The sequence below is a fragment of the Mucilaginibacter sp. genome (genome assembly GCF_964263795.1).
In the GTDB taxonomy this organism is placed as follows: Bacteria; Bacteroidota; Bacteroidia; order Sphingobacteriales; family Sphingobacteriaceae; genus Mucilaginibacter.
This window is the reverse complement of sequence record NZ_CAXVWK010000016.1, coordinates 56,139-171,481: the sequence shown is the minus strand read 5'-3', so window position 1 is coordinate 171,481 and position 115,343 is coordinate 56,139. Positions and strand designations below refer to the sequence as shown.

General features: G+C 43.5%; 110 protein-coding genes, 3 tRNA genes and 1 pseudogene (2 of these 114 cut by a window edge). 61 read left to right on the top strand and 53 right to left on the bottom strand.

The genetic code is table 11. The annotated features are described in order from the left end of the window. A protein-coding gene (locus ACE5CV_RS02250; protein WP_374948522.1) for a DUF5916 domain-containing protein crosses the window boundary here: on the top strand, positions 1-1,035 show its final stretch. It extends 1,419 nt beyond the left edge of the window; only the last 1,035 of its 2,454 coding nucleotides appear in the window; the start codon falls outside the window, past its left edge; the stop codon is at positions 1,033-1,035. Positions 1,036-1,176: 141 nt separating this feature from the next. Here the strand turns inward: ACE5CV_RS02250 and ACE5CV_RS02245 are convergent, their stop codons facing one another. From ACE5CV_RS02245 to ruvX, 8 genes are all read right to left on the bottom strand, one after another. After that, entirely contained in the window at positions 1,177-2,193 is a 1,017-nt protein-coding gene (locus ACE5CV_RS02245) for a DUF3078 domain-containing protein (protein WP_374948521.1), read from the bottom strand. Positions 2,194-2,255: 62 nt separating this feature from the next. Further along, the gene (locus tag ACE5CV_RS02240) at positions 2,256-2,579 is read right to left on the bottom strand and encodes a hypothetical protein (RefSeq protein WP_374948520.1); all 324 of its coding nucleotides are present in this window, start codon (positions 2,577-2,579) and stop codon (positions 2,256-2,258) included. Continuing rightward, positions 2,576-3,328, bottom strand: coding sequence for a hypothetical protein (locus tag ACE5CV_RS02235; protein WP_374948519.1), 753 nt, complete (start codon positions 3,326-3,328; stop codon positions 2,576-2,578). The genes ACE5CV_RS02240 and ACE5CV_RS02235 overlap by 4 nt, the downstream gene beginning before the upstream one ends. A 64-nt stretch (positions 3,329-3,392) precedes the next feature. Then, positions 3,393-4,223: a glucosaminidase domain-containing protein gene (locus ACE5CV_RS02230; protein WP_374948518.1), complete on the bottom strand. Its 831-nt coding sequence runs from the start codon at positions 4,221-4,223 to the stop codon at positions 3,393-3,395. Between the two features lie 37 nt (positions 4,224-4,260). Then, complete coding sequence (locus ACE5CV_RS02225) at positions 4,261-4,803, bottom strand: glycoside hydrolase family 73 protein (protein WP_374948517.1); 543 nt, start codon at positions 4,801-4,803, stop codon at positions 4,261-4,263. A 2-nt stretch (positions 4,804-4,805) separates the two neighbouring features. Further along, a complete protein-coding gene (locus ACE5CV_RS02220) occupies positions 4,806-5,447 on the bottom strand; it encodes an O-methyltransferase (RefSeq protein ID WP_374948516.1) in 642 nt (213 codons plus the stop codon). 46 nt (positions 5,448-5,493) lie between these two features. Next, positions 5,494-6,225, bottom strand: coding sequence for an SIMPL domain-containing protein (locus ACE5CV_RS02215; protein WP_374948515.1), 732 nt, complete (start codon positions 6,223-6,225; stop codon positions 5,494-5,496). A 47-nt stretch (positions 6,226-6,272) separates the two neighbouring features. Continuing rightward, a complete protein-coding gene (ruvX, locus tag ACE5CV_RS02210; RefSeq protein ID WP_374948514.1) occupies positions 6,273-6,683 on the bottom strand; it encodes a Holliday junction resolvase RuvX in 411 nt (136 codons plus the stop codon). Positions 6,684-6,834: 151 nt separating this feature from the next. Here ruvX and ACE5CV_RS02205 point away from each other — a divergent pair, with 151 nt between their 5' ends. Genes ACE5CV_RS02205 through ACE5CV_RS02195 form a run of 3 tightly spaced genes read left to right on the top strand, consistent with a single transcriptional unit; the run spans position 6,835 to position 10,031 of the window. After that, complete coding sequence (locus tag ACE5CV_RS02205; protein WP_374948513.1) at positions 6,835-7,980, top strand: ATP-binding protein; 1,146 nt, start codon at positions 6,835-6,837, stop codon at positions 7,978-7,980. A 2-nt stretch (positions 7,981-7,982) separates the two neighbouring features. Next, positions 7,983-9,554 (top strand): regulatory iron-sulfur-containing complex subunit RicT, encoded by a 1,572-nt coding sequence (gene ricT / locus ACE5CV_RS02200; protein ID WP_374948512.1) that lies wholly within the window; start codon positions 7,983-7,985, stop codon positions 9,552-9,554. After that, the gene (locus tag ACE5CV_RS02195) at positions 9,555-10,031 is read left to right on the top strand and encodes a gliding motility lipoprotein GldH (protein WP_374948511.1); all 477 of its coding nucleotides are present in this window, start codon (positions 9,555-9,557) and stop codon (positions 10,029-10,031) included. A gap of 67 nt (positions 10,032-10,098) precedes the next feature. On the opposite strand, the gene ACE5CV_RS02190 is transcribed toward ACE5CV_RS02195, so the two are convergent. Then, the gene (locus ACE5CV_RS02190) at positions 10,099-10,479 is read right to left on the bottom strand and encodes a hypothetical protein (RefSeq protein ID WP_374948510.1); all 381 of its coding nucleotides are present in this window, start codon (positions 10,477-10,479) and stop codon (positions 10,099-10,101) included. 76 nt (positions 10,480-10,555) lie between these two features. Between ACE5CV_RS02190 and ACE5CV_RS02185 the strand changes: the two genes are divergently transcribed. From ACE5CV_RS02185 to ACE5CV_RS02175, 3 genes are read left to right on the top strand one after another with little or no spacing between them, the layout of a single operon-like run. Then, on the top strand, positions 10,556-10,807 hold the full coding sequence (locus ACE5CV_RS02185) for a hypothetical protein (RefSeq protein ID WP_374948509.1): 252 nt from the start codon (positions 10,556-10,558) through the stop codon (positions 10,805-10,807). A gap of 7 nt (positions 10,808-10,814) precedes the next feature. Then, positions 10,815-11,051, top strand: a complete 237-nt coding sequence (locus tag ACE5CV_RS02180; protein ID WP_374948508.1) for a hypothetical protein — start codon at positions 10,815-10,817, stop codon at positions 11,049-11,051. Between the two features lie 60 nt (positions 11,052-11,111). Beyond that, positions 11,112-12,485, top strand: coding sequence for a DNA recombination protein RmuC (locus tag ACE5CV_RS02175; protein ID WP_374948507.1), 1,374 nt, complete (start codon positions 11,112-11,114; stop codon positions 12,483-12,485). A 148-nt stretch (positions 12,486-12,633) separates the two neighbouring features. Here the strand turns inward: ACE5CV_RS02175 and thiL are convergent, their stop codons facing one another. Next, the gene (gene thiL, locus ACE5CV_RS02170) at positions 12,634-13,683 is read right to left on the bottom strand and encodes a thiamine-phosphate kinase (protein WP_374948506.1); all 1,050 of its coding nucleotides are present in this window, start codon (positions 13,681-13,683) and stop codon (positions 12,634-12,636) included. Positions 13,684-13,888: 205 nt separating this feature from the next. On the opposite strand from thiL, the gene ACE5CV_RS02165 reads away from it, so the two are divergent. After that, positions 13,889-15,328 carry a DNA/RNA non-specific endonuclease gene (locus ACE5CV_RS02165; RefSeq protein ID WP_374948505.1) on the top strand — a complete coding sequence of 480 codons (1,440 nt, stop codon included), beginning with the start codon at positions 13,889-13,891 and terminating at the stop codon, positions 15,326-15,328. Between the two features lie 119 nt (positions 15,329-15,447). Further along, the gene (locus ACE5CV_RS02160; RefSeq protein WP_374948504.1) at positions 15,448-15,972 is read left to right on the top strand and encodes a hypothetical protein; all 525 of its coding nucleotides are present in this window, start codon (positions 15,448-15,450) and stop codon (positions 15,970-15,972) included. Positions 15,973-15,977: 5 nt separating this feature from the next. Here ACE5CV_RS02160 and nadA read toward each other — a convergent pair whose 3' ends face one another. Then, positions 15,978-16,970, bottom strand: a complete 993-nt coding sequence (gene nadA / locus ACE5CV_RS02155) for a quinolinate synthase NadA (RefSeq protein ID WP_374948503.1) — start codon at positions 16,968-16,970, stop codon at positions 15,978-15,980. A gap of 407 nt (positions 16,971-17,377) precedes the next feature. On the opposite strand from nadA, the gene nadB reads away from it, so the two are divergent. Next, the gene (gene nadB / locus ACE5CV_RS02150; RefSeq protein WP_374948502.1) at positions 17,378-18,970 is read left to right on the top strand and encodes an L-aspartate oxidase; all 1,593 of its coding nucleotides are present in this window, start codon (positions 17,378-17,380) and stop codon (positions 18,968-18,970) included. Between the two features lie 236 nt (positions 18,971-19,206). Here nadB and ACE5CV_RS02145 read toward each other — a convergent pair. Then, positions 19,207-19,279 (bottom strand) — tRNA-Gly (locus ACE5CV_RS02145). 63 nt (positions 19,280-19,342) lie between these two features. Between ACE5CV_RS02145 and ACE5CV_RS02140 the strand changes: the two genes are divergently transcribed. Then, entirely contained in the window at positions 19,343-19,852 is a 510-nt protein-coding gene (locus ACE5CV_RS02140) for a gamma carbonic anhydrase family protein (protein ID WP_374948501.1), read from the top strand. Here ACE5CV_RS02140 and ACE5CV_RS02135 read toward each other — a convergent pair. From ACE5CV_RS02135 to ACE5CV_RS02115, 5 genes are all read right to left on the bottom strand, one after another. Then, positions 19,842-21,401 (bottom strand): Ig-like domain-containing protein, encoded by a 1,560-nt coding sequence (locus ACE5CV_RS02135; RefSeq protein WP_374948500.1) that lies wholly within the window; start codon positions 21,399-21,401, stop codon positions 19,842-19,844. The genes ACE5CV_RS02140 and ACE5CV_RS02135 overlap by 11 nt on opposite strands. Before the next feature lie 196 nt (positions 21,402-21,597). Beyond that, on the bottom strand, positions 21,598-23,460 hold the full coding sequence (mnmG, locus tag ACE5CV_RS02130; protein WP_374948647.1) for a tRNA uridine-5-carboxymethylaminomethyl(34) synthesis enzyme MnmG: 1,863 nt from the start codon (positions 23,458-23,460) through the stop codon (positions 21,598-21,600). Positions 23,461-23,496: 36 nt separating this feature from the next. Further along, positions 23,497-23,742 carry a hypothetical protein gene (locus tag ACE5CV_RS02125; protein ID WP_374948499.1) on the bottom strand — a complete coding sequence of 82 codons (246 nt, stop codon included), beginning with the start codon at positions 23,740-23,742 and terminating at the stop codon, positions 23,497-23,499. 1 nt (position 23,743) lies between these two features. Further along, the gene (locus ACE5CV_RS02120; protein ID WP_374948498.1) at positions 23,744-25,612 is read right to left on the bottom strand and encodes an ABC-F family ATP-binding cassette domain-containing protein; all 1,869 of its coding nucleotides are present in this window, start codon (positions 25,610-25,612) and stop codon (positions 23,744-23,746) included. After that, a complete protein-coding gene (locus ACE5CV_RS02115) occupies positions 25,612-26,265 on the bottom strand; it encodes an NAD(P)H-binding protein (RefSeq protein ID WP_374948497.1) in 654 nt (217 codons plus the stop codon). The genes ACE5CV_RS02120 and ACE5CV_RS02115 overlap by 1 nt, the downstream gene beginning before the upstream one ends. 83 nt (positions 26,266-26,348) lie before the next feature. Between ACE5CV_RS02115 and ACE5CV_RS02110 the strand changes: the two genes are divergently transcribed. From ACE5CV_RS02110 to ACE5CV_RS02090, 5 genes are all read left to right on the top strand, one after another. Beyond that, the gene (locus ACE5CV_RS02110) at positions 26,349-26,780 is read left to right on the top strand and encodes a pirin family protein (RefSeq protein ID WP_374948496.1); all 432 of its coding nucleotides are present in this window, start codon (positions 26,349-26,351) and stop codon (positions 26,778-26,780) included. Positions 26,781-26,789: 9 nt separating this feature from the next. Then, positions 26,790-27,065 (top strand): hypothetical protein, encoded by a 276-nt coding sequence (locus ACE5CV_RS02105; protein WP_374948495.1) that lies wholly within the window; start codon positions 26,790-26,792, stop codon positions 27,063-27,065. A 75-nt stretch (positions 27,066-27,140) separates the two neighbouring features. Then, positions 27,141-27,917, top strand: a complete 777-nt coding sequence (locus tag ACE5CV_RS02100; protein WP_374948494.1) for an MlaE family ABC transporter permease — start codon at positions 27,141-27,143, stop codon at positions 27,915-27,917. Between the two features lies 1 nt (position 27,918). Further along, complete coding sequence (locus ACE5CV_RS02095; RefSeq protein WP_374948493.1) at positions 27,919-28,704, top strand: ABC transporter ATP-binding protein; 786 nt, start codon at positions 27,919-27,921, stop codon at positions 28,702-28,704. Next, on the top strand, positions 28,701-29,483 hold the full coding sequence (locus ACE5CV_RS02090) for an MlaD family protein (protein WP_374948492.1): 783 nt from the start codon (positions 28,701-28,703) through the stop codon (positions 29,481-29,483). Before ACE5CV_RS02095 ends, ACE5CV_RS02090 begins: the two co-directional genes overlap by 4 nt. Positions 29,484-29,582: 99 nt before the next feature. Here the strand turns inward: ACE5CV_RS02090 and ACE5CV_RS02085 are convergent, their stop codons facing one another. From ACE5CV_RS02085 to ACE5CV_RS02070, 4 genes are read right to left on the bottom strand one after another with little or no spacing between them, the layout of a single operon-like run. Then, entirely contained in the window at positions 29,583-30,098 is a 516-nt protein-coding gene (locus tag ACE5CV_RS02085) for a glutathione peroxidase (RefSeq protein WP_374948491.1), read from the bottom strand. A 46-nt stretch (positions 30,099-30,144) separates the two neighbouring features. Beyond that, on the bottom strand, positions 30,145-30,576 hold the full coding sequence (ybeY, locus tag ACE5CV_RS02080) for an rRNA maturation RNase YbeY (protein WP_374948490.1): 432 nt from the start codon (positions 30,574-30,576) through the stop codon (positions 30,145-30,147). Next, on the bottom strand, positions 30,576-30,998 hold the full coding sequence (locus ACE5CV_RS02075; RefSeq protein WP_374948489.1) for an ATP-binding protein: 423 nt from the start codon (positions 30,996-30,998) through the stop codon (positions 30,576-30,578). The genes ybeY and ACE5CV_RS02075 overlap by 1 nt, the downstream gene beginning before the upstream one ends. Position 30,999: 1 nt before the next feature. Beyond that, positions 31,000-34,314 (bottom strand): DUF4175 family protein, encoded by a 3,315-nt coding sequence (locus tag ACE5CV_RS02070; RefSeq protein ID WP_374948488.1) that lies wholly within the window; start codon positions 34,312-34,314, stop codon positions 31,000-31,002. Between the two features lie 141 nt (positions 34,315-34,455). Between ACE5CV_RS02070 and ACE5CV_RS02065 the strand changes: the two genes are divergently transcribed. The 3 genes from ACE5CV_RS02065 to ACE5CV_RS02055 all read left to right on the top strand — a co-directional run bounded on the left by ACE5CV_RS02065 (position 34,456) and on the right by ACE5CV_RS02055 (position 36,646). After that, positions 34,456-35,106 (top strand): response regulator transcription factor, encoded by a 651-nt coding sequence (locus tag ACE5CV_RS02065; RefSeq protein ID WP_374948487.1) that lies wholly within the window; start codon positions 34,456-34,458, stop codon positions 35,104-35,106. Positions 35,107-35,253: 147 nt separating this feature from the next. Then, a complete protein-coding gene (locus tag ACE5CV_RS02060) occupies positions 35,254-36,522 on the top strand; it encodes an MFS transporter (protein WP_374948486.1) in 1,269 nt (422 codons plus the stop codon). Positions 36,523-36,572: 50 nt separating this feature from the next. After that, a tRNA-Pro gene (locus tag ACE5CV_RS02055) sits at positions 36,573-36,646 on the top strand. A 160-nt stretch (positions 36,647-36,806) separates the two neighbouring features. Here ACE5CV_RS02055 and ACE5CV_RS02050 read toward each other — a convergent pair. Next, a complete protein-coding gene (locus ACE5CV_RS02050; RefSeq protein WP_374948485.1) occupies positions 36,807-37,676 on the bottom strand; it encodes a flagellar motor protein MotB in 870 nt (289 codons plus the stop codon). Positions 37,677-37,872: 196 nt separating this feature from the next. Here ACE5CV_RS02050 and ACE5CV_RS02045 point away from each other — a divergent pair, with 196 nt between their 5' ends. The 4 genes from ACE5CV_RS02045 to ligD all read left to right on the top strand — a co-directional run bounded on the left by ACE5CV_RS02045 (position 37,873) and on the right by ligD (position 42,758). Then, positions 37,873-39,066, top strand: coding sequence for a threonine synthase (locus ACE5CV_RS02045; protein WP_374948484.1), 1,194 nt, complete (start codon positions 37,873-37,875; stop codon positions 39,064-39,066). Between the two features lie 153 nt (positions 39,067-39,219). After that, positions 39,220-39,618, top strand: a complete 399-nt coding sequence (locus tag ACE5CV_RS02040; RefSeq protein WP_374948483.1) for a VOC family protein — start codon at positions 39,220-39,222, stop codon at positions 39,616-39,618. 185 nt (positions 39,619-39,803) lie between these two features. Then, a complete protein-coding gene (locus ACE5CV_RS02035) occupies positions 39,804-39,977 on the top strand; it encodes a DUF3606 domain-containing protein (protein ID WP_374948482.1) in 174 nt (57 codons plus the stop codon). 9 nt (positions 39,978-39,986) lie between these two features. Next, positions 39,987-42,758: a DNA ligase D gene (gene ligD / locus ACE5CV_RS02030; protein ID WP_374948481.1), complete on the top strand. Its 2,772-nt coding sequence runs from the start codon at positions 39,987-39,989 to the stop codon at positions 42,756-42,758. Between the two features lie 73 nt (positions 42,759-42,831). On the opposite strand, the gene ACE5CV_RS02025 is transcribed toward ligD, so the two are convergent. The 4 genes from ACE5CV_RS02025 to ACE5CV_RS02010 form a co-directional block, all read right to left on the bottom strand. Beyond that, positions 42,832-43,197: a PleD family two-component system response regulator gene (locus ACE5CV_RS02025; RefSeq protein ID WP_374948480.1), complete on the bottom strand. Its 366-nt coding sequence runs from the start codon at positions 43,195-43,197 to the stop codon at positions 42,832-42,834. 210 nt (positions 43,198-43,407) lie between these two features. Further along, positions 43,408-44,034: an NAD(P)H-dependent oxidoreductase gene (locus ACE5CV_RS02020; protein ID WP_374948479.1), complete on the bottom strand. Its 627-nt coding sequence runs from the start codon at positions 44,032-44,034 to the stop codon at positions 43,408-43,410. Between the two features lie 84 nt (positions 44,035-44,118). Then, the gene (locus tag ACE5CV_RS02015; protein WP_374948478.1) at positions 44,119-44,511 is read right to left on the bottom strand and encodes a hypothetical protein; all 393 of its coding nucleotides are present in this window, start codon (positions 44,509-44,511) and stop codon (positions 44,119-44,121) included. Positions 44,512-44,523: 12 nt separating this feature from the next. Further along, the gene (locus tag ACE5CV_RS02010; protein ID WP_374948477.1) at positions 44,524-46,779 is read right to left on the bottom strand and encodes a transglycosylase domain-containing protein; all 2,256 of its coding nucleotides are present in this window, start codon (positions 46,777-46,779) and stop codon (positions 44,524-44,526) included. Between the two features lie 120 nt (positions 46,780-46,899). Here ACE5CV_RS02010 and ACE5CV_RS02005 point away from each other — a divergent pair, with 120 nt between their 5' ends. From ACE5CV_RS02005 to ACE5CV_RS01995, 3 genes are all read left to right on the top strand, one after another. Next, entirely contained in the window at positions 46,900-47,991 is a 1,092-nt protein-coding gene (locus tag ACE5CV_RS02005) for an Mrp/NBP35 family ATP-binding protein (RefSeq protein WP_374948476.1), read from the top strand. 45 nt (positions 47,992-48,036) lie between these two features. Further along, positions 48,037-48,315, top strand: a complete 279-nt coding sequence (locus ACE5CV_RS02000) for a NifU family protein (protein WP_374948475.1) — start codon at positions 48,037-48,039, stop codon at positions 48,313-48,315. 108 nt (positions 48,316-48,423) lie between these two features. Then, positions 48,424-49,062, top strand: a complete 639-nt coding sequence (locus ACE5CV_RS01995) for a hypothetical protein (protein ID WP_374948474.1) — start codon at positions 48,424-48,426, stop codon at positions 49,060-49,062. A 113-nt stretch (positions 49,063-49,175) separates the two neighbouring features. Here ACE5CV_RS01995 and def read toward each other — a convergent pair whose 3' ends face one another. Both def and ACE5CV_RS01985 read right to left on the bottom strand, forming a co-directional pair. After that, positions 49,176-49,748 carry a peptide deformylase gene (gene def, locus ACE5CV_RS01990; protein WP_374948473.1) on the bottom strand — a complete coding sequence of 191 codons (573 nt, stop codon included), beginning with the start codon at positions 49,746-49,748 and terminating at the stop codon, positions 49,176-49,178. Between the two features lie 18 nt (positions 49,749-49,766). After that, on the bottom strand, positions 49,767-50,999 hold the full coding sequence (locus tag ACE5CV_RS01985) for a M16 family metallopeptidase (RefSeq protein ID WP_374948472.1): 1,233 nt from the start codon (positions 50,997-50,999) through the stop codon (positions 49,767-49,769). A 132-nt stretch (positions 51,000-51,131) separates the two neighbouring features. Between ACE5CV_RS01985 and hpt the strand changes: the two genes are divergently transcribed. Both hpt and ACE5CV_RS01975 read left to right on the top strand, forming a co-directional pair. Beyond that, entirely contained in the window at positions 51,132-51,671 is a 540-nt protein-coding gene (hpt, locus tag ACE5CV_RS01980) for a hypoxanthine phosphoribosyltransferase (RefSeq protein WP_374948471.1), read from the top strand. Further along, positions 51,672-52,166, top strand: a complete 495-nt coding sequence (locus tag ACE5CV_RS01975) for a hypothetical protein (protein WP_374948470.1) — start codon at positions 51,672-51,674, stop codon at positions 52,164-52,166. Between the two features lie 4 nt (positions 52,167-52,170). Here the strand turns inward: ACE5CV_RS01975 and mfd are convergent, their stop codons facing one another. Further along, the gene (gene mfd, locus ACE5CV_RS01970) at positions 52,171-55,521 is read right to left on the bottom strand and encodes a transcription-repair coupling factor (RefSeq protein WP_374948469.1); all 3,351 of its coding nucleotides are present in this window, start codon (positions 55,519-55,521) and stop codon (positions 52,171-52,173) included. A gap of 136 nt (positions 55,522-55,657) precedes the next feature. Between mfd and ACE5CV_RS01965 the strand changes: the two genes are divergently transcribed. The 7 genes from ACE5CV_RS01965 to ACE5CV_RS01935 all read left to right on the top strand — a co-directional run bounded on the left by ACE5CV_RS01965 (position 55,658) and on the right by ACE5CV_RS01935 (position 59,719). Further along, positions 55,658-56,071: a DUF4199 domain-containing protein gene (locus ACE5CV_RS01965; protein WP_374948468.1), complete on the top strand. Its 414-nt coding sequence runs from the start codon at positions 55,658-55,660 to the stop codon at positions 56,069-56,071. Further along, on the top strand, positions 56,064-56,363 hold the full coding sequence (locus ACE5CV_RS01960) for a DUF2752 domain-containing protein (protein ID WP_374948467.1): 300 nt from the start codon (positions 56,064-56,066) through the stop codon (positions 56,361-56,363). The genes ACE5CV_RS01965 and ACE5CV_RS01960 overlap by 8 nt, the downstream gene beginning before the upstream one ends. 183 nt (positions 56,364-56,546) lie before the next feature. Then, the gene (locus ACE5CV_RS01955; RefSeq protein ID WP_374948466.1) at positions 56,547-56,909 is read left to right on the top strand and encodes a TM2 domain-containing protein; all 363 of its coding nucleotides are present in this window, start codon (positions 56,547-56,549) and stop codon (positions 56,907-56,909) included. Positions 56,910-56,961: 52 nt separating this feature from the next. Then, positions 56,962-57,087, top strand: a complete 126-nt coding sequence (locus ACE5CV_RS01950) for a hypothetical protein (RefSeq protein ID WP_374948465.1) — start codon at positions 56,962-56,964, stop codon at positions 57,085-57,087. 299 nt (positions 57,088-57,386) lie between these two features. After that, positions 57,387-58,484, top strand: a complete 1,098-nt coding sequence (locus ACE5CV_RS01945) for a Nif3-like dinuclear metal center hexameric protein (protein WP_374948464.1) — start codon at positions 57,387-57,389, stop codon at positions 58,482-58,484. Further along, positions 58,484-59,227, top strand: a complete 744-nt coding sequence (locus tag ACE5CV_RS01940; RefSeq protein WP_374948463.1) for a zinc ribbon domain-containing protein — start codon at positions 58,484-58,486, stop codon at positions 59,225-59,227. Before ACE5CV_RS01945 ends, ACE5CV_RS01940 begins: the two co-directional genes overlap by 1 nt. Positions 59,228-59,488: 261 nt before the next feature. Further along, positions 59,489-59,719, top strand: a complete 231-nt coding sequence (locus tag ACE5CV_RS01935) for a hypothetical protein (RefSeq protein ID WP_374948462.1) — start codon at positions 59,489-59,491, stop codon at positions 59,717-59,719. Positions 59,720-59,901: 182 nt separating this feature from the next. Here the strand turns inward: ACE5CV_RS01935 and ACE5CV_RS01930 are convergent, their stop codons facing one another. Further along, the gene (locus ACE5CV_RS01930) at positions 59,902-60,972 is read right to left on the bottom strand and encodes a PA0069 family radical SAM protein (protein WP_374948461.1); all 1,071 of its coding nucleotides are present in this window, start codon (positions 60,970-60,972) and stop codon (positions 59,902-59,904) included. Positions 60,973-61,091: 119 nt separating this feature from the next. On the opposite strand from ACE5CV_RS01930, the gene ACE5CV_RS01925 reads away from it, so the two are divergent. Further along, a complete protein-coding gene (locus tag ACE5CV_RS01925; protein WP_374948460.1) occupies positions 61,092-62,180 on the top strand; it encodes a metallophosphoesterase in 1,089 nt (362 codons plus the stop codon). Between the two features lie 121 nt (positions 62,181-62,301). Here ACE5CV_RS01925 and ACE5CV_RS01920 read toward each other — a convergent pair whose 3' ends face one another. From ACE5CV_RS01920 to rsfS, 3 genes are all read right to left on the bottom strand, one after another. Continuing rightward, positions 62,302-62,940 (bottom strand): lactate utilization protein C, encoded by a 639-nt coding sequence (locus ACE5CV_RS01920; protein ID WP_374948459.1) that lies wholly within the window; start codon positions 62,938-62,940, stop codon positions 62,302-62,304. 80 nt (positions 62,941-63,020) lie between these two features. Further along, the gene (gene ftsH / locus ACE5CV_RS01915; RefSeq protein ID WP_374948646.1) at positions 63,021-65,132 is read right to left on the bottom strand and encodes an ATP-dependent zinc metalloprotease FtsH; all 2,112 of its coding nucleotides are present in this window, start codon (positions 65,130-65,132) and stop codon (positions 63,021-63,023) included. Between the two features lie 59 nt (positions 65,133-65,191). Then, positions 65,192-65,566 (bottom strand): ribosome silencing factor, encoded by a 375-nt coding sequence (gene rsfS / locus ACE5CV_RS01910; RefSeq protein WP_374948458.1) that lies wholly within the window; start codon positions 65,564-65,566, stop codon positions 65,192-65,194. Positions 65,567-65,658: 92 nt separating this feature from the next. On the opposite strand from rsfS, the gene ACE5CV_RS01905 reads away from it, so the two are divergent. From ACE5CV_RS01905 to rimM, 6 genes are all read left to right on the top strand, one after another. Then, on the top strand, positions 65,659-66,384 hold the full coding sequence (locus tag ACE5CV_RS01905) for a biotin--[acetyl-CoA-carboxylase] ligase (RefSeq protein ID WP_374948457.1): 726 nt from the start codon (positions 65,659-65,661) through the stop codon (positions 66,382-66,384). Between the two features lies 1 nt (position 66,385). Continuing rightward, positions 66,386-66,835 carry a protein-disulfide reductase DsbD N-terminal domain-containing protein gene (locus ACE5CV_RS01900; protein WP_374948456.1) on the top strand — a complete coding sequence of 150 codons (450 nt, stop codon included), beginning with the start codon at positions 66,386-66,388 and terminating at the stop codon, positions 66,833-66,835. A gap of 18 nt (positions 66,836-66,853) precedes the next feature. Next, a complete protein-coding gene (locus ACE5CV_RS01895; protein ID WP_374948455.1) occupies positions 66,854-68,575 on the top strand; it encodes a protein-disulfide reductase DsbD family protein in 1,722 nt (573 codons plus the stop codon). 102 nt (positions 68,576-68,677) lie between these two features. Next, positions 68,678-69,655, top strand: coding sequence for a 6-phosphofructokinase (gene pfkA / locus ACE5CV_RS01890; protein ID WP_374948454.1), 978 nt, complete (start codon positions 68,678-68,680; stop codon positions 69,653-69,655). Positions 69,656-69,841: 186 nt separating this feature from the next. Next, positions 69,842-70,378, top strand: coding sequence for a 30S ribosomal protein S16 (locus ACE5CV_RS01885; RefSeq protein WP_374948453.1), 537 nt, complete (start codon positions 69,842-69,844; stop codon positions 70,376-70,378). A gap of 102 nt (positions 70,379-70,480) precedes the next feature. Continuing rightward, a complete protein-coding gene (gene rimM / locus ACE5CV_RS01880) occupies positions 70,481-71,008 on the top strand; it encodes a ribosome maturation factor RimM (protein WP_374948452.1) in 528 nt (175 codons plus the stop codon). Between the two features lie 48 nt (positions 71,009-71,056). On the opposite strand, the gene apaG is transcribed toward rimM, so the two are convergent. Beyond that, a complete protein-coding gene (gene apaG / locus ACE5CV_RS01875; RefSeq protein ID WP_374948451.1) occupies positions 71,057-71,443 on the bottom strand; it encodes a Co2+/Mg2+ efflux protein ApaG in 387 nt (128 codons plus the stop codon). 42 nt (positions 71,444-71,485) lie between these two features. Further along, positions 71,486-72,478, bottom strand: a complete 993-nt coding sequence (gene dusB, locus ACE5CV_RS01870; RefSeq protein ID WP_374948450.1) for a tRNA dihydrouridine synthase DusB — start codon at positions 72,476-72,478, stop codon at positions 71,486-71,488. A 37-nt stretch (positions 72,479-72,515) separates the two neighbouring features. On the opposite strand from dusB, the gene ACE5CV_RS01865 reads away from it, so the two are divergent. The 4 genes and pseudogenes from ACE5CV_RS01865 to ACE5CV_RS01850 form a co-directional block, all read left to right on the top strand. After that, entirely contained in the window at positions 72,516-73,448 is a 933-nt protein-coding gene (locus tag ACE5CV_RS01865) for a lysostaphin resistance A-like protein (RefSeq protein WP_374948449.1), read from the top strand. Next, entirely contained in the window at positions 73,429-73,641 is a 213-nt protein-coding gene (locus tag ACE5CV_RS01860; protein WP_374948448.1) for a putative signal transducing protein, read from the top strand. Before ACE5CV_RS01865 ends, ACE5CV_RS01860 begins: the two co-directional genes overlap by 20 nt. After that, on the top strand, positions 73,638-74,450 hold the full coding sequence (locus ACE5CV_RS01855) for a phosphatidate cytidylyltransferase (protein WP_374948447.1): 813 nt from the start codon (positions 73,638-73,640) through the stop codon (positions 74,448-74,450). Before ACE5CV_RS01860 ends, ACE5CV_RS01855 begins: the two co-directional genes overlap by 4 nt. Before the next feature lie 24 nt (positions 74,451-74,474). Next, a pseudogene (locus tag ACE5CV_RS01850) lies at positions 74,475-75,128 on the top strand (phosphatidylserine decarboxylase family protein); the annotation flags it as partial. Positions 75,129-75,405: 277 nt separating this feature from the next. Here ACE5CV_RS01850 and gldN read toward each other — a convergent pair. The 7 genes from gldN to recQ all read right to left on the bottom strand — a co-directional run bounded on the left by gldN (position 75,406) and on the right by recQ (position 83,432). Next, positions 75,406-76,629: a gliding motility protein GldN gene (gene gldN / locus ACE5CV_RS01845; protein WP_374948446.1), complete on the bottom strand. Its 1,224-nt coding sequence runs from the start codon at positions 76,627-76,629 to the stop codon at positions 75,406-75,408. A 69-nt stretch (positions 76,630-76,698) separates the two neighbouring features. Next, on the bottom strand, positions 76,699-77,046 hold the full coding sequence (rplS, locus tag ACE5CV_RS01840; RefSeq protein ID WP_138806118.1) for a 50S ribosomal protein L19: 348 nt from the start codon (positions 77,044-77,046) through the stop codon (positions 76,699-76,701). Positions 77,047-77,258: 212 nt separating this feature from the next. Beyond that, positions 77,259-77,933, bottom strand: coding sequence for a tRNA (guanosine(37)-N1)-methyltransferase TrmD (trmD, locus tag ACE5CV_RS01835; protein ID WP_374948445.1), 675 nt, complete (start codon positions 77,931-77,933; stop codon positions 77,259-77,261). Between the two features lie 54 nt (positions 77,934-77,987). After that, the gene (locus tag ACE5CV_RS01830; RefSeq protein ID WP_374948444.1) at positions 77,988-78,377 is read right to left on the bottom strand and encodes a VOC family protein; all 390 of its coding nucleotides are present in this window, start codon (positions 78,375-78,377) and stop codon (positions 77,988-77,990) included. Between the two features lie 663 nt (positions 78,378-79,040). Continuing rightward, positions 79,041-79,757: a zinc metallopeptidase gene (locus tag ACE5CV_RS01825; RefSeq protein WP_374948443.1), complete on the bottom strand. Its 717-nt coding sequence runs from the start codon at positions 79,755-79,757 to the stop codon at positions 79,041-79,043. A gap of 145 nt (positions 79,758-79,902) precedes the next feature. Beyond that, the gene (gene murF, locus ACE5CV_RS01820) at positions 79,903-81,231 is read right to left on the bottom strand and encodes a UDP-N-acetylmuramoyl-tripeptide--D-alanyl-D-alanine ligase (protein WP_374948442.1); all 1,329 of its coding nucleotides are present in this window, start codon (positions 81,229-81,231) and stop codon (positions 79,903-79,905) included. Positions 81,232-81,269: 38 nt separating this feature from the next. After that, entirely contained in the window at positions 81,270-83,432 is a 2,163-nt protein-coding gene (gene recQ, locus ACE5CV_RS01815; protein WP_374948441.1) for a DNA helicase RecQ, read from the bottom strand. Between the two features lie 294 nt (positions 83,433-83,726). On the opposite strand from recQ, the gene ACE5CV_RS01810 reads away from it, so the two are divergent. Continuing rightward, on the top strand, positions 83,727-86,228 hold the full coding sequence (locus ACE5CV_RS01810; protein ID WP_374948440.1) for a M14 metallopeptidase family protein: 2,502 nt from the start codon (positions 83,727-83,729) through the stop codon (positions 86,226-86,228). A 74-nt stretch (positions 86,229-86,302) separates the two neighbouring features. On the opposite strand, the gene ACE5CV_RS01805 is transcribed toward ACE5CV_RS01810, so the two are convergent. From ACE5CV_RS01805 to ACE5CV_RS01795, 3 genes are all read right to left on the bottom strand, one after another. Beyond that, positions 86,303-88,762: a TonB-dependent receptor domain-containing protein gene (locus ACE5CV_RS01805; RefSeq protein ID WP_374948439.1), complete on the bottom strand. Its 2,460-nt coding sequence runs from the start codon at positions 88,760-88,762 to the stop codon at positions 86,303-86,305. Positions 88,763-89,174: 412 nt separating this feature from the next. After that, the gene (locus ACE5CV_RS01800; RefSeq protein WP_374948438.1) at positions 89,175-90,830 is read right to left on the bottom strand and encodes a PspC domain-containing protein; all 1,656 of its coding nucleotides are present in this window, start codon (positions 90,828-90,830) and stop codon (positions 89,175-89,177) included. Positions 90,831-90,855: 25 nt separating this feature from the next. Beyond that, positions 90,856-91,191: a PadR family transcriptional regulator gene (locus ACE5CV_RS01795; RefSeq protein WP_374948437.1), complete on the bottom strand. Its 336-nt coding sequence runs from the start codon at positions 91,189-91,191 to the stop codon at positions 90,856-90,858. Between the two features lie 185 nt (positions 91,192-91,376). Between ACE5CV_RS01795 and ACE5CV_RS01790 the strand changes: the two genes are divergently transcribed. The 3 genes from ACE5CV_RS01790 (at position 91,377) to ACE5CV_RS01780 (ending at position 97,201) form a co-directional block, all read left to right on the top strand. Further along, positions 91,377-94,523, top strand: a complete 3,147-nt coding sequence (locus tag ACE5CV_RS01790) for a SusC/RagA family TonB-linked outer membrane protein (protein WP_374948436.1) — start codon at positions 91,377-91,379, stop codon at positions 94,521-94,523. An 18-nt stretch (positions 94,524-94,541) separates the two neighbouring features. Beyond that, a complete protein-coding gene (locus ACE5CV_RS01785; RefSeq protein ID WP_374948435.1) occupies positions 94,542-96,059 on the top strand; it encodes a SusD/RagB family nutrient-binding outer membrane lipoprotein in 1,518 nt (505 codons plus the stop codon). Positions 96,060-96,268: 209 nt separating this feature from the next. Further along, positions 96,269-97,201, top strand: a complete 933-nt coding sequence (locus ACE5CV_RS01780) for a hypothetical protein (RefSeq protein ID WP_374948434.1) — start codon at positions 96,269-96,271, stop codon at positions 97,199-97,201. Positions 97,202-97,240: 39 nt separating this feature from the next. Here ACE5CV_RS01780 and ACE5CV_RS01775 read toward each other — a convergent pair whose 3' ends face one another. Together ACE5CV_RS01775 and ACE5CV_RS01770 are read right to left on the bottom strand one after the other, a co-directional pair. Next, positions 97,241-97,648, bottom strand: a complete 408-nt coding sequence (locus ACE5CV_RS01775) for a DoxX family protein (RefSeq protein ID WP_374948433.1) — start codon at positions 97,646-97,648, stop codon at positions 97,241-97,243. A 21-nt stretch (positions 97,649-97,669) separates the two neighbouring features. After that, the gene (locus ACE5CV_RS01770; protein WP_374948432.1) at positions 97,670-98,587 is read right to left on the bottom strand and encodes an LD-carboxypeptidase; all 918 of its coding nucleotides are present in this window, start codon (positions 98,585-98,587) and stop codon (positions 97,670-97,672) included. A 126-nt stretch (positions 98,588-98,713) separates the two neighbouring features. Between ACE5CV_RS01770 and metG the strand changes: the two genes are divergently transcribed. Both metG and ACE5CV_RS01760 read left to right on the top strand, forming a co-directional pair. Continuing rightward, positions 98,714-100,780 carry a methionine--tRNA ligase gene (gene metG / locus ACE5CV_RS01765; protein WP_374948431.1) on the top strand — a complete coding sequence of 689 codons (2,067 nt, stop codon included), beginning with the start codon at positions 98,714-98,716 and terminating at the stop codon, positions 100,778-100,780. A 98-nt stretch (positions 100,781-100,878) separates the two neighbouring features. Then, positions 100,879-100,950 (top strand) — tRNA-Arg (locus ACE5CV_RS01760). A 117-nt stretch (positions 100,951-101,067) separates the two neighbouring features. On the opposite strand, the gene ACE5CV_RS01755 is transcribed toward ACE5CV_RS01760, so the two are convergent. Beyond that, positions 101,068-101,664 carry a class I SAM-dependent methyltransferase gene (locus tag ACE5CV_RS01755; RefSeq protein ID WP_374948430.1) on the bottom strand — a complete coding sequence of 199 codons (597 nt, stop codon included), beginning with the start codon at positions 101,662-101,664 and terminating at the stop codon, positions 101,068-101,070. A gap of 180 nt (positions 101,665-101,844) precedes the next feature. On the opposite strand from ACE5CV_RS01755, the gene ACE5CV_RS01750 reads away from it, so the two are divergent. Both ACE5CV_RS01750 and rlmF read left to right on the top strand, forming a co-directional pair. Continuing rightward, positions 101,845-102,627: a class I SAM-dependent methyltransferase gene (locus ACE5CV_RS01750; protein WP_374948429.1), complete on the top strand. Its 783-nt coding sequence runs from the start codon at positions 101,845-101,847 to the stop codon at positions 102,625-102,627. Positions 102,628-102,765: 138 nt separating this feature from the next. Then, positions 102,766-103,686: a 23S rRNA (adenine(1618)-N(6))-methyltransferase RlmF gene (gene rlmF, locus ACE5CV_RS01745; protein ID WP_374948428.1), complete on the top strand. Its 921-nt coding sequence runs from the start codon at positions 102,766-102,768 to the stop codon at positions 103,684-103,686. Positions 103,687-103,753: 67 nt separating this feature from the next. Here rlmF and ACE5CV_RS01740 read toward each other — a convergent pair whose 3' ends face one another. The 3 genes from ACE5CV_RS01740 to ACE5CV_RS01730 form a co-directional block, all read right to left on the bottom strand. Continuing rightward, positions 103,754-104,311 (bottom strand): DinB family protein, encoded by a 558-nt coding sequence (locus ACE5CV_RS01740; protein ID WP_374948427.1) that lies wholly within the window; start codon positions 104,309-104,311, stop codon positions 103,754-103,756. 266 nt (positions 104,312-104,577) lie between these two features. Further along, entirely contained in the window at positions 104,578-105,369 is a 792-nt protein-coding gene (locus ACE5CV_RS01735) for an alpha/beta fold hydrolase (RefSeq protein ID WP_374948426.1), read from the bottom strand. Positions 105,370-105,407: 38 nt separating this feature from the next. Then, positions 105,408-106,394 (bottom strand): GlxA family transcriptional regulator, encoded by a 987-nt coding sequence (locus ACE5CV_RS01730; RefSeq protein ID WP_374948425.1) that lies wholly within the window; start codon positions 106,392-106,394, stop codon positions 105,408-105,410. A 123-nt stretch (positions 106,395-106,517) separates the two neighbouring features. On the opposite strand from ACE5CV_RS01730, the gene ACE5CV_RS01725 reads away from it, so the two are divergent. From ACE5CV_RS01725 to ACE5CV_RS01700, 6 genes are all read left to right on the top strand, one after another. Next, entirely contained in the window at positions 106,518-106,727 is a 210-nt protein-coding gene (locus ACE5CV_RS01725; RefSeq protein ID WP_374948424.1) for a hypothetical protein, read from the top strand. A 13-nt stretch (positions 106,728-106,740) separates the two neighbouring features. Next, positions 106,741-107,154: a VOC family protein gene (locus ACE5CV_RS01720; protein WP_374948423.1), complete on the top strand. Its 414-nt coding sequence runs from the start codon at positions 106,741-106,743 to the stop codon at positions 107,152-107,154. A gap of 29 nt (positions 107,155-107,183) precedes the next feature. Then, on the top strand, positions 107,184-107,564 hold the full coding sequence (locus ACE5CV_RS01715; RefSeq protein WP_374948422.1) for a DoxX family protein: 381 nt from the start codon (positions 107,184-107,186) through the stop codon (positions 107,562-107,564). A gap of 3 nt (positions 107,565-107,567) precedes the next feature. Then, positions 107,568-108,110, top strand: coding sequence for an SRPBCC family protein (locus tag ACE5CV_RS01710; RefSeq protein ID WP_374948421.1), 543 nt, complete (start codon positions 107,568-107,570; stop codon positions 108,108-108,110). A 77-nt stretch (positions 108,111-108,187) separates the two neighbouring features. Beyond that, positions 108,188-108,565, top strand: coding sequence for a DoxX family protein (locus ACE5CV_RS01705; RefSeq protein ID WP_374948420.1), 378 nt, complete (start codon positions 108,188-108,190; stop codon positions 108,563-108,565). 90 nt (positions 108,566-108,655) lie between these two features. Then, positions 108,656-109,102, top strand: a complete 447-nt coding sequence (locus ACE5CV_RS01700; RefSeq protein ID WP_374948419.1) for a hypothetical protein — start codon at positions 108,656-108,658, stop codon at positions 109,100-109,102. A gap of 82 nt (positions 109,103-109,184) precedes the next feature. Here ACE5CV_RS01700 and ACE5CV_RS01695 read toward each other — a convergent pair whose 3' ends face one another. Beyond that, complete coding sequence (locus ACE5CV_RS01695; RefSeq protein WP_374948418.1) at positions 109,185-111,098, bottom strand: beta-N-acetylhexosaminidase; 1,914 nt, start codon at positions 111,096-111,098, stop codon at positions 109,185-109,187. A gap of 226 nt (positions 111,099-111,324) precedes the next feature. Here ACE5CV_RS01695 and ACE5CV_RS01690 point away from each other — a divergent pair, with 226 nt between their 5' ends. Next, the gene (locus ACE5CV_RS01690; RefSeq protein WP_374948417.1) at positions 111,325-112,719 is read left to right on the top strand and encodes a Gfo/Idh/MocA family protein; all 1,395 of its coding nucleotides are present in this window, start codon (positions 111,325-111,327) and stop codon (positions 112,717-112,719) included. Positions 112,720-112,773: 54 nt separating this feature from the next. Here ACE5CV_RS01690 and ACE5CV_RS01685 read toward each other — a convergent pair whose 3' ends face one another. Continuing rightward, on the bottom strand, positions 112,774-115,343 hold the 3' portion of the coding sequence (locus ACE5CV_RS01685) for a gliding motility-associated C-terminal domain-containing protein (RefSeq protein ID WP_374948416.1). Its footprint extends 1,294 nt past the window's final position; only the last 2,570 of its 3,864 coding nucleotides appear in the window; the start codon falls outside the window, past its right edge; it ends in the stop codon at positions 112,774-112,776.

Genomic DNA, 115,343 nt, shown 5'->3' with positions numbered 1-115,343 from the left:
ACACAAACCGGTTATAGTTACCTGGTAAGTGGTGGCCGGTCGTCCGGTAATTTCACCTGGAACATATCGCAGGAGTTGGTTGATAGTAAATACAACAGCAATGACCTGGGCATACTCTACAATAACAACTATGTTGACTACAACTTAAATCTGCAATACTACAACTATAAGCCCAAAAAGTATTTTACCCAATGGGGCGTTTGGACCAACACTTATTATTCGCGCCGGGTTAACCCTGCTGCCTACCAATATTTTAACCAAAACTTTGGCGGGAATGGTACACTTAAAAATTTCTGGCAAATCAACATCAACGCACATTACCGCCGCCAGGGGCAGGATTTTTATGAACCCCGTGTAGCGGGCCTGATGTACAATTCGCCGGAGAATTTTGTGTTAAACTGGAACCTGAGCACCAACCGGGCCAAGCGCCTTTCGGGTGGTTTTTGGTATGGGGATCAGTGGATAGCCAACAACTACGGCGGCCGCGGACACGATCTGGAATTGTTTTATAACCTGCGGTTAAGCAACGCTTTTTCTTTTGGAGAAGATGTAACCTTTAGTCCACGCAAAAATGTGCTCGGCTACTCAACCACGGATGGGGCCGGTGTACCGGTATTCGCGCTGAGGGATGTAGAAACAGTTGAAAACATTTTTAACCTCAAATACACCTTTAGCGGGATTATGGGCCTTAACCTGCGCTTAAGGCACTATTGGAGCAAACTAAATAACCGACAGTTCTTTAACCTGCAGCCAGATGGATTGGTAGGCACTTTAACCTCTACCGATTTCAATCACGACAACAATCAGAATGTCAACATCTGGAATGTAGATATGGTGTATGTTTGGCAGTTTACACCGGGCAGTGAGTTAAGCGTTGCCTGGAAAAATTCGGCATATACCAACAACAGCCTGGCTACGCAAAACTACCTCAATAACCTCAGCAATACGTTTAGCCAGCCGCAGAATAATAACTTCTCGTTAAAGATCCTATACTACATCGACTACCAAAATTTACGGAAGAAGCATAAGGTGTAGTATTGGGACAGCCATTAAACGTTTATAAGATCATGTCTGAACCAGGATTTCGCCGATTTAAGGATGCCACAATGCCTGTTATCCGCATAAATTCTTTTATCACTATAAATCGAGGTTCAGAAAAAAGATAAGAGCAAGAATTTATGGGAACTTATACAATACACCCAAAGATAAGCCCTCTGTACCTTGTACGCTGTTAGATGTATTTTTATCGAAGAGCAGGGTGCCATTGATAGATACATTAATAAGCCGGTTTACCTTTGCAGCCAGGATGGCATCAAACCGATGGCGTACATACGATAACGGTTGCTGATACGGTATAAACATATCGTAACGGGCGTTAAAGTGCATATTTTTGGCAATATCCTTATCAAATATCGCCACTATCTGAAAGGCGATATCATTACGGAAGGTTTTGCCGGGTGTTACCCCGTAATTACCCGGATTGTTTCGGTAGATGGTGGTATCCGATACAAAGGTTTGGCGGGCGGTACCGGTACCTAACCTCAGGTCGAAATATTTTGCCGGCTTGTACTCAAAACCTATCGACTCGGTTAAATAGCCTGGCGACATGAAATCAGAAATAAGCAGTGGCGGGTTCACATTATTAGGATCATACTGATAACCTTTATCAAACTGACTTTCGAAACTTAACGACCCGAAAAAGAACCAGTGTTTGGATAACTGCGATGCCCACTTATTATCAAAGAAGATCCGGTCGTTAGTTTTACGGGCACCCTGACCTTTATTTTTCGATTTCCCGTAAAGCAGGTTCAGTTCAGACACGTAGCTGAACGGCGCTTTGTTATACTCGATATGGTAAATAAAATTCGACCCTAAAGCTACTGATGTAACACCTCCCGCAGCATAGTTATTACTAAAGGCGGCCTGGTTAAAGTTAAGTGCAAAGGTTATGTTTTTGCGCCAGTAGCTCACCTTGTAATCCATCAGGTTAACCGGCAGGTATTCCGGCTGTATCTGCAAAGGACGGTTTTTAACAGGTATAGCGTTTTTTTGCGGGAACAAACGATACCTGTTCAGCATATTGGTATCTATTTTAAGCGAGTCCTTTTCAATGGTATCTGTAGTTTGCGCACCGGCACTTAGCGCTAAGGAGATAAACAGTAAAAAACACAAACCCAAACCTGTTCTTAACATATGGCAAATAAAAAGCAAAAATCTGTTATTTCCTCAACTAAATTCAAATTATACGGGTAGCATTAGCAGTAACGTATCCAGGCAAACCACTTTCTGCTTTCAAGATATCGCACATTATTTTCATTGCTGTAAGCTTCGCGCTCAAACACAATGTTCAAATACGCAGCGTTATGCGACTTGTACTTAACCAAATTCAGTAAGTAATTAAGCAGGTAAAGTAAATAGAACGGAATCACAAGCAACTCTAACTGTTGCCGCAAATGGATCTTTTCATGATCTAATAACACACGGTCGTTCAAATCTGCTTTATTGCTTACCAGTATGAACGGGAACAGCGCCATCCCGCTAACTTTTAAGAAAGGTATTACTATAACCGGGAACTTCATTGGTTGGGTAAAGGCAATACTGGTAACGCCGGCAAATCAAAAGCTTTAGGGTTGCGCAGGTAGCGCCGCAAATTAGCCCGGATGCTGGATACAAATTCGTACTCATTATAGTTAGTCACCTGGTAATAGCCGGGGCGGTACTTCAGCATAAAATCTGTAAGCTGCGGGTCTATAAGTTTAGTTACAGATGCTACAAAAGTTTTGTTGAAGCGATAGTCTATCACGGTTTGCTTGTAATCGCGGTCAATTTCTTCACGCAAATGGGCGGCATTGCGTCCGCTGCGGCTAAAGGCGTTATAAATCGCGTCGATACCGATGCCTGCACCCGCGCCCGGCGACACAGTTAAAAAGTCGCTGGTACTCAAAGATCCATAAGCTTTGTTATAGTCGCTCCGGGTTTGCTGGTAACGCTTAGTAGGGCACAGCAAGGTATCCCTTATTGTTACCTGTGCCAGTTGTATAGCCGATGGTTTCATGTAAATAGCCAGCGGTGCAAAACTTTTCACCTTAATGGTATCAGCAATATGATCTGCTTTAGAGAAGATGAGCACATCGCCAACGGATGCGCTGATCTTAAATTCCCCCTTAAATGTATTGTAAACAGATTTACCGCTGTTAACGTTCTGTACGTTAACCTTAGCAATACGGCTTTTGCTTTCTTTATCAAACACAATCCCGCTAACATCCTTGTCCTGTGCAAAGGCATTTACAGATAGGGCAATAAAAAATAAGGGGAGCCATAATTTCATCACGAGGTTTAAAATTACGGTATCGGCAGGGTTTACACTACTCTTTAACAATATTTAACACGTTTTACCTGGCAACAACCAGCTTCTGGCCTATCCTGATGCTGTTATCGGCTATGTTGTTTATCGCCTTTAACTCATCAACCGTTATGCCAAAACGTTTAGCGATGCTGTATAGTGTATCGCCTTGTTTAATAGTATATGATTTTATCTCGGGGGAAATCTTGGTAATACTGTCGGCCTGTGGCTTGCCAATCTGGTCATTGATCTGCGCCAGCACGCGGTCTTCGCGCTTTATTTTCTGTACTTCGCCTTCCGGCCGGTCATATTGGCTAAGGTCGTATTTGTCGATGATATTAAGTAGCAATTGCGGATATTTTGGGTTGGTGGCGTAGCCTGCGGCCTTTAACCCGTAAGCCCATCCACGGTAATCATTTTTATCCAGTTCAAAAAGGCGGGCGTAATTCTTCTTTTTTAAAAACTCCGAGTGATCACGAAAAGATTCTTCGGGGTTGGCGTACACCCTAAAACAATCATTGACGTTGTCATCATTCTTATAATAACTTTCGCCCGTCCAGGTGCTGCCGCATTTGATGCCGAAATGGTTATTGGCCACCACAGCAAGATCACTGTTACCGCTGCCGCTTTCAAACAGCCCCTGAGCAAGGGTAATGCTTGCCGGGATACCATAGGTATTCATTTCCTGTATGGCAATGGCTTTAAAACGCTCTATGTACTCTAATGATGTTGATGCATGGTGTGCTGCAATGGCGCTGCTATTGCGTTTTTGAATGGACTTGTTGTTTTTGCGTGCCTTGCTGCTGCTAATAGTACTTTTATGTGCCGAGCAGGAGGTAACACAAAGGCCAAGTAGTAGTATGGAGAATATTATACGCATGTAATTAACCGGTAGGTAAGCCAGTGCGATAAATAAATTAATTTGCTTCGGCTAATTCGGTTTTTTGCGCAGGTGCTTTATCAAGCTCGTTAAGGTCATATTTGTTAATGATGCCTAATACCTGTGCCGACCATTTTTTGCTGCTGGCATAACCGCTGCGCTGTATGCCTTTTGCCCAACCCTTATAATCGTAGTTGGTTAATTTATCAGCCAGGTGGCTAAACTGCTTACGCTCTGTCATGATCCGGGCAAAATCATTGAACGAGTCCATTACGCTTTCGTAACGCTTGTATGATGATTTTACTTTCTTATTGTGTCTATAATAAACTGCACCACCTCCACCTTTTACTCCAAATTGATTATTAAGGTTTTGTGCTATAGCGCTTTTGCCGCTGCCGCTTTCATGCATGGCTACACCTAAAATGATACTTGCTGGTACTCCTGTTTCATGCATTATGCGAATGGCATTATCTTTGAACTTCTCTATGTAAGATTGTGAAGCGCTTTGTGCCGATACGGCTGTGGTTGATGCAACGAGTGCAGATACTAACAGTAGAGTAACAGTAAAGAGTTTCTTCATAATTATTTTTTTCTGATGATCAATAGTCCATCGCGGACAGGGAGAATTAATTTTTCAACCTGTCTGTTAACAGCTATCTGCTCATTTAGTTTGCGAAAACTTTGTGTGTCGGCGTCGTTTTGGTTGCCGTCAAACACTTTTCCCTTCCACAAAACATTATCAATTATTATTACCCCACCGGGTCTTACTTTGTCTATTATTAACTCAAAGTACGCCAAATTATTTCTTTTATCCGCATCAATAAATACCAGGTCGATGTTATCGGGCTCAAAATCAGCTATTACGGCATCGGCAGGGCCGATATGCAGCTCAATTTTTTTTTCCACATTTGTGAGCTTAAAATGTGAATTTAGCATTTCTTCCATTTCCGCATTCACTTCAATGGTGTGCAAAACGCCGCCTTCAGCCAGCCCTTCGGCAAGGCATATGGCGGAGTAACCGGTAAAGGTCCCTATCTCTAAAATAAGTTTCGGCTGCAGCATTTTGCTCAACATACTCAGCACACGGCCCTGGTAATGGCCGCTCAGCATGTTTGGTTTCAGTACTTTTAAATGAGTATCCCGGTTAATCTTTTGCAAGCCGTCAGGCTCGGGGTCGGTGTGCGCGTCCAGGTACGCTTGCAGGTCATGGGGTAAAATTTCCATGCCTCAAAGATATAGATTTTGAAAATAAGCGAATTTTTATGCGCTGTTAGTTGGCTTCAAATTCCATTTTAATAGTAATGGAGCCGGTTTTGTTGCGGTTAGACGTATTGAATGCACCGCCATAGCTGTAATCCTCATTACTGTTTTTACCGGTTATCTGGAAAACGCCCATTGTTGCTTTTTTAAGTTTACCTAGTGAGCTGCCGGCGTTTTCGGCAATTGTTTCGGCGCGCTTTTTTGCGTCTGCGCTGGCTTTGCCAAGCAGTTCCATTTTAACCTCGTTAAGTTTAGTATTATAAAAAAACGGGGCCGATGAATTAAACTCAATACCGGTTTGGATCAGTTCTGTAGCCTCGCGCGAAATTTTGTCGATCTTGTCCACATTCGCCGATTCTACCTTTACGGTTTGCGTAAGGTTGTAGCCTGAAAATTCCTGACCGATGTTTCTGCCGTCGCCGTCTAAATGTTGGCTAAACTCTTTATTAATGATCACCGATGAGAAAACCATTTCATTGGCTGCAACGCCTTTTTTAGCAAGGTAATTCCTGATATCATCTTCATCTGTTTTAAGCGAAGCATAGGCTGATTTCAAATCTAACGATTTGCGGGAATAAGAGCCGTTCCATACAATCAGGTCGCTGTTAAAGTCCTTTTCTGCCAGGCCGGTAACCACAATTGTTTCCATGGTTTTAGACCGGTATTTATAAGCTTGCCCTATAATAAAAAATGCAATAATGGCAGATACACCGATGATAAAAGCCGTAGCGGTAGGTTTCATATGAGTAGCTTGTTTGATACTGGTAACTGAAAATACGTTATGCTAAGTTAAAAACTTTTACCCATCCAGCTTTGCAATAAAATCACTGCCGATATCGTATCTACCAACTCTTTATTTTGCCGGGCTTTTTTGCCCATGCCGCTTTGGGCTATGGTAGCTGATGCCATTTTAGAGGTAAAACGCTCGTCGAACATTTCCAAAGGGATATCTGGAAATGTTTTTTTGAGCAGGTTGGCGAAACCCTTAACATGCATAGCCGATTGAGAGGGCGTATTATCCATTTGTTTTGGCTCGCCAACTATAAAACGCTCTACCGGCTCGGCTGCCATATAGTTTTTAAGAAATTCGATAATTTTTAGCGGATGGATCGTATCCAGCCCGGTAGCGATGATCTGCATGGGGTCGGTAACCGCAATTCCAATGCGCTTGGTGCCGTAATCAAACGCCATTATCCTCATAATAGGTAAGATTTAGAATAGAAGGCATGAGCTGAACAATTCGGGTTTTGCATAAGTACACCAGCTTTTTATCATTCAAAGATAGCCGAATCCTGTAATAGTGTCACATCACATATCACACATCTCATATCTATTTACTATTTTGCACCAAATGCGTTTTCAAGACATCATCGGACAGGAAGCTACCAAGCAAAGGCTCGTTACCTCGGTAAAAGAGAACCGGGTGAGCCATGCCCAGTTGTTTTTAGGCCCCGAGGGGAGCGGAAGTTTAGCATTGGCCGTTGCCTATGCACAGTATTTGAGCTGTGAAGATAAGCAACCGGAGGATTCTTGCGGGGTGTGTTCATCATGCCGGAAGTATCAAAAGCTAATGCACCCCGATCTACATTTTTCGTACCCCTTCTTTGCTAAACATAAAGACGATACGGCACTTACCTTTATTGAGCAGTGGCGCGACGCGTTTATCAATAATCCATACCTGAGCCTGGATATCTGGCGGGGTTACCTGGAAGCCGAGAATAAGCAGGCTAATATCAACATTGCAGAGTGCCACCAGATTATTAAAAAACTGAGCTTTAAGCCGTTTGAATCTGCCTATAAAATATTGATCCTTTGGCTGCCGGAATACCTGGATAAAGAAGGGAACGCCCTGCTTAAAGTAATAGAAGAGCCGCAGCCTAATACGCTGTTCCTGCTGGTAGCACAAAACCAGGATCAGATCTTAAATACCATCCTGTCGCGTACGCAATTGATCAAGGTGCCTTGCTTAAATTATGAAGATATCAAAACACACCTGATCAATAATCATAATCAAACAGAAACAGCAGCTTCAGAAATTGCGTACCTGAGCAATGGTAATATGACCGAAGCACTGGCGATGCTACAGCATGATACCAAAAGTTATCACGCCCTGTTTGTGCAATGGCTGCGGTTGTGTTTTTCTAACAAAGGACTGGAAGTGTTGAAGTTTGTGGATTCGACAGCTAAAATGGGCCGGGAAAATCAAAAGAACTTTTTACGTTACGGCACCAGCTTTTTACGTGAGTGCTGCCTGCTACGGTCGGGCGCGGAGCGGATTGTAAAGCTACCGGAGCAGGAAATGGAAACGGCGAGGAAAATGTCAGCAGTTATGGATATCGCGCAGGCACAAACAATAATTAACGAGCTGGAAAAAGCTCACTATCATATAGAAAGAAATGCAAACCCTAAGATCTTGTTTTTAGATGTATCTTTGCAGATTATTAAAGTACTAAATTTAAAAATCGTCCCTGCGGGGAATCATTATATACCGAATTAATTATGGGATGCGGAAGTTGCTCGTCAGGCGGATGTTCGCCTGCTGGCTGCAAAAGTAATGGCAGTTGCCTTACTAACGGTTGCAGCAAATTGGATGTACACGATTGGCTATCGCATATGGATATGCCAACTAACTATAAGCCCTTTTCGATAATCGAAGTTAAGTTTAAGGGATCGAGAAAAGAGTTTTATCATAACAACGACAATATTTACCTGGAAGCAGGCGACCTGGTAGCGGTAGAAACTACTACCGGAGGCTATGACATTGGCCACGTATCCATCACCGGCGAACTGGTGCGGATGCAAATGACCAAACGCCATGTTAAAGAAGCGGATGTTGTCAAAAAGATCTACCGCCGCGCAACCCCGGCCGATGTGGACAAGTGGAAACTAGCTAAGGATATGGAGTGGGAAACCATGCACAAATCGCGTACGCTGGCACTTGAACTTAACCTGAGCATGAAGATAAGCGATGTGGATTATCAGGGCGATAAAACAAAGGCTACCTTTTATTACACTGCCGAAGGCCGGGTAGATTTTAGGGAGCTGATCAAAAAAATGGCCGAGAGTTTCCGCATCCGTATTGAGATGCGGCAGATAGGCATGCGCCAGGAAGCAAGCCGTTTAGGCGGTATTGGCTCATGCGGCCGAGAGCTATGCTGCAGCACCTGGCTTACCGATTTTAAAACGGTATCAACCTCTGCTGCGCGCTATCAAAACCTATCATTAAATACATTGAAGCTTGCCGGCCAGTGCGGCAAACTAAAGTGCTGTTTAAATTATGAGCTGGATACTTACATGGATGCGCTGAAGCACATCCCGGATAATGTTAACTACTTAAAAACCGAAAAAGGCGACGCCCGTTTGCAAAAAACCGACATCTTTAAAAAGATCATGTGGTTTAGCTACCCGCGCGAAGAATCATGGGTGCCTATGCCTATTGCAAAGGTAAAAGAGATTCAGCAGATGAACCGCGAGGGGATCATCCCGCCCGATTTGGGAGAGGTGGTAGAAATGGAAACCAAGCCGGTTAAGGTGCTGGATTATGAGAATGTTGTTGGCCAGGACAGCTTAACCCGTTTGGATGAGCGCCGCAACCAGAACAATCAAAATCGTAATAAAAACAAAAATAGCAAGAACCGTAATAAGCAAGGTGGCAATAAGCCTGAAGGCGGACAAAGAACCGAAGGCGCGCAGCCGCACCCGGAAGGTAACCGCCAGCAGCAGCCAGTCCAAAATACCGATGGGCAGCCACGGCAGGAACGCGGCAACCGACGGCAGGGGGCACGCCCTGAAGGTAGCCGCCAGCAAGACGGAAACAGGCCTGACGGACAGCCGAGGCAGGACCGTAGCAACCGCCAGCAAGGCCAAAGGCCCGAGGGTGGCCAGCCACGCCCGGAAGGTAACCGCCAACAACACCAGCAAGGCTCGCGTACCGAAGGTAGTGCGCCTGCAGGTCAGCGACCGGAAGGCGGCGATGGCAACCGCCCGCCACGCAACAATAATAGCCGGCGCAATAATAACCGCAGGCCAAACCCAAACCACAACAACGATAACCCGGCAAAACCTGAATAAATGCGAGCTGTTAGCTGTTTACTTAGCGGATTAGTTGCTTTGCTGTTGTTTACAGCGCAGGGCTGTACCGACCCTGCCGCGGTATTAGATCATAACACCGAATTGCCTAACCACAATTGGGCTTACGTTAACCGCATTAAGTACAATGTTACCATTACCGACGAGACCTTACCTTACAACCTGTATTTTAATTTACGGGTTACAGGGAGTTACCGTTACTCGAACATATTTATATTACTGCACCAGGTATCGGGCAGTAAAACGGCTATAACCCGCTACGAATATAAACTGGCCAATAAAGACGGTGAGTGGCTGGGTAGCGGAAGCGGTAATTTGTACAGTTTTCAGCTACCATTACGTACGGCTTATAAATTTCCTAAGAAAGGCACCTACCGTTTCGAAATTGAACAAAACATGCGCGATAACCCGCTCCATGAGGTTAGCGATGTTGGTTTAAGGTTAGAGAAGGTCAAATGATCCGCCATTAAATTTTTCAGCACTACGATAGGCTAACACGGCAGAAAGTGAGGTTATTCGTGACCAATCAATTTAAAACAAAATCGGCTGTTGTTTTACTAAATGAGCCCAGTTCCTTTCCGGTAACCTGCGAAACTATGGTACCATTATCACTAACAGTATAGGATACCGCATTTTCTGACATCGTTTGCAGTTCGAAATGTATGGCGTCGCCGTTATTAAGCGGTGTCGAAAAATCGTATGTTGTACCGGTTGCTACCGTTTTAGTATCAAGTGTTGTTGATGTGGTGGTGCTAGCCCTAACAACAGATACTACAGCAGTCATTGAGGCAGTGCCTGTCGCCTGGAATCTTACAGTGTGTACCGTTGGCTGGGCATCGCCTTTTTTAGAGCATGATGTTACGGCTAAACAAGCGATCAGCGCCAAACAGATATATAGGTATTTCATAAGTGGTTTTTTTTGGAATAATTGAAACATGTAAATATGCGGATTGTAGTTTAAGTATACCAACAAAAAATTAACTATGAAAAGGCTGCTCTTCGTATTATTTATTACTGCATTAGGCTTTACCGCTTGTACCGGCAATAACAAAACCGGCGGCGACCAGGCCGACTCAGGTAAAACAAACGTTGGCAGTTCCGGCGCTGCAGATACTACCGCGGCGGCTGCATCAAGCACTGCAGTACAATCCGGCACTGCAGGTACCGATACCAGCAGTAATGGTAAAGGAACCGCGACACCTACTGTAGATACGCCAAAAACTAATCCCAAATAACATCACCATGAAAAAACTATTAATCTGTGCCGCGGTAGCGCTAGCGTTTTCATTCGGAGCTTGTAAGGGCAAAACAGAAAATAACTCTGCTGATTCATCGCAGGTACATACCGGTAACCAGGGTGTTAATGATAGTGCTAAAATTGAAACCACACCGGTAGAAACTGGTGGCAAAGATACCTCGGGCAACGGCGCCGGCACAACCAACATGCCTAAAGACACCCTGACAACTACCCAAAAATAATATTTGCTTTTTTTAGCATTATTAAAATTGCTACATTCGTTTTGCTAATTTTTTTAGGGAATGGATGTAGCTTTTATCTTAATATCCGTAAGCGTTTTGCTGGTGGTTGTAGCATTGGTGCTTTTCATCAAACGGCCTAAGTTTTCCGGGGTATCAACAGTTGAATTTGAAGAATTGAAATCAACTAATGATACGCTCAGGATCGCTTTAGCTAAGGCCGAAGAAAAAGCCGCCGGTTTAAACCGCGAAATGGATAACGCCAATACCCGCTTTGAAGCGGATCAGTCGCGCTTATTGGATGAACTGCTTTACGAGCGTACCCAACTGGCGCAGGCTAATCAATCTTTAGAGTCGTCCCGCTCTTTTTTTAAAGCCCAGCAGGAAAAACTAAATGAGCAAAAGACTGAGGTGGAGCAAACCCGTATTCATTTCCAGCGGGAGTTTGAGAACATTGCTGAGCGCCTGCTTAAAGAAAAATCAAAAGAGTTTACCGATGTTAATAAACTAAGCATCGATACCATTCTTAATCCGCTGAAAGAAAATATAAAGGCTTTCGAAGAAAAAGTAGATAAGGTGTACAATATGGAAGCTGCAGAGCGCAATACCCTTAAGGGAGTTATTACGCAGTTGATGGATCTGAACAAGCTGATCAGCACCGAGGCATCAAATCTTACCAAAGCTTTAAAGGGCGATAACAAAAAGCAGGGCAATTGGGGTGAAGTGATACTGGAAAAGGTATTGGAACGCAGCGGCCTGATGCGCGACCGCGAGTATCGCGTACAAGCCAGCCTGAACGGTGCAGACGGTGGCAGGCTGCAGCCCGACGTAATAATTGACCTGCCGGATGAAAAACATCTGATAATTGATTCTAAGGTCTCTTTGATAGCCTATGAGCGTTTGGTGAACTGCGAAACAGAAGAGGACCGAAAACTATTCTCTAAAGCGCATGTCGAATCTATACGCGGGCATGTGCAGGGCCTGTCATCAAAAAACTATCATGACCTTTACCAGGTTAACTCCCCAGACTTTGTTTTGCTGTTTGTACCTATCGAATCGTCGTTCAGTTTCGCCGTACAACTGGATGCCGACCTGTTTAGTGATGCCTGGGATAAGCGGGTTGTAATTGTTAGCCCGAGTACCTTACTGGCCACTTTGCGTACTATTGCCAGCATCTGGAAACAGGAACGACAGAACCGCAATGTTTTAGAGATTGCCCGCCTGAGCGGAATCATGTATGATAAGTTTGTGGGGTTTGTTAGCGATATGGAAAGCATCGGTAAAAACATCAGCCAATCGCAAACGGCTTACAACAATGCCTTTAACAAACTGGTTGATGGCAACGGCAACCTCACAAAAACTGCTGAAAAACTAAAAAGCTTAGGGGCAAAAGCTAACAAACAGTTAGACCAGAAATACCTGGATGAAAGTCATTGACCCCCATAAAAAACGTAACAAAGGTTAACAAAGGTTTACACTTTTTCGGTTTTTTATGCTTAATAAATTGACTATCAATTATTTGTAAAATAAGTGGGTTAACACTGTTTTTAGGAATATTTTGGTAGTTGAGCGCAAAAATCCCTCTTTAGGCAGTTGGTGATTTAAATGCATTCCAACCCTGCGCTTTTAACTCATGCAGGTTGCCCGATTTGGTGATCAGGCTGCAGCCTTCATTAGGCTCGGTAATGTATCCGATGATGGTAAAGTCCAGCTTAAATTTGATCTTGTCGTAATCTGCCTGCTTAACTGTGAACAGCAATTCATAATCTTCGCCGCCGCTTAGCGCGCATACTGTTGGGTCAAGGTTAAATTCACGGGCAGTTTCATAGGTCATCGGGTCGATAGGGATCTTTTCCTCGTATAACTTACAGCCTTTATTGCTTTGCTTACAAATGTGTAAGATCTCTGATGCCAAGCCGTCAGATACATCGATCATAGCGGTAGGTTTAACCTGCAGTTCCTGCAGCAGGTCTATGATATCTTTACGTGCTTCGGGCTTTAGCTGGCGCTCTACAATATAATCCTTGCCTTCCAGGTCCGGCTGAATGTTTGGGTTCTCCAAATAAACCAGCTTCTCGCGCTCCAATAATTGTAAACCTGTATAAGCGCCACCCAGATCGCCGGATACACATATCAGGTCGCCCTCTTCGGCACCGTTACGGTAAACAATATCTTTTTCGTCGGCATAGCCGATAGAAGTAATACTGATCACAAGTCCCTGCTTAGATGCGGTTGTATCGCCGCCCACAATATCCACATTGTAATTACCGCATGCCAGGTAAATACCTTCATACAACTCCTCAATAGCTTCTAAAGGAAACTTGCTGCTCATGCCGATAGATACCGTTATTTGGGTAGCGGTACCGTTCATAGCGTAAATATCGCTCAGGTTTACCTGTACCGCTTTATAACCTAAATGTTTCAGTGGGGTATATGCCAGGTCGAAGTGGATGCCTTCTAACAGCATATCGGTAGATATCAGCATTTTTTTACCGTCAAAATCAAGCACGGCAGCATCATCGCCTACACCTTTTACCGTACTTTTTTGGGTAAGCTTTATATTTTTAGTGAGGTGGTCTATCAAACCAAACTCTCCTAAGTTTTCAATATTGGTTTTCTCTTCGTTCTCGAACATAACTTAATTCTTCCAAAGATCACAGGTGAAATAACAACACCGGTCGATCTAAATTTTCACAAAAATACGAAAGCTTAAGCAATTAGTTACCTAATCATTTAGTAACCAGTAAGGTGATCATAAAGTGTAATATTTATCATACATAAAAACAATTAACATTTAGTTAATCTAAACGTGCTACTTTTGCTTTAATAATTATATCTATATGAAAAACAGAAAGTTACTTTTTTATTTTAGCGGAATCATACTTTTTATTGCCGGTTGTGCCAAAGATTACCGCGGCGGCATTGCAATTGACCCGGCCCCACCAGTTGAACCACCTAAGCCTTATACCATAACCGAGGGTTTTGAAACGGGTACAAAAGGTGAATATAAACAAGGCGATGTGCAATTAACTACCGGTACATGGAATTTTAACGATGCACTGATAGGAAATTTAGCGGCTGATTTAAAAAACGGCTTGAAATCTGTCCGTTTACGCACCGGCGATTTTACGATGAAGTTTGATATAAGCGGATTACAACAGATTAGTATTAAGCACGGTAAATATGGTAATGATGCTAATCAAACCTGGCAGCTATTGATGTCTGATGATGGGGGAGCAACCTACAAACAATTAGGTAGTGATTTTAACGAGATGAACACAACGCTGGTTACCGATTCATTTAAAATTGTAACGACTAAAAAAGTACGCTTTCAAATTAAAAAAATAGCGACAGCCGGTGCAACGCCACGTATCAATATCGACGATATTACCTTTAAAGGTGTTGGTGACGCAGGTATTATTGTAGGTGGCGCCACAGATAATAGCGGAGCTGATACTACCAAAACGACCAGTCCCCCTAATCCCGAAAGAGGGGTAACCGCAGGTACGGATGCGCAACCTTTAAATGGCGACAACAGCAACCTTTTATTCGGTAACCCGTCTGGCGCGCAGCCTGCAGTAGTAATGACCGATAATTATTTGATAGACCAAAGCTACTACGTAGAATCGTACAGTAATAACCGTGGCACACCCAACTGGGTGAGCTGGCACTTAGATGCATCAAACATTACTAATTCAGCGCCAAGGGGTGATAATTTTGCCGGCTTTATAGGCTTATCAACTACCTTTTACCATGTAGAAAGTAATGCTTACCAAAATTCAGGTTTCGACAGGGGCCACAATTGCCCTTCGGCAGACAGAACAAGTTCTGCAAGTGCCAACTCGGCTACCTTTTTGATGACCAATATGATACCACAAGCGCCAAATAACAACGAGCAAACCTGGGCCAATATGGAAAATTACCTGCGTGCCCAGGTTGTTGAAGGTAACGAAGTTTACATTGTAATGGGCAATTACGGTGTTGGGGGAATGGGCAATAACGGTGCTGCCAACAAAATTAACAATGACCACGTCACCGTACCAAGCAACGTTTGGAAAGTAGCTGTAATTGTACCTACCGGTGACAACGACTTAGGCAGGGTATCTGCAAACACAAGGGTTATTGCCGTTAATACGCCAAATATCAATACCACCAGTACCGATTGGAAAAACTACCGGGTTACTGTTCGTGATATTGAAAAAGCAACCGGTTATAATTTGTTCTCTAACCTGCCGCAAAGCGTACAGGACGCTATTGAAATTAAAAAGGATGCTTTGTAAATAAGCATCCTAACTATAAATCCACCCGTCATTGCGAGGTACGAAGTATCTACTTGAAAGCATATCCTATATACTTACAGGTAGTTGGTTTTTAGTTCGCAATGACTTTTATACCCATTATGAAAAGATTTACCTTTTTAATATTAATGCTGTCGTGTTTTGGTACAGCATATTCTCAAACCAAAACGGAAACATTAAAGTTTAACCAACTTTTTTTAACTGTTAATGGTAAACAGATAAAATTTTCGTCACTAAACGATCGTACTATAGTCAGTTTGTTAGGCCATCCTATTAAAATTTCAAAGAAGCCATGGGAAACTGCTGGAACAGATAAGGTGAAAACTTATTACTACAAAGGTTTTGAAGTCTCAACCGTAATGGGTTCACTTGAGTTTATTAATATTGTTGACAAAGGAGCTTCTTTCTCTTTTTTAATAAATAAAAAAATCTCTAAACCTTTTTCGGTTGGTGGTTCCTCAGATCTGATAAGAAAGTATTTTCCTAAATCATTTGCAGAAAAAGACCAAAACGGTGTGTTTGTAATCATAACTGATTCATCAGGTATTGAACAAGGGGAATCAATTCGTTTTAGTTTTTCTGGTAACACCATAAAAACAGTTGAATACGCTGTTAACGAATCCTAAACCCTCTATAATCCTAAACTTGCCGAAATCTCCAGCATCCGCTCAATAGGTTTTACAGCTCTTTCTATGATGTGTGCAGGCACTTCAATTTCCGGCATTTCATTCTTCAGGCACAGGTAAAGCTTCTCCAGCGTATTACGCTTCATGTGCGGACAATCGTTACAGGCACAAGCGTTATTAGGTGGCGCAGGTATAAACACTTTACCAGGGTTATCCTTTTGCATCTGGTGCAATATACCGGCCTCTGTAGCTACTATAAATTCCTTTTCGGGGCTGTTGGTAGCATACTTTAAAATCCCCGTGGTCGATCCTATATAATCGGCCATTTGTAATATAACCTCCTCACACTCGGGGTGGGCCAGGATCTTCGCATTGGGGTACCGCTCTTTCAGCTTAGTGATTTTCTCCCTGCTAAATATCTCATGCACCATACAGGCACCGTTCCATAACACCAGGTCGCGGCCTGTTTTTTTGGCAACCCAGGCACCTAAATTCCTGTCGGGCCCGAAGATGATCTTCTGCTCCTCCGGCAAGCTTTCTACAATCTGCACCGCATTACTGCTGGTACAAACTATATCGCTTAATGCCTTTAGTTCTGCCGTACAATTCACATAAGTGATCACCAGATGGTCGGGATAATTCTCTTTGAATTTTTTGAACAAATGCGGCGGGCAGCTGTCGGCCAATGAGCAACCGGCTTTCAGATCCGGTAACAAAACTTTCTTGTCAGGCGACAAAATCTTAGCGGTTTCGGCCATGAAGTGTACGCCGGCAAAAACAATGATGTCAGCATCTGTTTTAGCGGCTTGCTGAGATAAGCCCAGGCTATCGCCAATATAATCGGCAATATCCTGAATATCTCCTTCCTGGTAATAGTGGGCCAGTATAACCGCATTTTTTTCTTTTTTAAGCTTTTCTATTTCAGCAAAAAGGTCAAGCGACGGATCGATGTGCTCGTCAACAAAACCTTTCACTTTTATTTCTTCGAAGATATCCATTCCACAAATCAATTAATAATAACTCTTTTTATATATATAAATAAAACTATTGTTATTAAGGTGTTAGTTATGTTTATAAGTAGTATTTACAAATGATGTAAATATTGGTTATCAATACTTATTAACAGTTACCAACGCCCGTTTAGTTTTTACTTTACTGATTTTAAGATTGATGTGACAAACAACATTTAATTTCAAAAGTTATTTGTTAATAATTACCCGCTCAATAAAATGTTAATTTCGCCGGCAAAGCGTCTTACAAATCGCTCAAAAGTAAACGTAAAATCTTTAAAATGCCGAGTTGTTCACACTATGTTTATTTGTTAGAATTTTACTTACATAAAGTTAACACGTTTTATACCGCTTATTAACATAAAGGCTACTTTTACACAATACATACACTAAACATGACTAAAACTGTTGATTTCCTTGTGGTAGGATCGGGCATTGCCGGGTTAAGTTTTGCACTAAAGGCTGCAAAGCATGGTAAGGTACTGATAGTTACAAAGGCCAACGAAGATGAAAGTAACACTAAGTATGCTCAGGGCGGTGTTGCCGTTGTTGTTGATAAAAAAGAAGATTCGTTTGAAAAGCATATAAATGATACCCTGATAGCCGGCGACGGCCTTTGCGACAAGGAAGTTGTAGAGGCTGTTGTAAAAGAAGGACCGGACCGTATTCGCGAGATTATTGATTATGGTACCAACTTCGATATGAATAAAGAAGGTATTTATGATCTTGCCAAAGAGGGCGGCCACTCCGAATTCCGGGTATTGCACTATAAAGATATCACCGGCTTTGAGATAGAACGTGCCTTGCTAGAAGAGATTCACCGCGAACCAAACATTGAAATTTTAACCCATTATTTTGCCGTCGACCTGATCACCCAGCACCATTTGGGCCAGTTTGTAAGTAAAGCGACTGATGATATTAAATGTTACGGGATCTACGCCTTTAATACGGATAACAATCAGGTAGAGAAGATCCTGTCGAAGGTTACCGTTATGGCTTCGGGCGGTGCCGGGCATATTTATTCGGTAACTACCAACCCTACAATTGCTACCGGTGATGGTGTAGCCATGGTTTACCGTGCCAAAGGAAAGGTACGGAACATGGAGTTTATCCAGTTCCATCCAACGGCGTTGTATAACCCCGGCGAGTATCCGTCATTCCTGATATCAGAAGCCGTGCGCGGTATGGGCGGGGTATTGCGCCGTACAAATGGTGAAGAATTTATGCAGGAATACGACGAGCGCAAATCATTGGCACCGCGTGATATTGTTGCCCGCGCCATAGATGCCGAAATAAAAAAATCTGGTGAGGATTTTGTTTACCTGGATATCCGGCATAAGAAAAAGAAAGATATTTTGGAACACTTCCCTAATATTTATGCCAAGTGTTTAGAGATTGGGTTGGATATGACTAAGGATATGATACCCGTTGCGCCCGCATGCCATTATATGTGTGGTGGCGTATTGGTAGATCATAGCGGCCGGTCGTCTATTAACCGGTTATATGCCTGTGGCGAATGCTCGTCTACAGGTTTACATGGCGCTAACCGGTTAGCGTCTAACTCTTTATTAGAAGCTTTGGTATTTGCGCACCGCGTATACAAAGATGCGGTTGTAGGCTTTGCGGATTTTGAAATACCTGAGAATATTCCCGACTGGAATGAGCACGGGGTAAAGCTATCTAACGAGGATATTTTGGTTACGCACAACATTCGAGAGATGCAAAAACTCATGAATGACTATGTAGGCATTGTCCGGTCGGATTTTAGGCTGGAGCGTGCCATGCGGCGCCTGGGTTTACTGTATGAAGAAACGGAATCTTTTTATAAGCAAACCAAGCTATCCGTTAAGCTTTGTGAGCTGAGGAATTTGATCCAGGTATCGTATCTGGTGGTTAAATCGGCTATGGCCAGGCACGAGAGCAGGGGATTGCACTATACAACCGATTACCCGGAACATCAGAAATTTTTGGTGGATACGGTTTTTTAATTCTGATAATTATGGAAATTAAAGATAGGATTGTTATTGCAAGTGATGTCAGTGAACGGGATGGAATAGGTATTGAAGTTTTAAAAACAATCAATTAATTGCTGAAATATTTAGAGACGATACAGATAGGTCGAGAACAATAAAGCTGTTTAAAGCAGAAATAAGTTTAGAGGATATGGAGCTTTATATATCCATATTTAAAGAAGAAATCCCTTGGGATTTTATAGAAGATTAAGAGCGGAAAACGGGATTCGAACCCGCGGCCTTCAGTTTGGGAAACTGATGCTCTACCAGCTGAGCTATTTCCGCTTATTAGCCAAAGCTAACAATTATTTTAATCACTAACTCAGTCATTCAATAAATCAAACTAAAATGGTTATTCTACCGGTTAAAGATAAAACTCCAGAATGGGGCCGCGATTGTTTTATCGCACCAAATGCTACCATAGTTGGTGATGTGGTAATGGGCGATAATTGCTCAGTTTGGTTTAACGCTGTTATTCGCGGCGATGTGCATTATATAAAAATAGGGAATAACACCAACATACAGGATGGGGCTTGTATCCATGCTACTTATTTAAAGGCGCCCACCAATATAGGCAATAATGTATCTATCGGCCATAATGCTATTGTACATGGCTGTACGCTGCACGATAATGTTTTGATAGGCATGGGTGCTATTGTAATGGATGATGCCGTAGTAGAGCCCTACGTGATCATAGGCGCTGGTTCTGTAGTGTTAGAGCGTACGGTATGCGAATCAGGATACCTTTATGCCGGCAGCCCGGCAAAAAAAATTAAGCCTTTGACTGATGAGCAAAAGGCTTTATTGGAAAAACTCCCGCAAAAGTATATTATGTATTCCGGCTGGTTTAAGGAGTAACCGTTTCCTTTGGTATTTCCAGTGATTCTTCGGCGTCCCAATTGGGCCGAAGATTAATCTCTTTATCTCCTAACCAAATGTTTTCCGGGTATGATTTTCGGGAAACGTTTCCGCTGTCCCATAAGCTGTTTTTATTATCGTCATAAATTACCCTAAACCGATATTTTCCCGTTAAAAAATTACGGTAAACCAGCGAGGAATTTTTAGTGACTACATCAGATCGTAATACGGTCTTTTGATCGTTCAATATTTCAACTACGTACTGTTTATTTGCCTCCGGTACTGCAACCTTTAAGGTCAGGATGCTGTAGTTCTCCGTCTTATCCCCCTGGAAACGGATGCCTTGCCGTTTATTTTTGTCGCCATAAATATCTGTGAACGCCCCTTCATTTATAATCAACTCGTATTTGCTGTTAGGCCGGTAACGGCTGCGGATAAACAAAGTCCTTGTGTTGGCTGTATCGCGTTCAAATGACAGATTCGAGACTTCTACGGAATCTTCCTTTAAACCGATCAGCGAAGTACTATAACTTTCTATTGGCAGGCTGGCGGTAATGGCAAGGTCGCTGCCGGGCCGTAATTTATTATCTCGGTTAATGTTATATCTGAAGGTTACATTGCGGGTAAACACTTCTTTTCGTCCTTTTAGTAAGCTTACACTATCCAGCGGTTTATTGTTGTCATAAAACGCTACCCTTATCGAATCGAAGTTCATATCGCGCATGTAAACCATGGCGGTGTCTTTGGTTTTGCTGATCTCTACAATCTTCTGGTTATCCAGTGCTGCCGGGTATATGATTTTGACCGACGGGTTTACCAGTTTCTTGTTGAACACAAAAAGCATCTTGCCATCGTTATCAAACTTCTTATCTGTACGGAACTTATTGGGCACCTGCTTAAATAATTTTAACTGTACGCCGGATGTATCCTTATCAACTTTAACGGGCTTTTTTAAGAAACCTATCAGTTCTTCATCTTTGTTGTAGATCTTATCCGGGCTGGGTTCCTTTAAAGCGTAGATGCGGTATGTGTCTTCACGAAGGTTATTCAAGGAAAAGTTACCGGCGGTGTCAGTGGTAGTAAATATGGTTGGTTTCTTTTTACCGAAAAGTAACGAATCATCCTTTAAGGCAAATAACATTACCGTGGCATCCTTTTCTTTTTCCTGGGTTGTGGTGTTGATTACCGATCCGGAGATACTCAGCGAGTCGATGTGGCTACCGGTTGAAAATACATAAGTAAAATTTTTGAGTACGTTGCTTTCGTTAACATCGGCAATGGCTTTACCAAAGTTGATCACGTAGGTTGTATTTTTTAAAAGCGAATCTTTAAATTCTATCGTCAGCGTTTTCTTATTGATCTTGTACTCCGGCTGCTTTTCCATCACGGGACTAATGCTGATCTCCTGATATTGGTTTTGCAATTTGTAAAACTCGTCAAATTCCAGCCGGATACTTTTAGCGGTGAAATTACGGGTCATGTTTTCTGGTGTGGCCTTCAAAATTTTAGGTGGCGTCAGATCTCGCGGTCCGCCGGTGGGGCGTTGCATTGCTGCACAGCCACAGAGAGCTATAATTACCAAAAAGAAACACGAAATTTTGTACAAAAAAGCAGACTTTGTATTTAACATGGTTTTTTTGCCCTATAAGCGACTTTTATGTTTTTATGAACGCTGATATCAAAAGTTTGAAAAAGTGCTCTATACTTAATTTATTATAAATTGCTGAAATACAATAAGTTATAAATTATCTCGACACATGTACCATTAAAACCGATACGTCTGACGGTGATACACCCGAAATTCGGGATGCCTGGCCTAATGTTCTCGGTTTTATCTTCCTTAGTTTTTCCCGGGCTTCTTTTGAAAGTGAAACCAGTTGACTGTAATCAAATTCAGGATTAATTTCCCGGTCTTCCATTTTTTTCATCCGGTCGACAATTTCCATTTCTTTAATAAAGTAACTCTCGTATTTAATTTTTATTTCAGCTTGTTCAATTGTTTCTTTGTCATAAGCCGATAGTTTATCTCGTAATGAGGCATCTACGTGTTTCAACTCTTTAAAGCCTATTTGAGGGCGGCTTAGTAGATTGAATAATTTAGCACTTTGGTTGATAGGGCTTGTACCACTCTCTTCCAGCAGGTTATTTACCATGGCCGGATCAATACTTTTACTTCGGGTAAAGGCAACTAACTCATCAGACTCTTTAATCTTTTTATTTACTTTCTGCAGCCGTTCTTCGCTAATTAAACCCAACTCATGTCCCATTGGGCTTAATCGAATATCTGCGTTGTCTTGCCTTAACAGGAGTCGATGTTCTGCACGCGAGGTAAACATCCGGTACGGTTCTTCAGTACCCTTGGTTACCAAGTCATCTATTAACACACCGATATATGACTCCGATCTTTTCAAGATCAGTTCATGTTTATCATTGATCTTTTGGTGCGCGTTAATACCCGCTATAAATCCTTGCGATGCGGCTTCTTCGTAGCCAGTAGTACCATTAATTTGCCCCGCAAAGTATAGGTTGCTAACTAATTTGGTCTCTAAGGTTAAATCTAACTGAGTAGGCGGGAAGTAATCATATTCTATAGCATACCCCGGCCTAAACATTTTTGCAGTTTCAAATCCCGGGATTTGCGTCAATGCTTTATATTGTACGTCTTCTGGTAATGATGTAGAGAAGCCGTTAACGTAGATCTCCACCGTATTCCATCCTTCCGGTTCTACAAATATTTGGTGCCGGTCCCGCTCGGCAAAACGATTGATCTTATCCTCAATTGAAGGGCAATATCGTGGACCCAGGCCTTTAATGCGGCCTGTAAACATGGGCGACTTTTCGAAACCTTCTTTAAGTGTTTCGTGTACTTTGGTATTAGTATATGTTATCCAGCAACAGCGTTGATCTTCTACTAAAGGCACGTCAGTGTAGGAGAAACGTCCGCGTTCCTCGTCGCCCCATTGCTCCTCCATTAAAGCATAGTTAAGGCTGCGGCCATCTACCCGGGGTGGGGTACCGGTTTTCATTCGGCCTGATTCAAAACCGAGGGTCACTAACTGCTCGGTTAGACCAGTCGCTGACTTCTCGCCTGAACGACCGCCGCCGAATTTCTTTTCGCCTATGTGGATTATGCCATTTAAAAATGTACCGTTTGTTAATACCACAGCGTCGGCTTCTATTTCAACACCAATAGATGTACGCACTCCCTTAATTGTGTTGCCGCTTACTAAAAGGGATGTAACTGTGTCCTGCCAAAAATCAACATTAGGTGTTTTTTCTAAAGCCATACGCCATTCTTCTGCAAATCTTGCACGGTCGCTTTGTGCCCTGGGGCTCCACATTGCAGGGCCTTTTGATAGATTCAGCATCCTAAATTGCAACGACGTTTTATCCGTGATAATGCCCGAATATCCACCTAATGCATCTATCTCCCGCACTATTTGCCCTTTTGCAACACCACCCATTGCGGGATTGCAGCTCATTTGCGCAATCGTACCCATATTCATGGTAATAAGCAAAACGGATGAGCCTAAATTGGCTGCAGCCGCAGCGGCTTCACATCCTGCATGTCCGGCCCCTACAACAATTACATTGTATTTTTTAAACATATAACCTCCATGTTCCACGTGGAACATTATTAAGTATTAATTTGATGTTCCACGTGGAACTTTGATAAATGACCATAACGCAAATGCAGCCCAAATGCTTTCCAGCACTACGAACGGATAAAAAGTGATCATATAGGACGACGCACCACATAAACCCGCACCAAGAAAGTTCATTCCGCTATACCAACGACTATATGCTGGTAGCTTTTTATACAGGTTTAACAGAAAAGCGATTAATAAAATGGTTACACCTAATGATGCGATGATGTCAGACACTTTCATATCATGCTTCTTTAAGTTCGCCTAATTCAATCCAACGCGCCGTTTTAGCCTCTAACTGCTTATTTAGATAAGTGATTTTATCAGTTAATTTAGTAAGTTCTTTCGTATCGATATTAGTTGTGTTTAACTGATCGGCTGTCTCTTTAAGTTTAGTCTCTATATCAGCAATTTCTTTTTCAAGGCCTTCAAATTCCTTTTCTTCCTTAAAGCTCAATTTAGCCTTTTTTGGTTGTTCCAGCTGTATAGGGCTGGTTGGTGCAGCCGGCTTTTTATTTTGCTGTTTACTTTCCTCTAATTCTATCCTGTAGGATGAGTAATTGCCGTTATAGATCTTCACATGCCCTTCGCCTTCCATAATGAATAGCTGATCGGTAAGCTTATCTAACAGGTATCTATCATGGGACACCATTATTAAAATACCGGGAAAGTTGGTCAAAAACTCTTCTAGTACATTCAATGTATCTATATCCAAATCATTAGTTGGCTCATCCAAGATTAAAAAATTCGGGTTTTTGATCAGTATGCTCATCAAGTGAAGGCGCTTTTTTTCGCCACCGCTCAATTTTGACACCATACCATATTGCTTGGCAGGGGGAAAGAGGAACAAAGTAAGCAGGGCAGAGGCAGAGATCATTTTTCCATCCGCCATGGTGATGAATTCAGCGACATTTTTCACGATGTCTATAACCCGCTCATCTTCCTTAAAACTAAGTCCCGACTGATTAAAATAACCAATAACAGTAGTTTCGCCTTTAATGATCTCACCGCTATCCGGCGTTAATCCGCCCGTAATTAGATTTAACAGAGTCGACTTGCCACTGCCGTTCCTGCCGGCTAAGCCTATCCTGTCGCCTTTCTTAAAAATGTAGCTAAAGTCTTTTATGTAAGTATTTCCGTTGAAGCCTTTAGTGATTGCTTCCATCTCCATGATCTTGTTGCCCTGTCTTGCAGTTTTAACACTTAATTCTACATTTTGCTTAGGGCCATTGTTCTTGGTTTTAGATTCCAGATCATAAAACGCATCAATTCGCGATTTTGATTTGGTTCCCCGTGCCTTTGGCTGGCGGCGCATCCACTCAAGTTCTTTTCTTAACAGGTTAGAATTCTTTTGGAAAGTTGCTTCATCTGATGCTTCGCGCTCGGCTTTCTTTTCCAGGTAATAGCCATAATTACCCACATAAGGAATGATTTTGCCGCGATCTATCTCCAGGATCTCATTACAAACATTGTCCAGGAAATACCTATCGTGCGTAACCATTAAGATCGTTTTCGAACCTTCTGTCAATAATTTCTCCAGCCACTCAATTGTGTCTATGTCAAGGTGATTGGTAGGCTCATCTAAAATGTAAATCTCCGGGTCTTCAATTAACAGCTTAGCTAAAGCCAAACGTTTCTTTTGTCCGCCGGATAAGGTACTGATATGCTGATTAAGGTGATGAATATCCAACCTGCCCAAAATCGTTTTGATCTTATACTCGTATTCCCAGGCATCAATCTCACTCATTTCTTCCATCACCTTATCCATCTCTTTCATATTATCCGGATCGTTCTCCAGTAATTCTTCATAACGACGGATAAGCTGCTGTTGAATGTTGTCTGCGTGAAAGATGTAATCGCTGATAGTAACCGCGCCTTTAAAGTGAGGATCCTGCTCCAGGTAACCTATGTTAAGGTCTTTACTTTGTGCAACCTTACCTTCTGTAGGCTTAAGCGAACCTGAAAGTATTTTTAACAGCGTAGACTTGCCTGCACCGTTAATGCCTACTAACGCTACGCGCCGTCCGCGGTTGATGCCAATTGTAAGGTTTTTGAATAACCAGTTGTCATGAAAGGAGTGGCCTAAATTTTCGGCCGAAATATAAGTGCTCACTAAATTGATTGAATTTTATCTGATGTATGTATAAAGTTACCGGTATCGGCCTCTAAAGATTTTTTTAACATGGCTTTGGCCACAGTACTGCCGTTGATGCTTTTATATTTTCTTAAGCCACCGATCATCAACGGGTTTAATAATTTAAAGGCGGCTATTAATACGCCTTCAAAAGCCCTGGGCTTTGTGCGGTGCCCGACCAGCATAGATGGTTGATAGATGTGCAGCGCCGAAAAATTTAACTTCTGCAACGCATTTTCCAATTCGCCTTTGAGCCTGGTATAAAAGAACGGCGAAGAACTATCTGCACCAATTGACGATACCAGATGAAGCTGATCAACCCCGTTTTGCTTAGCTAATTGCGCCATCGCGAGGGGATATTCAAAATCTATTTTTCGATATTCCGCTTCATTTGGCGTTTGCGCTTTTGTTGTTCCTAAACAACAAAACGCCGCGTGGCCAGTAATGGCTGCTGCATGCTTATTAAGGTCGTCGAAATTAATTACTAACTGCACCAGTTTTTTATGCTGCACAGGCAATTCCTTTCTCACAAGCACAAGTACTTCTTCATAATCGGGAGAAGCTAACAATGCATCTACCAAATTACTGCCAATTAGGCCGCTTGCCCCCGCTACAATTGCTTTATATGCCATTAAGGTCAATTAATTTGCAAAAATACATATAAATTATTGTGGAATAAATATTGTATGTTTAAACATATAAGATTTAATTTATTATGAAACAGATAGTTTATCCTGCAAATGAGCGTGGCTCAAATGATATCGGCTGGCTAAAAGCGAATTTCTCTTTTAGCTTTGGACCATATTATAACCCCGAGAAAACCAATTTTGGTGTATTGCGCGTATTAAATGACGATATTATTGCAGCTGGCCGGGGGTTTGGCGCGCATCCTCATGATAATATGGAAATTACGACCATAGTTTTGAAAGGCGCCCTGGAGCATAAAGACAGCATGGGCAACTCGGGAGTGATCAACGCCGGCGATGTGCAGGTGATGAGCGCAGGTGCCGGCGTAACGCATTCGGAATTTAATCCTTCGCCAACTACTGCTACCGAATCATTGCAGATTTGGGTTTTCCCGAAAGAACGCAATATCAAACCGAGATACGACCAGAAAAGCTTTGCAGAATTACTAATTCCCAATTAATTAGTAACCTTGATATCGCCGGATAGAAATGCCGCCGGCTCGCTTTGGCTTAATCAGGATACTACCTTTTCGATGGGTAATTTCGATGCCGGACAAAGTATTGATTACCGGGTAAAGACTGACGGTAATGGTGCTTATGTGTTTGTACTGGAGGGCGGTGTAAATATCAACGGTAGTGACTTAAACAAAAGGGATGCTGCAGGTGTTTATGATACCAGTTTGTTTACCATACAAATGAACCAAAAGAGCCAATTATTGATCATAGAGGTACCCATGAATTACTAGGCCTCAAATTATAATTCGTGCCAACAAAACAAATGGTAAACAAATTGTTTATAACTCGCAAGTAACTAATAAATTATGGCAGATCAGGCAGTACCCGGGTATAAAAAATGGCTTGAAAGCGTTGTCGAACAAGGTGTTTTTTTTACGCAATTCTTCCGGAATATTTTTAAGGGCGGCTTTGAGTGGAGCGAGTTTGTGCGCCAGTGTTATGAAATTGGCTACAAGTCGTTTATGCTGGTTGGCCTCACTTCATTCATTATGGGGCTGGTGCTTATTTTGCAATTGCGGCCATCTATGGTTGACATGGGGGCCGAGGCAATGCTGCCTAAAACGCTTGCTGTTTCATTCATTCGCGAAATGGGCCCGGTGATAACGGCAATTATCTGTGCCGGCAAAATTGCATCAAGCATTGGTGCCGAACTGGGTAGTATGAAAGTTACCGAGCAGATAGATGCAATGGAGGTGTCTGGTGCCAACCCTACGCAATACCTGGTTGTAACCCGCATCCTGGCAGCAACAATCATGGTGCCTATTCTTGCGTTGATGGGCGATGTTATCGGTTTAGGAGGAGGTTTTTTAGCGCTCAACTTTACAGATGATATAAGTTTCCATCTTTATTTTACCAAATGTATTTCATCACTGGAATTTATTGACTTCTTACCGGCAGTTGTTAAAACATTTTTCTTCGGCTTTGCAATTGGCTTTGTGGGTTGCTATAAAGGCTTCCATTCGGATAAAGGCACCGAGAGCGTAGGCCTTGCTGCGAATTCGGCAGTAGTGACAGCCTCCTTGTGGATCTTTGTTATTGACGCCATTGCCGTACAGATCACCAGCTTACTTTATTACAGATAATATGGAAGAGCAGGTAAACAAGTATAAAGGCGAAGCCGAGCCATCCAAGCATGAATTGGTTGTAGACATTGAGCATATCAGCAAGTCGTTCGGCACAAAGCAGGTTTTGAAAGACATTACCTTAAAGATTTGCAGAGGAGAGAATGTAGTTGTACTGGGTAAATCCGGTCAGGGCAAGTCAGTAACTATACAGTGTATTGTAGGGTTGCTAACCCAGGACAGCGGCACCGTTAAGGTTTTTGGCGAAGAGGTAGCTGAAATGAACAATGAGGAGCTGAAGGAATTACGAACTAAAGTTGGCTTCCTTTTTCAAAGCGGTGCACTTTATGATTCTATGACCGTACGCGAGAATATGGAATTCCCCCTTACCAGGGTGTTGAAGATGACCGACCATGCCGAGATTAACCAAAGGGTTGAAGAGGTATTGGAAGCCGTTGGTTTAGCTGAAGCGATAGATAAGATGCCGTCTGACCTATCCGGAGGGATGCGTAAGCGCGCAGGCCTGGCCCGAACAATGATTGTACGGCCCGAAATAATGCTGTATGATGAGCCGACGACCGGCTTAGACCCTATCACCTCGCGCGAGATCAGCGAATTGATCCTGCAGGTGCAAAAGAAGTACAAAACTACATCAGTCATCATTACTCACGACATGGAATGCGCTAAAATTACAGCCGACCGTGTAGTGATAATGAACGACGGTAAATATATCGCTGAAGGCTCTTTTGATGAGCTAAAAGCATCAAAAGACGAATTTGTAAAATCATTTTTTATCGAAACAGCATGAGAACCACATCATCACAAAAAATAAGGATCGGTTTGTTCACCTTAATAGGGTTTGTTATCCTGGTATTGGCCGTATTTTTTATCGGCAATCAAAAAAGCCTTTTCAGCTCTACCTTTAGGGTATACGGCACATTTAAAAACGTAAATGGATTAACCGTTGGTAACAATGTGCGCTTTGCGGGTATTAACGTTGGGGTGGTAGAGGCCATTAATATTGTTACTGATAGTTCTGTAAGGGTTGACCTGAGCCTGAACAACTCTGTTAAGAAATTCATTAAAAAGGATTCCAAACTGAGCATTGGCAGTGACGGACTGATGGGCGATAAATTGATTGTAATTGCACCGGGCGGTGTATCCAGCACCCAGGAAGTTAGCGAAGGAAACGAACTGACATCTGTTAACCCGATGGATATTGACAAGGTGATGAACAAGCTTACTAAAGTTGCCGATAACGCCGCCGAGCTTACAGAGGGCCTGGCAGCCATCGTAAACAAAGTTAATAGAGGCCAGGGGAGTATTGGCCGTCTATTAAATAGCGATAAGATAGCCCGCGATCTTGAAGGTACCGTACAGCAAGCTAAAACCACCATGAAGGGCGTGCATAGCACTACCGCCACCCTTAACGAAGACCTTAAGGCTGCACAAAGCAATTTTTTGCTAAAGGGATTTTTTAACAAGAAAAAGAAAGCCGCTAAAGCTAAGCAAGATTCTATCCGTAAAGTACAGGAGGCTGCTCAAAAAGCGAAAGAGAAATCCGCCAAAGAGAAGGCAAAAGATTAATTGAATTATTAATCAGCGACACAAAGTTGGTATGTAGCTAAACAAAAAAAGGAGACCTCAAAGGCCTCCTTTTTTTGTTTATTTGATGTTAGCGAATGCTTATAAATTCTTAGTTATTTCTTCAGATAAAGGTGTAGCGGTTGAACGGTAGCGGTGAATAAGCTTGCCATTCTCGTCTATCAGGAATTTTTCGAAATTCCATTTAATCTCACCGGTAAAGTCAGGATTTGGCTCCGAGGTCAGGTAAGCAAATAACGGGTCAATGTCATCGCCTTTAACGCTTACTTTTGTGCTTAGCGGGAAGGTAACACCAAAATTCTTTTCGCAGAAGGTTTTGATATCGGTGTTGGTACCAGGCTCCTGTTGGCCAAAGTTATTTGCCGGAAAGCCAACAACAACTAACTTGTCTTTATACTGATCGGCCAGTTTTTGTAATTCGGCATACTGTTTTGTAAAACCACATTTCGATGCAGTATTTACAATCAGCACTTTTTTGCCTTTGTATTTTTTTAATGAAAAAGCCTTACCGTCTATATCGGTTAATTTAAACTTGTATAGCGTTGGCGCTGCAGATGTAGCAAACATCAGCGTTAAAAATAGGGCAAGTGTTTTCATGATTTTTTTCTAAATAGTTGGGTTTGAATAATTCAAGTACGTAAAATTAGCTATTAAAGTCTCTTTTACCCAAATATTCATCCTCTTTTAAAGTCATTTTTTTCTTATCGGCGGGCGATTTGTCTTTATAGCCCAGCAAATGAAGGGCGCCATGGATCATTACACGGTTCAGCTCGTGCCCGGTAGTAACGCCGAATTTAACAGCGTTCTCTTTAACGCGCTCTATAGAAATGAAAATATCGCCTATGATAAGGCCTTTAACATCTGAGTTATCGAAGGTAATAATATCGGTATAGGTGTCGTGATCAAGGTATTGCCGGTTGATTTGGAGCAGGTATTCATCCGAGCAAAAAACATAGGTAAGTTCCTCTAAATCAAATCCCTCATTTACAATTGTATCTGTGATCCATTTACGAACAGCGGTTTTGTTATTTAATTTATAGGCTATGTCTTCCTCGTGGAAAGTAATGGCGGGCATTATATTTTAAAATGTAGTTCAACCTCGTTACCCGAGGAATTAAATATGCATTGGTCTGCCAGGTGCTTAAGTATAAATACCCCGCGGCCGGTCAGTTCTTCCAGGCGGTCTGGTGCGGTAGGGTCTGGCAGGTCATTATAGTCAAAACCGGGCCCTTCATCTGATATTGTCCAGATGATCCGTTTCGGCTCTACATCTGCATTAACAATAACGGTTTTATCAGGATCCAGCTTATTGCCGTGCAAAATAGCGTTAATAACGGCTTCATTAAGGCAGGTCATCATGTTGGCAAAGGTATCTTCGCTCACCTGGTATTTATCCGCTACTTCTTCAATCAGGGTTTCCAGCTGGGTAATGCTCTCATATTTCGATGGAAGTTGCAATGTATATAGTTCGCTTGTTTGCACGTTAGCCGGTTCCATGTTATTTTGCATTGAGTTGGTCAAAGTAAAGTTTAATTTTTTGCCTGTAATACAAATTAAGTGCCGAAGGTACTGTTCTAATCTGTTCTGTTTGCTTTGTCTTTACCTGCTCATAATTCTGCAAAGCTTTTATATATCCGGGCGGCATATCATTTGCGGCGCGGCTTTCCCTCTTTTGATCCTGCTCGCGTTGTTGTTCAGCTTTTTCTGCTTCCAACAGCCGCGTTTGTATTTGTTGTTGCCTCTTCAGCGCCTCATCTGTAATTCTCCTGTTTACGAGATCGTTTTCAGTTTGTTCCATTTCTTTTGAAATTTTGTCCAAATTACCCAACCTGTTTGTGCCATCTTTGTTGTTCTCTTTACTTATTTGCTGTAACGTTTGGCGGATCATTTGCTGCTGGCGTGCCATTTTTGCCAATCTTTCGCTCATGCCCTGTTGGCCCTGCTGCCCCGGCTGGTTGCCCTGCTGTTTCATCATATCGCGAGCTTGCTGCATATTTTGATTTAATTGCTGCTGCATTTTACTTAACTGCGACATAGAGGGGCTGCCCTGCTTGCCTTTGCCATTGCCGCTTTTGTTCTGCATTTTTTGCAACTGGCTAAGCGCTTCACTCAGCATTAGCGCAAGGTTATTCATGGCAGTCATTGCGAATTGCTGGTTGCGCGTTGCCAGCGGGGTATTGCGCTCGCCCAGGTTGTTCAGCGCTTGGTCTATATGGTCATTTATGCTGGTGATCTCTTTATTAACGGTTGATTGGATTTGCGGAATACGCTTGCTTAAGGCGTATAAGGTATCCTCTGCTGTTTTAAGGTTGTCTTTTACATCTTTTTGGTTCTGCGCCAAAGTAATATAAGCCGGATCATTAGGGTAAGTAGTGCGTAACGATTGCATGATCTTTTCCTGCGTGAACGAACTGTTTACCAGTGATTTTAATAATTCCCGCAGCTGCCGGGCATCAACAGCATTCTGGCTTTCTTCACCTTGCTGCTCATCCTGTTCCAATTTGCCGGCCAGCTGCTTCATTTGTTTTGCCGCCTGCTGCTGTGATTTTGAAGCTTGTTGCTTATTGTTTTTTTGAAGGCTGTTGCTGCTTTGCTTCATTTGCTCTTCAATAGCCTGTTTGTCCTGCTCCGGGTTATCAAATTTTTCTTTATTGCCGTTTTGCTCGTTGGTTTTCTTCAGGTCGTCCAGAGATTTTTTTATTTTCTGAAATTCGTTGTTTAATTTTTCCTGCCCCTTTAAATTCTGGCCTGCATCAGCATTCGGCGTTTTGTCAGCCAGCTGCTGCTGCTGGTTGGCCAGTTCGGTTAGCCGGTTAACCACCTGGTTTAACTTTTGCTGAAAATCCAGCTTTTTGTAAAGCTCCAGTAAACGGTCCAGTTCTTTTTTTGTCGATTTATTGTCGCTCTGCATTTTTTGCAACTCATCGCGGGTAGCGTCCTTTTGGTCTTGCTCCATTAATTGCTGCAATTTTTGCAGCATGTCTTTAGTTTTATCATCCAGCATATCTTTCAACAACTCGTCCATTTGCTGCTGTTTTTCGGTAAGCTCTTCTTTTTGCTGCTGACTTTCCTGCCGGTTATACTGGTTCTTTTTATTTTCCTTTTGAATTTCTTTGATCAGATCATCTAAATCTTTACGCTTTTGCAATAGCTGCTCTACCTGCTTTTTTTCATCGAATGACAGGTTGTTTTTATCAAGAAACGATTGGTTGAGCTTTTGCGCTTCCTTCTCTATCTGCCCGGCAATTTTTACTGCCGACTGCATTTTTTGCTTCACGGCTCGGGTGCCGGCGTTTAATTGCTCTGCAAGTGCAGCAGCATCAGGTACTTTTAATGTTCGCTCCGGGCTGCGCGCTGTTTTAGGCCCGCTTACCGCGTCGTTATCGGCCACTTCAAAAAAATAAGTAACGTTATCACCGGGTTTAATACCGAGTTCTTTTAAGTTCCAAAAATAAAAAAAGCCAGATTGCGTAGCTCCTAGGTCAGCCTTTACAGGCCTGTTAAATTTGCGTTCGCTACCCTTTTCGCCTGTTTTATAATGAAAGCTAAGGAAGGAGAAGCCATGGTCATCCTGTATCTTCCCGTTAAAGTAAAAAGCTTTCATGCTAACGGAATCTGGCTTTTCTTCTACAGCAATTGATGGCGCCTCGTCTGCCACAACATTTATGCGGTACCCGGCCGAATCGATTTGATTTACAGTATTGTTAACAGGGGCAACCTTGTAGAAACTAGTTTTAATAATGCGTTCGCGATGTTCAAAAGTATCGTCTGCGGCAGGGCTGATGTTTTTGACGTTGTCATTTATTGAAAATGTAAGGCCGGTTGCGTTTTGGGTGTGAAATTTCCAGTTAACCAAGGTTCCGGCCGGTACAGTCAGGTCGCCGGCATTGGCAACCACCTCCGCTTTTTTATGCAAATATGCAGGGTACGTTAATTCAGCATCAAAATTTAGCACAACAGGTTTAAGGTTTACCCTGATCAGGTAAGGTGCCGATTTAAACCCGCCACCGCTAAGCCGGAAACTAGTGTTTTGCTGCAAGTTGTTAAACAGGTAGTGGAATTTGCTGATATTATCCTTGTCCAGCTTAAAGGTGGTGCTGCTTGTTTCGATATAGACATCTGCCGGCAGCCGGTCGCCGGTAAGTTTAAGTTCCAGGTTCAAGTTTTCACCCTGTACGGCAGAAAGGGTTTTATTAAGCACCACAAACTGAAATGGGGCCGCAGGGGCAAAGTACTCGTTATGCCTGATAAGCCTTTTTGTGCTTTCTGTGAGGATAGATGGGGCCGCAAATGCAATAATACAAATGATGGCGGCAGGCGGGATAACCCACTTCAAATATTTTGTATTGTCCCTAATATTAATTGCAGAGGGAAAACTTACCGGACTCAGCGCTTCAATCTTTTGGTTGATGCTCGCTTCCAGCAGTTCGCGGTGGGCGGGGTGTTCATCCACTTGTTTTTTAAGCTGCAGGGTGTTCAGCAGCTTGTCATGAACATCGTTAAAGTGCCTGCCAATTATCTCGGCCGCCTGGTCATGCGTGAGGGTTTTACCTAACTTTACCCAGGCCAGTAAAGGAGGTAGAATTAGCCATGCCACCAGCCCCAGATTAAGCATAATAAAAAAGTAAAAAAGCAGGGTACGGGTAAGCGTATTGAAATTGCCGAAGTACTCGCTAAGGGTGATTACAACATACGCCGAAAACAAGCCCGCACCCAAAAATATCAGCCCGCGCAGCAGATTGTTATAGTGGTATTTACGAATAAATGTGTTGATCTTTCCGATCAGCAATTCATAGTTCTGTGGCGATGTCATAATGAGCAGCAGCGTTCGCGGGTACGAGATAAACGAAAATAGCAGATTTAATGGTATAGCTGAACATAATTAAAACATTAGTTTACAATTAAAGCAATTAAACCTAGTTTAACAGAGATTAAAAAGCCCTATCACCAAATAATGGAAGCCCAAATTCAGGAACACATTGCAAGTTTTGAGCATTTGCCCTGTGTGGTTATTATTCATGACCTTGCCGATGAACGTGTGGTTTATATGTCTGAACGGGGATTGAATGACCTGCAAGCCTCTCTTGAGCAGGTAACTGCCCTGGCGGCAGACGATTATTACAAGCAATACTTTAACCCCGAAGACGCCCAGGATTATGTTCCTAAGATATTGGGCCTGTTGGAACGGAATAATAACAATGAGATAGTAACCTATTTTCAGCAAGTAAAACTGCCCGGCAAGCCGGATTGGGTTTGGCATATGTCGAGCACTAAGATATTTGCACGCGAAGAAAGTGGAAAGCCCAGTCGTTCCATTACTATCGCCGTGCCGATAGATGCGATGCACCACATGACAGCGAAAGCCGCCCGCTTGCTGGAGGAGAATAATTTTTTGCGCAAAAATTACAAGAGTTATTCAACGCTTACCAAGCGCGAGCGGCAGGTGCTAACGCTGGTTGCAATGGGCAAAAGCGCGGTAGAAATAGGTGAGGAACTTTTTATATCGGTACGTACTGCCGAAACACACCGTAAAAACATTAAACAAAAACTAAACGCCAGCACTTTCGAACTGATGCAATACGCCCGCGCATTCGACCTTGTTTGATCTGTGACTCTCCTATAAAAAAGAAGACCGGGTTTACTCCTAAGTAATCCTCGCCGCCTATTTTAAAATGCTTGAATGGGTAACTTAACTATTACAACGGCGCCCAAAAACAATTAACAGGCAATGGTTGTCGTTCAAATATTAGCAATGAACATAACTACCTTCAGGGCATTTCGCAGTCGTAACTACAGGCTGTATTTTGCTGGGCAATCCATTTCACTCATCGGCACGTGGATGCAAAAAACAGCGGTGAGCTGGGTTATCTACACATTAACGCATTCAACCTTTATGCTGGGGCTTACATTGTTTGCCAGCCAGTTCCCATCGTTTCTGCTATCCATGTTCGGCGGTGTAGTGTCAGACAGGTACAACCGTTTCCGGGTATTGCTGAGCACACAGGTAGCATCAATGATACAGGCAACGTTGCTTGCGGTGCTCATACTGCTTAAACATTACGAGGTTTGGGAGATATTGACCCTTAGCGTGCTGCTGGGCATTGTAAATGCTTTTGATGTACCGGCAAGGCAATCGCTGGTATATGAGATGATAGAAGACAAGAACGACCTGCCTAACGCGCTTGCGCTAAATTCATCCATGGTAAACCTGTCCCGGCTGATCGGGCCGGCGATAGCCGGGTTTATTTTAGAAAGCTTTGGCGATGGCGTTTGCTTTGTACTGAATGCAGTAAGCTTTATTGCCGTATTGGCATCACTGCTAATGATGCGTTTGCCGGCTTATGTAAAAACCCTTCACAAAAAAAATGCCTTTGGTGAACTGAAAGAGGGCTGGGCTTACATCAAAGCCACGCCATCTATCAGCTTTGTGATCGTGATGCTGGGGCTCATCAGCTTATTTGTACTGCCCTTTAGTACGCTAATACCTTACTACGCCCGCGAAGTTTTTAAAGGGAATGCTACAACTTTTGGAGTGATAGATAGTGTAATTGGATTGGGTGCTTTTAGCGGTGCCATCTTCCTGGCATCGCTGCAGCCGGGCAGTAATTTAAAAAAGATATTAAGTATCAATACCCTTGTGTTCGGGATAGGACTGATGCTTTTTTCTCACGAGAAACTTTACCCGTTGGCGTTAGTATTTGCCACTATTGCCGGCTTTGGGATGATGTCGCAGATCACGATTAGCAATACACTTATCCAAACTACGGTGGAACCGGCCATGCGCGGCCGGGTGATCAGTTTTTATGCCATGGCATTTTTTGGCCTGCAGCCCATCGGCGGGTTGCTGGTAGGCTCGGTGTCTAAATGGATAGGCGCGCCCGATACTATCTTACTGGAAGGCATTATTGCATTGCTCATCGGCTTTTTACACATGCGTTACCTGCGAAAAGAAAAGCTAAAGCAGGCGCACAACGTAATGGCGGTAACAGAGCAGCACGTGCAGGCGGTGGCAGCAACTTAACCGCAAAACTTTTTTTTTATTCCAAATTATATATTTGCTGCCCCGGAATCCGGGATGTAGCGTAGCCCGGTATCGCGCCAGCATGGGGTGCTGGAGGTCGTGGGTTCGAATCCCGCCATCCCGACGAAAAGCCTTGTTGATTGCTACAGGGCTTTTTGCATTATAGCTTTTCTATGTTTGATGGCAAACTCACCGATCAGCAAGCGTTGAATTTTTTCATGACCCCGTAAATAAAGTATAAAAGCCCCACTCGGTACCGAGCGGGGCTTGTTATTTATCCTGGCTTATTTTTGTGCAGGTGCAGTTTCCGGCGCTTTGCCTATCAGGTCCATAAACTGATCCAGCTTAGGGGTAATGATAATTTGGGTGCGCCTGTTTTTGATCTTACCTGCTTCGGTAGTGTTGTCGGCGATCGGGTTATACTCACCACGGCCGCCTGCTGTTAAGCGTTTAGGATCAACCTGGTAAGTGTTTTGCAACGCCTGCACAACGGATGATGCCCTCAGGGCACTCAGATCCCAGTTATTACGGATGTTTTTCTGAGAGATCGGTACATTATCGGTATTGCCTTCAATCAACACATCATAAGTGCTGTAATCTTTAATGATTTTAGCAATCTTATCCAGCGTTGCGCCGGCTTTGTCAGATATCTCATAACTGCCGGATTTATACAGCATGTTATCAGACAAGGATACATAAACTACCCCCTTTAATACATGCACATCCACATCCTTACTTTCTGCCTGGCTTAATGAGCGGGTTAGGTTGTTGGTAAGCACCATGTTAAGCGAGTCGCTTTTATTTTTGGCATTAACCAGCTGCTGAATGTATTTATTAGAGCTATTGATCTCGTCTACCAGTTTAGAAATGTTAAGATTACCCTGGCCGCTGCTGGTTAAACACTTGTCTAAAGCAGCCTGCAGTTGTCTTGCGCTTGCACGCTCAGAAGCTATTTGTTCTTCCAAACTTTTAACGCGGCCGCGCGCTACCGCAAGGCCCTGCTCACTGGTTTGATACTTTACACTTAAATCGCGCGTGCTGTTTTGCAATTGGTCGTAATTGCCTTGCAATTCTTTATATTTTTTGGAGCTTACACAGCTCGATGCAACTATTGAACCTATCAATAGCGCGGGAACGATCATTCTTATTTTCATAAAATTCTATTTAGGTGAAAACTGAACCTAAAACCGATTAAGCTTAAAAATGTTTGAATTGCCAAAATGGTGGCATTCATAAATAATTGTAAATCAGCATATGCAGCGCTTAAACAGCTTTTCTGTTGGGAAGCATTTGATAAAAAACTTGTTGATGCCCGCTGTTGTTGATAACTTGCCCTAAGTATAACCACTCATGACAGGCACTCCCACAATAAGTACTTCTTTACTGCTTGATCTAATATGCCCGGAATGCGGTGCCGGGTATGATGCATCGGTTGTGCAAACGGTGTGCCTTAATGAAGCCTGTAAAAGTTCGCTATTTGCCAGGTACGATCTAAGCCGAACCTTAGACCGCGCCATATTAACCGGCCGGCCGGCAAACATGTGGCGGTATCATGAATTGCTGCCAGTTATCAACCCTATAAACATTGTAACAATGGGCGAAGGGTTCACACCTATCATTCCGCTTGTTAATTTGAAAGACCAGGCCGGGGGTAACACCGTTTTTTGGAAAGATGAATCGGGCAACCCAACGGGATCGTTCAAAGCTAGGGGAATCAGCGCAGCGGTGTCAAGAGCAAAGGAACTGGGAGTGGAGGCTATTGCAACACCTACCGCCGGTAATGCGGGCGGCGCCCTGGCAGCTTATGCGGCAAGGGCCGGCATTACCGCCGTTGTTTACATGCCCCGGTTAACCCCACAAGTATTTAAAGACGAGTGCCGCCTGTACGGCGCCCACCTGTTAGAGATAGATGGCAACATCAGCGATTGCGGCCGGCTTATCAATGAGCATGCGGCGGCCAACAACTGGTTCCAGATCTCCACATTGAAAGAGCCGTACCGTTTAGAAGGCAAAAAAACGCTTGGCTTTGAGATTGCCGAGCAGTTCAACTGGCACCTGCCCGATGTGATACTATATCCCACTGGGGGCGGCACCGGCCTCATTGGCATCTGGAAAGCGTTTGATGAATTTGAGCAAATAGGCTGGATCGATAGCCGGCGTCCGAGAATGGTAGCTGTACAATCTGAAAGTTGCGATGGCATTGTAACCGCGTTCCATGGCGGGCATCAAAGTTCGGCGTTTGCCGATGGTGGTTTTACGATAGCAAACGGCCTGCGTGTGCCCAAACCATATGCCGATAAGATCATTCTAAAAGTACTCCGCGAAAGTAAAGGCACCGCGTTAACCATCAGCGATAATGAAATGCAACACGCCCTGAAAGAAATTGCCCGCAGCGAAGGTATGCTGATAGCTCCTGAGGGTGCCGCACTCTGGCAGGCTTACAAAAAACTAAAAGCCACCGGTTGGATCAGTGCAGGCGAGCAGATATTAATGATCAATACCGGCAGCGGATACAAGTATTTAGAGAATATTGAGATTGAATAATGTTTAGTCTGTTAGTTACTCAAGCATAGCACAATGGCGTTAATCGCATCTTAACACGTCGTATTTACACCTCTGATTATCATATTGTTGGCCGTATTTTTGTTTTATTAAACCGGGGGATAAGTGCCTTATCAACCATAAAACAGAAATACCATGTTAAAAGATTCAAACGCATTCGGCAGTTTTTCTGCCAACGACATCGACAAAGCGCAGCAGTTTTATGCAGAAGCCCTTGGCCTAACCGTGGAAAAGAATGAGCAGATGGGTAATATCCTGACGGTACATACGGCCGGCGGCGCTCATTTTATCATCTACCCTAAACCAAACCACAACCCTGCAGAATTTACGGTTTACAATTTCCTGGTACCGAATATTGATGATGCGGTAAATGCGCTCAAAGGAAAAGGTGTAACCTTTGAAAGTTATGACAGCGAGTACCTTAAAACAGATGAAAATAACATCTCTCGCGGTGATGGCGGCCAAGGCGGACCAAGCATTGCCTGGTTCAAAGATCCTGCAGGTAACATCTTGTCTGTCATTGAAGAAAGTTAAACGGTCGGGTAGCAAATTCCTATTACCGTTTCCTTAATTAATAGCTGTTGGCTTCTGCCGGCGGTTACCCTACAGTTTGCCATATCAATAGGAAAAGATGCTTCATCAGAAATTTTCTTAGTAATTAACACACTTTCAAACCATTTAAGAATAAGGCTGTTAATTTGTTACTAAAATAATTTGTTATGGATAATAAACAGAATACCGGCAGCCCGGACAGGGACAGAATAAACGTGAATGAAGATTACGAATTGCAGTACTGGAGCGAAAAATTCGGCGTTAGCCATGACGAATTGAAAGAAGCTGTTAAGTCGGCAGGTACCGCTGTAAAAGATGTACAGGCTTATTTAAACAAATAATCAATCGCTATGAGCCTGGAAAAATACGTCGAGAAGCGGGATTTTACAAAAACCGCTGAGCCCAAAGCCGGAAAAAGTAAAGATAAGGATAAGCTGATGTTCGTGATCCAGAAGCACGATGCATCGCGCTTGCATTACGATTTCAGGCTGGAGATGGAGGGCGTATTAAAAAGCTGGGCAGTGCCTAAAGGCCCGTCTACCGACCCTAAGAATAAACGCTTGGCCATGATGGTAGAAGATCACCCGTTCGACTATCGCAATTTTGAGGGCATCATCCCGGAAGGCGAGTATGGAGGCGGTACAGTGATTGTTTGGGACCAGGGAACCTATGAGCCGATAGAAGAAATAAAGGGTAAAAAAGCCCAGGAAAAGCACCTGCTTAAACAGCTTAAAGATGGCTCACTTAAAATAAAACTTCACGGCGAAAAATTGGAGGGGGAGTATGCTTTGGTCAAAACCCATGGCATGGGCGAAAATGGCTGGTTGCTGATCAAACATAAGGACGATTTTGCATCGGCAGCTGATATTACCAAAAAAGATAAATCGGTACTATCCGGCAAAACCATCGAGAAGATGGAAAAGACCAGCGAAAAAGTGTGGCAGCACGGGCATGAAGAAGATGTGGAAGAAGATAAGCCCAAGAAAAAAATAGCGTCAAAAAAAAAACCGCATGAACCTGCGGACGACCTGGCTGATGTTGCCGATAACGCTACCGCTTCAGACGAGCAGGATGTAAAGGCTATTCTGAAAAAAGCCCCGAAAGGAGCTATCCCAACCGGCATGAAACCTATGCTGGCCACATTGGTAAACGAACCCTTTGATGACCCCGATTGGGTGTACGAAGTAAAATGGGATGGTTACCGTGCGCTGGCCTTCATTAACAAAGGCGAAGTGCAGCTGCTATCGCGCAACAACAAAGATTTTAATGAAAAATACTACCCGCTGAAAACCCTGCTGGAAGGCTGGAACATAAACGCGGTGATAGACGGCGAGATCCTGGTGCTGAACGATAAGGGGGTATCAAACTTTGGTGCGTTGCAGAATTGGCGCAGCGAGGCTGACGGAGAACTTGTACTTTATGTATTCGATATTTTATGGTACGAGGGTAAAAACCTGATGGATTTACCATTGATAGAACGACAGGCCGTTCTTAGAGACGTGCTGCCAACAGACGATGACCGTGTGCGCATTAGCCAAACCTTTAAAGCAAACGGAACCGAGTTTTTTGAGGCGGCAGGTAAAATAGGCCTTGAGGGTATAATGGCTAAGCGTGCCGATAGTACGTACGCGGCAGATGCACGGTCTAAAGACTGGCTAAAGATCAAGATCAACAAGCGCCAGGAAGTGGTGATTGGCGGCTTCACTAAAAATGAAGGTACGGCCAAGCAATTTAGTTCGTTGCTGTTGGGTGTTTATGAAGAGGGCAAACTTCGTTATGTTGGTAAGGTAGGCACCGGTTTTTCTGACAAGTTACAAAAGGAAATGATGGCCTTGTTTAAGCCTATAATTACCGATAAGTTGCCATTTGACACTGAGCCCGACGTGAACAAGCCATCGCGGTTCAGGCCTAATCCGCCAAAGGCTAAAGCGACCTGGTTAAAACCCGACCTGGTTTGCGAGGTGAGCTTTACCGAAGTGACAGGCGATGGGGTTTTTAGGCACCCATCCTTCGAGGGGATGCGGGTTGATAAAAAAGCCAAAGATGTAATTCGTGAGACGGAAGCAGATACAACAGATGTAGTTGAAGCAGCTGAAAAGCCGAAAGAACATAAATCATCATCAGAAAAAACAACCGATGAGCAGCCCGCTAAACATAAATTAGTAAGCGCACCGAAAGAATCTGTTAAGCGCACGTTGCTAAACCCTAAAGAAGAAACACAGGTTAAAAAGATTTGCGGGCATGATTTAAAATTTACCCACCTGAGCAAAGTTTACTGGCCCGAGGATGGCATAACCAAACGGGATATGTTTAACTACTATTACCAGGTAGCCGAATACATTTTGCCTTATTTAAAAGACAGGCCGCAATCGCTCAACCGGTTTCCTAACGGCATCCATGGCCCGAGTTTTTACCAAAAAGATGTTAAAGGCAAATCGCCTGATTGGGTTAAAACTTTCCCGTACACCACCAGTGATGGCGAGGATAAAGACTACCTGGTTGGGCATGATGAAGCAACACTATTGTGGATGGCATCTTTAGGCTGCATTGAAATGAACCCCTGGTTTAGCCGCGTACAATCGCCGGATAACCCGGACTATTGCATTATCGATCTTGACCCGGACAAGAATACTTTTGACCAGGTGATAGAGGCCGCCCAGGAAGTTAAAAAAGTGCTGGATGCGATTGATGTGCCCAGCTATTGTAAAACGTCGGGCTCCACCGGGATGCACATCTATATCCCGCTTGGGGCTAAATACGATTACGACCAGTCGCAAATGTTTGCCCGACTAATTGTCAATATTGTACATCAGCAAATACCGGATTACACATCCTTGGAGCGGATGATCAAAAATCGTAAAGGGAAAATGTATTTGGATTTTTTACAGAACCGCCCGGGTGCTACTATTGCAGGGCCTTATTCACTTCGCCCTAAACCAGGTGCAACCGTTTCCATGCCCCTACATTGGGACGAGGTAAAGCCTGGCCTTACCATGAAACACTTTACCATCCATAATTCCATTGCCCGCCTCAAAAAAGAGGGCGACCTTTTTAAAGGCGTTTTAGACAAAGGCATCGATCTGGAAAAAACGATAAAAAAAGCACAAAGTATATTTCAATAGTAAACAGTCACTGACAACAAAAAAGGCAGACCCAGCTAATTGGATCTGCCTTTTTCATTTAATTTATACTGCCTTATGCAGCCAGTTGGTTCTCTACTTTGTCAAGTAGCGCCGTAATGTCAAAGGGTTTGCTCAAAAAATCATCCGGCGCGCCTGTCTGGTCAAGCGTTTTAGCCACATCATCAGTTGCCGAACATATGATCACTGGCAGCTGGTGTGTTGATTTGTTATTTTTGAGGAGTTTGCAAATTTCGCGGCCGTCCATACCGGGCAGCAAGGCATCAAGGATCAATAGATCCGGCTGGGTGTTATTTACCTGGTTGATGACGTCTTCCCCGCTATTTAACGTAGAAACGACATATCCGTTGTTAGAAAGGATATAGCTCATTACCTCAACTATCAGGTCGTTATCGTCAACTATTAATATCTTCTTGGTCATGGCTGTTATTTTCAACCTCTTATGCAAAGCCTGTGCCGACAGTAACAAATAGTTATTAAAAATTAATTAAAGATTAGTTTTTTGCTTTTAGTCCTTCGTTTAATTGCATTTTGGAGTTAAACCGTAACTAGAAGTAAATAATAAAAGCGCAACTGTACAACTATTAGGTGTTGGTGCGCTTTATATTAGTCAATACGAAATATGGATAATTTATATCCGGATAAACATATCGTCTTTATGTTTTCTAACTTTCTTAAGTTTACTGTTTGGGTCATCATCAGCACGGTAGCCAATACCAGCTATGACGGTAGCAGTAAGTCCTTTTTCTGTTAGGCCCAGTATCTCATCAAATTTTGCCGGGTTAAAACCTTCCATTGGTGCACTGTCTACCTCTTGTTCAGAAGCTGCTGCAATTAATACACCTAAAGCGATGTAAGCCTGCTTTTGTGCCCAGACTAAAAGCTGTTCGGGGGTGCGGCCGGTGATAGCTCCCTGAACCATATCTTCAAAACCTGAAAGGGTTGCACGTTCTACATTCCGCGTAGCTGCAACATGATCTATATATTTTTTGCCATGCTCCGGCGTAAGTATCTCTGCGGCAAAAACAATCAGGTGTGAGGCATCGGTAACTTGCGGCTGGCCAAATGCTGCTTCACGTAACCTGGCACGAATCGATTCATCTTCAATTACCAGCACTTTAAATTGCTGAAGGCCTATAGATGTAGGAGCCAGTTGTATTGCCTCTAAAATATATTCTAATTTATCGGCAGCTATCTTTTTAGTGCTGTCGAATTTTTTGGTGGCGTAACGCCATTTTAATTTATCTACTAATGACATGGTGGTTCGTTTTATAATTGGCTCAAATTTACATGTTGTAACATGCAAATGCGTCATGATCAGGTAAACTAATTTGGGCTGGATTTATAGCTCGCCGGCGGTTGATCGCAGGTCACCGTATGGCTCGCCTTCGAAATGTATTTGCCTTGTTTCCGGGTCAATAAAAAAATCCCAGTAAGAATGCTGGTTATTAAGGTCATTAACCAGTGCCGAGCAGCTAAAGGTAAGCTGTAAATCATAATTGATGCGCAGGCGGCCGGCCAAGGTTACCGGGTTGTAACGTTTGACCTCGAACCGCAGGTTAGTGATCTCGGGCGAGCCAAACTTCTCTTTTTCTTCCTGCTTTAATGCTTCTACTATTTCGGCAAAAGTTTGTGTGCCGATTGCGAATAGCGCATCAATTGCAGCAAGCAGTTGTTCATTATCACCCGGCATAATGAAAGCTGGTGGTAAGTATGCTGTGAATTTCTCTTGCATCCAGCCGTCAAATTAAGGCATCTTTGCCTTTAGTTCCTTTTCCTTGTCCTTACTTTCCTGCTTCAGGCGTTTCTTTTCGTCTTTTATCTCCTGTTTGGTTTTGCCGGCGGTATCCACATTATCTATCCGTCGCTTGTAATCATCTTTCATGGCGCTGATCTCCTGCTTTAAACGCTGCTTGATCATGTCATTGGTTTCCTTCACCTTTTCCTCGGCTTTGGCCGCGGGGGTAGTATCCTTTTTGCCGAATAAGCGCTGTATAAAACTTGGGCGTTTAGGCTCTTCAAAAACCGGTGCCACCCCAACGCCTTCATCTTCGGCTGTTTGTTTAATCAGGCTGTCGGCAGTAGCTGTATCTATTGGCGCAATGGTCCTTCTCAGGCTCTCTTTTAAACGCACGCTATAAAAGCCATAAGCATTCGAATCGCGGGCGGTTAAGCCTTTACCGGCCATCAATCGGCCTATCAGGTTAAAGTATCCGTGAAGTCGGCCGCGCAAGCTGCCGTCGGCTTCAAATGCATATAAACCGGCTTTAGGATTAGGCACTATGCTGGCCAGGAAGATTGATTCGCCCAGGCTTAGTTCTGACGGCGATTTGCCAAAATAATACCGTGCAGCCTCTCCAATGCCGTAAATACCGCGGCCCCACTCAATGATGTTGAAGTAAACTTCCAGCATGCGGTTTTTACTCATGATGCGGTTGTTCTCAATCATCCACACAATCAGGATCTCTTCAATTTTGCGGGAGAGCGTTTTGTTGCGGCTTAAAAAGGCATTTTTAACCAGCTGCATAGATATGGTGCTGCCGCCCCGCTTGAATTTATGGTCCTTAATATCGGTTATGATAGATTTGCGGATAGACTCTTCCACAAAACCTTTGTTGCGGTAAAATGAAGGGTCCTCTGCCGTCATCACCGCGTTACGCAGGTTAGGTGAGATCTGTTCCAATGGGGTAAAGTCAACATTTTCCGGCCCTATCACGTGTGGCGGCATCGGCTTGCCTTTTTCGTACGGAGTGTAAACAAATGTCTTGTTCAGCTTGCCCAGATCGGTTTTGCCATAGCTGATGATGCGGAAATTATCTTTATCCAGCCGCGAATCAAATTGCAGGTTATCCAGCTGCTTTGAGTTATAAAAAAGGTTAAGGTTGTAACTCAGCTTACCGGCTACCTTAATACCTTCTAATGATTCAAACATTCCGGTAGGGAACGAATCGAATATATCCTGGGCGTTCTGCCAATCGGTATGAACTTTAAGCTCGTAAATTTTTACCGGTTTAAGCGTGTATTTGATGTAGGGGTTAGCCGTTATTTTTTTTAAATGGATAACTGATGAGCTATCCAACGATACATAGTTTTCGCCCACAAATACGTTGGCATCGATAGCGCCGCTAGGTACAACAATATCAGTTGTAGATAGCCCCGGATGGTTAATGAGCAGGTTGCGGACCGACAGGTAACTGAAGATCTTGGTTTCGCCGCTGCTGTTGCTCACTTTGGTAAGCTTGGTTGTCAGTGTATCAAAGTTCAGCTTTACCTTAAATTTCTTTTGCAGGATGGGCAATTCCACCTTTTTGCCATCAGCGTAAAGGCGCACATCGATATCTTTATCCGACGCATGCATTTTACCGTCGAAGTGCCAGGTGGCCTGCGCTGCACCGTCATCAACCTTAATGGTAGAGGCCAGTTTGCCGCTATTGATCACTGCGGTTTGCGCAAGGGCGCTCATGCGGGTGGTATCATCACGGTAACTCACCAAAAAGTTGGTTAGCGACAGGTTATCCGGTATTTTGTAAAGTACATCGTTGATAAGATTGTTAGAAAGTTCAGAAAGGTCAACCTTGCGGGTGCTGGTTGTGTCTTTTTTCTTTTTAAACAGGAAGTCGAAATTTTTAACACCTTTGTTGTTGGTGAGGTTCAAATGGCCATTTTGCACTACTACATCGGCCAGTTTGATGGTACCGAAAATCAGAGGAAACAACTTTACACTAACATCAAAACGCTTTACCGAAAAAAGACTGTCGCGCTGGTATGGGACCACAGAGATATCTGAAAAGGCAACAGTACTGATGCCTGTAAAGTGTGCCGATCCTATTTTTACATCTAAATTATAATCCCTTTTGGCTTTTGCTTTAGCTTTGCTGATGGCTTTTTGAAGCAGCACCTCGCGTTTAGAATAGGCAATGTATCCACCTATCAGCATTACAACTACTATTACCGCAGCTACGATACCTGCAATACGGATATATTTGGGGTTGATACGGCGCATCTGATAAATTTGTTCAAAACTAAACTAAATATGGTGTGGTGCAAACGGCTGGTTAAAGCAAATTGTTTTTGATAACAACGCAGGCTGCTACCTGTTTTCGTATTTTTGTGATGAAATAAAATGGAAATAACTAAAGAACAAGTATTACAAGCCCTGGGTAATGTAGAGGAGCCAGATCTTAAAAAAGACCTGGTTACCCTTAACATGATACAGGATATTTATATAGAAGGTAACAAGCTAAGCTTTTCGGTTGTTTTAACAACACCGGCGTGCCCGTTAAAGGCGCTGATTGAGAATGCCTGCCGCAATGCTATCAGTCACTTTATCAGTAAAGATATAGAGGTAACGGTAAACATGACCTCGCGCGTTACATCGCAGCGTAATACCGGTGTACCGGGGGTGAAAAACATTATAGCGGTAGCCTCAGGCAAGGGTGGAGTAGGTAAATCTACCGTATCTGTAAACCTGGCGTTAGCATTATCTAAAACCGGCGCAAAAGTTGGCTTGATCGACGCGGATATTTACGGGCCTTCTATCCCGATCATGTTCGGTTTAGAGAACGAGCGCCCAAAGGCCACTCAAATAGACGGCAAAACACGTATTGAACCGATTGAAAAGTTTGGCATCAAGTTATTATCCATAGGCTTTTTTACAGATCCTAACCAACCGGTGCCATGGCGCGGGCCAATGGTATCTACAGCGGTAAAGCAGCTGTTTAACGATGCCGACTGGGGCGAACTGGATTACCTGGTGATAGATTTGCCACCGGGTACCGGCGATATACACATCACCGTTACGCAAAGCTTCCCGGTAACAGGAGCTGTGGTAGTTACCACCCCGCAAAAAGTTGCCCTTGCCGATGCGAAAAAAGGGATAGGCATGTTTTTGATGCCGGCTATAAACGTACCCATTTTGGGCATAGTTGAAAACATGAGCTACTTTACGCCTGCAGAATTGCCGGACAATAAATATTACATTTTTGGACAGGGCGGTGGCCATAAATTAGCGCAAACTTTAGATGTACCTTTTTTGGGCGAGATACCATTGATCAAAAGCATCAGCGATAGCGGGGATGCCGGCCGGCCGATAGTTATGGAAGAAGAAGGCGTAATGAATTCGGCGTTTATGGAAATGGCCAGGCGGGTTGCCCAGCAGGTTTCTATCTATAACGCGCAGGCGGCTAATACGCCGCCGGTAACAACTGCTAATTAGGCTATTTAAATATTTTTAAATAACTTTACTATATAATTAAATAAAATGAGTTTACACGATCAGGTAGAGGCAGCATTGAACACCATTCGCCCTTATTTAGAGGCAGACGGCGGCAATGTTTCTGTAGAAGAAATTACTCCTGAAAAAGTAGTTAAGTTGAAGTTACTGGGTTCATGCGGGTCTTGCCCGATGAGCATCATGACACTTAAAGCGGGCATAGAGCAAGCTATTTTAAAAGCCGTACCAGAGATAACCGGTATTGAAGCCGTAAACCTAACCGACATTGACGACCCCAATGCCGTACTGCCTGAGAACCTGAGGTAGTTGTTAAGATTTGTTAAATAACCTTACCAATAACTTGTATACCGTATTTTTGCCTGGTGTTTAAAACAATAATTTAAGCATATGGGTAGTTATACTACAGGTTTATAAATGAAGAAGTTAATAACTATATTGTTAGTTTTTGCATCATTTGTTGCATTTGCCCAGCGGAATGACAAACCTTTGGTGCAATTTACCGGCGTTATTTTTAATGCCGATAGTACCAATGTGGTGGTCCCGTTTGTAAACATTACCAACCAAAGCAATAAGGACGCGGTTTACTCGGCCAATTACAAAGGCTATTTTTCTTTTGTGGTGCATGAGCAGGATACCCTTAAGTTTACCGCAGTTGGCTATGCGCCGGTTACCGTTGTGATCCCGGCGAAGGTAACCAGCAAAAGTTACACTGCGCAGGTACTCATTAAACCGCAGATCAATAATCTGCCGGTGGTGCGCCTGTTTCCCTGGGCAACTACAGATGAGTTCCGTAAAGATTTTGTATCCGCCAGAATTGCCGACGACGACCTGGAGGTAGCCCGTAAAAATATTATGCGTGCCACTTTATTCGCATCGCAAAATACCCTGCCGCGGGATGGGCACGAGATCCAGTCGGCCAATGCCAACCAATTTCATAATAACATAGTAAACTCCCATTCTATAACCAATCCATTGCTAAATCCGCTTGCCTGGGGCAGCCTCATCAAGTCGATATCAGACGGCGATAAGAGCCGCGGTTCGTCGTCAAATTAAGATTGGAGAACTGAATTAAGACATAAACAAAAGCGGCGCTTTCATTTTGAAAGCGCCGCTTTTGTTAACTTATACAATCGTAATCCTGGCGATCAACGCCTCGGATCTAAATTTTATCTTCCTTTTTTAGCCGCCGGAAATTTCATGCGGTAATCTACATCAACCGCCCCTTTTGAAATATCGTTAAGGCGTTTCTCAATAAGTCGTTTACGAAGCGGGCTTAGCTTATCGGTAAACAGTTTACCTTCAATATGGTCATACTCGTGCTGAATAACACGTGCAGCCATTCCGTTAAATGTTTCCTCGTGATGTTTCCAGTTCTCGTCGTAATAGGACAAACGCACAACCGGTTTGCGCGATACATCCTCACGGATATCCGGGATGCTCAAACAGCCTTCATTAAATGACCATTCTTCGCCGGTTTCTTCTAAAATACGCGCGTTTATAAAAGCCTTTTTAAATCCCTTTAACGCAGGCTCCTCATCGTCAAACGGCGATACATCTATAACAAATAACCGCATGGACATACCTACCTGCGGGGCGGCCAATCCTACACCACGGGCACCGTACATAGTATCAAACATATTATCAACCAACTCTTTAATATGCGGATACTCATCAGGTTCAATTGACGTTGCTTTACGCCTTAAAACAGGGTCGCCATATGCTATAATAGGATATTTCATTATACAAAAGTAATAGATTTACGCTTTAGGCTCAAATAATAAGGTTATCATACCGTCATTATCAAATATTTCATTGCTAATCTCCAGTAGTTCATTGGCCGTAACCGAATTGATCTTGCTGAATATATCTTCTAACGAATCTATCCTGTTAAAATCGAGCAGGCTTTTGGCCATAGATATGATCATGCTCATGCGGTTTTCTTCGGCAAGGGCAATCTGACCGATGAACTTTTCTTTGGCTTGCTTTAATTGTACAGTACCTAGTTTGTTATCGCGCAGCTTTTTTAACTCCTTGTGCACCAGTTTGAGTGCTTTGCCGGCCTTTTCAGCATCGGTGCCAAAGTAAATGGAGAAAATCCCGGTATCTGTTAACGAAGTATAATTACTTTCGATAGTATAGGCAATACCATATTTTTCACGGATCTCGAGGTTGAGCCGGTTGCTCATGCCCATGCCGCCCAATACATTGTTGAGCAACAATAAACCATACTTATTAGGGTGGGCCGAGGGGTAAGCCCTGCCGCCCAAAACACAGTGCGTTTGTGTTATAGGTTTTTGAATTTGATGTAAAGAGCTTTTAATGGCTGCCGGTGCTACGCGATGTTTTTGCGCTGTATTCTCCGGCACATTGCCAAAATATTTTTCGCAAAGCTTAACCAGTTTTTTAAAATCGTAATTGCCATAAACGGCAAAAACCATTTGATGGGTATTGTTATTTGCCTGGATAAACTGCCTGATGTCGGCAACTGTAAACGCGCCTACAGATTCCGGTGTCCCTAAAATATTTTTGCCGATGGGGTGCCCTGCAAAAAGCAGTTCTTCAAAATCGTCCTGAATGGCTTCTTCTGGCTGGTCCTGGTAACTGGCAATCTCATCCAGGATAACGCCGCGTTCCTTTTCAATTTCTTCCTGCGGGAAGGTGGAGTGAAACAGGATATCTTCAAAAAAATCTACAGTGCGCTCCAGGTGCTGGTTAAGCAACGATGCGTGGATGCAGGTATATTCTTTTGTGGTGTAAGCATTAAGATCGGCACCTACCAATTCCAGGCGGTTTAGTATCTGCGGGGTATTGCGCCTTTCTGTTTCCTTAAATAGTAAATGCTCAATAAAGTGGGCCAGGCCCTCCTGTTCAGGCAATTCATCGCGCGAGCCGGCCTTAAAAACAAAGCAGCAATGCGTAATGGGCGATGGAGACGGTTTAAAAAGTATTTTGATGCCGTTAGCGAGCGTGTGAACGTAATGGTCTGTCATGCAGTTCAAATATAGTATTTATCTTTTGCGTAAATGTGATCTGCCGGTCAAGATGCGGCTAAGGGTTAAGCCGTAAATCGTACCGACGATATTTTTATATGACACATTAAAAAATAAATTTATTTTAGTACGATGAAACTACAAATAGACGATCTGGAATTTGAACCGTTAATTTCTCCGGAAAAGATCCAGCAGCGCGTTGCCGAAGTAGCGCGGCAGATCAATGAAGACTTTGAAGGAAAGACGCCCATATTTGTAGGCATCCTTAACGGCTCTTTTATGTTTGCTGCCGATTTGGTGAAAGAAATTGTAGTGCCCTGCGAGGTTACGTTCACTAAGCTGGCCTCTTACTTTGGCGGCTTGTCCAGCACCCGCACCATCCGCGATGATTTCGACCTGCACGTAAACATTAAGGGTAAAGACGTGATCCTGATTGAAGATATTATCGACAGCGGTAACACCATCAAATACCTGATCGAAAAACTGATGGTTCGCGAACCGGCATCCATCACGGTATGTTCCCTGCTCTTTAAACCCGATGCCGTGGTTTACAGCATCGAGGAATTAAAGTATGTAGCGTTCCAGATCCCTAATGAGTTTGTAGTGGGCTATGGTTTAGATTACAAAGAGTTAGGCAGGAATTTAAAAGGGATTTACAGAAAGATAGGGTAGATGAAAATAAAGATTAATGGTTTATTGGTGCTAATTTTAGCTGTAGTGCTTGCAGGTTCTTGTAAAAAAGATGACCCTACAACATCTCTTGAAATAAATGTGATAAACGGTGCGACTAACGCCGCATCACCCGGAGCAACAATTAAATTATATGCAGGCGCAAATGCAGTTTCAGATAATGTGCCAACCTACACCAATACAACAGATGTATCGGGAAGAGTAAAATTTAACGTTAAGTATCAAAATCAATATTATATAATAGTGGAAAACGGAAGCGCCAAGAACTTTTATTCGGGGCTGGTGCCGGTCGCTATATTTAAAACGCAGGCAGACATCAGTGCAAGCCCAGCTCAAAACCCCATAGCTGTTATTGGCGGCATAAAATTTCAGGACATCAACGGCGACGGTGTTGTTAACGCACAAGATAATATAGTAGCGCCCCTAATAACAATTAAAGCACAAACAAATAATACTATTAGCGTTACAATTTATTAAGCACTTAAACCGGCTGCCAGGCAATCTCACTCAAGAAATCTAAAGCCTGGTTAATGGAATTTACACCCTCTATACTTAAACGCAGTGTATTTTTTACTTCCTTTAAATTAGTGCGCCTTGGGTTGCGCTGTACAAAGTTGAGCACTTCTTTAAAGGCATCCGTTTCAAAGTAAGAGGATTGCTGGTTGGTGATAAAGTATCCACGCAGTACATTCTTTTTTAATGATACCTTTTCAAAGCCGATAGCTTTACCCAGCCACTGCAGGCGCATAGAATTAAGCAGATCGTTCACCTGCTCAGGTATTGGCCCAAAGCGGTCATGCAGTTGTTGCTTAAAAGCCTCCAGTTCAGTTTCATTTTCCAGTTTGCTCAGTTCGGTATACAGATTATAGCGCTCAGCAATACTGGTTACATATTCATCCGGGATCAGGATCTCCTGATCGGTATCTATCTGCGTGAACGAAATGTAAGGCTTTGGCTTCTCCTCAGGGAATACGCCCTTAAATTCGTCTTCTTTCAACTCCTGGATTGCCTCGTCAAGTATCTTGTGGTACATGTCAAAACCAATCTCGGCAATAAAACCGCTTTGCTCGGCACCCAGCAGGTTACCGCTGCCACGGATGTCCAGATCGCGCATGGCCACATTAAAACCACTGCCCAGGTCGCTGAATTCTTCAATGGCACTCAGGCGTTTGCGAGCCTCATTGGTTAAGGTTGATAACGGCGGACTCAGCAGATAGCAGTACGCTTTTTTATTGCTCCGACCCACACGGCCGCGCATCTGGTGCAAATCGCTAAGGCCAAACATGTGGGCATGATTGATGATGATGGTGTTGGCATTGGGGATATCCAGGCCTGCTTCAATAATAGTGGTTGCTACCAATACATCATACTCGTGGTTCACAAACTTCAGCATCACATCTTCCAGCGCATCGCCCTCTAATTGCCCGTGGGCAATGCCTATACGGGCCTTTGGCACCAGTTTATGGATCATGCCACCCAGCTGCGGCAGGTCGGCCACGCGGTTGTGAATGAAGAATACCTGCCCGTCGCGCTCAATCTCGTGCTGTACTGCTTCTTTAATGAGCGTATCGTTAAATACATGCAGCTCGGTAACCACCGGCTGCCTGTTTGGCGGCGGTGTGGAAATGATGGAAAGGTCTCTGGCGCCCATCAGCGAAAAATGGAGCGTGCGGGGAATAGGTGTCGCCGTCAGCGTTAACGTATCCACATTTGCGCGCATTTGTTTAAGCTTCTCTTTTGTGCTAACCCCAAACTTTTGTTCCTCGTCAATGATCATCAGCCCCAGGTCCTTAAACTTTACATCCTTACTTACCAAACGGTGTGTGCCGATGATGATATCTACCTTTCCGTCTTTTAAGCCCGCCAAAGTATCCTTGATCTGTTTGGTGGTTTTAAAGCGGTTAACGTAATCGATATTGCATGGGAAACCCTTAAGGCGGTCGCTGAAGGTTTTATAATGCTGGGCGGCTAAAATAGTAGTAGGTACCAGTATGGCCACCTGCTTGCTATCTGCAACAGCTTTAAAGGCCGCACGTACGGCTATTTCTGTTTTACCGAAGCCTACGTCGCCGCAGATCAACCGATCCATCGGGTGGGGCGATTCCATGTCCTTCTTAAAGTCGGTAGTGGCCTTTTCCTGGTCGGGGGTGTCTTCGTAAAGGAACGACGCCTCCAGTTCTGTTTGCAGGTAGCTATCCGGCGAAAAAGCGTTCCCGTCTTGCGCCTTACGTACGGCGTAAAGCTTGATCAGGTCGCGGGCGATATCCTTAACTTTTTTTTTTGTTGTTTTCTTCAGCCTTTCCCAGGTATCGGTGCCCAGCTTATTCATGCGGGGCTGGGTGCCTTCTTTGCCGCTGTATTTGCTGATGCGGTTAAGCGAGTTGATGTTTACGTACAGCAAATCGTTATCGGCATATACCAGGCGGATCATTTCCTGTGTTTTACCGTTCACCTCAACTTTTTCCAACCCGGCATATTTGCCAATACCGTGGTCAATGTGGGTGATAAAGTCGCCGGGTTTCAGGTCACGCAGTTCTTTCAGTGTGATGGCCTGCGAGCGTTGGTATCCCTTTTTGGTTTTGTATTTGTAATAGCGGTCAAATATCTGGTGATCGGTATAGCAGGCCAGTTTCTGCTCGCGATCAATAAACCCTTCGCGGATGCTGATACTTACCGGGGTAAATTTAACCGTTTTATCCAGGTCCTCTAAAATGGCATAAAGCCGCTCAACCTGGCGTGCAGAATCGGTCAGTATAAAGTTTTCGATCTTCTCCGCCTCATTGTTTTTAAAGTTGTGGATCAGCAGGCTGAAATCTTTATTAAAAGAGGGTTGCGGGCGCATATCGAATCCGATCTGCACGGCATCGGTGTAAAAGAACTGCTTACCAAATTCTATTAAGGCAAAATCGCGCAGCTGGTCGGCAATCAGCTTTTCATCCGTAAAGCTGAATTTAGGATCTATCCAATCAAGGTTTTGGTTTTTATCCTCGGCAGATAGCGCTTTCCACAATTGTGTAGCTTTTTTATGACCGGTTTGGATAATATCCAGCGTAAACTGCACATCTTTTATCCATACGCAGGTATCGGGCTCCACGTATTCCAGCAGGGAAATATTATTTTCTGTAAGGAATTTTGATTGTACGTTGGGTACGATGGTGATGTTCTTTACCTGTTCTACAGAAAGCTGGCTCTCAATTTCAAACGTACGGATCGACTCTATAAAGTCGCCAAAAAATTCAACCCGGTAAGGCAGGTCGTGCGAGAACGAAAAAATATCTACTATACCCCCGCGAACAGAAAACTGCCCCGGCTCGTACACAAAGTCAACCCTGTCAAAATCATACTCTACCAAAAATTCGCTGATAAACTCAATGCTTAGCTTATTGTTGACAGATATTTCTAAAGTGTTTTTTTCTAACGACGCGCGGTCTATCACCTTTTCGGCAATGGCCTCGGGATAAGTAACAATCAACTGGCCGTATTCGGTACTGTGGTTAAGCTCATTTAAAACCTCGGCACGGGCCAGTACATTTGCACTATCGGGCTGGGTAAATTCAAATGGCTTGCGGTAGGACGATGGGAAAAGCAGCACATCCTTGCCGGTTAGGCTTTCCAGATCGGCCTGAAAATAAGCGGCCTCTTCACGCTCGGGCAGCACAAATATCATGTGCTTATGCTGCAAAAAATACAATGCTGCCGCCATAGCCGCATCACCCGATCCGACTAAACCCCGCAGCTGTATCCTTGGATTTTTACCGGCATTAAGCGCTTTCGCCAATGCCTTTACCCGTTCGTCAACCTTGTATCGCTCTAATATATCCCGGATGTTCAAACTGCTGCAAATATAGGTAAAAAAGGGTTTTTAATATCCCTGGGTTAATTATCAGAAATTATAGCAAACAATTTGCCCTATTGTTTACTTTTAAATGATATTTTGACGACACACATTTTTACCAAACTTTATACAGATGAAGAACTCAGTAATTTTCGGGCTGTTAATAGCCGTTTTAAGTATCATATGGCTTTTTGTGATGCGCTCTACAGGCTATAACCTGGGCGATAGCAAGGCTTCTCCAATAGAATATGTATCAGTTATCATTCCGCTTATAGGGTTATACTTTGGCGTAAGGCAATTTCGCAATGGCGAACTGAATGGAAAAATGGGTTTTTTGGAAGCGCTGATCCAGGCCTTTAAAATATTACTGGTTGGGGGTATTGCTACCGGCGCGGCTGCAATCCTTTACATCAATATTATGGTATCTGGTAACGATACCAGCTTTCAAAGCTTTAGCGGCCGTATTTTTGGCGCCCTGCTTGTAGGTGTAATTGAGGCATTTGCAGTTTCGTTGCTGCTTACCACCAAAAGCAATAAGGTTGATTAAAAAGGTATTTAGCAAATATGCTGAAATAACCATTTGGATTGTGGCCCTTATTTGCCTGGCGTTTGTAAACCCGGCAGATAAGGGCCATTTTAGTATATGCCCCTTAAAAATGATAGGCTTTAAATGGTGCCCCGGCTGCGGCCTGGGCCATTCCATAGCCTATTTTTTTCATGGCGACATCACAGCATCCTTTCGCACCCACTGGCTGGGCATCCCGGTAGTATTTGCCTTGCTATACCGGATCTACACACTGCTGTTCCTGCAGCACCGGTACGATATTACCCCTTCATAGGCAAAGTCATTAGATATTTCGGTCAATTATGCCGGGTCTAGCATCGGTGAAAAAAATCTGCCGATTTCGCCGGATAAAGCAGCGCATTTACCGAGAGTTTAGCCTAAACTGCCTATATTGTATTGGCGTTTTTTACTTCTGATAGTAGTTTTACATCATCAATCACACACTAAACTTACAAAAATGGAAACTTACAATCCTTATATGTCACTGCCCGGCATCACCACCGAAGAGATGACATTTTTACACCAGGCAACTAACGAACTTACCGACGTGCAGAAACAAAGTTTTTTTATGGCTTATAGCGGCAAACGCAAAAGCCCTCAGGATATCATGATCTTTACGTTGCTGGGGTTTATTGGCATAGCAGGTTTACAGCGATTTATTACCGGCCAGATTGTGATGGGTATACTTTACTTTTTTACTGCCGGCTTTTGCTTTATCGGTACCATTGTCGATCTGATCAACCACGCGTCAATTGCTACAGAATATAATAAAAAGATGGCCTTTGAAAGCTTCCAGATAGCTAAAATGGGCATGTATTAATAACACCTAAACCTTATCACAATATTTCCTAAACCCTATCACTATTATTAACATGAAAACGCCAGGCAAAACTAACACCAGCAAACTAACATCACGCTTCGATAAAGAATTGATGAATATCCTCATAAATGACCTTAAAGCGGCAAAGGCAAAAAGCCACAGTCGCCTAAAAGTTTAGCCGAAGGCTAAATGTTAAACAAAGATCAAAGCGAGGTAAGCGTTGGGAGGTTATGCCATTAACCTGGCCCAAAGAAAATATTACCGGTTGTTTTGATCTTTGTGTATTTAAGCTGCAGGCAACTCACCCCGACCAGGGCTCCGCCCGGTCGACCCTCTGTCCGCAAGCGGGAAGAGGGTGAAACGAGATAAAAGAAAAATGCTCCCTCTTTGCGCAGCAGAGAGGGGGCAGGGGGTGATTAGAAATAAAAATCCCTTCTTGTCCTTTAATCTTTTAATCGTGTGCTATCTTCGGGTTATATGAAATTAGCACAGCTAACCAATTACCTGGAAAGCCTGGCACCATTAGCCTACCAGGAAGATTACGATAACAGCGGACTGATTGTTGGCCGGCCCGATCAGGAAGTTAACCAGGCGCTGATCTCGCTCGATTGTACCGAAGCGGTAGTCGACGAAGCGATTGCCACCGGCTGTGATGTGATCATATCGCACCATCCCATTGTATTTAAAGGGATTAAAAACTTTAATAGCAAAACGTATGTAGAGCGGGTTGTTGAAAAAGCTATTCGCAATAATATTGCCCTGTATGCCATCCATACCAATCTGGATAATGTGATGACCGGGGTAAACGCAAGGATTTGTGAAACGCTGGGGCTAGTAAACTTTAGGGTGCTGGCACCTAAGCAGGGGATGCTTAAAAAACTTGTAACATACGTACCCACCGCGCAGGCCGATCAGGTGCGAAACGCGCTTTTTCATGCAGGGGCAGGCCATATTGGCGACTATAGTGAATGCAGCTTTAACGCGCAGGGAACGGGCACCTTCAAAGCAGGCGAGGGCAGCGACCCTTACGTAGGCGAACCAGGCATCCGGCATCATGAAGATGAAGTGCGGATAGAAACAGTTTACCCGGCAAACCTGGAAAGCAAGATATTGATGGCGCTTGTATTAGCACACCCATATGAAGAAGTTGCCTATGATCTGTTTAATTTGACCAATCAGCACCAGCAAGTTGGCAGCGGTATGATAGGCGATTTGGAAATTGCAGTTACAGAGGAAGAATTTTTGCGGGAAGTAAAGCAAAATATGCATGCCGAAGTAATACGGCACACCGCTTTTACAGGGAAGCAGGTACGCAAGGTTGCTGTTTGCGGCGGCTCTGGCGGGTTTTTACTGAAACACGCAATTGCTGCCGGGGCAGACATTTTTGTTACTGCCGATTACAAATATCATGAGTTTTTTGACGCCGAAGGAAAAATACTGATTGCCGACATTGGACATTTTGAAAGTGAGCAATTTACGCAGCAATTATTGTATGAATTAATTCAAAATAAATTTGTTAACTTTGCCATCCGTTTAACAAAAGTCAATACAAACCCCGTCAAATATTTTATTTAATGGAACAAACCATAGAACAAAAGCTTAAAGCTTTATACGACCTGCAGCTTATCCACACAAAAATTGATAAAATACGCCAGGTAAGAGGTGAACTGCCTATGGAAGTTGCCGATCTGGAAGATGATGTTGCCGGATTAGAGACCCGTATACAAAAGATAAAAAATGAACTGGACGACCTGGAAGATGAGATTGTTACCCGCAAAAATCTGATCAAAGAAGCACAGTCGAACACTAAAAAATACGAAACTCAGCTTAACGAAGTTAAAAATAACCGTGAGTATGATGCGATCTCTAAAGAGATTGAGATACAAGGACTGGATATTCAGGTAAGTGAGAAAAAGATCCGTGAGTTTGGTTTTGAGATTGCATCAAAAACCACTATTTACGAAAAAGCCCTTGCCGATTTGGAAGCACGCCGTAGCGACCTTGACGCTAAGAAGGATGAATTAGGTACTATTACTGCCGAAACTGAAAAAGAAGAGAACGAATTAACATCGCAAGCAGAGAAATCTACAGGTGGTATTGATGAGCGTTTGCTGATTGCCTACAACCGTTTGCGCAAAAACGCTAAAAACGGCCTGGCAGTAGTTACTATCCAGCGCGATTCATGTTCTGGTTGCTTTAACCAGATCCCGCCACAACGCCAGTCAGATATCCGTCAGCGCAAAAAGATCATCGTTTGCGAGCATTGCGGACGTATCCTGGTTGATGAGCAAATGGCTTTAGAAGAAGAGCAGGCTTAATTAAAAGAACCACCCTCATAAACTTATATTTAAAGGCTCCGTTTACGGGGCCTTTTTGTATTTAGCCCTGCTATGCCCGTGACAATAAAAGCGTGTCAGTTTGAGCTTGTCGGATACCTAATTTGTAGATGGCTCCACAGGCTCAATGGAAAGTGTAGAACGGTTCAAAAGGATTTTCGAAAACAATCATGATCTATTTTTTCAAATAAAATTCGGCAAGCCGCGTTAAGGCTTATCTTTACAACCGAAGAGATTTGAGCCATGGGATTACCACTACGCATTACATTTAACGATCAGGATTACGTTTACCAGATCATAAACAGCAACCTGATCAATCAGAATACAGTTGAACTCGAATTGCTGCTAAACGGTGAAAAACTGCAGCTGATCAAAGAAAAAACCGTCTGGATACAAAAAGACGGAGCCGGAACACTAGATCCCAATTTTGTACAGGCCCTGGGCAGGTCTGTTTCATTAAGGTTGAGGATGTAATTGAGCTGCTTAGCAAATGCCCACTCAATGCATCGCTACGCAATTTAACTTTTAGAATTGGTGGCGCTGTAATGTCAGTTAAGAAAACAGGAAGTTGCTGTTTTCCAATAATTTAAATAAAATCATAAGCGTTCACGGCCGTGAACGTGAACACCCGGCACCCGATTCGGCGCTTAAATTTATCAAAACATACTCGTTTGTTTCCCACCCTTTGGCGTAAATAAGCTCAGGTCATATCCCGGCATTTCGCGGCCTGAGAGGAAGCGTACACAAGCCATTTTGTATAGCTGATGGATAGAATTGGCCACATGCCCGTCGCCGCTCATTCGACGGCCAAAATCACTGTCGTTTAAGTTGCCGTCATGGCAAGCTTTGATCATATTGAGCACCTTTTCGGCACGATCTGGATAAGCCTTATAGATCCAGTCGGTAAAGATCTCAGCGATACTGCCGTTCAATCGTACAATAGTAAACCCCGCAGATACTGCCCCGCGATCGGCCGCGGCTTTAATAATATCCGGAATTTCGTTACTGTTTAACCCGGGTATGATAGGAGCCACCATTACCCTGCAGGGAATGCTTTTTTCTGACAGTTTTTGAATTACACCTAACCGGCTCATACCGGTAACCGTACGCGGCTCCAGCTTTTGCCTGAGCGACTCGTTAAGTGTGGTAATAGAAACATTTACATGTGCCAGCTTCATCGCCGCGAGTTCGCTCAAGATATCTGCATCGCGCAGCACAACGTTGTTCTTGGTGATAATGCTAACCGGATGTTTGTATTTCAAGAATATTTGCAGGAGGCTTCGGGTTATCTTTAGTTTGCGTTCAATAGGCTGGTAGCAATCCGTATTGCCGGATAGTACAATGGGGATGGGCTGGTAGCCGCGTTTATTAAAGTATTTTTCTAACAACTCCGGCGCGTTGCGTTTAACAATGATCTTGCGTTCAAAATCCAGCCCGGCGCTAAAACCGTAATACTCGTGGCTGTTGCGGGCATAGCAGTAAATACAGCCATGCTCACAACCCTGATAAGGGTTTATGGAGTGGAAATGGCTAAGGTCCGGGCTGTTAGATTCGCTTACAATTTTCTTAGGGTTTTCTGTAAAAAGTTGGGTGTGCGTGTTCTCCAGGAGCTGCTCATCTAACCCTTCAATATGCTCCTGCACATATTTGTGCTTTAAAAACTTGTTGTGGGTATTAACCTGTGCGCCCCTCCCTTTAAAAAATTCTGCATTTTCCTCATGTGCCATAAAACAAATTTGCTAATATAATTAGCAAATTGCAAGTTAATAAGATTGTTTTATAGTGCACCAAACCAAAACAATTTAAGCCGCAAACAACAAAATTGACTGCTGCATGTTAACCAGCAATGCGCAAATTTTTGCAACGTCTGCTCTACAAACCTGTTTCACGATTGGCCGACCGGTATTCGTCCAGGCCTGATAAAGCCCGGGTCAATAAAGCATTGAGCGCATTGTATAAAAGCATTATTGATAATCCAGGCAAAAAAGGCCTGGTGATCCCTTTTAATGCCGAAACAGATAAATTCATTATTCTTTCTGATCAGCATAAAGGTGCCCGTGACGGTGGAGATATATTTGCCAGATCGGCAAACAACTATCTGGCAGCTTTAGATTACTATAATCAGCAGCAATTCATATACATTAACCTGGGCGACAGTGAAGAACTTTGGGAAAACCTTTTTGTAACGGTTAAACGCCATAACAAAGCCACATTCGAAAAAGAGAAACTGTTTATCGAGAAAGACCGCTTCGTAAAGATCTTTGGCAACCACGACCTTTACTGGGGCAACGACCCGCTGGCAACGGTAAGCCTGCTGCAGATTTATGGTAAGGCTATCCCCATTTACGAAGGGGCAATTTTGCAAACCATGGTGAATGGAAAGCCTTTCGGGATATTCATGACCCATGGCCACCAGGGAGACCTGCAGAGCGACGGCAATTGGTTTAGCAAATGGTTTGTTAGCAACGTTTGGGGAGCCTTACAGGCTTATCTGCGTATAAACCCTAACACGCCTGCATACAATAATCAGCTGAAAACCGATCATAACCGAATCATGTATGAGTGGAGCAGCAAGCAAAAAGATATGGTGCTGATAACCGGCCATACCCATCAGCCCGTTTTCCGCTCGATGACACAATTAGAAGGATTGTACAATGATTTGGAACTGGCGAAAAAGAATAAAAATGCAGAGGCAATCTTAAAATTGGAAAAGCAAATAACAGGCCTGCACTTAAAAGCAAACAACCAACCAGACTTTAACGGCTATCTGGATACCTATTTTAACAGTGGATGTTGCTGTTTTAATGATGGCGATATTACAGGGATTGAGGTTGAAGCGGGATTCATCCGGTTGATTAAGTGGGGATATAAAAGTAAATTAAGCGTAAGGACAGTTTTGGAAGAAAGCAAGCTGGAAGATTTGCGGTTAATATAGACAATGATTTAACAATTCTGTCATTCCGAGGGAATCACAGCGACGAGGGATCTTGATGCATCAGACCAAGTGATTTAGATAACAGGATTTCTGTCTGTCATTCGTAATCACAGCAGTTTATTTACCCGTCCAGCAGGAATACAAACAGTTCTTTTGGGCCATGGGCACCGAGTACCAGTGTTTTTTCGATATCTGCTGTCCGGCTTGGCCCGGTAATATTGGTGATCATCGATGGTAGGTTATTACCATACTTTTGCTTTAAATTCTTAAAGCCGTCTTTTAGATCAAGTACCAGCTGCGAGGTGTAGGCAAGCACAATGTGTACAGGTGGGTAAATGCTCAACCTGCGGCCAGCGGCGTTGGCGTTTGACAACATTATACTGCCATTGCGCGCTATTAAGGCTTCGCAAAGAGTAAAGCCAACGTCAGCCTGTTCCAAGTCTTTATCGGTTTCAAAAAATGGATATTCGTAAGTGTTCAGAATTTGTTGCAGAGGCGGTTCCCAACAGTATATTTTGTGCCATTTGCGTTCTTCTGCAAGTTCAAGCAGGTTTTCAATAAATTGCACTTCGTCCTCACAAAATACAAACTGGCCGCTCACCGCGGTAAAATGCTCGGCAAAAACAACTTCCAGCATTTCATCAACTGGAGGATACAGCGGTAAGTCTTCTAAGTTAGGATAGGGATTATCACGCTTTTCTAAAAGAGCCTTTCGCACTTTTTTTAAGAGTTTTTCTTTAGATGTAGTGATATCCTTCATACTTTAAAAAGTAAAAAGTTTTGAGCTGTGCATTCTAAGTACTCGGCCTTAATGCACAACTCAAAACTCAACACTATTTATTAATCGTTAGCCGCAGCCTCGGTGTCGCCGGGGTTCCTTGAAAATGTACCCGAATGATCGTTAACACCTTCATGTACCAGGTTTTGCGCTACCGGGTCCTGGTTTGACTCGCCCTCTCCATTTACAAACTCATCGTAAGTGGTGCGGTTATCAAACGGGCGCTTGCCCAATAGTTCTTCCAGGTCTGATTGGAATAGGATTTCTTTCTCGATAAGTTTATTGGCCAGTTTCTCCAGGCCTTCGCGTTTATCAATAAGCAACTGTTTGGTACGCTCATAAACCTCGGCTATCTGGTTACGTACTTCGTTGTCTATTAACTCAGATGTTTTTTCTGAATATGGGCGGTTAAACTGGTGCTCGCCTTGCGGATCGTTAAAGGATACGTTACCCACTTTCTCATTCATACCATAAATGGTTACCATGGCGTAGGCAAGTTTGGTAATACGTTCAAGGTCGTTTTGTGCACCTGTAGAAATTTTACCAAATGTAATGTCTTCTGCAACACGGCCGCCTAAAGTCATGCACATACCGTCAAGCAATTGCTCGGTAGTGTATAAAAACTGTTCTTTTGGCAGGTATTGAGCATACCCCAGCGCAGCTACACCGCGTGGAACAATGGATACCTTTACTAACGGATCGGCATGCTCTAAAAACCAGCCTGCAATTGCGTGGCCTGCCTCATGATAAGCCACAATCCGCTTCTCTTCCGGTGATATGATCTTGTTCTTTTTCTCCAAACCACCAATCACACGGTCAATAGCATCCTGAAAATCCTGCATATCAACCGCCTCTTTGTTTTTACGTGCGGCTATCAAAGCGGCTTCATTACAAACGTTGGCAATTTCAGCACCGGCAAAGCCCGGTGTTTGTGCAGATAGTTTCTTAGCATCAACGCCGTCAGACAGTTTAACCGGTTTTAAGTGTACCTTAAAGATCTGCTCGCGGCCAATAAGGTCCGGTTTATCGATAGATACCTGCCTGTCAAAACGTCCCGGGCGCATTAGAGCGCTGTCCAGTACATCAGGGCGATTAGTCGCTGCAAGGATGATAATACCGCTATCAGTACCAAAACCATCCATTTCAACCAATAACTGGTTCAACGTATTCTCGCGCTCATCGTTACCGCCTACAATATTATTTTTGCCACGTGCACGGCCAATAGCATCAATTTCATCAATAAAAATGATACATGGAGCTTTATCCTTAGCCTGGCGGAACAAATCGCGTACACGTGATGCACCCACACCCACAAACATTTCCACAAAGTCAGATCCGGAAAGCGAAAAGAAAGGCACCTGCGCCTCGCCTGCAACGGCTTTGGCCAAAAGTGTTTTACCCGTACCCGGCGATCCTACAAGCAAAGCGCCTTTAGGGATCTTACCACCCAGGTTGGTATATTTTTTAGGGTTCTTCAGGAAATCTACAATTTCCATCACCTCCTGCTTAGCTTCTTCCAAACCGGCAACATCATTAAACGTAACCGATACCTGGGCCTCTTTATCAAATAAAGTCGCTTTTGATTTACCGATGTTGAAAATCTGACCGCCGGGGCCACCACCAGCGCCACCACTCATGCGGCGCATAATAAACAACCAAACGCCCACTAAAAGCACTGCCATTATAATGCACTGCACCAGCCAGTTGCTCAAAAGGTTTTCTTTTCCCTGCTCATATTGAATAGGGGTTTTTGCTGCATCCGGCAGATCTTTCTCTGCATTGGCAATAGATTGCTTCAGGCTCTCGTAAGATGCATCAGTAAAAAAGTACTGCGGGCCATCTGCAGCCATACTTAAACCGCGCTGGTTTTTATTGGCATCTGCGTATTGCGACTTGGTAAGGCTATCTTTTTTAATATAAACTTCGGCCACCACAAGGTCGCCATTTTTGTAAGCTACCACCTTGTCAACATCATGCTGTTTAAGCATGTCATTACTAAATTTCTGGAAGCTGATCTGTTTACCGCTGTTGCCTCCTAAAAACGTAGGCACTACCAATAAACCAATAATGGCTATGGCATAAAGCCACATCAAATTAAACTTAGGCGGTTTGGGGGTTAATTTTTTATTCGGAATTTTCCGGGTCGGTTTCTGATCGGACTTTTTATCTTTGATTTCCATTTTTACAAGCTCAACTAATCAATATTTAATTAAAGGGGTATATAATTGAGCAATTAAGCGCTTTTATAACTTTTTATTTCAGCATCACCCCATAGGTCTTCAACACCGTAAAACTCGCGTTTATCTGTTCTGAAGATGTGTATCACTACATCTATATAATCCAGTAGTATCCATTCGCCATGTTCAAGCCCTTCTTTTCTCCAGGGGTCCTGCTGCATTGCTTTATAAATCTCTTCTTCTACACTGTTGGCAATTGCCTTAACCTGCGTGGCAGAATCGGCGTGGCATATCACAAAATAATCGGCCACAGAACTATTTACGCTACGAAGGTCAAGCCTTACCAGATCGTTCCCCTTTTTTTCCTGCATGCCATGTATGGCCAGTTCAGAAATGTAAGCGGATTCATTTAACACTTTGCTTTTTACCATCAAAAAGAATTAGTTTTGAACGATTTTGAGTTAAAAATTATTATACGTTGCAAAATAACATATTTTCAGGATTATTCGTCGGACAAAATTTAGTGTCACTTAAAGAAGTTGACTCTACCAACAATTTCCTTAAAAATATCTTGTCAAATTCCAAGCCAGTACCCGAAGGAACGGTCATTATGGCAGAAGACCAGTTTGCAGGCCGTGGGCAGCGTGAAAATGTATGGTATGCAGAGCCCGGTAAAAATTTAACTTTCAGCATATTGTTAAAACCTAATTTTGTAGACGCCCGGATGCAGTTCGATGTTACAAGAGTTGCAAGTTTAGGTGTCTACGACGCGCTGTCGCCCCTGTTAGGCAACCAACTAAGCATAAAATGGCCTAACGATATTTACTACGGTGATAAAAAGCTGGGTGGTATGCTGATAGAAAACATATTGCAGGGCAGCCAGATCAAAAACTCGGTTGTGGGCATTGGATTAAATGTTAATCAAAACAACTTCCCGGATACGGCCGGCAATGCAACATCCGTAACTCAGATATTGCATAAGGATTATGAATTAAAAAATTTATTAGCCGAAATTTGCAATCATATAGAACGCTATTATCTAAGTTTAAAGGCCGGTAGCGTAGATTTTGTAAGGAATACTTACTTAAGCCGACTATACCGCTTAAACGAAGCTAAGCGATATGAGTCGAACGGTGAGGTTTTTACAGGCACCATAAGGGGCGTTACAGATAACGGTTTATTAATTATTGACCACGCCGATGGCCAAAAACACTTTAGTTTAAAAGAGTTAGTATTTTTAAAAGACTAGTATGAAAAAATTATTTTTAGTGATAACCGCCCTGATAGTTACCGTAGCTGCACATGCACAGGTAGAATCGCATGTTAGATGGTCATACGTTGCCAAGAAAACGAGTGCCACAGAAGCCACCGTTTTTTTAAAAGCTAGCGTAGATAACGGCTGGCATATTTATTCGCAAAACGTAAAGGATGGCGGCCCTGTTAAAACCACGTTTACCTTCACCCCGTCTAAAGATTATATGGCAATAGGCAAAACCATTGAGCCGAAACCAATCAGCAAGTTTGAAAAGGTATTTGGAATGAATGTAGGTTATTTTGAAAACTCGGTGATCTTTCAGCAAAAATTTAAGCTAAAATCGGCAAAGGCCAAAACGGTTGCCGGCAAACTTGAATTCATGACCTGTAACGATCAAAAATGCCTGCCGCCAGATGAAGTTACTTTTTCGGTCCCTTTAGGATAATATTTACACGCTACATAAATGACATTACTTAAAAGCCGCGGCCTGTACGGTAACGGCATCTTGTTCTTTGCCCTGTTGTTATCTTTGCTGGCATTTACGCCACAAGCCGCCCGTGCAGTACAAACAAGCGCCGATACGGTATCAACCAAGGGGCTGGAGTTTACTGACATCCCCACCCCGGCAGATAGTATTGCCATCCGGAAAAAAGCCCTGGCCGATTCGGCAAAGGCACATCCGGTTACAGCGAAAAAAGAAACCGTTGCTGCTAAAGAAATCCCTAAAACTTTATGGCAGGTATTCATTGCCGGTTTCCTTGGTGGGTTCGCGGCATTTTTAATGCCATGTATCTACCCCATGCTGCCATTAACGGTAAGCTTTTTTACTAAAAAAGGCGGCAGCCGCAGCAAAGGGATCTTCAATTCAGTGCTCTATGGTTTATCTATCATATTTATTTACGTTTTCATAGGTATTTTGGTGGCCGTTATATTTGGCCCTGCTGCACTCAATGGCTTGGCTACCAATGGGGTTTTCAATTTCTTTTTCTTTTTACTTCTTATCGTATTCGGAGTGTCGTTTTTAGGTGCGTTTGAAATTACCCTGCCAAGTTCCCTGGCTAATAAGTTAGACGAGAACTCTGACAAGGGCGGCCTGGTAGGCATATTTTTTATGGCAGCCACTTTGGTTGTAGTGTCGTTCTCTTGTACCGGGCCAATAGTAAGTTCGGTATTGTTAGATGCCGCCGTTAAAGGCGAGCGCCTTGGCCCGGCAGTAAGTATGCTTGGCTTTTCTACCGCGCTGGCGCTGCCGTTTACATTGTTCGCCATGTTCCCGTCAGCATTAAAGTCGCTGCCAAAAAGTGGTGGCTGGTTAAACAGCGTTAAAGTGGTATTGGGTTTTATCGAGATCGCATTTGCTTTAAAATTCTTATCCAACGTGGATCTGGCTTACCACTGGAACCTTATTGACCGGGAGGTTGTATTATCTATCTGGATCGCGATTGGTTTGCTAATGGGTTTATACCTTATCGGCAAGATCAAATTTTCGCACGATAGCGACGTTACCCACATGTCGGTGCCGCGAACGTTCATCGCCATTATTGTATTCGCTTTTACTTTTTATATGATTCCGGGATTGTGGGGTGCGCCGCTTAATTCTATCAGCGCGTTATTGCCGCCTTTAAGTACCCAGGATTTCGATATTTCAGCCGGCTCAGGCGCGGCGTTAGCTCCGGCTGCATCCGGCAATACCTCAAGTATAAAATCCAAAAAATACGAGGAGTTGTTTAAACGCTTGCCTAAAGTAAAAGGAGTGGAGGATTGGTATGATTATGACCAGGCTGTGCAGGTAGCTAAAGAACTAAAGAAACCCATCCTTATCGACTTTACAGGTTGGAACTGCGTAAACTGCCGAAAAATGGAACAGAACGTTTTTCCGGTACCCGAAGTATTGAGCAAATTGCAGAATGAATTTGTGATGCTGCAGTTGGTGATAGACGACAAGACAGAGTTGCCTGCCGGCGAGAAATATAAATCGGCTGTTACCGGTAAGCAAATAACTGATTTGGGAGGGAAGTGGCTTGATATGGAGATCACAAAATACGACTCGAACGCGCAGCCATTTTATGTAATAGTAAATGAAAAAGGCGAGGCCCTTGTGCCGCCACAGGGTGCAAACTTTAATGTGAGCGAGTTTGTAAAATACCTTGACAGCGGTATCGCAGCGTATAAAAGTAGGCAATGACTGAAAATTAATGTAAATTCGCGGAACTTTACGAAAACGATGTAGTTTAACTGCCGTTTGAAAAGTTCTCTTTTACACTTAACATAAGCGCCCTTTACTAAAATGACGCAGATAAAAAACATAGGAGTTTTTACATCTGGTGGTGATGCCCCCGGCATGAATGCTGCCATCAGGTCAGTTGTACGCTCTGCAACTTATTACGGTATCAACGTAACCGGCATACGCCGTGGTTATGAGGGTATGATTAACGGCGAATTGTTTTCGATGGACCGCAAATCGGTATCAAACATTATTCAGCGTGGAGGTACTATTTTAAAAACAGCCCGCAGCGAGCAGTTCAAAACTACTGAAGGCCGTAAACTGGCATGTGAGCAACTGCAAAAACACGGTGTAGATGCCCTGGTTGCCATTGGTGGCGACGGTACTTTTACTGGCGCACGCATTTTTGGGCAAGAGTTTGATTTCCCAATCGTTGGTTTGCCCGGTACGATAGATAACGATTTGGTAGGCACCGATTTTACTATAGGTTACGATACTGCCATTAATACCGTTATTGACGCAGTTGACAAGATTCGCGATACTGCCGAATCGCATGACAGGGTATTTATAGTTGAGGTGATGGGCCGCGATTCGGGTTTAATTGCCTTACGTACTGGTATAGCATCAGGCGCCGAAGCCATTATCATCCCCGAAACTAAAACCGATATCAATAACCTTTGCGAGCGCCTGGAGCACAGCCGTAAGGATAAGCTGTCGAAAATTGTAATTGTGGCTGAAGGTGATGATGCGGGAGGTGCCTTTGAAATTGGGCGCCACGTAAAAGAGCGTTTTCCGCATTACGATACCCGCGTATCTATTCTTGGCCATATCCAGCGAGGTGGGCGCCCGTCTTGTATGGACAGGGTACTGGCTAGCCGGGTAGGTGTAGCAGCCGTTGAGGCGTTAAGGGACGGCCACCGTAATGAAATGATCGGGATTATCCACAATGAGATATCCTACACCCCGTTTGAGCATGCGTGCAAGCATACGGTTGATATAAACCCAAATTTTTTAAAGATAGTAGAGATACTGGCGATCTAACGGCCAACAGATAAATACAAAAGCAGCTTACAAAGCGGCTTTTGTATTTAATCTCATTAAGTTGTTTTTTTATTAAAAGAAGATACCTATTTAATTACAAGCATTTTATCTTTTAATTATTATTTATATCTTTGCAGCCCCGCAGAAAGAACTCCGGGGACATGTTGAATACATAAAAAAGAAAAAATGGCAACTAAAATCAGACTGCAAAGACACGGTAAAAAAGGTAAACCCTTTTATTATATCGTAGTAGCAGATGCCCGTGCTCCAAGAGACGGTCGTTTTATTGAGCGTATAGGTTCATACAACCCTAACACCAATCCGGCTACAATTGACATCAATTTTGATAAAACTCTTGACTGGGTTAACAATGGCGCACAGCCGACAGATACTTGCCGTGCAATATTGTCTTACAAAGGTGTTTTATACAAAAAACACTTACAAGGTGGTGTTAAAAAAGGCGCTTTAACTACCGAACAGGCAGATACTAAGTTTGCGGAGTGGTTAGATCAGAAAGATAGCAAGATAACCGGTAAAAAATCAAACTTAAACGCTGCTAAAGACGAAGCTAAAAAATTGGCTTTAATTGCAGAAGCGAAAAAGAAAGAAGATAAAGCTGCTATAATTGCCGCTAAAAACGCACCGGTTGCAGAAGAGGTAGAAGAAACTGAAGCACCTGCTGAAGACACTGCTACTGAAACTGAAGCAGAAAGCGCAGAATAATTTTACAAAGAGGATAGGCGCAAGAGTTACGCTCTTAACCCTTTAATCTGAAATGGCGAAAGACGAGCAGTCTTTCGCCATTGTTATTTAAATGCATCGATAATGAAAACTGAAGATTGTTTCCGGATAGGGAGTATACTTAAAACCAAAGGGTTGAAAGGTGAAATGCAGATCTATGTAGACTTTGACGATATTGAAAAAATCAAATTTTCGTCGTTGTTTATTGATATGGCAGGTAAAATGATCCCGTACTTTGTATCGTCTGTTAAATATTTGCAGAAAAGCCAGGCTTACCTAAACCTGGAGGATGTAGATACTATTGAGAAAGCAACCATGCTGGTAAAAAAAGACCTTTACCTGAGCAATAAATTAAAACCTAAAAAGAAAAAGGAAGAGTTTACTCTTAAAGATGTAAAAGGTTTTGTTGCTGTAGATGAAACGCATGGCGAATTAGGTGAAATACTTGACGTAGTTGAGTATCCGCAGCAGTTGATAGCTACACTGAGCTATAAAAATAAAGAGGTGCTGTTTCCCTTAAATGTAGAGATCATTAAAGGTATTGATGTTGAAGGGAGTGAATTGTACATCGCCCTGCCGGATGGCTTGCTTGATGTTTATTTGGAAGATTAGAATGTTCCTAAGACCGGTGTCAGCACCGGTCTTTTTGTTTACTAGTGTCTAATTATAACGGTAAGGCGCAATCAGGTAAAACTCCGGAATTTGGACGTTAAAAACAGCGTTATCTAACAAGCGCTCCATTTGGTACTCGCCCTTCATGCTGCCCATATCTGTCTTTAAATTGCACCCTGATACGTATTCATGAGATGTGCCGGGTTCAATAACAGGTTGCTGGCCAACTACCCCTTCGCCCTCTACCTCACGTTTGGCGCCGTTAGAGTCAAAGATGTACCAATGCCTGCTGATCAAACGCACCGCATAGTTGCCCATGTTCTCGATGTTCACACGGTAGGCAAACATGAAATGATCATTTGCAGGATTCGAGTATTCGGGCTGGTAAATTGTTTCAACTGAAACCTTAACACCTTCAGTTATAGTAGTTGCCATTGTTTTTTTCCTTGTATCAAATATATACGTAACAATTAAGTATTAAGCCATTTCCAGGCTATATTTTTTTTCAACGCCGTCCAGAATTTCCATTATATCCTCATAAGTGCCGGCGGTAACCAGTTGCATGCGGTGCTCTTTAAAGTTTTCAACCCCTTTGAAGTAATTGCTGTAATGGCGGCGCATTTCAAAAATACCGGTACGTGGCCCCTTCCATTCCATCGATTTCTCGAGATGTGTTTTACAAACAGCTATACGTTCGCTTATTGTTGGCTTTTCCAGTTGCTCACCGGTTTTGAAAAAGTGTTTTACCTCGCGAAAGATCCATGGGTAACCTATAGCGGCACGGCCTATCATCATTCCATCCACGCCATATTCCATGCGCCAGTTGGCCGCTTTCTCCGGCGAATCGATATCACCATTACCAAATATCGGTATCTGGATGCGCGGGTTCTTTTTTATCTGACTGATCAGCGTCCAGTCGGCAACGCCTTTATACATTTGCGCACGGGTGCGGCCATGTATGGTTAAGGCTTTAATGCCAACATCCTGCAGCCGTTCGGCAACTTCATAAACATTTTTAGTATTATCGTCCCAGCCAAGGCGGGTTTTAACGGTAACCGGCAAATGCGTAGCATTAACCACAGCTTTGGTCATAGCTACCATTCGGTCTATATCCTGTAATAGGCTTGCGCCTGCTCCACGGCAAGCCACCTGCTTTACAGGGCAGCCGTAATTAATATCCATCAGGTCGGGGTTGGCCAAAGTGGCTATCTCTGTTGCCTGGCGCATGTGATCGATATCACTGCCGAAGATCTGGATACCAATGGGCCTCTCGTACTCAAATATGTCCAGCTTTTGGCGGCTTTTGGCAGCATCGCGTATCAAGCCTTCTGATGATATAAATTCTGTGTACATCATATCCGCACCGTTTTGCTTACACACGTAACGGAACGGCGGATCACTCACATCTTCCATCGGTGCCAGCAGCAGCGGGAACTCTCCTAAATCAATATTTCCTATTTGTACAGACATGGGCTATATTCGTGCAAATTTACGAAATTTAAGCTACATGGTAAAAAGGCCTGTAAATCAAATGACTCCGGCGTTACAGTTTCTGCTTTTTATAGTGGTTACAGTGGTCACCATCATTGTTTTTAACCTGATTGGGTTGGGGGTTATTGCAGGCATATATGGTGTCGGTGTTATCAAAGCCATCATGGCGCTTGATTTTGCCGCACCCGGCCTTACCGGTGCCTTGTATATTTTACAACTGATTAGTACTACTATACCCATATTTTTGGCCCCCATTTTTTTTGCCGGGGTAGTTGTTAAAGATTCGCAAGGGTATTTGAAGCCAACAATTAAGTTTCCGTGGATGCTTATCATTGTTGCTTTTTTTATAACGATGATCTCGTCTCCACTGATTGAGCTTTCCGGCAACATTAATCAAAAAATGGTGCTGCCTGAGTTTTTAAAAGGCCTGGAGCGCTGGATGAAAGATAGCGAGGAGGCTGCCAGGAGAATAACTATGGCTATCCTGAAAATGGATAGCGTGGCAGACTGCATTAAAAATGTAATACTGATAGGCCTGCTCACCGCTATTGCCGAAGAATTTATGTTCCGTGGGGCACTGCAAACCATCATGCAACGGTGGACGAAAAACACCCACGCCGCTATCTGGATCACAGCTGCATTGTTCAGCGCTTTCCACATGGAGTTTTACGGCTTTTTGCCGAGGATGCTGTTAGGTGCTATGTTCGGCTACTTTGTTGCCTGGAGCGGCAGTATCTGGCCGGCTATTTGGGGGCATTTTGTTAATAATGGTACAGCAGTAGTTGCTACCTATTTGTATCAGCAAAAAAAGATCACGATTAGCCCGGATGATCAGCATGTATTTAATTACGCAGGCTATATCTTTAGCTTTATAATTATCATAATTTTGCTGATGGTTTATAAAAAGATCGCATCGGCAACTGAAGTAAATGGAGAAGAACTGGGTTAAAATTTTCACCTCAACCAATTATTATCAATCAGAAATTGTTAAGCAAATGCTTACCGGTAACCATATCGATGCCGTTATGCTAAACAAGCAATCATCATCACACCAGGCTTTTGGAGATATTGAGGTTTACATTCACCAGGAAGATTTTAGTCAGGCCATCGAAATTATGATATTGAATCAAATTAGTATATGAAGACACGCGCCATAACCGGCTTTTTTTTTATCATCGTAATGTTAGCTTCAGTACTGCTGGGGCACTATGTTTTTGGCGGGTTTTACCTGGTGCTATCGTTGCTTTGTTTGCACGAGTTTTATGGCCTTAATATAAAAAGCGGCATCCAGCCTAACCGCGTATCTGGCTTTGCCAATGCCGTATTTATTTATTCCATTTTCGCGCTCATAACTTATCATGATCAGCCGGTGTACCACAGTATTTTATTGCTGCTTACACTTACTATCAGCGCCGTTTTCTTACAGGAACTTTTCAAGATAGAGGTAGCCCCGTTCACTAACATTGCCTACACTTTTGCCGGGTTGGTTTTTGTGATCGTACCTTTCACGTTCTTTCACGCGCTGGCTTTTGTAAAGGGAGAATTTAACTATCATTTTCCGCTGGCATTTTTGCTCATGTTATGGGCTAACGATACCGGGGCATACCTGGTTGGTCGTGCCATTGGCCGTACCAAGTTATTTGAACGCCATTCCCCGAAAAAAACGTGGGAAGGATTTATTGGCGGCGTTGCCATAAGCGCAGGTGTGGGTTTTATTTGCAGTATCTACTTTAAAGAGCTGGCCTGGAACCAATGGGTATCTGTAGCCATACTTATCGGCTGCTTCGGTACACTGGGCGATTTGGTAGAATCAATGTTTAAACGGAGTATCAATATTAAAGATTCGGGCGGTATACTGCCCGGCCATGGCGGGTTGCTTGACCGTTTCGACGGATTTTTGATGGCTGCCCCCATAGTTTATACCTATCTATACTTCGTTGTAAATGCTTAGTTTTGTAAAAAATTATTAACCGATATGACTATCCACAAAGAAGGATACACCTCCATCGCTATTACCGTGCTGTTTATTTTTGTAGTGAACGCATTGGTGCAGTTTTACTTTCCGGATGCGCATACTATAAAATGGATCCTATATATCTTTTCGTTTTTGTTATTTGTGATCGTACTGCAGTTTTTCCGTAGCCCAATACTGCATATCAACACTAACGAAACACAGGTGCTTTGCCCTGCAGACGGTAAAGTTGTGGTAATTGAAGAAGCAGATGAGCCGGAGTTTTTAAAGGACAGGCGCATCCAGCTATCGGTATTTATGTCTCCGGTTAATGTACACGTGAACCGCAACCCTATCAGCGGGGTAGTCAAATATTTCAAATATCACCCGGGTAAATACCTGGTTGCATGGCACCCCAAATCATCAACAGAAAACGAGCGTACAACCGTAGTGACTCAAAACAGCGAAGGTACGATGGTGCTTTTCCGACAGATTGCAGGTGCATTGGCACGCCGTATTGTATGGTATGTTAAAGAGGGTGATGTGGTAGAGCAGGGCCAGCAGTTTGGCTTTATTAAATTTGGGTCGCGGGTAGATATCTTCCTGCCGTTAGGTACTAAAATAAACGTGGAGCTTAACCAGGTGGTAAAAGGCGGCCGCACCGTGTTGGCCGAGCTGCCAAGCGTTGGCACATTTGTGGAAGAAGAAGAGCAATTGGCGGAAATCGAAGAGAAGGAAAAGGCAGCCCGCCAATTAACAGACCTACATGGCGACCCTACCTTAGTAATTGAGCACAAGGAGCCGATAAGCGATACCATTAACCCGGCAGACGACTTGCCGCCGCTTTTGGCAAAAACGCCCAAACCGAAACCAGCGCCAAAAAACCATCGGCCCCGATAATAAAAAAGAAAAAAGACGAATAATGAATCAGCCAGGTGTAATGCCCGGCTTAGTGTTAATTGTTATATTTCCACAGCTCGTGCTCCCAACCGGCAAGCGCTTTCTGCACTTTATCAGATTCGCGTAGTTTATCCAGTCCCTGTGCAAAATCGTTGATACGCTCATCTTTGTCGTTCGACTCTTTTATAACATAACTGGTAAATAAGCGCTTCATAAAAATGTCGTCGTAACTTAAGCTGGTTGCATCATTATTGCGGTTAATTACCTCTTTGTTTGCAAATACCCGCCTTGCCTGCGGAAAGTAAACCCAAAAGGCAGGCTGATAATTTAAATTCATATTGGCTGCCTTGGGTTTTATTAGCGGCGCCAAGCCAACTATCTGTGGCTCGAATACCGAGCGTTGCTTATCATATACCCAATCCTCCTTTATCCGAAACTTAACAACACTATCCGGGTTAAATTCACCTGCGCGCAACTCCGAGCCGATTTTATTACCGTCTTTGTCAAAATGGTCAACCAAGCTGCTGTCTGCCATTTTACTACGCGCCTGGGCCGGTGTTAAGCGTTTGGTAAACGCATCGCCGCCAGGGTCGGTTTTGCCAGGGGTGGGATCATAGGCGGTTACTTCGCCATCCTTAATGGCTGCCATCAGTACATCTATCAGGCGCTGTTTGGGCGATGCCATAAAGCGGTTGGCTTTTTCGCGTACGTCAATATCGCGCCAAACGCGTTTGGAAAACGTGACATCGCCCTCGCGCAGGTTGGCGTAAGGGCTTAGACGGGCATTTGCCATATCCGTTTTTTTATAAGCGCCGTCTAACGGGCGCAATTGTACCGATCGGGCAATAGCGAAGGTTCCCGGTGCACAATCGCTTTTAGTGTACGATGTGCCGTTGTAAGAAGAGTCGCTGGTCCAGATTCCGCTGATCGCGTAAAGGGAGTTTGCTGAATCGATCATGAATTTGCCCCTCATGCGTTTCATGCAAAAGATGTACTGATTGTTGCAATCGCAGTTAAGGGTTTTGTATTCGTTTAAAACAACATCAATGCCGTTAACGCTGCCTTCAACTAAAAAACTTACCGCGTGATTATCCAGCGTACGAAAGCTGGAGCTGCCGGTAATTTTATTACCCACTTGCTTTAAATCAAGTTCTATCCTAAAGTGAATGCTTTTATCGGCCTGTGGCAATTCGCCCAGCCACTTACCTGTAAGATTAGGTTTTTGTGCAAAAATGCCGGTAAACGCAAATAAGAATAGGCTAAGTACTAAATATCTCATCTGTAAAACAGCTTAAACGAAAAAAGCCTTTCTGCATTGCAGAAAGGCTTCAATATACAAAAATGTAAATTAAACTCTTTTTGATTTGATTCGGGCTGCTTTACCGGTAAGGGCACGCAGGTAAAATAATTTAGCGCGGCGAACTTTACCTACACTGTTTACTTCAATTTTATCAATGTTTGGAGAATTGTAAGGGAAGATACGCTCAACACCAATACCGTTTGATACTTTACGTACGGTAAAGGTTTCGCTGTTACCTACACTGTTGCGTTGTAAAACAACACCCTGGTAAAGCTGGATACGTTCTTTGTTACCTTCTCTGATTTTATAATATACGCTAACAGTATCACCGGCCTTAAATGACGGGAATTGATTTTTAACTACTGATTGCTCTTCTACAAATTTTACTAAATCCATGATTTTTAGCTCTTAAAGCGATTTTTAACCCGTAAAAATCGGAGTGCAATTATACGGACTTTATTTGAAATAAAAAAGACTATGTGAAAAATTTCCACATTTTATGGTTTGTTCACAAGTTAGGGCGGCTTTGCCACCGATCAAGTTGATTATGAGCTTGATTAGCGCCGGCGAAAAACATCTGCCACTTAGTATAAAAAGTTTAACGGCTATTAGTCCAACAGATCGGGCCTGCGGGCTTTGGTTCGTTCCATTGCTTGCTCAAAACGCCACTTTTCAACTGCGGGTGTATTACCGCTCAGTAAAATATCCGGTACTTTATGACCATTCCAGTCGGCAGGTCGAGTATAAACCGGCGCATCCAGCATATCGTTCTGGAAAGAATCTGAAAGGGCGGATGTCTCGTCGGACAGAACACCCGGTATCAGCCTTACAACGGTATCGACTAATACGGCAGCAGGCAACTCACCACCGGATAGTACATAATCGCCGATAGAAATCTCACGCGTTACATAAATGTCACGGATACGCTGATCGATCCCTTTGTAATGGCCGCACAGGATAATGATATTCCCTTTAATAGACAGCTGATTGGCAATCTTCTGATCCAAAGTTTCGCCATCGGGCGTCATGAAAATGATCTCGTCGTAGTCGCGTTCACTTTTTAATTTATCGATACATGCAGCAAAAGGGGGTATGCCCATCACCATGCCGCTGCCGCCTCCGTAAGGATAATCATCAACGCTTTTCTGTTTACCGGTTGCATAATCGCGCAGGTTGTGCACCACTATTTCTGAAATGCCTTTTTTTTGCGCGCGCAATAAAATAGAGTGGGCAAAAGGGCTTTCCAGCAGACCGGGCAAAACAGAAATGATGTCGAAACGCATGGCGCAAAGATAATTATAATGCACAGATGTGCGGATTACCAATTTACAGCTATTTTAAATAGCCTTTTGTATTTGCCAGCAATGGCCAAACGGATCCCTGATCTCGGCCTGGCGGTAGCCGTAATCGTAATCCTTAACTGGTGTTAAAATAGTTGCGCCGGCAGCTACAGCAGCATCAACTACAGCCTGTACGTTTTCAACAAAAAGGCCGATGCTTATGGTAGTTGCTTTAACCGTTGCCGGACTAAGCACGTTAACCCGCTCCATATCTTCATGCAGGTGAAAAAGAGTACCGGATATCGAAAGTTCGGATACGTGAATGGTGCCGTTATCATTACTAAAACGTCGCAGTTCTATAGCTCCAAAAGCATTTAAATAAAAATCGATACTGGTTGTGCCATGAGGTATAGCCAGCATCGGTGCAAATACGGGTTTACCTTGCATAAGTATAACAGGTTAATTTTATACTAAAGTAATGTTGATTCGCAAAAATGGCAATGAGTAATCCCACATCAAACGCTTTCCCTGCCCGGGTGTTAAATCATAGATGGTATCTATAGCCAGAACGCCGGTTATGCCTGAATTGGGTTGGAGGCTTTATAAAAGGTTATGACCAAAAGTAACGTTAAAACTACTGTTAGTGTCCAATGGCCCTAAACATGACAAGCTACTGCAAAAGGGGCCTAACAACAATTTTTTGCTGTTAAAGATCAATCGGGTCTTTTTGAAACAGCATTATAACAAAGCTGATTACAAACAACACTACCGCAGCAATGAATACATAAGTGATCATAACAAAAAGTATTAGTAAATAATTGGTGTTTAGATAACACTGCAAATAATACTTTGTTTATTGTTGTTTAAATTAATTTTAAATGAAAGTTAAGTGCAATGAATCTTAACGAAACACAAATCGTATAGCGATAGGTTGTATGACCCTTTGCTACATCCGATTATAGCCTCCCTTATGTTTTTCGATAAGTGAATCCGTTACAACCATTTCGTCGTTGACGGCCACACGACGACACGTCATCCTTTGTGCTACAATGCATATAAAAAAAGATCGCTATCGGTTAAATAGCGATCTTTAAATAGTTTCTTCGAATATTAGTTTCTGCGGTTAAATAGGAATGAGGCATAGTAAACCAATGTTGCAAGCGCGCTTAAGGCGGCAACAACATACGTCATTGCTGCCCACCATAGGGCATCTTTAGCCTGTTCATGTTCTTCATGGGTTTGCATGATAGCGTAGTTATTATTTAACCAGGCCAGGGCGCGGTTGCTTGCATCAAATTCTACCGGCAGTGTAATAAAGCTAAAAAGGGTTACCAACGCCAGGGCGCCAACGCCAATGGCCAGCACAAAAGGGTTATGCGTAAAAAACAGCAGCATAATGCCTACCATCAGTGTCCACTGGGTAAGGGTAGATGCTACATTTACTACAGGCACTAATGTTGAACGCAACGTGAGCCAGCTATAAGCTTTCGCGTGCTGTACGGCATGGCCGCACTCGTGGGCGGCTACTGCAGCAGCAGCTACACTGCGGCTGTGATATACATCGGGGCTTAAATTAACAGTTTTATCTTCGGGGTTGTAATGGTCTGTAAGCTGGCCCTCAACAGAAATAACCTTAACATCGTAAATGCCATTGTCGCGCAGCATACGCTCGGCCACATCCTTACCGGATAAGCCCGAAAGCAGCGGCATTTCTGAGTAATGCTTGAACTTGTTTTTAAAACGCCATTGCACCACAAAATTAATGAGCGCAATAGCAATCATCAGTATCCAGGCTGAGTTATATGATATAAATAATAGGTGCATCATTTCAATAGTTTTATAACACCATATTCAAAAAGTATTCCATCTTACTAATGGCAGTTTTCGATTGACGAACTGACATTCTAATACCATGCCAGGCCACAACTATTTATACGGACACATGGCATGTCATCGACAATGCCTGATCGACTTAAAATAGCTCCATCAATCGCTCCAGCAACATCCCGCGCGACCCTTTTATGAGCACTGTAGCGTTCTTGATTGGGTTAATTTTCAGACCCGTTATCGCATCTTCTGCGGATAAATAAAAAGTGGTATTAATCAGCGCCGTATTTTGCACTTCGGTTTGCTGGCTGCTAAATTCTTTACCTATAAAAATGCATTCGTCAACGTTAGCTTCCAGCGCCTTACGGATCACGGCGGTATGCTCAATAGCGGCCTCGGTACCCATCTCAAACATATCACCCAGGATCATTACTTTACGGTTGGCGGTGAGCTTGTCCATATTTTCAATAGCTACAAACATGCTGCTGGGGTTGGCGTTGTAAAAATCGCATATCAAGGTGTTAGTTACGGTTTTTTGAATTTGTGAACGGTTGTTTTTGGGTTGATACCCCTCAATGCCGTTATTGATCTCGTCAGTAGTGAGGCCGAAATTTGTGCCGATGCAAATGGCTGCCAATATATTATCCAGGTTGTAAGCGCCTGTTAAATTGGTTTTCACGTTGTAGCAGGAGCTTTCTTTATCACACCATTTTAAGGTAAGGAACGGCGAATTCTCCAGCAGTTTTCCATTGACCAATAAGTCGGGATTGATATTTTTACCGTAGAAAATCACATTTTCCAGGTCGCGTTCAGTCTGCATTTTTAAAAGCACCTGGTCGTCGCTGTTTATAAATGCGGTATTGCCAGTTTTTTTGAGGTAATCGTACAGTTCGCCTTTTCCTTTTTTTACACCTTCTACACCACCAAACCCTTCTAAATGTGCTTTGCCAACGTTAGTAATAAGGCCGTGCGATGGTTGCGCAATAGTGCACAAAAACTCAATTTCTTTTTGATGGTTGGCACCCATTTCTATTACCGCCATTTGATGTTGTGCCCTAATAGCCAATATTGTTAAAGGTACGCCGATATGATTGTTAAGGTTGCCCTGTGTAGCCAGCGTATTGAACTTTTGCGATAGCACAGCGTTGATCAATTCTTTGGTGGTGGTTTTACCATTGGTGCCGGTAAGGCCAATCACGGGGATCTGCAACTGCCGGCGATGGTATGCTGCCAGGTGTTGCAGAGATGTCAAAACGTCATCTACCAAAACAAACCTATCACCTGTAGCAACATCCGGGTTATCTACAACAGCGTAAGCTGCACCGGCTTCGACCGCTTGTGCTGCAAATGTGTTAGCATCGAACTTATCACCTTTTAACGCAAAGAAAATGCTTCCCGAAGCAATTTTACGGGTATCGGTACTGATGATAGGATGTTGAACATACAGCTGATAAAGTTGCTCAATAGTAATCATGGTGATGTATGGCTTTAAACGCTTAAATATAATAGCTTTTAATGTTGTACGTTAATTTTCTGCTTCTGTTGATAATTTAACCAGGCTATTACCGCTTTGATCTCTGCATAGCTGTAATTTTCTCCCAAAATTTCTTTGAGCGGTGCCAGGCGTTCGGTGCCATAGCTTTCAACAGCATCTTTTATCGCTGGTATTTTATCTTCGGTAACAAATGCAGATACGTCCAGTGTCCCATTTTCAACAAAGGTGCTCAGGTGTCCCTCAATGGTGGTTGGCGACAGGCCACGTTCCTGCGCTATTTGGGCAACGGTCTTACCTTCTTTATAAAGGGTGTAAGTAGCGTTAAAAGTATCTGAAACCCTTGCCGGGCGCTTATTTTTTCTAACACTTTTTTTTGCCTTTTGCTCAATTTTTGACGTGAGGCCATACTGCTCGCTGTAATTATTAATGGTTGCCAGAAATTCGCGGCCGTATCGTGCCAGCTTAACATCGCCAAAGCCGGATATCAGCCGCAGTTCTTCCATTTTTTGCGGCAGGTACGTGGCAATTTCCAGTAAAGTGGCCTCTGATAATATAATGTAAGCCGGCAGATTTTCGGTAGCCGCAATTTCATGAAGTTGTTTGCGCAACAAGGCCATTAAACCGGCATCGTAAGCGAGCTCTGTTGCCTGTGCATCCTCAATAATTTGTGATGCTATTAGTTCAATCCTGGCGTCACCTTTTAAGACACTATCGCTTGTAGATGTTAGCTGCAGTGCCGAGTAGCCGTCTTCGCTTATCTTTAAATAGCCCATTGCAAGTAATTCACGCAGGTAGCGCTGCCAGTCGGCCTTGCTGATGTCTGCCCCGGCGCCATATGTTTTAAGCTGCTTATGATCTGCCCAAATTTTTCCACTGCGCGATCCGCGTAAAAAGTCGATAATGTAGTTTGCCCCAAACCGTTCCTTTAAGCGTGCTACTGCAGACAGCACCTTCTGGGCGATAAGTGTACCGTCGAACTTAGTAAACTCACTCAGACAAAAATCGCAAGATCCGCAGTTATCCGGGAACGGTTCATCAAAATATTGCATCAAATACTGGCGCCGGCAGGCGTGCAGTTGGCAATAATTTACCATATCATCCAGTTTTTTAAGCATTATGGCACTTTGTTCGGCATTGTTTTCAACCATAGCAAAGCTTTTAAGCTTAATGGCATCACCGGGCGAGTACAATAGAAGCGCATCGCTGGGTAAGCCATCGCGCCCGGCCCGGCCCGTTTCCTGGTAGTAACCTTCAATATTCTTTGGCAGGTCGATGTGAACTACGTACCGTACATTCGATTTATTGATTCCCATACCAAAGGCAATGGTGGCTACCATTATCTTCACATGATCTTTCAAAAAGGCTTCCTGATTACGGGCTTTTACATCACTGGTTAGTCCGGCGTGATAGGCCTCGGCCGCATAGCCCTCGGCTTTCAGGTCCCCGGCCAGGGCTTCTGTTGATTTGCGCGACAGGCAGTAAATAATGCCCGAATCATCTTTACGCTCCCTCAGGAAGGTAAGCAACTGGTCGAAGCTTTTCTTTTTGGGCTGCACCCGGTAAGCAATATTTTCGCGGTTAAAAGATGATATAAATACCGCAGGTTGGTGCAGGTTAAGTTTTTCTAAAATATCCTTTTGTGTCAATTTATCGGCAGTAGCGGTAAGCGCAATTACCGGCACATTTGGAAATTGGTTTTTAAGCCCGGCAAGCATCAGATATTCGGGTCGGAAATCATGCCCCCATTGCGAGATGCAATGCGCCTCGTCAATAGCTATCTGCACAATTTTCAAAGCACGTAAAAAGGTCATTAACCGGTCGTCCTTACCGAAAAGGCGCTCGGGGGCAATGTATAGCAAGCGCAGCTGATTATTCTTCAGTTGGAGGGCAATATCTTTTTGCTCATCCGGGTTTTGGCTCGAGTTTAAAAAGGCAGCCGGGATGCCGTTTAGGTTAAGGCTGTCTACCTGGTCTTTCATCAGCGCGATCAACGGTGAGATTACGATGGTTAATCCATCCAGCAGCACTGCGGGCAGCTGGTAGCAAAGCGATTTGCCGCCGCCGGTGGGCATCAGTACCATTACGTCCTGCTTATCAAGTATGTGCTGGATAATGGCTTCCTGAGTATGCCGGAATTTGCTGTAACCGAAATATTTTTGAAGTGCCTGTAGTGGTGTCATAATGTGCCGTCGCGATAGCGGTCAGGTTAAAGTGTGCAAATTACAAATTATGATAGCGGAATTATGACCGGGAGTAAATATAGCCCCAACCAGCGGCAAATCATCTTAACCCACCTTTTTCATAGCCTTTTGATGGTCAAATATTTAAGTCGTTTTTCCGTAAAAAAGTGTAAACCTTTGTTAAGCCAAATTATATTTTTATTTTATATAAGCTATAGCTGCCATGAATCACCGGCCCGCAGATTCAAAAAAAAATGAGCATATTAGCTTTTACTACCGCCAACCTGTTTGTGTATGTTAAAAAAATTACGCGCTCTGTTTATCTTATCTCTTTTTGCTTCCGTTGCTATGGCGCAAAGCATCCAATCGCCCGAGCAATTTTTGGGCTACAAACCGGGTGAGCAGTATACCCCGCACCATAAAATTGTCGAGTACTTTAAATATATAGCTGCAACAGCAAAAAGCACCCGGCTGCAACAGTTTGGCACTACTAACGAGGGCAGGCCGTTGCTGGCTATGTTCATCGGCTCGGACGAGAACATTGGGCGACTGGAAGAGATACGCCACAATAACCTGCGTTTAGCAGGGATAGAGAGCGGCCCTGCACTGACCAATGCGCCTGAAATTACCTGGCTAAGCTACAATGTGCATGGCAACGAGCCGGCATCAAGCGAGGCCGCAATGTGGGTGCTGTTTGATATGGTAGACCCGGCTAACACCCGCACCAAAGCCTGGTTAAAAAATACGCTGGTGGTGATAGACCCCTGTTTAAACCCCGATGGCCGCGACCGCTACGTAAACTTTTACAACTCTGTTAAAGGCATTGCGCCAGATGTAAATCTGTACGCCAGGGAACACGCTGAGCCATGGCCGGGCGGTCGTGTAAACCATTATTACTTTGACCTGAACCGCGATTGGGCGTGGCAGTCGCAAAAGGAAACACAGGCACGTGTTGGCCTGTACAACCAATGGCTGCCACAGGTACATGTCGATTTTCATGAGCAGGGCATTAACGCGCCTTATTACTTTGCACCTGCTGCTGAGCCCTACCACAAAGACATTACCCAATGGCAGCGCGATATTCAGGTGACCATTGGTAAAAACAACGCTAAAGATTTTGATAAGAACGGCTGGATGTATTTTACCAAGCAGGAGTTTGATCTGCTATACCCGTCATACGGCGACACTTATCCTTTATATAGCGGTTCTATCGGGATGACCTATGAGCAGGGTGGCATAAGCGGAGGCCTTGCGGTGGTAACCCGTAACGGCGATACGCTGACACTGGTTCAACGCGTGGCGCATCACCACTCAACCGGTATCAGCACTATCGAAACTGCATCAGAAAACGCTAATCGGTTAAAAGAGGAGTTTAAAAAGTTTTACGATAACAGCCGTACAAACCCACCGGGCGATTACAAAACCTATGTGGTTAAGAACGACAATAACGAAAAGACAGATCTACTGGCAAAAATGCTTGCCCGTAACGGCATACAGTATGGGTTTGGCCTGGGTAAAAGATCGGTAACAGGATATAATTATTTTAACGGTAAAACAGAAGCGTATACCGTTGGCCCGAATGATTTGGTGATCAACGCTTATCAGCCTAAGTCAGTATTGCTGCATGTGTTAATGGAGCCCCGCACCTTCATTCCCGATTCGGCCACTTACGATATCACTGCATGGGCCTTACCCTTCGCATACGGGCTTAAAACCTACGGCTTAAAAGAATCATACAAACCCCAAAGCACCAGCTGGACTATTGCCAAACCACAAGTGCTTACCAATACATCGGCGTATGCCTATGTTTCGGCATGGCAGTCTGTTGCGGATGTGCGTTTCCTGGCCGCCTTGCTAAAAAAGGGCGTTAAGGTGCGTTATACTGATAAACCCTTCGAGGCTGCCGGCAAGAAGTTTACCGCAGGGTCATTGGTTATTACCCGGATGAGCAATACCGGGGTCGACTTTGATCATATTGTCACCCAAACCGCTGCCGAAATGGGGCATGAGTTAACGCCGCTTTCATCCGGCTTTGTAGATAAGGGCAATGATATAGGGTCGGATGTTATCCATCTCATCAAGCAGCCGCGCGTTTTATTAATTGCCGGCGATGGCGTAAACTCCGAAGCAATGGGCGAGGTTTGGCATCTATTTGAACAGCAAATTAATTACCCTATAACTTTAATGCGATACCAGGACATGGGCCGCGGCAAGCTTTCTGATTTTGATGTTGCTATTTTCCCAGACGGGCGCTATCAGGATTTCCCGTCGGAAAAGCTGCAGAGCTGGATCCGCGACGGCGGCCGGCTTATCGCCATTGACAACGCGGTTTCTTTGCTGGCAGAAAAGAAAGGTATGTTTCTAAAAAATAAGGAAGATAAAGACAAGAAGGACGATGCTAAGGAAAAAGCCTTCACTGTTAAAAAATACGGGGACAGGGAGCGTGATGCCATATCGGGCAGTATTCCGGGCGCCATCTTCAAGTTGAATATTGATAATACCCATCCGCTTGCATTTGGCCTGCCAGATTATTATTACTCACTTAAATTAAGCGATGATATTTACGAGCTGTTGGGCGATGACGATTGGAATGTTGGCACTGTAAAAAAAGACAGCTACGTATCGGGCTTCGCGGGTTACCGGTCGAAGCAAAAAATAGCCAATGGTATGCTACTGGGCGTACAGAATATAGGCCGTGGCCAGGTTGTTTATCTTACAGATGACCCGTTATTCCGCAGCTTTTGGGAAAACGGAAAGCTGCTGTTTAGTAACGCGGTGTTTATGGTTGGGCAGTAAGCCGCTGTCAAATTCCCGCTAAGAAGTGCTCAAAAGTCTCCCCAGCAGACAGAGGGGAGACTTATAGAAAGCTTTTATCCCCCGCTTTTTACACGGCCTTTTTCATCATCGGCACCAGTTTGGTGCTGGCGGGCTTTGATCTTGTTGTTGCCAAAATTGTAGGTTAAAGTTAATCGGCCCAAACGGGTTTCATTCTTTTGCCTGATATCCAGGTTAACACTTTGAAAACGCGTACTCAGATTGTTACGACGGGTGTTAAAGATATCGGTAACGGACAGTTTAATATTTAGCTTTTTATTTAAATAGGAATGGCTTATCCCTGCATCTGCAGAGTATTGCTGCCTTAATTTAAAGATGCTGTAAGCCTGGGGCGATTGGTAATTAGCGCTTAGCTCGGCCTTATAGCCTTTGCCAAACAGAAAAGTTTGGGTTGCCCTTACGTTAAAGGCTATCTGGCTGTTATCGAGTGTGCCACCTAACAGCGAGTCGGATTTAAACGCATTGTAAAAACCGTTAAAGTTTATGTTACCTGTCCACCATTTAGCAATGGTATAAGGCGAGTTGATATTGATGTTGTATGAATCTTGTTTTTGCAGGTTTGCCCGTGTTTGGTAAGTAGCTTTAGAAATAGAATCGGTTAACAATACCTCGACACTTACATCGGTAGTGCGGCTGTATCCCAATGTCACGTTAATGGTTTTATTATATGTATAACTTAATTCAAAGGTATTGGTATACTGCGGTTTTAAAAACGGGTTGCCCTGCTCATAGGTGTACTGGTCAAGATAGTAGCGGAATGGGTTAAGGTTGTCATAATTCGGCCTGTCTATACGGCGGCTGTAGCTTACGCCAACCTCATGCTTATCTGACAGGGTGTGGTTGATAAACACACTTGGAAAGAAATCAAGGTAAGAACGTTTCACAACCTGGCTTTGCGTAATCAAATTCCCTGTAGATGAAGTGCGCTCCGCACGCAAGCCGGCCTGTATGGATGTGTTTTTGAACGTTTTGCTCAGGTTAATATAGCCTGCACTAACCCGTTCGTCATAAATGAAGCGGTTGGTTCGGCTGGTGTCATTAACAAAAGTGGTTCCGTTGTTGATCTGTGCCTGCAGGTCATTATCTGTTTTAACCGAACTGAATTTCACACCAGTCTCAAATTTAACCGTTTTGCTTAATGGCAATGCGTAATCGGCTTTCTGAGTGTATATGGTAATATTGGAAGGCGTTTGGTTGCGTAAAAATAATGGTGCCATTAGGTTACTGCCATCGGGGCGGTAAAAATAGGTGTCGTATTTGGCGTTTGAATTGTTTTTAAACTTAGAATAATCAAGGTCAACACTTAACTCTTGCCCCGCAGTATCTATTTGCCATTTGTCGTTAAGGTTTGCAGAAACACTGCCGTAGGTTTGCAGCATATCTGTAAATGTATTTTGATAGGCATCATTAGCGGCCGGCGTTTTGCCTAAAAAGGTAGTGCTCTTGTTATCATTGTATTCGTTGGTGTAATCGCCGTTTACCACAAAGCCTACTGTATTTATTTTAGAGGTGTTATAATCAGCCCCAACCCGATAGTTATTATAATGGACGTGATTAAGCATAGAGGTGTTTTGCTTAAAATAGGTTTTGCTTGCAGCGCTGTCTATCACCCTGTCAATATCGATGTTGTTTTCGCGGTTAATATCGCCGCGACTCAACGTTCCAAACACATTCAAGTTACCTTGCTTATGGTTTAGCGTAAGGCTGGTATTGTCCCTGAAGTTTTTGCCGTATGATGCATTTGCTGTGACACTGCCGTTTGTGCCGCTCATCTTGTTTTTCTTTAGCTTAATGTTGATAATGCCCGAGTTGCCCGATGCATCATATTTTGCAGATGGGTTAGTAATGATCTCTATAGATTGAATTGTTGAGCCATCGGTAGATTTCAGCATAGTAGCCAGCTGCGATGCGGACATATAGGTAAGTTTATCGTTTATCATCACTGTAACCCCCTGTTTGCCTTTCAGGCTGATGTTGTCATCTTTATCTATGGTTACACCCGGCGCACGTTCCAGAATCTCCAATGCTGAATTGCCAGCAGCTAAAACGCTGTTCTCCACATTCATTACGGTGCGGTCCAGCTTACGCTCTATCAATGGCCTTGCAGCGGTGATGGTTACGGCCTGCAAGTTGCGGCTGGCGGCAACCATTTTTATGGCAGGTATGGTAATGGTGCCTTGTGTAGCATTAACGTCAAAAGCGCTGCTACTGCTTTTTTGATAGCCCATGTTTGTTGCTGCAATAATGTATCTGCCTGCGGGAATATGATCCAGGATGTAGCGTCCGGCATCGTTACTTAAAGTGCCTTTAACTACCGATGAGTCTTTAGCGCGAAGCAAAGTAACGGTTGCGTAATCAAGCGGTTTACCGGCGTCGGTTTGCAGTGTCCCGCTTACCGTAGTGTTACCTTTTGGGGCCTGGGCAAATGTTGATGCTGTTAGTATCATAAGAACGAGGAGCAGGAAGGCGGGTATTTTTGTGTTAAGGAGTTTCATGTGATGTATGGTTTAGGCAATAAAAGGCCATGGAAGGTTACCCTTCGTTTTTTAAGACCTGTAAAATTGTTAATAATTACCGGTGGAAACCGGCCGGCTAATTTTTAGATGTGGATGGATTTATGCATACCCTGTATCTTTTAGTAGTGTGTATATGTTTGCCGAGGCAGTTATTATATTGATAAGATGCAGTAACCCCTGCAAAGGTTACACCGACTTTAAAAATTAATACTAAATAACCACTTGCAGCTACACGAAAAGCTATAATTTAAATGTTTCATGAATATAACCCTTCGTCTAAGTTTGCATTGCGGGGGTATTGGTGGTGCTAAGCTTTTAAACCGTCCGTGGCAAACCGCTAGTATAAGCCTGCTGATCATCAGCAGGCTTATACTAGTCAGTAGTTGTGTTATTATTCTTCTGTTACAACGCTGTCTTTGGCAAGCGGCTTATTTGATTTGGGTAACACAAGTGTGTCAATTTTGCATTGTAATCCGTTGTTGGTCATAATGAATTTCACTTTGCTTAAGTCGTCTGTATGATTGTCATCTTTGCAATTCCAGGTATCAATATCACGTACAAAGCGGTCTACGCCATCTTCAATCACAACCTTGTAATTCATGGGGATTTTTAGCGTTAGCTTTAAACCCGGAGCACGCCAATACCTTTTGTCTGACCTTTCTAACCTGCGATTAAATTTAAGTGAAGCTCCGTCTTGCTCAAAATGATAAGTGATGTTACGGGCGTTAGATAAGGCGTCTTCATAATCTCGGCCACGAGCAGTGAACGATTCAACTAATACAGGCTGTGCAACATCACTTCTTTCAATAAGAATATCAATGTTTTTATCCGGCATGTTTGAATTATTATCGTCATCATCGTCTAAAATTATCCGGCCTTTAAAGCTCTCTTTGATTTGCAGGCGCACACTGTCATCTGCGCTTAAATATTTCAGATCGTTAAGCTTTAAATGATAAGTGCTGTCTGCCACCGGTTTCAGGGTCACAGTCTGGCTAAAACCGGCGCCAACTCTAAATTCAGACGAGATCTTCGCTGCATAATAGATTACAACGCTTAACGCAACAATCCAGCTTAGCAATAAAGTTGATCCGATAGTACGCGAGATACTTCTGGAGTTAAATACTAAACGCAAAATGGTGAATATAATAGCCAGCAGCGGAATGATCACCAACAGAATAAGACACACAAAGAAAATCTTGTTTACCTCGTAACTGGTTATATTAAATGGAAATATGTTGTAGATGCCAATATCATTAAAGGCAAAGGCCATTACTATACCAATGATCATGGCTATGATGCTACCAAAACACGCTATCAAGATAAGTATGGCGACAAGTTTGCCGACCACCTTTCCCGTGCTGCCCAAAAACTTGCCCAGATGGTTGGCAAAATCGCCTGCAAAATCGCGGGTTTTGTACACCAGGGGCCGTGCTTCATTGCCAAAATCCGATAGTTTGCCATGAACCGCGCTCAACTCTTCTTCAAAGTTACTTTTGAACCCCTGCAAATTCAACTTCTGGCCTTTCATAGCCATCCGGTCAGCACGCGTAATAGCCTTAGGCACAACTATCCACAGTATAATATATAGTATCAAACCCGACCCGCCTATGGCAACAAAAAGCGCGAAAAGCAAACGCACCCAAATCGGACTAAAATCAAAGTAGTTTGCTATGCCCGAACATACACCTGCAATAAGGTGGTCATCCGGATCGCGGAACAGCCTACGGCTTGATGATGAGTAATTCAACCCCGGGTCTGCGGCGGCGCTTGTACCTTCGTCATCAACCTCAAAATCTTTAACTGAACCCATCTGTTCAACAACAGTTTTAACGTCCTGTTCAATAATTACCTGCTTGCCTTCGCGCAGCAGCATATCGTTGAACATTTCGGCTATACGGTTCTCAATATCCGTGGTGATTTCCAGGCTATCGGCCGAGTTCATGAAGTGGCGTTTCACTTCGGTCATATACGCTTTTAGTATCTCGTAGGCATCCTCTTCAATGTGGAAAATGATGCCGTTCATATTTATGATGATAGTTTTATTCATGATGGTGGTAAATTTTTAGGTATCGTTAATTTTTTCTGTGGCCAATTGCGGTTTGAACGGCAAATGAGAGCTCTTCCCAGGTACCGTCCAGCTGCTCCAGCACTTTACGGCCTTCGTCACTCAATACATAATATTTCCGCGGCGGGCCGGACGTCGACTCTACCCAGTTGTAGGCAAGCAAGCCGTTGTTCTTCAATCGGGTCAATAGCGGGTATAACGTACCCTCAACAACAAGCAAACGAGCTTTCTTTAATTCAGCAATTATGTCTGAAGCATATATCTCGCCCTTTGCAATTACAGAAAGAATGCAATACTCCAGTATGCCTTTCCTCATTTGGGTTTGTGTGTTTTCAACAATCATAATGCAAAGATATGTGTTTAAAAATGTATTATGCAATACATAGTACTAAATAATTTCATTTTTTGTTTATAAATGAAATATTTTTAATAAAAAGGTGGATTTTTTTTGAAATTATTTGATTTGTTAATAACCAAACATTACTTTTATGATTAATTAACTATTAACTGATCTTATTATTAACAAACATGAAAAAACTTCTACTCGTAAGTTTGTGTTTCCTGGTGTTATGCATAACCCAGGTTTATGCACAAAATCGTACAGTTACCGGTACAGTCACAGCCAAAGATGATGGTTTGACTATCCCCGGAGTAACAGTACGGGTGAAGGGTACAACAATCGGTACCCAAACCAACGCACAAGGCGCTTATACCTTAAGCGTGCCAAGTGGTTCAACATTAGTATTCGCATCAATTGGTTTTACAACTGCTGAGCGTTCTGTTGGAGAATCATCTGTAATTAACATTGTTTTGAACACTTCAGCAAGACAATTAGAGGAAGTTGTGGTAACAACTGCTGGTATTACTCGTGCGCCTGCATCATTAGGTGCTGCAACAGCTACAGTTTCTGGTAATGATATTGCCGCTACTCACAGCTCTAACTTACTTAACGGTTTAACGTCAAAAGCACCAGGCTTACAGATTGTCCGCTCATCGGGTGGTGTAAACTCTGCAGTACGCGTTACGTTACGTGGGCAGCGTTCTTTTAGTAAAGATGCTCAGCCTTTATTTGTTGTTGATGGTATCCCTGTTAGCAACTCTAACAATTTGCCATCTAACAATACATCTAACACTGTTGATGTTGGTAGCCGTATTGGTGACATCAACGTAGACGATATCGAGTCGGCTACTGTATTGCCTGGCCCCAACGCCGCTGCATTATATGGTACATTAGGTGTTAACGGTGCAATTGTTATTACTACTAAAAACGGTAAAAACCGTAAAAAGAAGACTGAAATAAATTTTTCATCATCTTACCTTGTTGACCAAGTTCAAAAATTACCAACTTTACAAAATGATTTTGGTTCTGGTTACAACGGCGAGTACGACCCAATTGAAAATACCAACTGGGGCCCAAGATTAGACCCTACTGGTAATACAAAAGTACAGTCAGGCCCAGTAATCAATGGTTTGACAAACACCATTGATTATAAAGCTCAGCCAAATAATGCGAAAGACTTTTTTAACAAAGGACAGAATTTCCAAAATTCCATCTCATTTGCAAGTGGTACTGATAAAACATCGTTTTACGGATCATTCTCTGATGTGGAGCAAAAAGGTGTTATTCCCTTGGATAAGTTCCGTCGTAATACAGTAAGCATTAATGGTAGCGCCCAGTTATCAAATAAGTTTAATGTAGGCGGTAGTATTAAATACAACCGTAACATCACTAACACTTCTTTTCAGGGTACAGGTGGTGCATCAAGTGCTTACCAGGCAGTATTGAACGTTAGCCGTCAAATTCCGTTAGAAAACTACAAAGACTGGAGAAATAATCCATTCGCATCGCCTGATGGTTTTTTTGATGGCTATTACCCTAACCCTTACTACGCTTTAGAAAATAACAGGTTCAATAGTTCGCTTGACCGTGTAATCGGAACATTCCAGGCTGGTTACGATCCTTTCAAATGGTTAAATATAACTTACCGTTTGGGTACCGATATATCATCTGATAACAGGAAGCAAACGTTTGAAAGAACTACTTATGGATTAAACGTAATTAATCCTACGCAGCGCCCAACTTCTACTACTGGTTCTATAATTGAAGATAACATCAGCGAAAGGGTGTTAAACTCCGACCTGTTATTGACATTCAAAAAAGATATCAATAAAGATTTCTCAACAACGTTAATTTTGTTAAACAACGTTTATCAAACAAGCGTTCGTAACTTAGAAACCTCTGCATCGGCAATAGCTATCCCAGGATTCTTCAACTTAAACAACGCTGTTGGTCAATTAGGTGGTTTTGAAAACTATACATTACAACGGAGGTATTCATTTGCCGGAGATCTAACCGTCGACTTTAGGAAATATTTATTTTTAAATGCTACTTTAAGAAACGACAGATCATCAACCCTTCCAGTTAGCAAAAGGTCTTATTTTTACCCATCAGTTAGCTTAAGTTACTTGTTAACAGAGTCTATCCCTTCTTTAAAGAACAACGATATATTGTCGTTTGCCAAAATTAGAGGTAGCTATGCACGGGTAGGACAGAACGCTAATCCTTACTCATTAGTGCCAACATTTGGTAGAGGAGGCGGTTTTCCTTATGGTTCATTAGCTTCATTTGGTTTAGGGAACACATTCCCGAATCCAGACTTAGCTCCTGAATTTACCACATCGTATGAAGTTGGTACTGAACTGGCCTTCTTCAACGACAGGATTGGGTTGGAGGTAACAGGTTACCAAACTAACAGTACAAATCAAATTGTTACTGTAACTACCGCAACTTCAACAGGTTACACGGGTGCTACATTAAACGCCGGTGAAATTGAGAACAAAGGTATTGAGGTTGCTTTGCGGGGTAAACCATTTAGTAACCGTAATGGATTTGGATGGAATTTCACGTTGAGCTATAGCCATAACGATAGCAAGGTTAAATCTTTATACCAAGATAACAAATTGTTTGCGTTAGGTTCTGGCGATCCAGTTCCGGTTGCTTACGTAGGTCAGCAATTCCCTACTTTATATGGTTCTGACTGGCAAAGAGATGAAAAAGGACGCGTTATAGTTGGTGCTAATGGTAATCCATTGAAAAACAGTACTCAAAACCAATTTTTAGGACAGGTTAACCCTAAACACATTTTTGGTTTTTCTAACACGTTTTCATACAAAGGCTTTTCTTTAAACACGGTACTTGACTATCGTACAGGTAACGTAATTTATTCTGGTACTGCCAATAATATGATCTTTACGGGTTCAACACCGGTTACTACTCAGTATAACAGAGAGCCGTTTGTATTCCCTAATTCAGTAATCAAAAATGCTGATGGAAGTTTTACACCAAACACTACATTAAAAACTGCAGATGGTGGATTTGATTTCTGGTATAGTGTTTACAACCAGGTTGCATCAACCAGTGTAATTGATGCTGCTTACCTGAAATTAAGACAAATTTATTTAGAATACCAATTGCCTAAGAACTTGTTAGATCATACGCCATTTGGAAATGCTTCTATCGCATTATCTGGTTCAAACATTTTACTTTGGACGCCAAAATCAAACCAGTTCATTGACCCGGATGCAAGCATCTTCGGAAGTGGAAATCAAGGCCGCGAGTATATCAACACACCTTCTACGAGGACTTTTGGTATCAATCTTAAAGCAACGTTTTAACCCATTATTTAAATTGAAATGAAAAATAAATATATATTTAGAGGATTACTTGTAGCAGCTATTGCTACTTTTACCTCAAGTTGTGAAAAGGACTTCTTAAATGTCAATACAAGTCCCAACAACCCAACAACAAGTACGCCGGCTTTAATACTGCCTAATGCGATCAATGTCGCTGGCACACAAGTAAATGGCACACTTAACGTTTTAGGTAACTTACTTAGCGGCAACTGGGGTCAAGCGCCAGACTTTTTATTCTATATTCCTCAGGAAACCTACACCATTACCCCAGGAACTTATGACGCTGTTTGGACCAATTTATATGCAAATTCATTAAAGAACTTGCAATATCTTACAGCCAATAGCGATCCTACTTTAAAGAACTATGTGGCTATAGGAAAAATTATGCAAGCATATGATTTCCAGTTGCTGGTAGATCTTTGGGGCGATGTTCCATTTACTGATGCATTGAAAGGTACAGCTGTATTAAATCCGAAGTACGACCCGGCAACTACTGTTTATGATAATGTGATTAAGTTAATCGATGATGGTATAGCATCTATTGACAACAATGCCATCAAACCAGGAGCAAATGATATCGTTTTTGGGTCATCTACAGCAACAGAAATGGATAACTGGAAGCGTTTTGCAAATACACTTAAATTACGGGTTTTGATTCGTCAGTCACGTGTATCTTCAAGGGCATCACAAGTAACCTCAGGTTTTACATCTTTAAACGGTGCAGCATATCTAGGTGCAGGCCAGAATGCTGCAGCTAACCCGGGTTATTTCAATCAGTCAGGTGAGTTTAGCCCTATCTATGCCTCTATTGGGTTTTCTGCTACTGGAGCTACAACAAGTAATTATCAGGCTACAAGAGGTACCGCTTTTGCGATTAATTTCTTAACTACAACTAACGATCCACGTCTGGCCCAACTGTACCGACCTACTCCAAATATCCCTACTGTATATAAGGGAGTTGTGGCAGGTTCAACAGCATCAACGGGCAACCGGTCAAACGATTTGTCTCCGGTTGGCCCTGGTATATTGAAAACGTCAGCAAACTCAGGTTTCGCCACACCGGCATATTTAATATCCGCATCAGAAAGTTATTTCTTACAAGCTGAAGCAGTTGTGAGAGGTTATACAACTGGGAATGCTCAAGCGTTATACAACGCGGGTATTGAAGAATCGTTTAAAGTATTAGGTTTAACTGCAGCGCAAGCACAAGCATACTATTCAACAAGTACTAATCCACTGATTAACTTTAGCCTTGCAACTAGCACTAATGACAAACTTGCTGCTATTGGTACGCAAAAATGGTTGTCGCTAAATGGTATCAACGGTATTGAAGCTTGGAATGAATATAGAAGGACTGGATATCCTACAGGAAATCCTATCCCAACGAATAGTCAGGCTGGTCCAGGCAAACGTCCTGTCAGGTTGCCTTATCCTCAAAATGAGCTTAATGCCAATCCATCAAACGTTCCGGCTATCGCGAACATATTTGATACAAGGATATTTTGGGATGTAGATTAATCCTTACTTATATAATTAAAAAACCGCCGAGCGTTAGCTATCGGCGGTTTTTTAATTTTCGGATCATGCGTACAGATTAATTTTACGTTGTATTTAAGAACGGTAACAATTTTGTTATTAATTTACATAGAGGTTGCTATCGTTTTAAACTATAGTTAACTTACGTTTTCAATCAGATAATTATGAGGAAAATTTGCGTAGCCGTGTGTATGGCATTAATGAGTAGTGTTGCGTTAGGCCAAACAACTGTGATAAGCGGTATCATTAAAGATCAACAGGGTAATGGAATACCGATGGCATTTGTACGTGATGTGAAACATAGTTATGGCACTTATAGCAATCTCAATGGTTTTTATTCCTTACAGGCCGACCCAACATCTATCCTACTGGCAAGTGCTTTGAACCATAAAGATAAGGCTGTAAAGATTGATAATAATTCAACTATCGATTTAACAATGGCCTCTGCGGACACGATTAAAACAACCATGGTAGGGTCAAAAATGATATCGGACGAATCTAAGCAGCAATCTGGTTTTTTCACGTCAAGCTTAGGTAACGTAAGTATCAGAACGCAGCAGGTTGAATCAGTTAAGGGTAGCCGTTACCTGTTCGTTTCTTGGGTACATGGTTTTGCCATTACAAAAAGTGATTCTATTATACAGAGTAATGATTACTTATGCAACTATGATAAAATTGATGGGAGTCTTTTATTTAGTCGAAATACCCGTGACGCTTTATTGGCTGATAAGAATCAAATAAAAAGTTTTACACTGGTTGATGACGGGGGTAAAAGTTACACTTATGCTTATAACGCGGCTATTAATTCTAACAAGTTTGTTGCAGTTATTACATCTGGTAATAAATATTCAATTTATAAAGACCTTAGCACACGATTTATAAAAGCCAATTATGTAACAAATGGTATTACGTCATCTGGTAACAACTATGATGAATATGTAGATGAAAACACTTATTATATAGCGAAAGCAGGAGGACAACCACAAAGGATTTCTTTACGTAAAAAATCAATTAAAAGCGCGCTTGCTGCTGATGCGCAACGAGTACAAGAATATATGGATGCGCAAACCGGTGAAATAGATGAAACTTACCTTGCCGGTTTGGGTGAGCAGTTGAATAAATAGATACGGGTCGGTTAATATCCGTGTTTTATAACGGCTTTTTTATTTCTTATCCAAACTATAACTGCCAGGCCCAACAAAAAATAAACCGGCAAACATAATAGCATCTTCAATTGCATGGGCTGCGCCGCTGATGCCATCCCCTTTGCCCAGGTGCATAGCCGCGGCTACAATAAGGTTTATCACCAGCAACAGGCATACTGGCCGGAAGATTAAGCCAAGTGCGATAAGCAAGCCACCAAGCGTTTCGACCACCGCGGCCAAAAAGCCCCACATTACCGGTAAAAAAGTGATGCCAACGTATTTTGTTGATGCACCCAGGCCTGCCCAACCCTCGGGCCCGCCCATCAGTTTAGGGAAACCGTGATACATAAACATTGCACCTAAACCAACCCTGATGAAAAGCAACCCAAAATTGCGGTGATTGCCTAATTTGCCTAAGTATGCCATATTGATTTTTGTTAGTGTTTACTAATAACTAATGTTAACCTGTTGAGTTTTAACAGACAGCTTTATTTTTTTGCCTAATACCAGGCTGCAGTTGTTAGGCAAGTGCCCCGCGGGAAAGTCGAAACACACTGGGTACGAATAATCTCCCACCACATCCATTACCATTTGTGGCAGCGTTTGGCCAAACGGGATCTCGTTGTCTTTCAAATCGGTAAAGCCACCAATAATCAGCCCCGCCAGATCTTTGAGCTTATTAGCTCTTTTCAGGCTGCGGAGCATTCTGTCTACCGCGTACAGATATTCGCCAACGTCTTCTAAAAAAAGCACTTTGCCGGCATAATCCATGTCAGATACCGAGCCGTTGATGGCGATGAGCAACGACAAATTGCCGCCTATCAGGATCCCTTCCCCGTCACCCAAACGGTTTAATGAATTTGGTTCGATCTGGTAGGCAAGCGGATCGCCAAATAGGGCCATCCTGAGCGTTTCTAACGAATAAGCAGATGCATCAGGTATATTGAGTGGCATTTGCCCGTGGATGCAGGGTAAAGCTAAATTAGCCAGCAGATGAGCGTGTAGCAGGGTAATATCGCTAAAGCCTATCAGCCACTTCGGGTTTTGAGCAAGCGGCGAAAAATCAACTTTATCCACTATCCGTATAGTGCCATACCCACCCCGTGCGGCAAAAATGGCTTTAATACTGTCGTCGTTGATGAATTTTTGCAGGTCGTTGGCACGAAGGTCGTCATCCCCGGCAAACTGGTGATAAGACGCGTTTACCGTATCGCCAAGTACAACTTCCAATCCCCAGGTGGTAAGCAAATTTACAGCATCTGTCATCGGGAAAGGCAGCTTTTTTGCCGGGCAGGTTATGGCAACCTTATCACCTTTTTTTAAGTAGGGTGGTATTAAAATATCCGAAAGTCCGGAAGTCGGCATAGGTTCGAAAGATTTAAGATCGTGAATAATTATTTGATAAGCTAACTTCCGGTCTTTCCGTCTTTTCTGACTTTCCGACTCACAACTAAAAACTTATCTTTGCAAATTAATAAACATCGCTGTTTAATGTCGCAACTTAACAAATATAAAAGATACACCATCACATCGGCGCTTCCGTATGCAAACGGGCCGCTGCACATTGGCCATTTGGCAGGCGCTTACCTGCCTGCAGATATTTTTGTAAGGTATTTGCGGCTGATGAAAAAGGATGTAGTGTACATTTGCGGTTCAGACGAGCACGGTGCAGCCATTACTATAAAGGCAAAAAAAGAGGGTACAACACCTCAGGCGATCATTGACAAGTACCATAACCAGATAAAAGGCAGTTTCGAAGAATTCGGCATTTCATTCGATATTTACCATCGTACATCATCAGTAATACATCATGATCTGTCTCAGGAGTTCTTCCTGAACTTGTATGAAAAGGGCGAATTTATTGAGAAGTATTCCGAGCAATATTACGATGAAGATTTTGACCAGTTTTTAGCCGACAGGTACATTACCGGTACCTGCCCGGTGTGCAGTTATGATAAGGCATATGGCGACCAGTGCGAAAACTGTGGCACATCTTTAAACCCAACAGACCTTATTGATCCGATATCAACACTGAGCCAAAAGAAGCCGGTGTTAAAACCTACAAAACACTGGTATTTGCCATTAGACAAGTATCAGCCGTGGTTAGAGAAATGGATAGATGAGAAAGAGGGCGAATGGAAAGTAAACGTGTTTGGGCAATGCCGTTCGTGGTTAAAATCGGGCTTGCAGCCACGCTCTATGACCCGCGACCTGGACTGGGGTATAGATGTACCTTTAGAAGAAGCAAAAGGAAAAAAGCTATACGTTTGGATGGATGCCCCAATTGGTTATATATCTGCCACTAAGCAATGGGCCATTGATAACGGTAAGGATTGGCAGCAATATTGGAAGAAACAAGCCAATACCGAAGACGATGCCTGCCTGATGCACTTTATTGGTAAGGATAACATTGTGTTTCACTGTATTATATTCCCTGCGATATTAAAAGCGCATGGCGACTACATACTTCCGCAAAATGTGCCTGCAAACGAATTCTTAAATTTGGAAGGTGATAAGCTTTCCACATCGCGTAATCATGCAGTTTGGTTGCACGAATACCTGAAAGAATTTCCGGGTAAGCAGGATGAACTGCGTTATGTACTTACTTCGATACTGCCAGAAACAAGCGACAGCGAATTTACCTGGAAAGATTACCAGGCACGTGTTAATAACGAACTGGTGGCTATTTTGGGTAACTACGTAAACCGCGTAATGATACTAATGCATAAGTATTACGGCGGCAAAGTAGAAAGTGATACCGCATCTATAAAGCTTACCGATACCAAAATAGATACTGAATTGGGCAGCCATTATGACGATTTGGGTAAAAACCTGGAGAGTTATCGTTTCCGTGCGGCAATGCAGAACGTGATGGATATAGCCCGCTTGGGCAATCGTTACCTGACCGAGCAGGAGCCATGGAAAGCCATCAAAAACGACCCTGCAGCTGCCAAAACTGCTCTACATAACAATTTAATACTGATAGGCCATTTGGCTACCTGCTTGCAACCATTTCTGCCTGCAACGGCGGCCAGGATCTTCGGGATGCTAAACGTGGATGCAGTTGCATTTGACCAGAAATTGGAATTTACCAACGGACATCAGCTTAATCCTGCCGCGCTCTTATTTGAAAAGGTGGAAGACGATGCTATAGATGCCCAGATCCAAAAACTCGCTGATAAAAAAGCAGCATCGGCCGCATCGGTAAAGCCGGTTGTTGCGCCTGCTAAGGCAAACATTACTTTTGACGATTTTGTGAGGATGGATATCCGTACAGGAACTATATTAACCGCAGAAAAGGTTGCTAAGACCAAAAAGCTGCTGAAGCTTACCATTGATACCGGCATAGATGAACGTACCGTAGTATCGGGTATTGCGGAGCATTACGAACCGGAGGCCATCATTGGCCAACAGGTAAGTATTTTAGTGAACCTGGAACCGCGCGAGATCAAGGGTATTATGAGCCAGGGCATGATCCTGATGGCGGAGAATGCCGAGGGAAAGTTAAGTTTTGTAGCCCCTGCCAACGATATGCCAAACGGGAGCGTAATCCGATAGATTCAAATTGGTTTGACTAACTCATTCAAAATTTGCACCTTTGCAGCAATTGACAGAAACGGAATTTAAATTTGTAAATCGTCAATCTAAAATAGAATGGTCCTGTAGTTCAACGGATAGAATAGAAGTTTCCTAAACTTTAGATATGAGTTCGATTCTCGTCAGGACCACTCAAAAATAAATCCTTCAGATGAAAATCTGGAGGATTTTTGCTGTCAACCTCTTTAAAGATTATTAATATAACAGATGTTGCTGTCCTTAAGACTCATAAGGCGCCTACCTATTCATCAGTCTTTTTTTATTTTGATGATGGCGAATTGGAAATTGTAATCGTAAGCCGGTATCGGCTTATCGATGTACTCGTAGGTAAACTTGCCATTGTCAAATAACGACAGGTGGATTGGGTTGTTGTAAATGATCACCGGGTCGCGGTCTGTAACCTTCAAAATATCGGTAATGAATTGGCTCATCATGTCTTCTTTAAAAGGGTTGTACAGGTAAAAAATGTTGCCCTCTTTAGGGAATTCATCGAAGATGTTAATACAGGTTATCTCGATATTTTTGTATTTGGCCAAACGCTTCTTGGTCTCTTCACCAACAACAGGATTAATTTCATATCCTATCATTTTATTTTTTAGGCCTTTATAAAGCAAATAACTAAACACCCGGCCCTTGCCGCAGCCAACATCAATGATAACATCATCGGGTTTAATGGTAAGGTGCTCAAAAAACATGATCTCGAGCTCCTCGTAATTAGTGCTCACCGTTTTAATAATGTGATCATTGTCTATACTGGCTATTTGCCCGGCCAAAAATTTGCGCTGCGTAAGTATGTCAATCTTAAACCGGTTAAACTGGCGGGTTAAATATTTGAGTATGTTCATGATACAAAAAACGGTTTGCAGTAAGTTGGGTTGAGCGTGAAGATATAAATCATTAATCAAATATCAAACCTTGAGGTTTTAATAGTTTGCAGCACTGAATTTGAGCAGTTTGCCGCCTATGCATTTGTTTTGTATCTTTCGGCTGAATAGTGTTCATGTGCTATTCTTAGCCCCCGTATCATGAAAACATCTACCCTGCCTTTAAAGAGGCAAATCCGGAGTTTGCTAAACTCCGGCATTAGGCAACTAATGCACTTAAAATATCCCCACAACAAAGGGTATTGCAACATTTGCGAAAAGCAAGTGGTATTTTATGAGGCCGGCCCATGGCTGCGCGACCAGTACCTTTGCAACAGTTGTTACTCTATACCGCGTAACAGGGCGCTTGTGCAATGCCTGAATATATTTTACCCCGCATGGAGGACAGCTAAATTACATGAATCATCGCCCGGCGGCCCATTGTCGGATTTTTTGAAAAAGAGCAATCCTAACTACACAGCATCCCATTATTATGATGATGTGCCACGGGGGGAATTTAAAGACGGTTACAGGTCTGAAGATATCTCGGCATTAACCCTTGAGGATAACAGCCTCGACCTGTTTGTATCATCTGATGTATTTGAACATGTAATAGCCCCGGAGCAGGCTTTCGCACAAATTGCCCGTGTATTGAAACAGGGTGGGGCGCATATTTTTTCGATGCCCTGGTACCCGCAACAGACAACTAGCGTAGCCCGTGCGCGAATGGCTAATGGCAAGATTGAAAACTTGCAGGAGCCGGTTTATCATGGCAACCCTATCAGCGAAGAAGGATCATTGGTTACTACTGACTGGGTCCGCGACTTTTGTGATATTATTTACAAAGCCAGCGGGTTGTATACCACCATCTATCTAGAGAAGAACCGGCAACTGGGTATAGACGGGCAGTTTTTAGAGATCTTTGTAAGCGTAAAGACGGGTTAGATTGGGCAACAGTTTTTTTAGGGAATTATAGAAGCCATCTATACGCGAGGCTTTAACGAAACCCAAATGACAAGACTTTAAAAATTTGGTTTAAATGTCCGTAATTAAGGATCAAGATACGGTAACTTTGTACATCATATGCCAGATATTCTTAACCAGCCACCCGACGATAAAGCTACATTGCATCCACGCAATGCGCACCGCAGCAGGTACAACTTTACTGCTCTTGTAAAAGCCATGCCATCACTCCGCGAGTATGTGGCCGAAAACAAGTTTCAAGATCTTTCTATCGATTTTAAAGATCCTGAAGCGATAAAGGCCTTAAACAAGGCATTGCTTAAACTGCATTATGGCATTGACCATTGGGACATTCCGGAAGGGTTTCTATGTCCGCCTATTCCCGGCCGGGCAGATTATATCCATTACATGGCCGACGTGCTGGCGTTAGGGAACAGCGGCAAAGTGCCTAAGGGCACTAAGGTAAAAGTACTGGATATTGGCGTAGGCGCTAATTGTATTTATCCGCTGATAGGTAACAAAACCTATGGCTGGTCTTTTGTTGGATCGGATGCTGATGACGCGGCCGTACGATCTGCCAGAAAGATCGTTGATGATAATAAGTTGCAGAACGATATTGAGATCTGCAAGCAAAATTCACCTTCAGAGATCTTTACAGGAATAATTAAGCCGGGCGAACACTTCGATTTTACTATGTGTAACCCGCCATTCCATGCCTCGTGGAAAGAGGCCGCAGCCGGCAGCCGCCGTAAATGGAATAATCTGGGTGCCGCCGAAAAAAGCGACCTGAATTTTGGAGGCCGCAACAACGAATTATGGTGCGAAGGCGGGGAAGCCCGTTTCCTAAACAAAATGATTAGCGAGAGCGTGCAATATGCCCAATCTGTAGGATGGTTCTCGTCGTTGATCTCCAAAAAAGAAACTCTTGCCGGTTGTTACAAATCGCTCGACTACTTTAAGGCTAAGGAGGTGAAAACTATCACCATGATGCAGGGCCAGAAAACCAGCCGCATCCTTGCCTGGACATTTATTGAAAAATAAACGGACGCCGGTTGGTTTGAACAGCGCTGTGTACCTGTGCGGGACACAGCGCTAATATAATGTATCTTTAGTACCTGTCCCAAAATGCAGGCGGCTCTATACCCAGCGCGCGCAGATAAACGTAACCCTGGCCACGGTGATGGATGTCGTTATCTATCAGGTAAAAGAGCATATCCCGTACGGTACTCTCATACATGCCAAAAGCCATTATCTTATTGTCAAATGTAGTCGCATCTATCTGCGGGAAGCAGCTGTTTATCTGCCCTGTCGCCTCATCCCAGGAATCCAGCATCTGCTGTTTGGTGGTCATCTTTACCTCTTTGTTAAAGTGGTTAAGTAGCGGGGTTGTTTCCCAGTCGCCTGTAGCTAACCCTTTGATCCCGGCACTTGCCAGGCCTATCATTTCGCCCGCAAGCTCACTGTAGGGGCGCATTCCGCCCACACTGAAGCTAAAAAGTTCTTGCTCGGGAAAGGCGGCCAAAACTTTACGGCCTAAGGTGCGGTGGCTTTGCCAGTGACTTAAAAAATATTCGGGGGTAATTAATTCGGTTTGTGCGGTTGTTGCGGTTGTGCTTGTGATGGTATATAGTTTTTTGTTTGTTGATACAAAGAAAATATGCAGCAATGACAACAGTATGTCAGCAGTAATTATCCAATATTAAATATTATTGAAAGTGCTTTTACAAGCTGTTTTTTGGAAGCAAGCATGCTACTTGCGGAGCTTATGTTGTAGAACATCAATTATTTAGTATTGGGCATAGGCTTGCTGCTGTTTCTTGGCCTTATAATTTGGCTGGTGATGCTCGACCGCAGCGATGAAAAGGATTATGGAAAAGATGAGTTCGATTCATGATTAATAGATCTTAGAGACCTCAAGAAGTTAGCCGGAAGTTAGTCAATTAAAAATTCATTCACCATGTCCACAAATAAATCTGGTATTTTACTTTCTGGTTTAGGCAGGTACGCTTCGCCAATGTAGCTTCCATGTGTACCGGGCAGCACTGCCATCTGCCCTTTCGGGAAAAGACGGCTCATTTTTGCAGCATGCTCCGGCGTGGGCAAGTCCTGGTTGCCAATTACTACAAAAGTTGGCGCTGTGATAGACTTGAGTTGCTCATCCGTCCAGCCCGTAAAATTATGCATGCGCTCCACATCCTTATTGAACATGTTCATTAAGCCCTCGGCAGTGCCTATCTTTAAATATTCATCTTTATAAACCTGTGGCATATACTTAAAATCGGGTTGCTCAAAGCCTTTCCAAAATTCGGGCGATACCGCGTCCCGACTGTAAAATGCTGAAGCAATAACTAACTTGCGCACTTTATTCGCATGGCGTAAACCCAGTTCGATACAGGTTTGCCCGCCATTGCTGAAGCCTAGAAAGTCAGCCGTGTTGATTTTTAATTGTGTAAGCAGTTCGGCAATATCATCTGCATCCTGAGTAAAGGTTTCAGGTGCGTTGCGGTCGCCGGTGTGGCCATGTGCCTGCAGCTCAACTGCAATTACCTGATGCGTTTTTGCAAACTGGGGCATAATGCGGCTAAAATTTGTTTTAATGGTCGATCCGCCGCCATGTATTAACACAAGCGGGCTGCCGCTGCCATGTACTTCGTAATACATTTTGATACCGTTAACCTGCGTATATTTGCCGTTTGTTTGAGCCTGTGTGTTTAATGTTGTCATAAAAAAAAGAATAAATATTATTGTTAAAGATTTCATGATTACGCTGCCGCAACGGCATCCTTATTATATTTGTTACGGTACTCCACAGGCGATAAACCGGTAATTTTTTTGAAGATCATCCTAAAGGCTTTCGTATCAGTATATCCAACGTTGTACATCACTTCGTTAACGTTTTCGCGAATAGTTTCCAGGCTCATTTTAGCGGCTTCGATACGTACGCGCTGCATGTACTCTACAACGGTGTTCGAGGTTGCCTTTTTAAAACGCCGTTCCAGGTGGCGGCGGCTTAAGGCCAGCATAGATGCTAGGGCATCTACCGTTATCTTGTCCGCATAGTTGCTCTCAATAAACTCCTGCGCCTTTTTGATCACCGTGTCCTCATGATCTTTTTGACCCTGGAAAATAATAAAGGGCGACTGGCTATTGCGCTCTATATCTATCTCGAACATTTTTGAGGATTTGATAGCCGCATCCCGGCCCGCAAATTTCTCAACCAAGTATAGCAGCAGGTTTAATGAAGAATATGCGCCGCCGCTGGTGTAGATGCCGCCTTCGTCTGTAATGATCTTGTAAGGCATCAGGTTAACATCGGGGTACATCTTCCTGAAGTCATCTGCAGCCAGCCAGTGAGTGGTACAGCTGCGGCCTTTAAGCAAGCCGGTAGCCGCAAGCAAAAACGCGCCGATGCAAAGTGATACTACTTCGGCACCGCCTTTATATTGTTTAACTATCCATGGCAAAAAAGCAGCATTGGCGGCCAAAACTTTGTTTGGGTCGCCATGTACGGCCGGGATGATGATCAGGTCGCTTTTAAAAACACCTTGCAGGGTATGATCAGGTTTTATAGAGAACAAGCCATTGCTAAGCGTGGTTTCGTTACGCAAGCCTACCAGCTGAATTTTAAACAGAGGCGGCCGCTGTACCCGTTCCAACGCCTCGTTTACCTTTGAAAACATTTTGTGGGCAGCTTCAATATTACTTAAACTGGTTTCGCCTTCAGGTATCAAAATAGATATGTGTTTCATAGTTGTAAATTTAACGCGGAATACGGTCGCAATCAACCCCTTAGATTGTCGTAATTACACCCTGAAAAATATATAAAAGGCTGCAACTTTGTATGCCGGCTAATAAGTAAAGTGTTTATGATTATGGTAGAGGTTTTCAAAACGAATGTTAAAGGACAGCGTGCCGCTAAAAAGATCATTAATCTGCTTAACCAAAACTGGCCCGTATGCCGTATCAATTTTGACCTTGAAGATTGCGATAGAGTGTTAAGGATAGAAGGTAATGATTTTTGTACCAACCGCATCATTGAACTACTTAAATTGAACGGACACCATTGCGAAATTTTAAACTAATCACTAAATAATCATGAAAAAGATCAGCGCGTACATCAATTTTAACAATAACAACTGCCGTGAGGCTATGACCTTTTATAAAGAATGCCTTGGCGGCGATCTTAGTCTGATTGTAGTAAAAGAGTCGCCAATGGCATCGATGTTCCCGGAGTCAGTTCAGGATACGATTTTGCACGCCGACCTGAAGTTAGGCGAGTTTAACCTGCTTGGATCAGATATGCAGGATACCAGCGTGAAAGAAAAAACCGGTGGGCAGGTATCACTAACTCTTACCGTTGGCAGCAAGGCCGAAATGCAGGAAGTATTCAGCAAGCTTGCCGAACGCGGATCTGTAACGCATGAGCCATCTACATTTTTTGCAGGCACTATGGGTAATGTGGTAGACAGATTCGGTATCCGATGGGGTGTATTTACTGACGAGAAATAACTAACTTAACATCGCCAAACCAGCCTGTCATGCAACCAAAAGCCGTAAGGATTATTTACTGGGTTTTAACCATCTTATTTGTGCTTTTTATGGCCATGGACGGTGGTGCGGGTATAGCTCGTGAAAAAACCGGGCAGGATGTTATGAAGCATCTTGGTTATCCCGTTTATGTAATGATTATAACAGGCATTTTTAAAGTATTAGGTGCAATAGCTATTGCGCAAAATAGTTTGAAAACTATAAAGGAATGGGCCTTCGCCGGTTTCTTTATCAACTTTGTAGGGGCATTTGCTTCGAGGGCTTTTGTTGGCGATGAATTAAGCTTACTGATATTACCCCTTGTTATGCTGTCGGTGATGTTTGTGGTGTATTATTTCTGGAAGAGATACGAATCCCTAAAAACCACATAGATCATGGATACATTACTTACTATATTGGGCATCATCGTTGGTATTGTAGTAGTGGTAGCAATACTTGCTGCTGTGGCTCCTAAAGCTTATAGCGTGCAGCGCAGCGTAGTTATTGATAAGCCATGCCAGCAGGTTTTTGAATATGTTAAATACCTGCGCAACCAGGATAACTATAGTAAATGGGTAATGACCGACCCAAACAAACGTATGACCTATAATGGTACCGACGGCACCTGTGGTTACAGCAGCGCCTGGGACAGCGATGTGAAACAGGCAGGCAAGGGCGTACAGACGATTGAAAACATTGTAGATGGAGAGCGGATTGATATACGCGTTGTTTTTATAAAACCTTTTGCCGGCGCGGCCGATACTTACATAGCTACTACGCCCGTAACCGACAATACCACATCTGTAACCTGGAATTTCGACAGCAAAATGCCGTATCCGATGAATATGATGCTGCTGTTTATCAACATGGAAAAAATGTTGGGTGCCGATATGAACGAAAGCCTGGCCAATCTGAAACGTGTGGTAGAGAAACTTTAAATTTGTAACTTTAACACTGACAGCTTTTTGTAGAATATCAATATTAGCTAAATACTCTAAACCTTAAACAAATAATTATGAAAATCGCAATGATTATCGTCCGAACTCTTATGGGGCTTTTCCTACTTTTTGCCTCGATAAGTTATTTCTTTAACCTGGTAAAGCCAACCACGCCTCCACCGCCGGCAACCGTGACCTACATGAACGGATTGGCAGTAGTTCATTTAATGCCAATTGTTAAAGGCATTGAATTGATTTGCGGGCTACTGTTGGTTATAGGCAGATTTGCGGCGCTGGCTACTGTTGTTATATTTCCTATCACTGTAAACATCCTGTTGCTGCACATCTATGCTGATCCGGCTAATATCGGCGGCAGCATAATTTTGCTTGTATTTAATTTGTTTATGGCCTATTATTACCGTAAAAATTACGCTCCTATATTCGCGGTTAAATAATATGTAACATCCTGATATTTAAACGGCGCAAAGATGTCTTTGCGCCGTTTGTGTTTAAGTTTGGGTTGTTGTTATTAATATCTTTAAACTATGCAAAAATTAGCTTTTTTTGTTATTTTCCTTTCTCTTTTGTCAACTGGTCCGGCAAGGCGTCATCATGTCAAACACAATGCTGCAGAACCTGTCCCGGCCTTTTTAAAAGGCAGCTTTACCGACGACTATGGCATTAAGTATACCATAAACGATACCCTTTGGATACAGCACCCACGCAGCCGGTTTCACATTATTAAGTGGAACATTAAAGATCAGTATCTAATAGCCCGTAACGACGATGGTAACCCCGGTGAAGGCGGCCTTTACACACGTATAGATTTTATGCAATTCACGGGTATGGAACCATGGCGCTGGGGCTTTTGCCTCACCGCCTACGATGCCAAAACGGATGCCATTGCCGAAGCTACAGCCAAAGCTGATCGGCAAAACCCCAAAAAAGGTTGTAACGGGTTTCCGTTTTCGAGAATGAAGAAGGTGGAATAGATGAATCGCGGCGACATATCAGCTTAAATCCATAACAACAAAAAAGCCGCACCTTACGGCGCGGCTTATAGTAGCAAACTGCTTATTGCATATTTGGATTCCCGGCTCTTTTGTTTAGTTCGGCAACCGGCATGGTTACCATGCGCCCGATAGGTTTGCCGTTTTTGTAGGTGATTACCCTGAACTGGGTTGCATCAACAGGCACCGTTAAAATGCCGGTGTATTTTGGATAAAAATTATCCGGATAAGAGTTGTCAAAGCTGTAATAGATGTCAAGTCCCGGTACTTCGGTGGTTAATTCAACATTCAGGCGTTTATCAGCAGCGCGGCTGGCCTTAAAGATCGGGTCGTATACGCTTGGCGCATATTTGATCTGTGCTTCGTTAAACCTGTCGAAATGTTTTTCAACCTTGGTAAAAAATGTCTGAAAATTCTTTTTCTCTTTAGGTGACCATACCGATTCTGCAACGGCAAACCCACGTGGCCAGGTCATGTATTCAGCCTGGCGAATATTGTACACTTGTTCGGTCCAAAGATTAGCTTGCCCACCTTTGATATATTTAGCAACGGCGCCTTCTGGTACAGGCTCAAATTCGTAAGTTTTGCTTAAGCGTAACGTTGCATAAACCACCGGCTCCATTATCCTGTCGCTTTGCATATAGTCCAGGTAAACGTAGGCGGTTGGGCTCATCACCACTTCGTGGCCTGATTTACTTGCTTCAACGCCATATTGAATGCCTCTCCAGCTCATTAAAGCCGCGTTAGGACCAATGCCGCCTTCCAGTATTTCATCCCAGCCCATGAATTTTTTACCTTTCGATTCTACGATTTTTTCTACCCGTTTTTCAAAGTAGCTTTGCACCTCTTCCATGTTCTTGAGGTTTTCTTTGGCCATCAGGGCTTTTACCTCGGCACTTTGTTCCCAAAAGTTTTTAGCGCACTCATCGCCACCCATATGGATGTACTGGAACGGGAACAGGCTGGCAACCTCGCCGATCACTTTATCCAAAAACTGGTAGGTATATTCGCCAGCAGGGTTTAGGGTGTTGTCAACCAACGCCGGGTGGCCTGGTTTAGACCAGTCCATGATCTGCTCGCCTGAGCGTACAACGTATTTATCGGCACCAGGGGTAGCCGAAAGTTCGGGATACGATGCAACCGCAGCAAGGCTGTGGCCGGGTACATCAATCTCCGGCATAATATCAACAAAACGGTACTTAGCATACTTTACCAGCTCGCGGATATCGTCCTGCGTGTAAAAGCCACCGTAATTACGGGGCTCATCAGCGGTTGGCTGGGTAAAGTTGCCAAAGCTGCCTTCGCGTTTTACGTTATAGGCGCCAACGGTGGTTAGTTTTGGCAGGCTTTTTATTTCTATGCGCCAGCCTTCATCATCCACAAGGTGCAGGTGAAGCAAGTTGAATTTGTACATAGCCATGTGGTCAATGTAGCTCATCACCTCTTTTTTGGTAAAGAAGTGGCGCGATACATCAAACATTAGTCCCCTCCAGCCAAACCTTGGGTAATCGGTAACGTCAACAACCGGCATGGTCCATTTTACATTCCGGGCAACTACTTTGCCCTCAATTTCTTTCGGCAACAGCTGCAACATCGATTGTACACCGTAGTATAATCCCTGCGCGGTATTGGCTGTTATAGAAATGCCTTTAGGTTTTACACTTAGGTAATAACCTTCTTTGCCAATAACGGCATCGTTGTTCTTGTTAAGGTTAAGCTTGATAACGGCTGCAGGCGCTACCGCTTTAACGATAACCATTTTACCTGTAGCGGTCGAAAATTTATTCTTAATAACGTCCAGCACGTTGTTCATTTCAGGTGTACTGGCCGCTTGTACGGTAATTGCAGTAGGCAAGGTGTACTGGCCGGTGTGCGTAGTGATCTTTACCGGTTCAGGAATTATGGCTATGCTGGTTGCCTGGCTATAGGCCAGGGCAGATAACAGGCAGCCGCACATCAATAAGGATAATTTTTTCATTTGACAGAACGATTTGATTGGTTTATAAAATGGCTTACAGCATGCAATTTATAACTTTTTAAATAATATTAAAAAGTTTTTTATACTTAAAAAGCTACTTATGTAAAGCGCTGGCTATTAATGTTAAGAAAAATATTTTCTTTTTGTTTTTTTAATTAAATTGCCATCACAAACCTCTTGCGGCACCTGCTGCACAAACCAATTTTAAAGCTTAATTAATTTAACCATGTCAACCGACCGTAGGAAATTTTTAAAACACCTGGGCACTTCTGTGTTGCTCAGTTCTGCTTCGCTCACCAGCCTGGCCGCCAAAGAAGAACATGAAATTAGGACCCTAAGTGCACAAAAGCGCGTTGGCCCTAACGATAAGATCCGTATTGCTACCATTGGCATGGGTATTATGGGCTTTAATGATACACGTGCTGCCTTGAGCGTTCCGGGTGTTGAGCTTGTTGCCGCCTGCGATCTGTATAAAGGCCGGTTAGACCGCGCTAAAGAAGTGTATGGCGCAAACCTTTTTACTACAATGGATTACCGCGATATACTGGAGCGTAAGGATGTAGATGCCGTAATTATTGCTACCAGCGACAATTGGCACAGCCAGATCTCGATCGATGCCATGCACAAAGGGAAAGCCGTATATAGCGAAAAGCCAATGGTGCACCAGATAAGCCAGGGACTTGGAGAGATACAGGTGCAAAAAGAAACGAAGATGGTTTTCCAGGTAGGCAGTCAGCGCATTAGCAGTATTGCGTATAAAAAAGCTAAAGAAATGTACGATGCAGGTGCTATTGGTAAGATCAACTCTATCGAAGCATCGTTTAACCGCCAGGATGCTTTGGGCGCATGGCAATATACTATCCCTACAGATGGTAATATCCAGAATGTAGATTGGTCGCGTTTTCAGGCAAACGCAAAAGTTAAGCACGATTTTGATCAGAAGCGCTTTTTCCGCTGGAGGAATTACCGCGAGTACGGTACCGGCGTTGCCGGCGACCTTTTTGTGCATTTGCTAACCGGTATCCATTACATTACAGGGTCTAAAGGGCCCGAGCGCATCTATTCCATTGGCGACCTGGCATATTGGAAGGATGGCCGTAACGTGCCGGATGTGATGAGCGCCGTTGTACATTATGGCGAAACCAAAGAACACCCTGCATTCCAGGTAACTTTAAGGGTTAATTTTATCAGCGGCGAGGGCGACCGTACTGTTACTAAAATTGTAGGTTCGGAGGGGGTGATGGATCTGGGCGGCGAAGGTGACAGCTTTACCATCCGCAACAGCAAAATGGCCGAAGCGCCGGGTATTGGCGGCTGGGATTCGTTTTTTACTTATACCGAAGCGCAGCAAAAACAACTGATGGACGATTATAATAAACGCTGGAACGAAACGCAGCGCATGCGCCCTAAATTCGAACCGATAACCTACCGTGCACCACAGGGATACAACGCATCTAACGAGCACTTTGCCAACTTTATGGATGCTGTAAGGAACGGCACACCAGTGGTTGAGGATGCCGTATTTGGTTTCCGCGCGGCAGCCCCAGCCTTGCTTTGTAACGACAGCTACTTTAACAACAAGGTAATCAACTGGGATCCGGCGAATATGAAGATCGTTTAAACCTGAACTTTTGATTTAATTTTAGGCCCTGTATGCGACAGCTTGCAGGGCTTTTTATCTGAGGATGGTTACCGAACCCGAAAAAGGCGCTGTACCTGTTTTGATATCGATCATATAAAAATAGGTACCAGCTGTCAGCAATTTACCCTGGTACTCGCCATCCCAGGGTTTGCTGTATCCAATCGACTGGAAGATCTGCTTGCCGAACCGGTTGTAAACCGCTACGGTGCAATTAGGGTAACTCTGCAAAACGGGCAGGTCCCAAAAGTCATTCACACCGTCGCCGTTGGGGGTAAAAGTATTATTAATGACAATGGTACATTCTGTTTCGGTTTTAACCTTAGCCGTAAACCCAGCCGATTGAATTACGGGGTTCAACAGGCAAGCACCGCCACTGGCCAGGGTGCAAGTTACTACATCGCCATTAGCGAGGGCGGTAGTGGAGAAAGTTGGGCTGTTAGCTCCTGCTATGTTGCCATTTATGCGCCACTCGTAAGCCGCATTGTCGCCAGGCCCTACATTGGTTGTGGTTGCCGTAAAGGTAACCGTACTGCCCGGGCAAACCGCATCGGTAACAGACGGCGCAATGGTAATACCGGTAGTCACAATTTCGCTTAGTAGCAAACTAGTTGCTGCAGATGTTGCTGATAAAGGGGCACAACCATCAATATTGGTAACGGTACAGCTTACTTTATCGCCGTTGGCCAGTGCTGCACTAGTGAAAGTATTTAATGTGGCCCCTGCAACCGCAGAGCCGTTAATATTCCACTGAAACGTGGGTGCAGTACCGCCGTTAGTATAAGTTACGGTAAAGGTTACCGGCATGCCGATGCAGCCGCCTACGCCACCCTCAGGGTTTATTTTTACCGCAGGTGCCGATGACGAAACGGCCGTTACCTTAAATGTTGCAGTTGCATTGTCCAGTATGCTTAGGTCATCACTCGCAGTAAGTGTAACTGTAACCGGCACGCCAATGGCGATGGGTGTACCAGCTGCGGGCGATTGTGTTATGGTAACGTTAGCAGTGCAATAGCTAATGGCTTTCGAAGCAGCTACATAGTCAGGCATGGTAGCCGCGCATGACGATGAAACCGGGGTGCTGATATCTGCAAATGTAGAGGTAAACTGAACCGGGCTGGTCACATTTACATTAACCGGCGTAATGCGGGCGTTACTTACGCTGGTATTATCCACATGGCCGGGATTCCCGTTGCCGGCAATGGTTGTTACTACGCCGCCCGGAGTGATCTTCTTAATTTTGTGATTGTCACCGTCGGCGATATAGATGTTGTCGGCAGCGTCAATTGCTATGCCTTCCGGGTTGCTAAACAGCGATTCGTTAAGCTGTCCCTCCGCATCTCCGGCAACGCTGCCGGCGTAAATAGAAAACTGGCCGTTAACAACTTTGTAGATCTTATTATCTGCAGACGCCACGTATATTGTACCCTTGCTGTCTATAACCAACCGCTTAAAGTGCACAGAAGGCGCAATAACTGCCACAAGCGTTTTCACCGTACCATCCGGTGATACTTTTTTTACCGAGTTCACATAATTGTTATCACTGGTAGATACATACATATTGCCGTCTGCATCAAAGGTTAAACCAACAATACCGCTAAAACCGGCGGCAGTGCCTACACCATCGGCATTAGCCTGTACTGCGTTGCCGGCAAATACGGTTGCTATAGTGCCATCGTTACTTACCTGGTAAATGCGGGCCTTATCTGCAATAAAGATCCGGCCGGCAGCGTCTATTGCAATAGCTTCTGCGTCAACAGGATTATTGCCATTAGCTGCTTTTAGCGCCGCAGTGGCAAATGCGCTTACATCGCCTTTAGGTGATATTTTGCGGACCAGCAAGTTCAAAAAATCACAAATGTAAACGTTGCCCAATGGGTCGGTAACGATGGAAGATAAGCCGCGGCTAAAACGTGCCACCGTATTTTTCCCATCCTGGCTGCCTACAGATCCACTGCCTGCAAAAGTAGTTACGCGGCCGGCAGCGCTTAGCTCCCTGATCATGTAATTACCCGGATCCGCAATAAAAATGTTGCCCTGGCCATCTATAGCCAGGTTTGACGGTGCGTTAAATTCCGCATTGAGCGGGTTTGCAGGGTCGGGCCCGTACCCGGCGGTAACATTTATTGTTTGCGGGCCAACGCTGCTGCAATTAAAATTACCATTACCTAATACGATAACGGGCGGCTGCTCTGCCGGGTCGGCGGTTATGGTAGCAATATCAGCAAATTTTGTTTTGTATGATCCGCCTGTATTCAACGGCAACGTTATTGGCGGCCCTTTTGGATTTACTGTTGGATATTTGATTGGCAGCGGATCGGCAGCTACTGTAAATTCCTGCGAAACAGGTACTGCCTCTTCATAATCTGTACTGCCTGCCTGAAAGGCGGTTATAGTTGTGGTACCCGGCCCCACCACATGGATCTTTCCATCAGTAATAGTGGCCACCTGGGCGTCACTACTTGTATAGGTAAACGGTATAGTGTTGTTACTGCTAACAGCGCCGGCATCAAAATCCAGGTCGCGCTCTTTTTTGCCGGGTAGCGTTGGGAAGGTGATGGTTTGCCTGATCAGGCCCGGCAGCCGGATCTCGATCACTACACTAG

Excerpts from the sequence above, each read along its gene's own strand:
- ACE5CV_RS02245 (WP_374948521.1), bottom strand. The coding sequence starts at position 2,193 with ATGTTAAGAACAGGTTTGGGTTTGTGTTTTTTACTGTTTATCTCCTTA.
- ACE5CV_RS02240 (WP_374948520.1), bottom strand. The coding sequence starts at position 2,579 with ATGAAGTTCCCGGTTATAGTAATACCTTTCTTAAAAGTTAGCGGGATG.
- ACE5CV_RS02235 (WP_374948519.1), bottom strand. The coding sequence starts at position 3,328 with ATGAAATTATGGCTCCCCTTATTTTTTATTGCCCTATCTGTAAATGCC.
- ACE5CV_RS02230 (WP_374948518.1), bottom strand. The coding sequence starts at position 4,223 with ATGCGTATAATATTCTCCATACTACTACTTGGCCTTTGTGTTACCTCC.
- ACE5CV_RS02225 (WP_374948517.1), bottom strand. The coding sequence starts at position 4,803 with ATGAAGAAACTCTTTACTGTTACTCTACTGTTAGTATCTGCACTCGTT.
- ACE5CV_RS02220 (WP_374948516.1), bottom strand. The coding sequence starts at position 5,447 with ATGGAAATTTTACCCCATGACCTGCAAGCGTACCTGGACGCGCACACC.
- ACE5CV_RS02215 (WP_374948515.1), bottom strand. The coding sequence starts at position 6,225 with ATGAAACCTACCGCTACGGCTTTTATCATCGGTGTATCTGCCATTATT.
- ruvX (WP_374948514.1), bottom strand. The coding sequence starts at position 6,683 with ATGAGGATAATGGCGTTTGATTACGGCACCAAGCGCATTGGAATTGCG.
- ACE5CV_RS02205 (WP_374948513.1), top strand. The coding sequence starts at position 6,835 with ATGCGTTTTCAAGACATCATCGGACAGGAAGCTACCAAGCAAAGGCTC.
- ricT (WP_374948512.1), top strand. The coding sequence starts at position 7,983 with ATGGGATGCGGAAGTTGCTCGTCAGGCGGATGTTCGCCTGCTGGCTGC.
- ACE5CV_RS02195 (WP_374948511.1), top strand. The coding sequence starts at position 9,555 with ATGCGAGCTGTTAGCTGTTTACTTAGCGGATTAGTTGCTTTGCTGTTG.
- ACE5CV_RS02190 (WP_374948510.1), bottom strand. The coding sequence starts at position 10,479 with ATGAAATACCTATATATCTGTTTGGCGCTGATCGCTTGTTTAGCCGTA.
- ACE5CV_RS02185 (WP_374948509.1), top strand. The coding sequence starts at position 10,556 with ATGAAAAGGCTGCTCTTCGTATTATTTATTACTGCATTAGGCTTTACC.
- ACE5CV_RS02180 (WP_374948508.1), top strand. The coding sequence starts at position 10,815 with ATGAAAAAACTATTAATCTGTGCCGCGGTAGCGCTAGCGTTTTCATTC.
- ACE5CV_RS02175 (WP_374948507.1), top strand. The coding sequence starts at position 11,112 with ATGGATGTAGCTTTTATCTTAATATCCGTAAGCGTTTTGCTGGTGGTT.
- thiL (WP_374948506.1), bottom strand. The coding sequence starts at position 13,683 with ATGTTCGAGAACGAAGAGAAAACCAATATTGAAAACTTAGGAGAGTTT.
- ACE5CV_RS02165 (WP_374948505.1), top strand. The coding sequence starts at position 13,889 with ATGAAAAACAGAAAGTTACTTTTTTATTTTAGCGGAATCATACTTTTT.
- ACE5CV_RS02160 (WP_374948504.1), top strand. The coding sequence starts at position 15,448 with ATGAAAAGATTTACCTTTTTAATATTAATGCTGTCGTGTTTTGGTACA.
- nadA (WP_374948503.1), bottom strand. The coding sequence starts at position 16,970 with ATGGATATCTTCGAAGAAATAAAAGTGAAAGGTTTTGTTGACGAGCAC.
- nadB (WP_374948502.1), top strand. The coding sequence starts at position 17,378 with ATGACTAAAACTGTTGATTTCCTTGTGGTAGGATCGGGCATTGCCGGG.
- ACE5CV_RS02140 (WP_374948501.1), top strand. The coding sequence starts at position 19,343 with ATGGTTATTCTACCGGTTAAAGATAAAACTCCAGAATGGGGCCGCGAT.
- ACE5CV_RS02135 (WP_374948500.1), bottom strand. The coding sequence starts at position 21,401 with ATGCAACGCCCCACCGGCGGACCGCGAGATCTGACGCCACCTAAAATT.
- mnmG (WP_374948647.1), bottom strand. The coding sequence starts at position 23,460 with ATGTTTAAAAAATACAATGTAATTGTTGTAGGGGCCGGACATGCAGGA.
- ACE5CV_RS02125 (WP_374948499.1), bottom strand. The coding sequence starts at position 23,742 with ATGAAAGTGTCTGACATCATCGCATCATTAGGTGTAACCATTTTATTA.
- ACE5CV_RS02115 (WP_374948497.1), bottom strand. The coding sequence starts at position 26,265 with ATGGCATATAAAGCAATTGTAGCGGGGGCAAGCGGCCTAATTGGCAGT.
- ACE5CV_RS02110 (WP_374948496.1), top strand. The coding sequence starts at position 26,349 with ATGAAACAGATAGTTTATCCTGCAAATGAGCGTGGCTCAAATGATATC.
- ACE5CV_RS02100 (WP_374948494.1), top strand. The coding sequence starts at position 27,141 with ATGGCAGATCAGGCAGTACCCGGGTATAAAAAATGGCTTGAAAGCGTT.
- ACE5CV_RS02095 (WP_374948493.1), top strand. The coding sequence starts at position 27,919 with ATGGAAGAGCAGGTAAACAAGTATAAAGGCGAAGCCGAGCCATCCAAG.
- ACE5CV_RS02090 (WP_374948492.1), top strand. The coding sequence starts at position 28,701 with ATGAGAACCACATCATCACAAAAAATAAGGATCGGTTTGTTCACCTTA.
- ACE5CV_RS02085 (WP_374948491.1), bottom strand. The coding sequence starts at position 30,098 with ATGAAAACACTTGCCCTATTTTTAACGCTGATGTTTGCTACATCTGCA.
- ybeY (WP_374948490.1), bottom strand. The coding sequence starts at position 30,576 with ATGCCCGCCATTACTTTCCACGAGGAAGACATAGCCTATAAATTAAAT.
- ACE5CV_RS02075 (WP_374948489.1), bottom strand. The coding sequence starts at position 30,998 with ATGGAACCGGCTAACGTGCAAACAAGCGAACTATATACATTGCAACTT.
- ACE5CV_RS02070 (WP_374948488.1), bottom strand. The coding sequence starts at position 34,314 with ATGACATCGCCACAGAACTATGAATTGCTGATCGGAAAGATCAACACA.
- ACE5CV_RS02065 (WP_374948487.1), top strand. The coding sequence starts at position 34,456 with ATGGAAGCCCAAATTCAGGAACACATTGCAAGTTTTGAGCATTTGCCC.
- ACE5CV_RS02060 (WP_374948486.1), top strand. The coding sequence starts at position 35,254 with ATGAACATAACTACCTTCAGGGCATTTCGCAGTCGTAACTACAGGCTG.
- ACE5CV_RS02050 (WP_374948485.1), bottom strand. The coding sequence starts at position 37,676 with ATGAAAATAAGAATGATCGTTCCCGCGCTATTGATAGGTTCAATAGTT.
- ACE5CV_RS02045 (WP_374948484.1), top strand. The coding sequence starts at position 37,873 with ATGACAGGCACTCCCACAATAAGTACTTCTTTACTGCTTGATCTAATA.
- ACE5CV_RS02040 (WP_374948483.1), top strand. The coding sequence starts at position 39,220 with ATGTTAAAAGATTCAAACGCATTCGGCAGTTTTTCTGCCAACGACATC.
- ACE5CV_RS02035 (WP_374948482.1), top strand. The coding sequence starts at position 39,804 with ATGGATAATAAACAGAATACCGGCAGCCCGGACAGGGACAGAATAAAC.
- ligD (WP_374948481.1), top strand. The coding sequence starts at position 39,987 with ATGAGCCTGGAAAAATACGTCGAGAAGCGGGATTTTACAAAAACCGCT.
- ACE5CV_RS02025 (WP_374948480.1), bottom strand. The coding sequence starts at position 43,197 with ATGACCAAGAAGATATTAATAGTTGACGATAACGACCTGATAGTTGAG.
- ACE5CV_RS02020 (WP_374948479.1), bottom strand. The coding sequence starts at position 44,034 with ATGTCATTAGTAGATAAATTAAAATGGCGTTACGCCACCAAAAAATTC.
- ACE5CV_RS02015 (WP_374948478.1), bottom strand. The coding sequence starts at position 44,511 with ATGCAAGAGAAATTCACAGCATACTTACCACCAGCTTTCATTATGCCG.
- ACE5CV_RS02010 (WP_374948477.1), bottom strand. The coding sequence starts at position 46,779 with ATGCGCCGTATCAACCCCAAATATATCCGTATTGCAGGTATCGTAGCT.
- ACE5CV_RS02005 (WP_374948476.1), top strand. The coding sequence starts at position 46,900 with ATGGAAATAACTAAAGAACAAGTATTACAAGCCCTGGGTAATGTAGAG.
- ACE5CV_RS02000 (WP_374948475.1), top strand. The coding sequence starts at position 48,037 with ATGAGTTTACACGATCAGGTAGAGGCAGCATTGAACACCATTCGCCCT.
- ACE5CV_RS01995 (WP_374948474.1), top strand. The coding sequence starts at position 48,424 with ATGAAGAAGTTAATAACTATATTGTTAGTTTTTGCATCATTTGTTGCA.
- def (WP_374948473.1), bottom strand. The coding sequence starts at position 49,748 with ATGAAATATCCTATTATAGCATATGGCGACCCTGTTTTAAGGCGTAAA.
- ACE5CV_RS01985 (WP_374948472.1), bottom strand. The coding sequence starts at position 50,999 with ATGACAGACCATTACGTTCACACGCTCGCTAACGGCATCAAAATACTT.
- hpt (WP_374948471.1), top strand. The coding sequence starts at position 51,132 with ATGAAACTACAAATAGACGATCTGGAATTTGAACCGTTAATTTCTCCG.
- ACE5CV_RS01975 (WP_374948470.1), top strand. The coding sequence starts at position 51,672 with ATGAAAATAAAGATTAATGGTTTATTGGTGCTAATTTTAGCTGTAGTG.
- ACE5CV_RS01965 (WP_374948468.1), top strand. The coding sequence starts at position 55,658 with ATGAAGAACTCAGTAATTTTCGGGCTGTTAATAGCCGTTTTAAGTATC.
- ACE5CV_RS01955 (WP_374948466.1), top strand. The coding sequence starts at position 56,547 with ATGGAAACTTACAATCCTTATATGTCACTGCCCGGCATCACCACCGAA.
- ACE5CV_RS01950 (WP_374948465.1), top strand. The coding sequence starts at position 56,962 with ATGAAAACGCCAGGCAAAACTAACACCAGCAAACTAACATCACGCTTC.
- ACE5CV_RS01945 (WP_374948464.1), top strand. The coding sequence starts at position 57,387 with ATGAAATTAGCACAGCTAACCAATTACCTGGAAAGCCTGGCACCATTA.
- ACE5CV_RS01940 (WP_374948463.1), top strand. The coding sequence starts at position 58,484 with ATGGAACAAACCATAGAACAAAAGCTTAAAGCTTTATACGACCTGCAG.
- ACE5CV_RS01935 (WP_374948462.1), top strand. The coding sequence starts at position 59,489 with ATGGGATTACCACTACGCATTACATTTAACGATCAGGATTACGTTTAC.
- ACE5CV_RS01930 (WP_374948461.1), bottom strand. The coding sequence starts at position 60,972 with ATGGCACATGAGGAAAATGCAGAATTTTTTAAAGGGAGGGGCGCACAG.
- ACE5CV_RS01925 (WP_374948460.1), top strand. The coding sequence starts at position 61,092 with ATGCGCAAATTTTTGCAACGTCTGCTCTACAAACCTGTTTCACGATTG.
- ACE5CV_RS01920 (WP_374948459.1), bottom strand. The coding sequence starts at position 62,940 with ATGAAGGATATCACTACATCTAAAGAAAAACTCTTAAAAAAAGTGCGA.
- rsfS (WP_374948458.1), bottom strand. The coding sequence starts at position 65,566 with ATGGTAAAAAGCAAAGTGTTAAATGAATCCGCTTACATTTCTGAACTG.
- ACE5CV_RS01900 (WP_374948456.1), top strand. The coding sequence starts at position 66,386 with ATGAAAAAATTATTTTTAGTGATAACCGCCCTGATAGTTACCGTAGCT.
- ACE5CV_RS01895 (WP_374948455.1), top strand. The coding sequence starts at position 66,854 with ATGACATTACTTAAAAGCCGCGGCCTGTACGGTAACGGCATCTTGTTC.
- pfkA (WP_374948454.1), top strand. The coding sequence starts at position 68,678 with ATGACGCAGATAAAAAACATAGGAGTTTTTACATCTGGTGGTGATGCC.
- ACE5CV_RS01885 (WP_374948453.1), top strand. The coding sequence starts at position 69,842 with ATGGCAACTAAAATCAGACTGCAAAGACACGGTAAAAAAGGTAAACCC.
- rimM (WP_374948452.1), top strand. The coding sequence starts at position 70,481 with ATGAAAACTGAAGATTGTTTCCGGATAGGGAGTATACTTAAAACCAAA.
- apaG (WP_374948451.1), bottom strand. The coding sequence starts at position 71,443 with ATGGCAACTACTATAACTGAAGGTGTTAAGGTTTCAGTTGAAACAATT.
- dusB (WP_374948450.1), bottom strand. The coding sequence starts at position 72,478 with ATGTCTGTACAAATAGGAAATATTGATTTAGGAGAGTTCCCGCTGCTG.
- ACE5CV_RS01865 (WP_374948449.1), top strand. The coding sequence starts at position 72,516 with ATGGTAAAAAGGCCTGTAAATCAAATGACTCCGGCGTTACAGTTTCTG.
- ACE5CV_RS01860 (WP_374948448.1), top strand. The coding sequence starts at position 73,429 with ATGGAGAAGAACTGGGTTAAAATTTTCACCTCAACCAATTATTATCAA.
- ACE5CV_RS01855 (WP_374948447.1), top strand. The coding sequence starts at position 73,638 with ATGAAGACACGCGCCATAACCGGCTTTTTTTTTATCATCGTAATGTTA.
- gldN (WP_374948446.1), bottom strand. The coding sequence starts at position 76,629 with ATGAGATATTTAGTACTTAGCCTATTCTTATTTGCGTTTACCGGCATT.
- rplS (WP_138806118.1), bottom strand. The coding sequence starts at position 77,046 with ATGGATTTAGTAAAATTTGTAGAAGAGCAATCAGTAGTTAAAAATCAA.
- trmD (WP_374948445.1), bottom strand. The coding sequence starts at position 77,933 with ATGCGTTTCGACATCATTTCTGTTTTGCCCGGTCTGCTGGAAAGCCCT.
- ACE5CV_RS01830 (WP_374948444.1), bottom strand. The coding sequence starts at position 78,377 with ATGCAAGGTAAACCCGTATTTGCACCGATGCTGGCTATACCTCATGGC.
- ACE5CV_RS01825 (WP_374948443.1), bottom strand. The coding sequence starts at position 79,757 with ATGATGCACCTATTATTTATATCATATAACTCAGCCTGGATACTGATG.
- murF (WP_374948442.1), bottom strand. The coding sequence starts at position 81,231 with ATGATTACTATTGAGCAACTTTATCAGCTGTATGTTCAACATCCTATC.
- recQ (WP_374948441.1), bottom strand. The coding sequence starts at position 83,432 with ATGACACCACTACAGGCACTTCAAAAATATTTCGGTTACAGCAAATTC.
- ACE5CV_RS01810 (WP_374948440.1), top strand. The coding sequence starts at position 83,727 with ATGTTAAAAAAATTACGCGCTCTGTTTATCTTATCTCTTTTTGCTTCC.
- ACE5CV_RS01805 (WP_374948439.1), bottom strand. The coding sequence starts at position 88,762 with ATGAAACTCCTTAACACAAAAATACCCGCCTTCCTGCTCCTCGTTCTT.
- ACE5CV_RS01800 (WP_374948438.1), bottom strand. The coding sequence starts at position 90,830 with ATGAATAAAACTATCATCATAAATATGAACGGCATCATTTTCCACATT.
- ACE5CV_RS01795 (WP_374948437.1), bottom strand. The coding sequence starts at position 91,191 with ATGATTGTTGAAAACACACAAACCCAAATGAGGAAAGGCATACTGGAG.
- ACE5CV_RS01790 (WP_374948436.1), top strand. The coding sequence starts at position 91,377 with ATGAAAAAACTTCTACTCGTAAGTTTGTGTTTCCTGGTGTTATGCATA.
- ACE5CV_RS01785 (WP_374948435.1), top strand. The coding sequence starts at position 94,542 with ATGAAAAATAAATATATATTTAGAGGATTACTTGTAGCAGCTATTGCT.
- ACE5CV_RS01780 (WP_374948434.1), top strand. The coding sequence starts at position 96,269 with ATGGCATTAATGAGTAGTGTTGCGTTAGGCCAAACAACTGTGATAAGC.
- ACE5CV_RS01775 (WP_374948433.1), bottom strand. The coding sequence starts at position 97,648 with ATGGCATACTTAGGCAAATTAGGCAATCACCGCAATTTTGGGTTGCTT.
- ACE5CV_RS01770 (WP_374948432.1), bottom strand. The coding sequence starts at position 98,587 with ATGCCGACTTCCGGACTTTCGGATATTTTAATACCACCCTACTTAAAA.
- metG (WP_374948431.1), top strand. The coding sequence starts at position 98,714 with ATGTCGCAACTTAACAAATATAAAAGATACACCATCACATCGGCGCTT.
- ACE5CV_RS01755 (WP_374948430.1), bottom strand. The coding sequence starts at position 101,664 with ATGAACATACTCAAATATTTAACCCGCCAGTTTAACCGGTTTAAGATT.
- ACE5CV_RS01750 (WP_374948429.1), top strand. The coding sequence starts at position 101,845 with ATGAAAACATCTACCCTGCCTTTAAAGAGGCAAATCCGGAGTTTGCTA.
- rlmF (WP_374948428.1), top strand. The coding sequence starts at position 102,766 with ATGCCAGATATTCTTAACCAGCCACCCGACGATAAAGCTACATTGCAT.
- ACE5CV_RS01735 (WP_374948426.1), bottom strand. The coding sequence starts at position 105,369 with ATGACAACATTAAACACACAGGCTCAAACAAACGGCAAATATACGCAG.
- ACE5CV_RS01730 (WP_374948425.1), bottom strand. The coding sequence starts at position 106,394 with ATGAAACACATATCTATTTTGATACCTGAAGGCGAAACCAGTTTAAGT.
- ACE5CV_RS01725 (WP_374948424.1), top strand. The coding sequence starts at position 106,518 with ATGGTAGAGGTTTTCAAAACGAATGTTAAAGGACAGCGTGCCGCTAAA.
- ACE5CV_RS01720 (WP_374948423.1), top strand. The coding sequence starts at position 106,741 with ATGAAAAAGATCAGCGCGTACATCAATTTTAACAATAACAACTGCCGT.
- ACE5CV_RS01715 (WP_374948422.1), top strand. The coding sequence starts at position 107,184 with ATGCAACCAAAAGCCGTAAGGATTATTTACTGGGTTTTAACCATCTTA.
- ACE5CV_RS01710 (WP_374948421.1), top strand. The coding sequence starts at position 107,568 with ATGGATACATTACTTACTATATTGGGCATCATCGTTGGTATTGTAGTA.
- ACE5CV_RS01705 (WP_374948420.1), top strand. The coding sequence starts at position 108,188 with ATGAAAATCGCAATGATTATCGTCCGAACTCTTATGGGGCTTTTCCTA.
- ACE5CV_RS01700 (WP_374948419.1), top strand. The coding sequence starts at position 108,656 with ATGCAAAAATTAGCTTTTTTTGTTATTTTCCTTTCTCTTTTGTCAACT.
- ACE5CV_RS01695 (WP_374948418.1), bottom strand. The coding sequence starts at position 111,098 with ATGAAAAAATTATCCTTATTGATGTGCGGCTGCCTGTTATCTGCCCTG.
- ACE5CV_RS01690 (WP_374948417.1), top strand. The coding sequence starts at position 111,325 with ATGTCAACCGACCGTAGGAAATTTTTAAAACACCTGGGCACTTCTGTG.